The following is a 113,303-nucleotide window of genomic DNA, read 5'->3' on the forward strand; positions in this document are numbered from 1 at the left end:
TGCACACGACGGGAACCCGCTTGAAGGGGGCGTCCGCAGCGGCCTTGCGGCGCTGCGCGGCGGCACGCGACTGCACGCTTTGCACCTCGCGCAGCACGCCCTCGACGCCGAGGGCACGGCCGGAGCGGACCTTCTTGTCGAAAGCCCGCGCATAGCCGGCATCCACCCCCGATATGGGGGCATACAGCCAATCGGTGAGCTCAGGGGCAGGCCACCACTCGGTATCGTTCACCGTGCCCTCCTGAGCGGCGCGCATGCGGCGCACGAGGTCGGAAAGCGCCAGAAACTGCCTGCCCACAAGGGTGTCCTCGAAGCGCACATACCGTGTCGCACGACAGCGGACGCCGCGGGCGGAAAGATACGGGGCAAGCCCGTCGAACAGCTCGGCGGGACGGGGTGTCGCCACCACCGCGCGGACGGGCCCGCCGCCCTCGGAGCAGACATCCCCCATCAGGCGAACGAGCTCATCGGCATAGGCGCGCAACCGGGCATGCGGCCCACCCACCTCCAAAAACGACGGAGCGCAGGCGGCGAAGGCGGGTGCCGCCTCCTCCAGAACTTCGCTTGTGCAGGCGCACCCTTCGTCGGCGAACACCTTCGCAAGCGCATCCGCCTGAGCGCCCTGGTGGGCGCGGAGCAGCACGGCGACGTCGCCCGCCTTGGCCACGAAGGCAAGAAGCTGCACGAGATAGCGCGGCAGGGTCGTCACATCGCGCACGATCACGCAGCGCGCGCAGGCGACCGGCCCACGTTCCAGCTCGGCGGCCACCAGCTCGGCAGCGGCGCTCGCCTCGACGAGGCCGCGGTCCTCGAGAGCACGTCCGTAAGCGGCAAGAAGCGCTGCCACGACGGACCACGAATCCCCCTCGGGATAGGGCGCCCCATCCGCCACGGCATAGGGAAGCAGGTCGCGCGCCATGCGCGACAGCATGCGCACCGTGCCGGGGTTGTCGCGCAGCGGCGCGAGCTCATCGGCAGACCTGTCCGCCACGACCGACGCCATGATGAGCTGCCGCTCGAGCGCGCTGCATATCGCCCGGCCATCCCCGAGCAGCTGCGCGAGCCCCTCGATCCACGCGGCGGGCGTGGCCACGTCGACCCCCACCGGCATCCCGGCATCAGCCAGATGCGCACGGCAGCGATCGCGCTCGGCGAGGTTCGGCACAAGCAGCGTGCAGCGCCCGAAGCGGGCAATGCCCTCCGCGATAAGCCGGACCTCCCCCGCCGTGAGGCTCGCACCCGATTGCGTGTTCACGATTCGAAGCGCCATGTTCGCACTCGCCCTCCCTCGTCCGGACGCTTTACATCCTACACGCCCGCGCGGACATAGAAACACCGGGGCACCGCGCAAAGGACAACCGCGGGCGCCCGAAGCCCTGACAGCAGAAAGGGGCGGACCCGTCGCCGTGGGGCCGTGCCCGCGCACGACCCCACGGCGGACATGGCCCGCCCCGGTCGCATGATAGACGCGCCTACGCGCGCCCGTTCTCCTGATCTTCGAGCTTGATGAGCACATGGCGATAGCCGCCGTGCTCGCCGTTCAGCGCCTTAGACACGCGGCTCACCGTAGTGGACGATGCTCCCGTGCGCGCCTGGACCTCAACATAGGGCTCGCCCTCGTCCAGATAGCGCGCGACCTGCAGGCGCTGCGCGAAATCACAGATCTCGCGCGGGGTGCACAGGTCGGTCAAAAAGGCGCGAACGTCATCCGCGTTCTCCAGCAGCAAGAAGGAGCGCACGAGCTGGTCGACGTCTCCGCGCTCGAACATCCTCTCGATATTCACCAGGCACCACCAAATCCGCTCTATAGCTCAACCTTTGATACCGAATTAACCGGCGCACTGCCACGTATTATTCAACACGCCGGCAATGTGCGCGACGGGAGCAGTGTATCACACCATCTCGCTAAAGTGCCGCGGCTCCCCTCAGCGGCACGGCATCTTCGCGAGTGGGACACGTCCCGCGCAATCGCCTACCAGCGCGGCAGGGTCGGCACGAGCGACAGGCGGTCTTCGAGCCCCGAGGTCCAGCTGACGTTGTCGTCGCGATCTATGATAATCGCCTCCACGCCGTCGATGCCCTCGATAAAGGAGGTGCCGCGCTCGGCGCCCAGCATGAGCGCCGTCGTGGAATAGCCGTCGCAATCGATCGAACGCGGTGCCACGATGGTCGCCGAGACGGCATCCGTTTTGGCCGGCATGCCCGTCGATGGGTCTAAGATGTGATGGTAGGTCACGCCCCCACGCGTGAAGCAGCGCTCATGCAGGCCGCTCGTAACCACCGATCCGTCCGCGAGCGCAACGATGGCACGGCTGTGCTCCGGATCGCGCGGATTCACCACGCCGATGCTCCATGGGGTGCCGGCGTGCGGCCTGCCGTGCGCCGGGTCCGCCGGCCTGCCGCCGCGCACGAGCACGTTGCCACCCAGGTTGATGACGAACCGCTCGATGCCGCGTTCCCCAAAAAGCCGCGCGAGGTCATCGGCGATATAGCCCTTGGCCACACCGCCGAGGTCGAGGATGGCCTCGGGGTCCGCGATGGCGAGCGTCGGCTCGCCCGAGGCGTCGCACCCCAGGCAGACGTTCCGGTACCCGACGTGCGGCAGCGCGCGTGCAAGCGCGAGGGCGCTCGGCACCGTGCCCGTATGAAAATCCCACAGCGACGTCACCGTGCCCATGGTGATGTCAAACAGCCCGCCGCTGCGCTCGCAGTAGCCAAACGCAAGCTCGACGAGCTCCGCGGTCCGGGGGTCCACCGGCACGGGGTCGGGCGAGGCCGCATGCGCACGCGCGATGTCGGAATCGGGCCGGGTGCGCGAGAAGGCGTACTCGAACTCCAGGCAGCGGACACGGCAGGCATCGAGCGCCGCGTCGAGCGCGCCCGCGCATGCCAGATCCGTTATGTCCTGCCCGTCCGCAGGGTAAGCATGCATATGGACGTCGGTGTTGAAGATGAAAAACGAGATGACGCGCGAGCCGTCGACCCCCGCATGCGGAGTCGCGGTGTGCGGATCGCCATACCGGTAGTTCTGCTGCAACGGATCGCCTTTCTGTGGAAGAATCTCAACACAGCATCATACCGCCGCCGGACGCTCGCCCGCGCCGCGCGGCGGGCCGACAGGACCCTCCCCCGCACGAAAGGCGGTCAACCCATGCAATTCATCCTCAAATGGCTGCTCACGTCCATCGCCATCTCCATCGCGGCGTTCCTCGTGCCCGGCATCGAGCCGTACGGGCCCGCCGACCCGTGGGTCTGCTTCGCGTTCGCCGGGCTGTTCCTCGGCCTCGTGAACGCGCTCCTCAAGCCGTTTCTCACCATCATCTCGCTGCCGGTCACGCTGCTCACGCTGGGCGTCTTCCAGCTGGTGATCAACAGCTTCATGCTCACGCTTGCAAGCTGGCTGTCGGTGAACCTGCTGGGCGTGGGCATCGCCATCTCGGGCTTCGGGCCGGCGTTTTTCGGCGCAATCGTGGTGAGCATCATGTGCACGATCCTGAACGGCGTGACGGCAGACGCCCAGTAACGCAAAGCGCCGCGCGTCGCTTCTGCGGCGCGCGGCTGCATTCCAGCCCCGCTGACAGGGCGTGCGCATCTGATCGTTGCGGCTATTCCGCTGACCGCTCGATGTCTTTCAGACCATGGGGCGCGCTGGCGAGGTCCGCCACGCTCACGCCATCGAGGTAGGTCGAGATCATCTCGTCAAGCTTCATCCACATGCGGATGGTCGAGCAACCGTCGACGTGTTCGCAACCGACGCGGTCGCCGTCGAGACACGATACCGGCGATAGGCTTCCCTCGGTGAGGCGCAGGATCTCGCCGACGGAGTATTCCTCCGCCGGGCGCGTGAGACGGTAGCCGCCGCCCTTGCCGCGCATGCCGGACAGCATGTTGTTCCTCACGAGAGTGGACAGAATGTTCTCGAGATACTTCTCGGAAACATGCTGGCGCTCAGCGATCTCCTTCAGCGGAATGCGACCATCCGCCTGATGCTCAGCAAGATCGACCATGACGCGAAGCGCATAGCGCCCCTTTGTAGAAACCAGCATGGCCATCTCCCCCTTCCAGACGTCCGCGGATTCAGAATACCAAAAGAATCTCGCAGGATGCGGCTCATATCCCTTGGAAATACCGAGGGGTGGATAAATCATACATTTCATAGCGGGATGTGATATATCCGGCACCCTTTGGAGCCGGCTGCGATGTTAATTCACGTGCACGCGACGATCGGGCGCGCGCACGCTCCCTACAATGGGTAGCAAAAGCATCAAGACGCATACCGCCAAGGAGGTACCCATGGGCACCGTGTACACATCCGTCGACCAGCTTATCGGCCGCACGCCGCTGCTGGAGCTCACCGGCATCGAACGCAAGCTCGGCCTCACGGCGCGCGTCGTCGCCAAGCTGGAGCTGTTCAACCCCGCCGGCTCGGTTAAGGACCGCGTCGCCCGCCAGATGCTCGACGACGCGGAGGCCGCGGGTACCATCCGTCCGCACGCGGGCTGCACCATTATCGAGCCCACGAGCGGCAACACCGGCGTGGGCCTCGCCGCGCTTGCGGCGGCCCGCGGCTATCGGCTGATCATCACCATGCCGGATTCCATGAGTCCCGAGCGCCGCAAGCTCATGGAGGGCTACGGAGCCGAGGTCGTGCTCACGCCGGGCGCCGAGGGCATGGCGGGCGCCATCGCGCGTGCGGAGCAGATTGCCGAGGAGATCCCCGGCAGCATCATCGCGGGGCAGTTCACCAACCCCTCGAACCCCGCCGCGCACGTGGCGACGACCGGCCCGGAGATCTGGGAGGATACCGACGGCAAGGTGGACATCTTCGTCGCAGGCGCCGGCACGGGCGGCACTGTGACGGGCGTCGGTCGGTTCCTCAAGGACAAGAAGCCCGAGGTGCGCGTCGTGGCCGTCGAGCCCGCCAGCTCGCCCGTGCTCTCCGAGGGACGCGCCGGCGCCCACGGCATCCAGGGCATCGGCGCGGGATTCGTACCTGAAGTGCTCGACACCACCGTGTACGACGAGGTCCTGCCCATCGCCGACGAGGACGCGCTCGCATGCGCCCGCATGATAGCGCGCACCGAGGGGGTACTCGTGGGCATCTCGTCGGGCGCTGCCGCCTGGGCTGCCATCGAGCTGGCACGCAAGGCGGAAAACGCAGGCAAGACCATCGTCGTGCTGCTTCCCGATACCGGCGAGCGCTATCTGTCGACGGCGCTGTTCGCATAAGGGCGGTCGGGCCGACACCACGCGTTTTTCGCGGCACCTCGGGCGGCGGCTTCGGGCGGTGCGCCTCGCGCTACAATAGCGAGCTGCACCGCGTTTCGAGCAAGCGAGCAGGAAAGGAGCCTCATGCCGAGCAAAGGCCGCGTACTTGTTGCCATGAGCGGCGGCGTCGACTCAAGCGTCACCGCGTTTCTGCTCAAGCAGCAGGGCTATGAGTGCGTCGGCGCCACGATGCTTCTGCACGACGGCGGCGCATGCGCCGACGGCCCCGGCGCATGCGGCTCGTCCCGCGATGCCGACGACGCCGCGAGCGTTGCCCGGAGCCTGGGATTCCCCCACCGCGTGATCGACCTGCGCGAGGTGTTTGCGCGTGAGGTTATCGACAAATTCGTGCGCACCTACGAGGACGGCCGAACCCCCAACCCGTGCATCGACTGCAACCGCTACCTCAAGTTCGGCTCGCTGCTCGCCTATGCGCTCGAACAGGACTGCGATTACGTGGCGACGGGCCACTACGCGCGCATCGGCAGGAAAGTCGTAGCGGATGGCTCGCCGGACGCCTGGACCCTCGGAAAGGGTGTCGACTCCGCCAAGGACCAAAGCTATGTGCTCTACTCGCTCACCCAAAAGCGACTGGCGCACGTGCTGCTGCCCCTAGGCGGCCTGACCAAGGACCGTGACGTTCGCCGCATCGCCGCCGAGCAGGGCTTCTCGAGCGCGAACAAGCCCGACAGCCAGGGCATATGCTTCGTGCCGAACAACGACTTCGCCACCTACATCGAGCGCCGCGAGGGGCGGGCGCTGCCTGCGGGGGACATCCTCAACACGGGGGGAGAGGTCATCGGGCGCCATACGGGAGCGCTTCGCTACACCATCGGCCAGCGCAAGGGACTGGGCGTCGCCGCGGCGCACCCGCTCTACGTCTGCAGCATCGACGTGCGCGAGAACACCGTGACGCTCGGCGACGTGGACGACCTCATGGCATCTGCCCTTGTGGCCGATGATTGGATCTGGAGCGCACCCGCAGCCGAGATGGAGGGCGCCGTGCGCGCCGCCGGCCCGGATGGCCTGCCCGTGGCCGCCAAGATCCGCTACCACCAGCCCGACCAGATGGCCCGCGCGCGCTTCGTGGATCCCTCCCGCGGTTCCGTCGGAGGCGTGCGCCTGGATTTCGAGGAGCCCCAGCGCGGCATCGCCCCCGGCCAGGCGGTTGTCATCTATAGCGGCGACATCGTGCTTGGCGGAGGCACCGTCCGCCGGTAATCGAGCCCATACGAAGCCCGTGCGCCATCCCGACACGACCCGCTGGATGCTTTCGCGGGTTTTGTACCAGGGCGCGTCTGCGGATGGTCCGCTGACCCCGCTCTTCCCCTGCTGACATGGCCGGATTGTCCGGTTGGGGCGGCGGACAGGATGTCGTTTCATCTGCACAGCGCGGTTTTTGCGCTTTAGGCCGACCCGTATTCGACGCGTCCTCCGCCCAATGCTCGCGATCGACCTTGTCGTCCGGTACAAAAGTGGCACATTCATCCAAGCGACCGCAGCAAGGTGCCGCCGACATCCCAATCCGACCGCATATGCGCACCCGGATGAGACTTCGACAAAGAAAACGGCCGGCCTCCCCACTCGGGAAGACCGGCCGTGCAGATGTATGACAGTGGGAACCGTCCTACCTGCCACAAACTACTTCATGATCTTGCGGAACAGCTCCACGACGGTGGCGTGGTCGGCCTCGCGCGGGTTGCCCGGGTAGCAGGCGTCGGCGAGCGCGTCGTCGGCGATCTGGTCGAGCTCGTCCTCGGTGATGGCCTCGCAGACGGTCGGGATGTCGACATCGGCGGACAGCTGGCGCACCGCGGCGATGGCGGCATCGGCCGCCTCGTCGGTCGACATGCCGGTGGTGTCAACACCCATGGCGACGGCGACATCGGCCAGGCGCTCAGCCACGACGGGCTTGTTGAACTCCATGGCGATGGGCAGCAGCATGGCGCAGGCGACGCCGTGCGGAGTGTCGTAGTGCGCGGACAGGGTGTGCGCCATGGCGTGGTCGATGCCCAGACCGACGTTGGAGAAGCCCATGCCGGCGATGTACTGGGCGAGCGCCATGCCCTCGCGGCCTGCGCCGGGCTGACCGCTCTTGGCCTCAGCGACGGCGTCGCGCAGGCTCTTGGCGATGAGCTCGATGGCCTTCAGGTGGAACATGTCGGTGAGCTCCCAGGCGCCCTTCGTGGTGTAGCCCTCGATGGCGTGGGTGAGCGCGTCCATACCGGTGGAGGCGGTGAGGCCGGCGGGCATGGTGGCCATCATCTCGGGATCGACGACGGCGACCTCGGGGGCGTCGTTGGTGTCGACGCACACGAACTTGCGGACCTTCTCGACGTCGGTGATGACGTAGTTGATGGTGACCTCAGCCGCGGTGCCGGCGGTGGTGGGCACGGCGATGGTGAACACGGCGTGGTTCTTGGTGGGGGCGACACCCTCGAGCGAGCGCACGTCGGCGAACTCGGGGTTGTTGATGATGATGCCGATGGCCTTGGCGGTGTCCATGGCGGAGCCGCCGCCGATGGTCACGATGCAGTCGGCCTCAGCGGCCTTGAAGGCCTCGACGCCGTCCTGGACGTTCTTGATGGTGGGGTTGGGCTTGATCTCGGAGTACAGGCTCCAGGTGATGCCGGCCTCGTCGAGCAGGTCAGTGACCTTGGCGGCAACGCCGAACTTCACGAGGTCGGGATCGGTGCAGACGAAGACCTTCTTGAAGCCGCGACGCTCGATCTCGCCCGGAATCTCCTTGATGGCGCCGGAGCCGTGGTAGGAGATGGTGTTCAGAACGATACGATTAGCCATAACATTCTCCTTCTTTCGAGAGGGATGGTCGGCCATCCCTTGCCTTAACGCTCATTTTATGCCTAGCTGCTTGAGAAAATCGCCCTGTCGAGTTGCGATATATCGCCCAATTTCCCTTTTCCGCCGGTGGAAATGGCAAAACGTTTTAGCACCGATTTGCCAACGGTAGGATTCCCCCGGCGAGCGGCGTCCGCCTTCCGGGCCGGGCCCCGCGGGCGGACAATGCCGCTACGAGCAGTAGCGCCAATCCGGATCGGTGATAGCACGCGCCAGGCCGAGGCCCATCGGCAGGAACAACACGATCATGACGGCGCGGATGATCCACTCCATGGCGTCGAGCGTCTGGAACACGCCCATGTAGTACACGGCGCGATACATATACAGGCCAGGCACCATGATCACGATGGACGGCACCGTGATGGAGATGCGCGGGAAGCTCGTCTTGGTCCCCGCCGCCGACGCGAGCAGGCCGGCGGTGACGGCGCCCACGAACGCCGCCGCCTCGGGCGGCATGGCGACGAAGTCCACGAGCGAGAGCCTCAGGGTGTTCGCGATCGCGCCGACCACACCCGCCGTCGCGCACATGCGCATAGGCGAGTTGAACATCATCGAGAACCCGAACACGCCCACGAAGCTCGCCACGAAGCGCAAGATGAGCTCGATGCCCACGCCCAAGCCCTGGTCGGCGAACTCATCGGGATGCAGCTCCACCATCATAGCCACGAGCCAGGCCACGAGCGTCGCCACCACGATCACGGCGACCGCATAGGCCAGACGCTCCAGGCCCGATCGGAAGTCGAGCTTGGCGATGTCGAGCCCGCTCGTGATGAGCGGGAATCCAGGAATGACGAACAGCATGGCGCCGATATAGCCCGCCTCGTGATCGAGCGCGGCCGGCATCGCCAGCGACAGCAGCGACAGGCACCCGAGGTACGTGAGGCACGCGACGGCGACGGCGATGCCGATGGACACGAAGTGCGTCAGGTGCCGGTCGAGCAGATGACGGCGCACGAAGTTGCCGAGACCGGCACCGACGAACGCACAGCCCATCTCGATGGGGCCGCCGCCCAGCAGGAACACGAACGCGGCGCATGCCGCAGCGGACGCCAAGCCGACCTGCCAGGGCGCGTAGTTGCCCGCCGTGTGCTCGATATCATCCATGCGCTCATGGAACTCGCTAACCGTCCAGGTCTTTCCCGCGCGCTGCGCCTCGCACACGAACCGTTCCATAAGCCAGATGCGCTCCGTGTTGACGCCGGTCGTGGGCAGCGAGATGACCTCCGAGAAGCTCCGATGCCCCTCGATGCAGGTGCACTCGATCGTGGTCAGGCTCACTGCGACCGAGATCGTGACCCCCAGCACCTCGGCGATCTTGTTCATGCAGTCGCGAACGCGCCAGCTCCCCGTGCCGCCCGCGAGCTTGAGCAGGCCGGCGCGGCAGATGATCGAGCTCTTGTCGTCGAGGTCGGCGTCGATGGCGAGCATGTCGTCGCAGTCGGTCACCTCATGCCAGGGCACCGCCATGTGGTTTCGATGGCGGATGCGCGCGCGGTGCACATGCGGCAGGGGCGCGTGCGCGATGGCTTCGCGAATTCCCGCGGCGGTCCGTTTCTGCTCGTGGTCCATGGGGCGCCTTTCGATGGGATGCACGGTTTACCCATGGTACCGTGCGGGCGCGCCCGCTTGAAAACAAAGGGGTGTCCAAACCGGACAAGCGGTGCGTTTTGGCGCGCGCAAGGGAGATGCCGGCAGGTCCCCTTCACGCCGGGCGCCCGCGTCCGCCAGGGGCTACGGGCGACCGGCGACCGCCCCTGCGCGGGCGGGCTTGCGCTCGCGATCGATGAACATGATGGCGAACGCCGCGACCAGAAGCCCCGGGCACACGCCGATGGCCATGTGCCCCAGGCGGCCGACGCACCAGTTGCCGAGCACCGCGCCCGCGGCAAAGCAGGCGATCAGACCGAAGTAGAGCAGGCCGTTTTCCAAAAAGCCGCGGTCGCGGTTGAGCAGGTAGTCGTCCATGTTCTGCATGGCGGAACGCAGGTTGCCGATGCACATGGTCGTGGCGATGCCGTGCCCGTGGATCTTCCGGAACGACTCGACCTGCATGCCGCACGCGAACGACGTCACGCAGTTCGCCGCGACATCGGGCACGATGAAGGCGACGGCGAGCAGGGCGGCCGCCTCGAGCAGCACGATGACCTGCCTCCAGTGCAGCGCGCTCGAAAAGCGGCAATGGACGAGATCGGCGATCACGATGCCCGCGGCGAACGCGAGCACCGGCAGCGCGTAGTGGACCATGCCGGCCCAATCGCCCTCGGAAAGATGCACGCCGCACAGCAGGATGTTTCCCGTTTGCGCGTTGGCGAACACCCCGCCACGCGCCATGTAGGAATAGGCGTCCATGAATCCCCCGGCAAGGGCCATGATGACGCCGAGCTCGATGGAATCGGATATCTGACGTGCACGCTCCATGGCGCCCTCTCCCCTTCATGTCGAGCGGAGCGCACCGCGCCCGCCCCGTCGTCTTGCGCCGCGATCCCACAGCGACGCGCCCGCTGAGCCGCACGACGAATCGAGCGGCCAGCAGAAAAGCGTAGCGTAATCGTGCGCACCCCGCGCAAAAACGAGATACGGTAATCGAATTGGTACAATTCGACACGATCAGAATCGCGCGATGCCCGCCACCGCGCAGGTAATGGATTGGAGTCCCCATGGCCGACCGCTCGCAGTTCCTTCCCGTCTCCCGCGCCGACATGGACGCGCGCGGCTGGGATGCCTGCGATTTCGTCTACGTCTGCGGCGACGCGTACGTGGATCACCCCTCGTTCGGCATGGCCATCATCACGCGGGTGCTCGAGGCGCACGGATACCGCGTCGGCATCATCTGCCAGCCGGATTGGCGCGACCCCTCAAGCATCGCCGCGCTCGGCGAGCCGCGCCTGGGCTTTTTGGTCTCCGCGGGCAACATGGACTCCATGGTCAACCACTACTCCGTCACCAAGCATCGTCGCCGAACCGACGCCTACACGCCCGGCGGCGTCGCGGGCGCGCGGCCCAACCACGCCGCCGCCGTCTACGGCAACCTCATCCGCCGCACATTCAAGCACGTCCCCATCATCTTGGGCGGCATCGAGGCGAGCCTGCGCCGCCTCGCCCACTACGATTACTGGTCCGACTCCCTCAAGCGGAGCATCCTGCTCGATTCCGGCGCGGACCTCGTCATCTACGGCATGGGCGAGCACGCCGTCGTCGAGGTCGCCGATGCGTTGGCGGCAGGGCTTCCCGTGGAGCAGATCACCTACGTGCCCGGAACCGTCTACCGCGTGAGCGGAGGCGCCGACGCGCTCGCCGAGGTCTACGACTACGAGATGCTGCCCTCGTGGGACGAGCTCTCAGCCGACCGTCTGGCCTACGCGCGCAGCTTCGCCCTGCAGTACCGGAACATGGATCCCATCACGGGCAGCAGACTGGTCGAGCCCTATCCGCACGGCGTGTACGTGGTGCAGAATCCGCCGGCCGCCCCTCTCACCACCGAGGAGCTGGACGCCGTCTACGAGCTCCCCTATGCGCGCGCCTGGCACCCCGACTACGACGCGGCCGGCGGCGTGCCCGCGTTTTCCGAGATCAAGTTCTCCATCACGTCCAACCGCGGCTGCTTCGGCGAGTGCTCGTTTTGCGCGCTCGCCTTCCACCAGGGGCGCATGCTGCAGGTCCGCAGCCGCGAGAGCATCATCCGCGAGGCGAAGGCCCTCACGCGCGACCCCGACTTCAAGGGATACATAAACGACGTGGGCGGCCCCACAGCGAACTTCTTCCGCCCCGCTTGCGACAAGCAGCACGAGCACGGCGTATGCACGAACCGCCGCTGCCTGTGGCCGACCGTCTGCAAGAACATGGTCGTCGACGAGGACGGCTACGCCGACCTGCTGCGCGACCTGCGCCGCCTGCCCGACGTGAAGAAGGTCTTCGTGCGCAGCGGCATCCGCTTCGATTACGCCATGGCCGACCGCTCCGATATGTTTCTGGAGGAGCTCGTGCGCCATCACGTGAGCGGACAGCTCCGCCTGGCGCCCGAGCACGTGAGCGACGCCGTGCTCTCCGTCATGGGCAAGCCGAGCCGCGCCGTGTACGACGCGTTCTGCAAGCGCTTCCGCGAGCTTTCCGCGCGCTGCGGGCTCGAACAGTATGTGGTGCCGTACCTGATCAGCAGCCATCCCGGCTCGACCATGAAGGAAGCGGTCGAGCTCGCCGAGGCCGTGCGCGACATGGGCTACATGCCCGAGCAGGTACAGGACTTCTACCCCACCCCGTCCACGATGTCCACCTGCATGTACTACACGGGCGTCGACCCGCGCACCATGGAACCCATCTACGTTGCGCGCGATGCGCACGAGAAGGCGATGCAGCGCGCGCTCATCCAGTATCGCAAGCCCGAGAACTACAAGCTCGTGCGCGAGGCGCTCGTGCGCGCAGGCCGCGAGGACCTGATCGGCTACGGTAAGAACTGCCTGATCAGGCCCGTGCCCCCGAAGCCCGGCGAGCAGCAGGCCGGGTCCAAACGCGGCAAGGGCGGTGGCAAGGCGCCGCGCGGCAAGGGCGCCCAGGGCGGGTCGCGCGGCCAGGCTTCAGGCAAGGGCGGCGGCGGACGCGGAGGAAAGGGCGGTCCCATGGGCGCCGCCCCGCACGGGCGCAACCGCGCAGCCCAGGGCCGCGAGGGAGCCCGTGGCGGACGCAGGCGCTAGGCAGGAGACCTGCACCGTGGCAGCGCAAGAAGCGCTGCCACGACACGGATGGGCCCCGCTTGGCCGCAGCTGATCACCAGCTGCGGCCAAGCGGGGCCCGTTTATGCAGGAAGTACGGGGCTTTTTCCGCACTGGAAAGCCCCTCGGTACCAAAAACGCGACTTTTGAGATACCCCACCAGTTTGATAGGCTGAGTATGCCCTATTCGAAGCCACCTAAATGCATACGAGAACATGCGTTTTCGCAGGTCGCGAATGCCTCAATGTATAAAACGCAGCGACGGCAATTTGACTGCCCTGCATACCCTCTCAAAAGTCGCGGATTTGACACCAGCCCTTCTCAGCCGATGCCAAACCTATCTGCGGACCGGCATCTCGGCCTGAGTGGACGGCGCGCTCGTGCGCACGAAGATCGCCGCGCCCGCCACGGTGACGAGCACCGCGAGAAGAACCGCCGGCATCACGCCGGCAAACTCGAAGACTCCCGAGATCTCGCCTACGAAATACGATGAGAAGTTCACCACAAGATGTAGACCCATCGACCATGCCAAGCTGCCCGTGCGCCACACGAGCCAGCCGAGCACGAGGCCGAGCAGAAACGCGTAGGTTCCCTGCACGATGTTCAGGTGAAGGATGCCGAACAGCAAGGCCTGAATCGTGTTGGCAATCCAGAAGCGAGAAGGGGGCACCGCGGGAAGCCGCCGGGCGGGCATGCCGGTCCTTTGGCACCACCTGCGGTCGCGCCAACGCGCCGACCATGCAGGGCACACCGCACGCAAGGCGAACTCCAAGATGACGCCACGGCAGGCGAGCTCTTCGGTCAGCGGTGCGCCGATGGCAACGACCAGAAGCGACAGCACGGTGAGCTCGTTCATGACGGGATCGCTCATGAGCTCGGTGTATTCGGCCTCGAGGTCGGGCACGAGCGGCAGCACGAAGGTCAACGCATAGCCCACGAGCAGCTGGAACCCGATACCCATGAGCACGATCGCCGCCACGCGCAAGACGGTCGAACCAGCCGCCTTGCGCGACGACGAACGCCGCATGGTGATGAGCGACCCGTGCCTCAGGTGGCGCCACCAGGGCAAAAAGACAGCCAGGCATCCGATTTCCGCCACAAGCATAAGGGGGCCGAGAAACTCGGTCTCGAGGTCGGAGGCAGAAAAGCTCTGGAACGCGAAGAGCGAGACGACCATGAGCGCGATGGCCCCCGCAGCCGTGAAGACGACCTGGCTTGCGAGCACCGAGCAGAAGCCACCGAACGCAGCGAGCAACCATGTCAGCGCGTTGCGCAGCGGCGAGACGGGCTTGTCCGATGGGCGCGGGGGAAGCTGTCCCTCTCCCATCGCGATAGACGCCGTGGCAGCGGGCCCGTGGGTGTCGTCGGAATGCGGTGCGGCATGCCGCCCGCTGGATGCCTCGAGATCCTGATAACGAAGAAGCGCTGGGTTCGTGGCGGATGCCGGGACATAGCCGGCCATCACCGTCTCGCGTTCAGGTGAGGGCGCATGCTCCGCCGGGCGCGGGGCAAAATGCGCCGGGCGATAGGACTGCCGCTCGAAATCGCTCCCGCTGCCTGACGGGCGGGCGGAAGGCGGGGCCATATGACGCCCGATGGGGGCGCCGTTTGTCTGCTGGTCGCTCATGAGATCACCTCCCGAACAGTATCCCCGAAGCGCCAGCATCCCATACGGCTAACCGCCCGATGCGCAGCAACAACCCACCCAAGAAAAAGAGGGCCGCCGAAGCGACCCCCTCTCATGAAGCTATCGACGCCCGCCGCGATCGCCCGGGCGACGGCCGGTGCGGCCGCGCCCCTGCTGACCGTAGCTTCCACGGTTATCGCGCCCGCCGGCACGGCCGCCGCGCGAGCCGGACGGACGGCGCCCCTCGCGCGAGCCGGGCTCGTCGTAGTTGCGCCAGTCGTTGCGCTCGCCCTGGGAGGCGCGACCGGTGCGCGAGCCGCGTGCCGGGCGTCCCGAGCGGGTGCGCTCCCCTCGCGCCTCATCGCGACCGTGCGCGGCATCGCGACGGGAGCGCTCGGGCGCATCGCCGGCAAAGCGCTCGGCGCGGCGAGCGGCGCGGTTCTGAGCGCGATCCGCGTGGCCACCGCGCTCGACGGCACGCTCGGTGCGCGTCGTCTCGACCGCCTCGTCCGCATGCACGCGAACCCTGCCCGGACGCTTGCGCGACGACGGGCGCGACGAGCTCTCCTCGCGCTCGACGCGGGCGGTATCGCGGGCGGCGCGGCGCTCGATGTCGCGCTGGCGCGGCGAGCGCTGACGGCCCTCGCGGGAGGCGCGTTCGCGCTTCTCCGCCGCTTTCTTCGCACGCTGCTTACGGCGCTTCTTCTCCTTCTTGCCCGCAGGATGCGATGCCGGCACGCGGTCGGGGTCGACATGCGGTGCGGCCTCGCCCGTCTCGATGCCCGAGGCATCGTACATATCGGCGGTCTTGCCCATGAGGGCCTCGATGTCGTAGAACTCCGCCACGTCCTCCTTCGTGACGAACGTGAGCGACCAGCCCTCCTCGCCGGCACGGCCCGTGCGGCCGATGCGGTGGATGTAGTCGGTCGGCTCCTCGGGCACGTCGAAGTTCACGACGTAGCGCACGTCGGTGATGTCGATGCCGCGCGCGAGCACGTCGGTCGCCACGAGCACCTGCACCTTGCCCTCGCGGAAATCGCGCAGAGCGCGCTCGCGCTGGGCCTGGCTGCGATCGCCGTGGATGGCGGCGCAGGTGATGCCCGCGCGGCCGAGCCTGCGCGCGCAGGTGTCGGCGCGGCGCTTGGTGCGAACGAAGACGATGGCGCGCTCGGCACCCTCCTTCTTGAGCACGGCGGTCAGGGCGCCGTTCTTGGCGTCGAGCGACACGGGCAGCACGTACTGGTCGACCGTATCGGCCGTCGAGGTCACCGGGGCGATCTCGACGCGCGCGGGATCGCGCACCAGATCGGTGATGGAGCTCACGCGGCTCTCGTCGAGCGTCGCCGAGAACAGCAGGGTCTGGCGCTCGTCGCGGCACTCCCCCACGATGCGGCGCACCTGGGGCAGAAATCCCATGTCGAGCATGCGGTCGGCCTCATCGAGCACGAGCACCGACACCTCGTCGAGGTTCGCGGACCCCTGCTCGATCAGGTCCACGAGGCGGCCGGGCGTGGCCACGAGGATATCGCAGCCGCGGGCGAGCGCCTGCTTCTGGGGCACGTAGCCCACGCCGCCCACCACGGTCACGGCAACGTGGCGCGTGCGCGCGGCGACGGCGCGGCAGACCTCCTCGATCTGCTGGGCGAGCTCGCGGGTCGGCGTGATCACGAGCATCGAGGGGCCGCGACCGCGGGCGGCGTTGGCGCGACGACGGCCGCGCTGGCCCTTCTTGGCGGGCGGCACCACGTGCGGGAGGCGATCCATGATCGGCAGTAGGAATGCCGCGGTCTTGCCGGTACCCGTCTGGGCAGCGGCAAGCAGGTCGCGACCGGCAAGCACCTCGGGGATGGCCGCCGCCTGCACGGGCGTCGGCGTCTCGTAGCCCATGTCGGCCACCGCGGCAAGCACGGTCTCGGACAGCCCGAGGTCGGCGAAGCGCACCGTCTTTGCGGCGGACATGGACTCACGCGTCTCGTCGACAGCCTGGATATCGGCCGCCGGGCGAAGATCATGTTCAGTTGTAGGCATAGAGCGTTGCTCCGTTTCTGCACGGCATGTCGGCAGCGCGCAGCGTGCCGGCATCAGCCGAGCTGGTACATCATATCTATCATGGCGGTTCGCGCACGGAGCGCCGTGATACGGCCGCTCGCACGGATGCGCGATGGAGCAGGATCCGCCGCAGGAAAGTATACGGATGGGGTGGCCACGCGCTGTGGGCAAGCGATGGAGTCACCCGAAGACCACGAATCGTCCGCATCCTGCCAGAAAGTGCAGGCGCCTACTTCAGCTTCGTGCCGCACTCCATGCAGAACAGGTCGTCGTCATCGACGGGCTTGCCGCAGCTCGGGCAGACAGGCTGCGCCGAAGACGCATCCGCGACATCCGAGGAGCCCGGCTCGCCAGGACCGGGTGCCGGCGCCTCGGCAGATGCGCCGGCGGCAATACCCGCCTTCGCAGCAGCCTGGGCCTCGGCGATGTTGCAGCCGCAGGCGATGCAGAAGACCGCATCCGGAACGAGGGGCTCGCCGCACCGCGGGCACGCGGTCGGGACGGCCGGCGTCGCCGCCTCCTGCTCGGCGCGGCGGCGCGCAGCAACCTCGGCACGCACCTCGGACGCCGGGCGTCCGCATCCGCCGCAGAAGCGGTTCTCGGGCTCGACGGCCGTCCCGCAAAACGGACAGGTGCACGGGCCATCCTCGTCTTGCTCCACCGCGGCAAGGCGGGGCGCCTCGGCGGCAGCGCGCTCGGCCGCCCGACGCGCCTCCAGCTCGGCGACGATGCCGCGCGCCTCCTCCACGCACCGATCGATCTCGGCATCGCTCGCCGCGATGCCGTCGTAGAGCGCCTCGCGCCCTGCACGGAAATGCGCGTCGGCCGCCGTCGCCTCATACAGGGAGGCGCCCAGGAGCTGCTCCCAGCTCATGCGCTGGCTGCCTGCATCCTCCACCCGCTTCATCAGCCGGTCGAATGCGGAGCGCTCCTCCGGAGGTGCGCTTCCCGCCAGCTCCTGCAGGGTATCGAGTGCGTCGGTTGCCTTCACGGTGCCTCCCATCGGTCGTCATGCAAACAGCATACCCCTCAATCCCGCATGCGCGAGCATCATCCCCACACGAAAGCCCATTCATACTGGACACCCCCCGGGGGTGTAGGTGTATGATGTGTTCAAGCAAAGGCACCCCCAGGGGGTATTCCCTCTGGGCCATCCATAGAAAGGAGCCCCATGGCTCACGAGAAATTCGATGTGGGAGGCATGACCTGCGCAGCATGCCAAGCGCATGTGGACAAGGCGGTCTGCAGCCTCGCCGGCGTGAACGACGTCTCGGTGAACTTGCTTTCCGGATCGATGACCGTCGACTACGACGAGTCGCAGCTCACCCCCGAAGACATCTGCGCCGCGGTCGACCACGCCGGCTACTCAGCCTCCCCCGTGGCAGCTGCCGGCGCAGGCGGCGCCGTCGCGGCGGGACCGGGCGCTGCCCATCACGAGAGTCCCACCAAGAAGCTCGAAGCGGCTGCCGCCGCCATGAAGACGCGCCTGATCGTCTCCATCATCTTCTTGATCCCCCTCTTCTATATCGGCATGGGGCATATGCTGAGCTGGCCGCTGCCCACCGTCTTCACCGACCACATCCACTCGATGACGCTTGCGCTCACCATGTTCATGCTGCTCCTGCCCATCCTGTACATGAACCGCGCGTACTTCATCAACGGCTTCAAATCGCTTGCCCACCGCGCCCCGACCATGGACGCGCTCATCGCCATCGGCGCCACGGCGAGCGTGGCGTGGTCGGTCTACGCCATGTTCCTCATGGCCGACCAGCTGGCGTACGGCGACGTGCACGGCGCCGCCGCGACCGCCATGGACAACCTGTACCTCGAGAGCGCGGGCACCATCCTCACGCTCGTGACCGTGGGCAAGTACCTGGAGACGCGCTCCAAATCCAAGACGGGTTCGGCCATCGAGGCGCTCATCGACCTCACCCCCAAGACCGCCTGCGTGGTGGAATCCGATGGCAGCGAGCGCACGGTCGACGTCGACGCCATCCAGGTGGGTCAGACCGTGCGTGTGCGCCCCGGGGAATCGGTGCCGGTCGACGGCATCGTGCTCGAGGGCACATCGGCGATCGACGAGGCGGCGCTCACGGGCGAGTCCATCCCCGTCGAGAAGAACCCCGGCGACACCGTGCACGCCGCGACGGTCAACCGCACCGGCTCCTTCACCTTCCGCGCGACGCGCGTGGGTGCCGACACGAGCCTCGCCAAGATCATCCAGCTCGTGGAGGACGCCAACGCGACGAAGGCGCCCATCGCGCGCCTGGCCGATAAGGTCGCCGGCGTGTTCGTCCCCGCGGTGCTCGTCATCGCGCTCGTGACGTTCATCATCTGGATGGCGCTCACCGGCAACATCAACGAGGCGCTGACCGCCGGCGTGGCGGTCGTGGTCATCAGCTGCCCGTGCGCCCTCGGCCTGGCGACACCTGTGGCCATCATGGTGGGAACCGGCAAGGGCGCCGAGATGGGCGTGCTGTTCAAGAGCGCCGAGGCGCTGGAGACCCTGCACGATGTGGACACCGTCGTGCTCGACAAGACCGGAACCGTGACGCAGGGCCGCCCCGCCGTCACCGATATCCTTCCCGCCGTACGGGCCGACGGGTCGACCATGAGCGAAAAGCAGCTGCTGAAACTCGCTTGCGCCCTCGAGAAGCAAAGCGAGCACCCACTTGCCGAGGCGATCATGGCCGAGGCGGATGCGCGCGGCATCGTGGCGCGCCCCGTGGCCGACTTCGCCGCCGTGCCGGGCCGCGGCGTGACCGCGCGCGAGGGTCAAAACGCCATCGCAGCCGGCAACGCCCAGCTCATGGCCGAACTCGGCATCGAGGTGGACCGCTCGCAGCTCGAGGCCTTCGCCCGCGCAGGCAAGACGCCGCTGTTCTTTGCACGAAACGGCGAGCTCGCCGGCACGATCGCCGTGGCCGACGAGGTCAAGCCCACAAGCCGTGCCGCCATCGAGGCCCTCGGGCGCCTGGGCGTGCGCGCGGTCATGCTCACCGGCGACAACCACCTGACCGCGCGCGCCATCGCGCAGGCCGTGGGCCTTGCCGACGACGCCGTGATCGCCGACGTGATGCCCGCCGACAAGGAGCGCCACGTGCGCGAGCTGCAGGAGCAGGGACATACGGTCGCCATGGTGGGCGACGGCATCAACGACTCCCCCGCCCTGGCGCGCGCCGACGTCGGCCTCGCCATCGGCGCCGGCGCCGACGTTGCCAAGGAGGGCGCCAGCGTCGTGCTCATGCACAGCGACCTGCTCGATGTGGCGCGCGCCATCGAGCTCTCGCGCGCGGTCATCCGCAATATCAAGCAGGACCTGTTCTGGGCGCTGTTCTACAACAGCCTGGGCATCCCGCTCGCCGCCGGCGTCCTCTACCCGATTCTGGGTTGGCAGCTCTCGCCCATGTTCGGCGCCGCCGCCATGAGCCTGTCGAGCGTATGCGTGGTGACCAATGCCCTGCGTCTTCGCACCTTCCGCTCCAAAATCGTGGGAGAATGAAGGGCAAGATCGGGCATCTGAGCGACAAAGTCAACCAGGCCCCGTCAGATGCCCCAGATTGGGGCGAAAGAGGAGGGAGCACGCCTCGTGCGCGGCAACCGACCGAATGAGCCCCAAGGTGGGGCATCTGACGGGGCCGTTCAGAAAGGAGTAGAGCTATGAAGTTTACGATCAAGACTGAGGGTCTGCACTGCGGCCACTGCGACGCCGCTGTGGAGAGCGCGCTGCTCAACGTGGAGCACGTGACCGACGCAGACGCCGACCACGAGACCAACGTCGTCGTCGCCGAGTGCGATGAGGTCGTGGCACCCGAGGACCTCATCGCCGCCGTCGAGGGCGCCGGCGAGGGCTTCAAGGTCGTCGACATCCAGGTGGCATAACCGCCATGATGGCCGACCACGCGCGCATCACGCGCCTGCTCAAGACCGCGCGGGGGCAGATCGACGGAATCCTTCGCATGGTGGAGGACGACCGCTACTGCATCGACATCTCCACCCAGCTCATGGCAACCGAATCGCTGCTCGCGCGCATCAACGCCGACGTGCTCAAGGCTCACGTGGAGGGCTGCGTGCGCACGGCCATGGAATCCGGCGACGAGAGCGAGAAGGCGGAAAAGCTCGCTGAGATCGAGACCGTGATCGAGAAGCTCGCGAAGTAATCGCCGACGCCAGCGATCTGCAACCGCTCGTTGACCCAAGCGCCCGGAATCGTCCCTGCGACGCCGGGCGCTGGTTTTTGCACGGAACTTATGCCCAAGACGGGCAGTTTTCGGCATGCCGCGCAAAAACAGGTAAAATCGTGCCTGTTCGTATCTTTACTAGGAAACGAGGCTAAGGAATCATGCAGGATTTCATGAATGGCCGTCGCGGCGCCGATGAACTCACGACCGCGCTCGGCGCCCTGAGCATGGTGTTCGCGCTGATCGGCTCGATCTTCTCGCTCCCCGTGCTGGGTTGGATCGCGCTGATCATCGTCGTGCTCGCGCTGGTGCGCGCCTTCTCCACCAACATCGCCGCCCGCGAGCGCGAGAACAACATGTTCCTCGACGCCGTCGGCAAGCTTCCCTTCGCCAAGGGCGCTGCCTCCCAGGGCGCCAGCCGCCAGCAGAGCGCCCAGAGCGCTCCGAGCGACTTCGATCGCAAGAAGCGTACCGCTCAGAAGATGTGGGACAACCGCAAGACCACGATGTACTTCAAGTGCAAGAACTGCGGCCAGATGCTCTCCGTCCCCCGCGGCAAGGGTCGCATCCGCGTCACCTGCCCGCGCTGCGGCACCAAGGTCGAGAAGAAGTCCTAAGGTGCCGATCGCCCGTATATCGCCTTTGCAAGACCGCCCCGATTGCCGGGGCGGTCTTTTCTATATCGCGGCCCAAGCAGCGGCACGTGAGCGCGTCCGCCTTTCCCACAAAGAATGAGATTCCCGACAGGCAGCACCCGATTTCGGCCTCTACCTGTCGGGAATCTCATACTTTGCGGGGAAAGCGGAAACGCGCGCACGCGTCGTTATCGCGGCCTACGCGATGGGCATGGCCTCCCAGGAGCCATCGGCGCGCGGCACCTCGACCGTACGGTAGCCGATGCGCGCCGCATGGTCGTAAGCGGCGGCGATGCCGTCGCAGATGTCGCCCGGCACGTGGCCGTCGGAACCCACGGAAATCGGCACACCTGCCTGGAAGAAGCGCTCGAGCAGGCCTTCTGCGGGATAGTAATCGCCCACGCCCTTGCGCCAGCCGGCGGTCGAAAGCTCCACGCGCTTGCCTGTGTCGCGGGCGCAGGCGACCATCTCGTCCCACAGCGGCGCCAGGTCGATTGTAGGCGCGAACCCGTCGTTCGCAAAGCGCATGGCTAGGTCGGGATGGGCCATGATGTCGAACAGCGGGCACGAGCAGGCGGCGCACCACGTCTCGCAGTAGCGGCGCCACACCTCGTCTGCACCGAGCTCCTCCCAGATGTGCCGGTCGCTCGTGTCGTCGATCCACGCGCCGCCGTCCTGCGGCCCCAGCCAGTGCACCGAGCCCAGGCGCACCTGGGCGCCAGCGCTCCAGCGGACGATGTTGTCCTCGCAGCCCTCGTACCAGTCGCATTCGAAGCCGTAGAGGTACTCGAGATCAGGATGTGCGTCGCGCGCGGCCTCCCACGCAGCCCGGTGCGCCGCAAGCTCATCTGTCGTCACCTGGACCTCGCCTTCGGGATCCATGATGCGCGGCAGCGTGAGGTGGTCGGTCGACACGATCACACGGGCGCCGGCGGCACGTGCGGCCTCGGCGTTTTGCTCGAAGGTGCCCACTCCGTCGGAGAAATGCGTATGGGTATGGGTGTCCACGATGGAACGCGGCGGAAGTGCGATGGGCATGGCATCCCCTTTCACGGCAGCATTCAGGGTGACCGCCTCCATTCGCGCCAAGCGGCGCAAGACGGCCTCCCTTATTGTCCCAAAACGGCAGAGGGCCATGTGCGGGAGCGGCAACAGTTTACGCAGCGCCATCCGTGGGAGAATCGACCCAGTGCTCGGGATAACGCTCCCAATATCCCCGGTAGGTAGAGGCGTCCTTGGCGATGTCGATCTGATACATGCGGAAGACCACGTCGTAGTCCTTGGGCATCCAGTGCTCGCGGTACGAATAGCGGCAATCCATCCCGCTAGCGCGCATGACATGACCGCTCGCAGGATTCAGCTCGTCGTGGGTGGCGGTCAGAAACGGAAGGCCCTCCGCGCGCGCCCGTGCGACCATGGCACGAGCCGCCTCGGAAGCGTAACCGTGCCCCCATGCATCATGCACGTAGGCGTAACCGAAGTCGTGTGCCTCATCGCCGTCGATCTGGATGTAGCCGATCAGGCGCGCAGGAGCGCCCGCCGCGTCCTTGAGGCACACCGCGAACTTCAGGTCGAGCGGGCACCCATCTGCGCCCCGCTCCCCCGCGTCCGCCCTCGCGTAACTGCTCAAAAACGTACGGTCGATAAACGAGCGCGCCTCCTTTTCGTCTGCAGGCGCGAAAAGCGGCAGGAACTTGGAGACCCGCTCATCGGAAAGCATCTCGAGCAGCGCGGGCGCGTCGTCAACGCTCATGCGCCGCAGTATCAGGCGCGGCGTCTCAATCAGATTGGCATCGTCCACGACGCGTCCCCTCTTCGTGAAAGTTTGGGGCCTGTCCCCAAACTTGCATTAGCGGCGATCGGCGATATCCAGGGCGCGGATGAAGATGTTCATGATGTCCAGGAACAGGTTGGACGCCATGAAGACCGCGTTGGGCAGCGTGGGCTCCACGACGGAAGCCTGGTACATGTCGTAGCCGATAAACCCGCAGAACACGACGATGATGGCGATGTCAAGCCAACTTTGGTCAACCCCCATGAGCGCCATGACGATCTGCGCGAGGCACAGCGCGACAAGCGCCACGACCAGCGCGCCGATGATTCGCTGGAACACCTTGGGAAACGTCAGGCCAAGGATGCCGAACACGACCGTGATAGCCGCCGTGGCGATGAAGGCAGTATTGATGGTCGGCAGGTCGTACTGGGCGATCGCGGCCGCGCAGAACAGGCCGAACGTCGTGACGAAGATGGCGTAGCCGATAAGCGAGTGCACCACGGACTGGCGCTTGACCGCACCGGACATGAGAATGACGCCCACGATCGGGCCGCCGATCAGCAGGATGAGACCGAGCAGGCCGTTCGCGTCGAACCAAGCCATGAACCCGGCATTCGTGACGATGCCGACACCCAAGCCTATGACGCAGAAGCCCAGAAAGATGAGGCCCGCCATGACAAGGTTGAACAGGCGCGCGCTGATGCGGGGTGCGTTCGACTCCATTTGAGTCGGGATAATCCAACGCTGGAGAGTGTTCATGATGCCCTCCTCTCTTACGATGTCTGCATTCTAGCAAAGCAACTTGAGGTCCCCGCCCCCGGGGCGCCTCCACGGCACGAACTGTCGCTCGCGGAGCGCGAAATGCCCGCTGCGGAAGCGCGACGCATACGGACTGGAAAACAAGAGCGCCCCGACCGCTATGGCCGGGGCGCCCTGAATGCTCTTGCGCGTTCGCTACTCCTCGACGAGCTCAAACTGATCCGGGCCGACGCCGCAGACGGGGCAGACGTAATCCTCGGGCAGCTCGGGGGTGTCAACCTCGACCTCGTAGCCGCAAACGACGCACACGAACTTATACTTCTTCTCGTCAGCCATGGTGACTTCCTTTCGTTGGCGATGAACGTACCGCTAGTATATCCAGCTCGCCGAAATTCTAACCGGCAATTCCGTCTACGGCATATCTTCGCAATTAGGACACATTCTCGATAATAATTCAGACGAGCATCCGCTCCTGCGCTACCCCTGATAGCTCGACGCCTTGGGCGGTGTCTTGCCCTTGAGGGTGGAGTGGTAATAGCTATACGTAAGCGGCTCTTCGTCGGACAGCTTCTGAGCGTCGACCACATCGCCGATGAACAGCAGGTGCGTGCCGACATCGACGGTCTCGACGACCTTGCAGGCAAAGAGGGCGCATGCGTGCTCGGGCGAATAGGGGCTTCCGACCGCGGAGGTCTCGCACCCGTACTTCTCAAACTTGTCGTAGTTCGCGCTCGTGCGGAAGCCGAAGTTACCGATGAACGGCATGTCGGCTGTCATGTCGATCGCCGTCACCGTGAAAGCGCCGGCGCGGCTGATGGCACCCGTCGTCACGTTGTCCTTATGCACGGCGACCATCAGGCGCGGCGGCTCGGCGGTCACCTGGGTTGCAGTGTTGATGACGCAGCCCGCCTTCTGCCCATCCGCCTCGGCCGACACGACGTACAGGCCGTAGCTCATCTTGAAAAACGCGGTCATGTCCATGGGTTGCTCCCCTCTCGGTACGCGAGCCGATTACGGCCCTGCCCCATACATACCCCCAAAGAAGCCGACGCAATCGTCCTCCGAACGCACTCGAGACGATTTGTCGGAAGGGCACCGGACAAATGAGATCTTTCTACGCACGAAACAAGTGCGCGATGAACTGCACTCCCCCGACAATGCAGTTGCGTGGATGAAAAGATTGGTTATGTACCGCCATGGAATCATGAGCTATAGGACTCAATAGCATTTTTCATATTGAAGACAATATGAAAAAGTTTTTAGGCTCAAGACCTTCCGCACAAGCCCTCCGTATCCGATCGAAAGCAGGCAGTTAGGTACCTCACAGGTACAAAAATACCGATTTCATCCCTGACCGTCGCCGCAAGTGTCGGCATCGCCTCCGGCACGCCCGATTAAATACCAAAGATCCCGCACGCACCATTTCACCTAGCTCGGCAAAACATCATCCCCCGAGCGCTCACAAGAAGGCACCCCGCGAACGGGGCGCCTCGACATCAAGCGAATTCAATTAGCTGCTACCGGCTGCGAGCCTTGAGGGCGCGATCGATCTCGCGCTGCATGTCGCGCTTGGCCATGTCCTCGCGCTTATCGTAGAGCTTCTTGCCGCAACCGAGGCCGAGCGTGAGCTTCACGCGGCCGTTATCGTCGAAGTACAGCTCAAGCGGCACGAGCGCATAGCCGCGGTTGCGCAGCTTCGCGTCGAGATAATCGATCTGCTTGCGATGAAGCAGCAACTTGCGCCTGCGATCGGGATCGCGGTTGAAGATGGTGCCGTGGCTGTACGGATGGATATGCACGCCCACAAGCCAGCACTCTCCCCCGCGGATGAGGGCGAAGGTGTCGGTGATCTGGCAGGCGCGCTCGCGCAGGCTGCGCACCTCGGTGCCCGCGAGCACGACACCGCACTCGAACGTCTCCTCGATGAAGTACTCGTGGTGGGCCGAGCGGTTCTTGGCGATGGTCTTGCGCTCCTTACGGCTCCGCATGGCCAGCCTCCTTTTGCTCGTCCGCATCGCCGGCCGCGGCGGCGCGCTCCTCGGCAAGCTCGGCATCGGACTCACGGATGAGCTTCACGAGCGTACGGCATGCCTCGTCGCCGATCAGGCCGCGTGCGCGAACGGTCAACTGCGTCGCCTCGTTGCGATCGCCCGCTGCAGCCGCATCGGATGCGCACATGAGCAGGCAGATGGCGACCTCGGCAGAGGGACTCGTCTCCACGCCCTGGGTCGCGAGCTCGCCCAGGGCCTCCTCGTCGGTTGCCTCCTGGGCCTCGGCGCGCTCGGCCGTCATGCGGCCGACCAGCGCCTGAACGCGACGGTCGGCGGGTGCCAGCTTCTGAGCCAAGCGCATGCAGCCGGTCGCCGCGAGCGCGTTGTGCGACTCCAGGAAGAACTCGCCCAAATTCGCGTAGGCACGGGCCGCTGAGCGCGCATCGGAAGCGCGCTCGACGACCGAATGGCTCAGCGCCGCCCATTCCTGGATATTGCCCAGCGCGCGGTAGAGCTCGGCCAAGTCGAGACGATACGAGCAGTTCATGGGGTTCCAGCGGACTGCCTGCGTCAGAGCGTTGCGGGCGCTGATGTAATCCTCGGTACCGATGTAGACGAACGCCAGCGCGGAGTACAGGCGGTCGAACGGCGCCGGGACCTGCACGAGCTCGCGCGGATCGCGCTCGACGCGGCGATACGCCAGGCGCTCGAAGGCGTCGGCAAAGCTGAAGTACTGGACGGCGTCGGTCGCCTGACACTCAGCATCGATGTACTCCTCCACCTGCTCGACCAGACGCTCGATCATCGGCGCCGCGGTCGACAGGTCGCCGGCAGCAAGATAGCTCTCGGCGTAGGCGATATCGCTTTCGGTAACGGTCAGCTCCACAAGGGCTCCTCACAATCGTTTATCTGCCGTATCAGTGTAGCGCACGGCTCGCATGGATCAGCTTGAAATCGAGATGGCCCCGCACGGGGTCGGTGCCGAGCACCTCCACGATCACGCGGGTGCCGAGCGTGATGGTCCGCCCGCTCGCGCTCCCCTGCAGCACGAAGAGGTCCTCGTCGAGATCCCACCACTCATCGCCGCCGAGCGCCGACAGCCTCACCAGACCCTCCGCCCCCGTCTCGTCGAGGCGCACGAAGGCGCCCATGGTATCGATCCACGACACCGAGCCGGAGAAGCGCTCGCCCACGCGCTCCTGATAGTACTGAGCGACCTTGACCTTCTGGGAGGCGTGCGCGGCAGCGTCGGCGATGCGCTCGCGCGTGCTCGCGTGGCGGCAGAGCTGCGGCAGCACGCGCACGAGCGACGAATCGCCCGAGCCGGTCAGATACGGGGTGCGCTCGCGCGCCGCCGCGCGCCCCAAGCGCTCCTGCGCCAGCGCGCGCTTGAGCTCACGGTGGACAAGCAGGTCGGGATAGCGACGGATAGGGCTCGTGAAGTGGCAGTACGCGTCGGCACCCAGGGCATAATGCCCCAGGTTGTGCGGTCGATACACCGCGCGCTGCATGGCGCGCAGCAGCAGCGCGTTTACCAAGGGAGCAAAGCCGCTCGTCCGGCTCGCCTCCACGGCAGCCTCGATGGCCGCAGGGTCGCCCGCCTTGATGCCCGCTGCTTGCCCACGGTCGATGGCACCGATCTCGCACAGCACCTTCGCCGCACCGGCAAGATCGTCGGGAGAAGGCGGCTCGTGCACGCGGAAGGCGGCGTCGAGACCGCGATCGGCGAGCCACGACGCCACACACTCGTTGGCAAGCAGCATGGCCTCCTCGATGAGCGAGGTCGCACGGGTCCGCGCGCGGCACACGATGCGCTCTGGCATGCCGGCATCGTCCAGCAGCGCGTGGACCTCCACCGTGTCGAAGTCGATGGCGCCGCGCGCATGGCGGATACCGACCCGAAGCTGCGCCAGCGCATCGGCCTCGCGCAGAAAGGCCTTGAGATCGACTTCTGCGCCGCGCGCAGCGGCGCAAGCATCGAGCGCACGTTTTTCCGCGGCAGCACGGGCACCGTCCGCTGGCTCACCGGCAGCGCCTCCGTCGGCACCATCGTCGTCCAGCAGGACATCGACCGCCTCGTAATCGAGCCGGATGCGGGAGCGGATGACGCTCGGGAACAGCGAGAAGGATCGCACCCGACCGCGGCGATCGAGCTCCATATCGACCGTCATGGCAAGGCGGTCCTCATCGGGGCGAAGCGAGCACAGGTCGCACGAAAGCGCCTCGGGAAGCATCGGCAGCACGCGGTCGGCAAGGTACACCGAGGTTGAGCGCCTGCGCGCCTCGAGGTCGAGCGACGAGTCCCAGGCAACGTAATGCGACACGTCGGCGATGTGCACGCCGAGCTTCCACGTGTCCTTGGGCGTGCGCTCAAGCGAGATGGCGTCGTCGAAATCGCGGGCATCGACCGGATCGATGGTCAGAAGGAAACGGTCGCGCAGGTCGCGCCGCAGCGGATCGGCAAGCGCCGCGTCGACATCGAGCGCAGCCTCGCGCGCCTCGTTCACGGCACCCTCGGGATAGCCGTCCTCCAGGTCGTAGCGCGCCATGATGCAGCGGATGCCAAGGTCGGGGGCATCAGGTCCACCAAGACGGCGCTCGATGGTAGCCACCCCCGATTCGTAGCGCGAAGGGTAGCTCACGATGCGCGCCGATACGACGTCACCTACGCCCACACCCTCGCGCGCGGCGGAGGTGTCGCGCGGCAGCACGAAGAAATCCTGCTTCACGCGGCTGTCGAGCGGCCGGATGACACCCAGCGGACCCGTCTGATCGTAGGTTCCCACAATCGTGGAGGTCGAGCGCGTCAGCGTGCTCTCGACCACGGCGCGCTGGCCTCCGCCCGGACCGCGATGCAGGCTCACGGTTACGGTATCGCCGTTCATGGCCTCGCGGATACCGCGCTGCGTCAGGCGGAACATGCCCTCAGCCGTCTCCACGAAGGCACCAGCATCGGTCACGCGAACGGTGCCCGTCACCCGCGCGCTGTGCCGCGAGCGCGTCGGCCCCTTGCGCGGCGCCCTTCCCCTGTGCTTGCGTCCCATGGGACCTCCCTTCTTCTCTCCTGTATACCCAGCGCGTCGCGCGAAAGCCACCGGATCTGTAGGCGGCGTTGTACATGCGCCCTTCATGCAATCGGGCCGCCACGAAGGCGACCCGATCATGCAAGCAAGCTGTCGTTTTTGTCGGAGCGGCTACACCTTGAGGTAGCGTCCCATGGCGATGGCCGAACCGAACAGACCGATGACGATACCCACGATCACGAGCGCAGCGTATGTCATGAGGTACATCTGGATGGGGATGTTGAACGAGATGAAGTTCACCGCATGCTGCAGCGCAGGCATGCCGAGGTTGCGGATGAGCTCCAGCGCGCCGATGGTGAGCAGCGAACCCAGGATGGCCTGGATGACGCCCTCGGTGATGAACGGCCCGCGGATGAAGCTGTTCGACGCGCCCACGAGGCGCATGATACCGATCTCGCGGCGGCGCGCGGTGATGGAAAGGCGAATCGTGTTGTTGATGAAGATGAACGCGATGAAGGTGAGCAGCGCCACGAGCACGACGGCGGCGATGCGGATATACGCGGTCACCTGGAACAGGCGGCCGACCTCCTCGCGGCCGTACAGGACGCTCGCGTTCACATCGGCCTCGACGTCGTCGACATCGGGGTCCTCGTCATCGACGATCTGACGGAAGAGCGAGTCCTCCTTGATGCGCTCGGCGGTGGACTCGACCTGAGAGGGGTCGTCCATCTCGATCACGAACGAGCGGGGCAGCGGGTTCTCGCCGTCCAGCGCCGCAAGCGTCGCCTCGGCGTTGTTGGAGATGTTGCCGCGATAGTCCTCGAGCGCGTCCTCCTTGGTCTTGAACGTCACGCTGGCGACGTTCTCCCAGCCCTCGATCTCGTCGCGGAAGGCCTGGATGTCCTCGTCGGTCGCCTCGTCGGAAATGAAGGCGTTGATGGTCACCTGCTGCTCGACCGTGCCGATCACCGAGTTGACCAGAGCGGAACCCAAGATGAACAGACCGATGATGAACAGCGACAGGAAGATGGTGATGACCGCGCCAATCGAGGTGCCGAGGTTGCGGACGAAATGGCTGCCCGCCTCGCGCAGTGAATACCCAAAGTTGCTAGGCACCATAGTTACCGTAGCCTCCCCTCTCCTGGTCGCGAACGATGTGGCCTGCCTCGAGCGCGATGACGCGACGGTGCATGGAGTCGACCATCTCACGGTCGTGCGTGGCCACGATGACGGTGGTGCCCGTGCGGTTGATGCGCTCGAGCAGCTTCATGATGCCCAGCGAGATGGCCGGGTCGAGATTGCCGGTGGGCTCGTCGCAGATGAGCAGCGGCGGGCGGTTGACCATGGCGCGCGCCACGGCGACGCGCTGCTGCTCGCCGCCGGAGAGCTGATCGGGCATGGAGTCCATCTGGTCGGCCAGGCCGACGAGGCGCAGCACCTCGGGAACCTGGCTGCGGATGACGGCCTTGGGCTTGCCGATGCACTCGAGCGCGAACGCGACGTTCTCGAACGCGGTCTTGTTGGGCAGCAGGCGGAAGTCCTGGAACACCGCACCGATCTGGCGGCGCAGGAACGGGACCTTGCGGTTCTTGATGCGCATGAGGTCCTGGCCCGCAACGAGAATGCGGCCCGAGGTGGGCTTGACGTCGCGGATCATCGTGGAGAGCAGCGTGGTCTTACCCGAACCGGAATGGCCGACGAGGAAGACGAACTCACCCGGATAGATCTCGAGGTTGACGTCGTCGAGCGCGGGCTTGTTGGGCTGCGCAGGATAGATCTTGGTCACGTGCTCCATGAGAATGACCGGCTCGACGCCGGCGTCGCGCGCCATCTTCTTGCGCGATTCCTGCACCGGGGCGAACACCGAGGTGAAGTCGGGGCTCGCGAGCGCCGCGTCGACGTCGGCGATCTGGCGCTGCTCGGAAGCGTCGGTGGAGGGAACGGCGGGACCTGCCTGCGTCATGAACACCTCGGGTGCAGCCGGATCGGCCGGCGAGGGCACGTTGATGGCGGGCGCGGCAGGCGCGGGGTCATCGGCCTGGGACGACACCGCGGCGGCGAGCGGCGAGCTCGGGACCTCTACCTGGGGCATATCCTCCACAGAGGGGACATATGCGAACGGATCGGGTGCACCCGCCTGCGGGGCGGTCGCCTCGGTAGCCTGCGCGCCAAGATCGCCCGGAACGACTTCGGGCATCGGCGTTGAGCTGCTGGCATCCATCTGGTCCAGCGCGGGCGCCTGCTGCGCCGCCTGCTCGTCACCGGGCTTACGGAAGTGGTTACCCACTAGAAGCTCCTTCGTGTCGTGCGATTGAACTACATATACGTCCACGTATTTTAACAGCCGTAGCCGATATGCACAGAAGAAGCACGGAACGGGCAGGAACGGGCCGCCGCGCGCGGTTCCCAAGACGCGAGCGGCGTACCCTGCTATCGCAGAGCGCCTGATGCGAGTAGGCAAAATACGAACGGCCGCGCCGGCACGTCCTCACAGGACATGCCGACACGACCGGTTGAAGGGGCAGTTGCCCCTATAAGGTTATTATGCAATGGGCCCACCCGACGCGCGCCCTTCCGCAGGGAAGCGTGACGCCCGGGTGCGATGGTGCAGCAAGCGCTGCGGGGCTTCGCTATTCCTCGGGCAGCTTGCCGAACGCGGCGACGTACTCGTCGTCGTCCATCCAGTCGATGATATCGCCGGGCTTGCAGTGAAGCGCCTCGCACATGGCGGTCAGCGTGGAAAAGCGGATCCCCTTCAGCCGCCCCGTCTTGATACGGGAAACGTTGACCGGCGAAATGCCGATCTTCTCCGCCAGCTCGAGCGAAGTCATCTTGCGGTCCGCCATCACGCGGTCGAGTCGCATCACAATGGGCATAGATACCCCCTACAGAATGCCGTCCGAATCTTGCTGTAGGATTCTACCGTACTCGAACGTTCCTGCAAGCGCAAAAAACGTCACAGAAAGCATAAGAGACGCTAAATCCAGCTCGGGCGCAGCGGCAACGGCCAAAACAGCCGCACTTGCATCAACTGGAGGAACATACGCGGGGATGAGCAATCCCGTGACGGCGCCGAGGGCATCGATGCCGCCCAGCACCATAAGCCGGGCGGTCTGCGCCCGGGAGAAGAACTCCGCGCGACGGCCGACCGACAGCACGAACGCGATGAACACGATAAGCGCGATCGCGTCGAGCACGATGTTGAGCCCGCTTACCAGCAGATAGCGCTCCTCCATAAAGGTGAGACCCCTGACGAACGCGCTGGTCACAAGCCGCAGCAGCTCCCAGGCGTTCATCGCGACCCCCACCACCAGCAGGGCGCACATGCCGTAAAGCACCCAAACCAAAATCCCGTTCCGACCTTTTACGGGCATCAACCGTTCCATTTGCTTTTCCTGCGGCTCCACGCCGCACAGGGCTTTGCAATCCATAAATTAGCCTTTCCTATGACCAGAGGAGACGCTGCACGCTCTTTCGCGCGAACCGGCTCCCTCGCCGTTTTGACCCGTGTGCACCATCCCCTCTTCGCATCTGCTGGAATCACGGCGCCCTGAGGGTCGGCTGAGCCGCCTTCCCGCGGTTGCGGCAGGCGGATGCGAAGCGCTCGCAGCGCGATAGCAGGCTGCTGGGCAACGATATCGAATGGGATCCGTTCGGCGCCGAAACACCGACACCCCACGTGCGCGCGAGCCGGCTTGACCCTATCGCCATACTCCCCTCCTTTCTTCATCCCCCTATCATTCTTTAGATGCGTGTGTAATGTTGATAGCACAGAGCATTATATGGTTAAGCATATTTGACCACGTGCCGTGAACGGTACGTATTAATCCCTCAATGACTATCTCATTGGTAGCATTTTGCCCATCGAGCAGCACGGGGCAGCGAGCGCCCGGCACCCCACGGCACGCTCCAGATGCCCGGCGGCCAAAACGTTTCCTCCTGCGGGCACGAAAAAGCCCCGCACCGCGAACAGCGGTGCGGGCGGAACATGACAAGCGCGAAAGCTCCCTACGAATGCATCAGCGTGCCGGCAATCTCCATCGTCTCGTTCGTGGGCTCGCCGAACAGCAAGGGACGTCGCGTGTAGTCGCATGTCAGCGAGATGACGAGCGTGCCGTCAAGGCCCACGACACCCTGCAGGTACGCCGTCCCCTCGCCTCCTGAGCTCGAGCCCTCGCCCGCGAAGGTATACACGGCGCCGTCGACCTGCACGTAGCCGCCCGTGGTATCGCCGGGCTCGGCAGGGGAAATCGAGCACGAGATGACGCCGCTCACGGCGCTGCTGCCCAGGCCGGGGGCAACCGCGCGATACTCCACGGCAAAGGTGTTGGTCGCGGGGTCGAAATTGGAGATCGTGAAGGAGGCGACGCTCGCCGCATCGACGTCGGTGGGGGCGTAATCGCCCTGAAGCGCCGTGCCGTCGTAGGTCACGGTCGAGGTGCGCTCGCCCTCGGAGCGCAGCCACGCATTGCCGTCGAAGGCGTAGGTCACTGGCGTGGACACCGTGTCGGCACCGAACCAGAAGGAGTACTCGGTCGACGCCGTGAAGGTGCAGGTCTGCGCCGCGGCATCGAACGTCGGCGCAAAGCCCTCGGGAAACGCGGGGTCGAACGTGACGCCTGCGATCGCCTTCGTCGAAGCCGTCGCCTGCAGAACCGTTCCCGCCCAACCGGAGGCGTCCTCCTGCGCATGGGCGAGGTCGGGGAAGCGGTCCTTGTCGTCGGCACGCGCGATGAGCAGCGTCGCGGTCACGTCGCTTTCGAAGCTCTCGTTGACAACGGTCGCGGTGGCATCGACCGTGAAGGCGCCGTCATCGCCCTTCGTGAGCCCGGTCACCGCGACATCGGAGAGCTCATAGGGCGTCTCCTGCACGTAGTCGTTGACGGCGAAGCCGTCCATGATATCCGGGTCGGCGGCGAGAATCTCGGTGACCACGGCCTCATCGGGCTCGGCCATGAGCTCGGGCAGCACGAGCACGACGAACGCCGCGACGGCTGCCGCCACGACGGCCACAGAGGCGATTACAGCGAGCGCCCGGCGCACCCAACGGCGGCGCGGCTTTCCCGCAACCTCGCCCGAAGGCGTCGCGGCGGCATCGGGTGCCTCGACCGAAGGCGCATCCATCGGGCGCAGACCCGCGGGCAGCTCCTGCGTCCCCCCGGAGCGCGTGTTCAGGTTGAGCATTGCCGTCGCCGAGAGCGGGATATGCGCCAGCGTCTCGAGCGCCTGATCGTGCTCATGGAGATCGAGCATGGCTTGACCGGCGACCTCGCAGGCGTCAGCAAACGCTGTGGTCGCCGTGGGCGCCAGCTCGCGCGTCTCCTGCTCGTCTCGATGTGTCGTATCGCTCATAGGAATGCTCCTGTGTCATGATCCAAGGGCAACAGCCCGGTTTGGAACCTTCCGGCGCGTGCCTGGCATACATCGAGCGCCGCGCCCCGCACGCTGCGGACCACGGCGCTCGACAAAGCGTATGGTTGGAGTGTACCACCCCGCGACGATGGTCATGCACGGGGCGAACCTAGGACATGCGGTGCGGAGCGTACCGCACGAAAACCTCCTACGCCATGAACTCCTTGACGGCGGTCGCGACGCCCTCGGCGTCCAGGCCGTACTTGTGGAGCAGGTCGACGGCGGGGCCGGACTCGCCGAACACGTCGTTCACGCCGACCTTCTTGACGGGGACGGGATGCCTCTCGGCGAGCGCCGCGCAGACGGCGTCGCCCAGGCCGCCGATCACCGAGTGTTCCTCGCAGGTGACGACGCGGCCCGTCTTCTTGGCGCTCTCGACGATGATGTCCTCGTCGAGCGGCTTGACGGTATGGATGTTGATGACCTCGGCGTCGATGCCAGCCTCGGCCAGGGTCTCGGCGGCCTCGAGCGCGGCCTGGACCATGAGGCCGCAGGCGACGATGGTCACGTCTTTGCCCTCGCGCAGCTTGATGCCGCGGCCGATCTCGAACTCGTAGCCGTCATGGTCGTTGATGACCGGCACGGCGAGGCGGCCGAAGCGCATGTAGACGGGGCCGTCGAGCTCGTAGGCGGCGCGCACGGCGGCGCGGGCCTCGACGTCGTCGGAGGGCACGATCACGGTCATGCCCGGGATGGCGCGCATGAGGGCGATATCCTCGCAGCACTGGTGCGTGGCGCCGTCCTCGCCCACCGAGATGCCGGCGTGCGTGGCGCCGATCTTGACGTTGAGGTGCGGGTAGCCGATGGAGTTGCGCACCTGCTCGAACGCGCGGCCGGCGGCGAACATCGCGAAGGTGCTCGCGAACGCGACGCGCCCCGTCGTGGCGATGCCGGCGGCGAGGCCCATCAGGTTGGACTCCGCGATGCCGGCGTCGTAGAAGCGCTCGGGGTAGGCGGCCTTGAACTTGCCGGTCTGCGTGGCGGCGGCGAGGTCGGCGTCCAGGACGACGAAGTCGTCGTGCTCGGCGCCGAGCTCCACGAGTGCCTCGCCGTAGCTCGCGCGCGTGGCGATCTTCTTCACGTCTGCCATCTCCTACGCCTCCTTCGCGAGCTCGGCCATGGCCTGCTCGAACTGCTCGTCGTTGGGTGCCTTTCCGTGCCACCCGACGTTGTTCTCCATGAAGGACACGCCCTTGCCCTTGACGGTCTCGCACACGATGCACGTGGGCGCGCCCTTCGTCCCGCGGGCCTCGGCGAACGCGGCGCGGAGCTGGGCCATGTCGTTTCCGTCCGCGACCTCGATGACATGGAACTTGAAGGCGCGGAACTTGTCGGCGATGGGCATCGCGGAGTTGACCTCCTCGATGGTGCCGTCGATCTGCAGGCCGTTGTGGTCCACGATGAGGACGAGATTGTCCAGGCCGTGGTTGCCGGCGAACATGGCCGCCTCCCAGACCTGGCCCTCCTCGATCTCGCCGTCGCCGAGCAGGCAGTAGGTGCGGTACGTGTCGCCCCAGTGCTTGGCGGCGAGCGCCATGCCCACGGCGGCGGAGATGCCCTGGCCCAGCGAGCCGGTGGACATGTCCACGCCCGGCGTGTCGTTCATGTTGGGGTGGCCCTGCAGGTGGGACCCGATGTGGCGCAGGGTCTCGAGGTCCTCCTTGGGGAAGTAGCCGCGCACGGCGAGCGCCGCGTACAGCGCCGGGGCGCAGTGGCCCTTGGAGAGCACGAAGCGGTCGCGGTCTGCCTTCCTCGGGTCGGCCGGGTCGATGTCCATCTCCTCGAAGTACAGGTAGGTGATGATGTCGGCTGCGCCGAGGGAGCCGCCGGGATGGCCCGACTTGGCCGCGTGGACGGCGGTCACGATCCCGCGGCGGACCTCGTTGGCAACCTTCTTGAGCTCGTCGTCGCTCATGGTGCCTCCTTTCGTGGGTACGCGCGAAAAGATGCCCCTTCCCGCGCGCGCATGGTCCCATTGGTACATCTTCCACAGTACCATACGCGACCTGCGAAACACCCTTTATCTCGCAGCGGGAGGACGAACGGTCGCCAACGCGATGTTCTCGATGTGTGTCCGTATGGGACGCTTAGAGGAGAGCTGGATCGCCTACTCCCCCAGCTCCTTGAAGCCTTCACCGAACGCCTCGGTGATGTCGGAAATAAAGACGATAGCCTCGGGGTCGTGCTCGGCCACGATCGTCTTCAGAAGCGAGACCTCGCGGCGGTCGAGGATGATCATGAGCATGGGGCGGTTCTTGCCGCTCCACACGCCGCGGGCGGCGATCTCGGTCACGCCGCGGCCCATCTCGTACATGACGTCGTCCGCGATGTCGCCGTGGTACTCCGAGATGACATACGCGGCGCGGCGACGGTCGGAGCCGTCGACCACGCGGTCGATCACATACCCCATGAGCACCATCGAAAGCGCCGCGTACAGGGCATTCTCGACGGAGAAGACCGGGGCGCTCGCCGCGCAGACGGCGACGTCGATGGCCATGACGGTCGAGCCCACAGGCAGCGACGTCTTGCGCGAGATGATCTGGGCGATGGTATCCGAGCCGCCCGTGTTGACGCCGCAGCGGAACACCAAGCCGTATCCGACGCCCGACACGATGCCGCCCCACAGCGCGGCGAGCATGAGGTCGCCATCGCCAAGCGGCACCACGAAGGGCGCGAACAGGTCGGTGAAGAAGCCGAAGAGGACGAAGCCGGTGATGGTCTGGATGGCATAGCGCGCGCCGCCCGTGCGCACCACAAACAGCAGCAGCACGGCGTTCATGATGATGGTCTGCAGACCGACGGGGAACTCAAAGCCCGCACGGCGCGTGAGCTCAGCGATGATCGTGGCCAAGCCCGTCACGCCGCCGGCGGCCAGGCCGTTGGGGACCATGAACATGTCGACCCCGAGCGCGGCAACGGCACACCCCAGCGCCACGAGAGGCAGGTCGCGCACGAACTTCGAGCGGATCACCCGATCCAGATCGATCACGTTACCGGCACGCTTCGGCATGGTTCCCCTCCCCTTAAAACACGCCCTTCCGGTCGCCCCGCAGGGCTGCACCGAAAGGGCGCGTCGGTTTTCTTGTTAGCGGCTATTCCTCGCCATCCGTCTCGTCGGGCGTGTAGTCGGCGTTGCCCGTGGCCCAGCGATGGTACCCCACGATGAACGGGTCCAGGTCGCCCTCCTCGAGCACGCTGTCGACGTTGCCCGTCTCCACCCCGCAACGCAGGTCCTTCACCATCTGGTACGGATACAGGACATAGCTGCGAATCTGGTTCCCGAAGCCGATATCGTGCTTGGGACCGCGGATCTGGTCGAGCTCGTCGGCGCGCTTCTGCAGCTCCAGCTCGTACAGGCGCGCCTTCAGGATCTGCATGCACGCCGCCTTGTTCTGAATCTGGCTGCGCTCGTTTTGGCAGGTGACGACGATGCCCGTGGGCAGATGGGTCACGCGGACGGCGGAGTCGGTGGTGTTGACACCCTGGCCGCCCGGACCGCTCGCATGGTACACGTCGACGCGGATGTCGTCGGGGGCGATCTCGATATCGATATCGTCGGGCAGGACGGGAATCACCTCGACGCCCGCGAAGGTCGTCTGGCGACGCTTCTTGGCGTCCGTGGGGCTGATGCGCACCAGACGGTGCACGCCGGCCTCGGCGCGCAGCATGCCGAAGGCGTCCTTGCCCTCGACCGTGAACGTCGCGCGGTCGATACCGATGACCTCGGCTGCCGGGCAGTCGTTGATCGTCACCTTCCAGCCGCGGCGCGCGCAGTACTTCATGTACATCTTGAACAGCATGAAGGTCCAGTCCTGGGCCTCCAGACCGCCCTGGCCGGGCTTGATGGTCACGATGGCGCCGCCGTGGTCGTACTTGCCGGTGAACCAGCTCGAGAGCTCCATGTCGTCGATCTCGCGCGTGAGCTGCGCGACGGTGGCGGCGGCTTCGGAGACGAGCTCCTCGTCGCCATCCATCTCGGCGGCGAGCTCGAGGGCGGCGCAGGCATCGGCCAGCCCCTCGTGGGCCCGCTCGACGGCCTTGATGTCGTCGCGATCGCGCGCGAGCTCGGCCATCAGGGCACGCGCCGCATCGGCATCGTCCCAAAAGCCAGGTGCCGCGCTCTGGCGCTCAAGGTCCTCGACGCGCCCGCGCTTCTCCTCGAGATGGAGGTAGGACTCCACCTCGGCGAGCCTGGTCGCGAGCGCATCGAGGTCCGCGGCGGTGAGCGGTGCGGACTCGGCCATTAGCGGTCCTTGCCGTGGCAGTGCTTGAACTTCTTGCCGCTGCCGCAGGGGCAGGGATCGTTGCGGCCCACGTTGGCGTAGGGGTCGCCGCTCTCGGACTTGCGATAGGTGCGCACGACCGCGCCGGGGTTGCCGGCGGTGCCCTGCGGCGCGCGGCCGGCGGCGTTCGCGGCGTTGGCGGCAGCCTGGCTGCGCAGGGTCGAGGCGCCATCCGGATCGGAGGGACCGGAGTAGGTGGCGTTGTTCAGCGCCGAGGTCGGCTCGGGCTTGGGCGCCTGACGGACCTCGATGCGCAGGACAGTGCGCAGGTAGTCCTCGTACATCGTGTTGACGAGCGTGTGGAAGGCGGCGAAGGCCTCGGACTTGTACTCGACGAGCGGGTCGCGCTGGCCGAAGCCGCGCAGGCCGATGCCCTGCTTGAGGTAATCCATCTCCTGCAGATAGTTCATCCAGCGCGTATCGATCACGCGGAGCATGACCTGGGTGTTGAGGTCGCGCATGAGCTCCTCGCCCAGGCGCTCGGACTTCTTGCCGTAGCACTCCTCCACGTAGGCGAGCACGTCGCGCTTGAGGTCGTCGTAGCTCTCGTCAGCCATGTCGGGCGCATCCTGGTTGCCGGTGAGCTCGACGAGCCACTTGTGCAGGCCCTCGAGGTCGCGCTCGCCGTCGCGCGAATCGACGGTGCAGAACTCCTGCACGCAGCGCGACACGGTGTCGTCGATGACCTCGTCGATGTGCGCGGCCAGATCCTTGCCGTCGAGCACCTTGTTGCGCTCGGCGTAGATGACCTGGCGCTGCTTGTTCATGACGTCGTCGTACTCGAGGACGTTCTTACGCATGGAGAAGTTGATGCTCTCGACCTTGCGCTGCGCGCCCTCAACGGCCTTGGAGATGATCTTGTTCTGGATGGGCATGTCGTCGGGCATGTCGTAGCGCTGCATCATGGCGCTGACCTTCTCCATGCGGTCGCCGCCGAACAGGCGCATGAGGTCGTCCTCGAGCGAGAGGTAGAACTGGGTCTCGCCGGGATCGCCCTGACGGCCGGAACGGCCGCGCAGCTGGTTGTCGATACGACGCGACTCATGGCGCTCGGTGCCGATGACGGTCAGGCCGCCGGTTGCCACGACCTCCTCGTGCTCCTTGGAGCAGATCTCCTTGGCGCGCACGAGCTCGCTGTCGTACGCCGCCTTGAACTCCTCGGGGGCCTCCTCGGGATTGATGCCGGTGGCGATGACCTCCTCGCGGGCGAGCTCCTCGGGGTTGCCGCCCAGCAGGATGTCCGTACCACGGCCGGCCATGTTCGTGGCGATCGTGACGGCGCCCAGGCGGCCAGCCTGCGCGACGATATGCGCCTCACGCTCGTGGTACTTGGCGTTCAGGACCTCGTGCTTGATGCCGCGCTTGTTGAGCAGGCGCGACAGGCGCTCGGAGCTCTCGATGGACACCGTGCCCACGAGCACCGGCTGGCCGTTCGCGTGGCGCTCCGCCACATCGTCGGCCACCGCGTTGAACTTGGCGTCGATCGTGCGGTAGACGAGGTCGTCGTTGTCCTTTCGGATGACGGGCTTGTTGGGCGGGATCACCTGGACGGCCAGGTTGTAGATCTCGCGGAACTCGGCGTCCTCGGTAAGGGCGGTACCGGTCATACCCGAGAGCTTCTCGTACAGGCGGAAGTAGTTCTGCAGGGTGATGGTCGCCAGCGTCTGGTTCTCCTCGCGAACGAGCACGCCCTCTTTGGCCTCGATGGCCTGGTGCAGGCCCTCGGAGTAGCGACGTCCCTCCATGATGCGGCCCGTGAACTCGTCGACGATCTTGACCTCGCCGTTCGTGACCACGTACTGCTTATCGCGATGGAACATGTACTGGGCCTTGAGCGCCTGCTGCAGGTGGTTCACGAGCTGGCCGGACAGGTCGGCGTAGATGTCGTCGATGCCCAGGCGGTCCTCGATCTTCTTCAGGCCCTGCTCGGTAGCGGCGATGGTGTGCTTGGCTTCATCCATGATGAAGTCGCCGGTGGGCTCGGGGCGCTCGCCGCCGGTCATCACGTCGAACTCGGGCTCCTCGCCGCGGGTGAGGCCACGGACGGCGCGTGCGAAGTTCTTGTAGATGCTCGCCGACTTGGTGCCCGCGCCGGAGATGATGAGCGGCGTGCGCGCCTCGTCGATCAGGATGGAGTCGACCTCGTCGACGATGGCGTAGACGTGGCCGCGCTGCACGCGCTGCTTCGGGCGCACGACCATGTTGTCGCGCAGGTAGTCGAAGCCGAACTCGGAGTTCGTGCCGTAGGTGATGTCGGCCTCGTACGCCGGGCGCTTCTGATCGAGCGGCATGCCGTTCTGGAGCAGGCCGACGGTCATACCCAGGAAGTTGTAGACGCGGCCCATCTGCTCGGAGTCGCGCTTGGCCAGGTAGTCGTTCACGGTAACGATGTGCACGCCGCGGCCGGGGATGGCGTTGAGGTAGCCGGCGAGCGTCGACACCAGCGTCTTGCCTTCACCGGTCTTCATCTCGGCGATCTGGCCCTCGTGCAGCGCCATGCCGCCGATGAGCTGGACGTCGAAGTGGCGCATGCCGAGCGTGCGCTTGGCAGCCTCGCGGACGACGGCAAAGGCCTCGTTCAGCATGGAGTCAAGGCTCTCGCCGTTCTCGTAGCGCTCGCGGAACAGTGCGGTCTGATGGGAGAGCTCCTCGTCACTCATCTTCTCGTACGTCGGCTCGAGGTCGTTGATCTTGACGACCATCTTCTCGTAGCGCTTGAGGTCCTTATCCGCTCCGAAGGAGAGCAGTTTAGAAACGAATCCCATATGGTTTCCTTCTCGTATCTCGTGCGCGGACACGCGCATGCACAGTCGCTGACCACTTTAACCATTTGCGCCTGCCGCAATGCGCAGGTTGCATGCAGTCACAGGGAAACCACGGTAGACACCCCGTCAGAACGCGTGCGCATCGGCATAGAGCGCCTGCTTTCAGCAGGTAGACCCTGCTTTTGTCATCTGAGCCGACGTCAAGGCACCTATCGGCGGGCACGGGCGCGAACGCCCGCGGAAAACTGCGGCTCAGCGCGCGATTTCAGGTCCGAACCGAGGCTGTCGGTAAAGTTAGTTCAGATATGCGTTACCTATCATCTCGGTGGGATGCGAATTCTACCGGGATCATGAGAGCGGAGGACCGTTTTTCAGGCTATCTGACCTTAGCAGACGTCTGTAAAGCGGACATTTCATCCCTAACGGCCAAAACGTTATTCCCACCATTTTGATGCGCTTACGCATATCTGAACTAACTTTATATAACTGACCCCCATCAGAGAAGATCCGCCCCATGCGGGCGGGCGCGACACCCAAAACTCGTGGGCTATGCAGCTTCGCACTACAATATAGAGGCGAAATCGCCAAGGCCATGGGGAGGACACCATGAGACATATGAGACTCGCCAAACGAGAGATCACCGACAAGGCTCGGATATGCGAGATCGTCGAGACCTGTCAGGTACTGCGAATAGGCGTCGTTGATGACGAGGGGATGTTCATCGTGCCGGTGAACTACGGTTACACCTGGGATGAGGACGCAGCGCTCCCCCGCTTCTATATCCACTCGGCGCGAGAGGGGCGAAAGGCCGACGCGTTCCGCTCGCAGGGCGACGCCGGCATGCCCGTGGCGCTCGAGCTCGATCAGGATCGCGGGACCATCGCCGGCAGCTACTCGTGCGCATACTCGCGCAGCTACGCGAGCATCATGGCTGCCGGACGCGTGCGCGAAGTCGCCGACGAGGACGAACGCCAACATGCTCTCAAGCTCATCATGGCACACGCGGCCCCGGAGGCGCCGACATCGTTCACGCCCGAAGGGGTCGCCCGCGTCGCCATCTTCCGCATCGACGTCGACCACCTGACCGCCAAAGAGCGCCAGATGAAAGTTTAGGGACAGGTCCCAAACTTTCATGGCGGGCGGCGCCGCGTCAGGATGAAAGTTTGGGACCTGTCCCCGAAATTGCAAAGGGCCGCCCTAGGGCGGCCCTTCAGCTCAGTTGCGATGCGAGCGAGATGCTACTCGGCAGCAGCCTCGGTGGCCTCGGCCTCAGCAGCGGGAGCCTCGACGGCCTCATCGGCAGGAGCCTCAGCGGCCTTCTTGGCAGCCTCGGCAGCGGCCTTCTTCTCGAACTCAGCGGCACGCTTGGCCTTGGCAGCAGCCTTAGCCTCACGCTCGGCGGCACGCTTAGCGGCCTCCTCCTCGGCCTTCTTGGCGCGCTCGGCCTTCTTGGCGGCCTCGCGCTCGAGAGCGGCCTGAGCGGCGCCGCCGAACTTGTCGGCGAAGCGCTGGACGCGTCCACCGGTGTCGACGAACTTCTGCTGGCCGGTGTAGAACGGGTGGCACTCGTTGCACAGCTCGACCTGGATCTCAGGCTTGGTCGAGCGGGTCTTGAAGGTGTTGCCGCAGCTGCAGCGCACCGTGCACTCGACGTACTCGGGATGGATACCAGACTTCATGGCAGGGCTCCTCTTCTTCGTTGTCCTGGTTACCAATCAGGACATAAGGGGTGTCTTGGTTTCCGACCAAGACAAAACAGCCTGCCTAGAATAGCACAGGGCGCGCGCTCCCACAAAAGGTTCACGCGAACATGTGACAGGTAGGACGGGGCCCAGCGTCATGCTTTTGCAAAAGCATGACGCTGGGCCCCGTCCTACCTGTCACGCTCGACGAAGGAGGGCGATGGCGTTGAGAAGGAGAACGACCGCACCAAGCCCGACGGAGCACATGACGTAGGCGCCCGCCGTGTCGAGAATCATCGAGATGTCGCCCGCCTCGGCAGCATCCCTGAAGAACGGGATGACAAGCACAGCCGGCGCCATCGCCAAGGCGAAGCTCGCAAGGACGCAGGGCACCGCCGCCCTCTGGTAGAACGCGCCCGCCAGGGCAACGACCACGGCCAGCGTCCCAAACCCGATCTGCAGCGATACGAGATCCATAGCGCCTCCCTTCCGCCTGGCTTTACGCATTTGTACCCATCGTGCGCGACAAGTTTGCACCCGGCCCCATCTTGTCGCGCGAATCGGTACAATGTGTCCGACTGCACACGCATCCAAGAGAAAGGTCCCCTCATGGCCGAGACCGCATCCAACCGTATCGTCATCACCGTGCTGGGCAAGAACCGCCCCGGCATCGTCGCCGGCGTCACCCGCGTGCTCGGCGAGGCCAACGTCGACATCCGCGACATCACGCAGTCCATCCTGGACGACATCTTCACCATGACGATGCTCGCCGACATCTCCGCCTCCAAGCTCGACTTCCACGAGCTGCAGGAGGCCCTGTCCGAGGCGGGCGACCTGTCCGGCGTCACGGTGACCGTCCAGCGCGAGGACGTCTTCAACTTCATGTACCGCCTGTAGCGGGCACGATCGCTCACGAATAGAGACGCCGTGGGACGCGGCGCCCGGCAGATGGATCGGGCGCCGCGTCCCTCGCATATCGGCGACTGTCGGAAAGGACTCATATGATCGTCTTCTCCGATCTGGACGGGACGCTCCTCACGACCGCCAAGGAGGTGTCGGCCGCGACGTGGCGCGCGCTCGACGCGCTCGCGGAGAGCGGCTTCGATTTCGTCCCCTGCACCGGCCGGCCGCTCGCCGGGGTCTACCCCGACCTTCTGCGCCATCCCGCGGTCCGCTTCGTCGTGAGCGCGAACGGCGCCACCGTGTCCGAGCTCGATCCGGATGACCCCGCAGCGAGCAGCGCCCGAACGATCCACAGCGCCCTGCTCGACCGCACGTGCGCCCTCGCGGTGCTCGAGATCGCCCGTGATTACGACGTGACGTTCGACGTGTTCGCCGACGGGTGCAACTACCTGCGCCGCGACCTCTACGAGCGCCTGCCCGAGTTCATGGGCGAACCCGACATCCTGAAATCGATGGTCGACACGCGCATCCCGGTCGACGAGGACGCGGACGCCACCATCCGCCGCGTGCGCGACCTCGAGCGCGTCTCCATGTATTGGAAGGATCCGCGCGACCGCGATGCCATACTCGAGAGGCTCGCGGACGTCCCCAGCATCGACATCACGCGTTCCTACCCCACGAACATCGAGGTCATGGCCCATGGTGCGTCCAAGGGCTCGGCGCTTGCATGGCTGTGCGCGCACATCGGCGCCAGCACGGACGATGCGGTCGCCTTCGGGGACAACCTGAACGACCTCGAGATGATCCGCTGCGCGGGCATCGGCGCGGCGGTGGCCAACGCCGACGCGGACGTTCGCGCGGAGGCGGACGTCGTCTGCGGCACGAACGACCAGGACGGCGTGGCGCGCACGATCATGAACCTGCTTGCGCGCAGGGCGCGAGCATAAGCGAAAGGACTCACGTATGGACCGCCTGCCGGCAATCGTCTTCTCCGATATGGACGGAACCTTCCTCACCACCGACAAGCGCATCGGCGATGCTGCCTGGCGCGCGCTCGATGCGCTCGCCGAGCGGGGTATCCCCTTCGTGCCCTGCACCGGCAGGCCGTTCACGGGACTGCCCGCGGAACTGCTCGCGCACCCCGCGGTGCGCCATGCCATCAGCGCGAACGGGGCATCGGTGTTCGAGCTCGACGAGACGGACAAGCGCTCCTGCGCGGCACGGACGATCCATACCGTGCCGCTGGGGGCAAAGCGCGCGCTCGCCGTGTGGGACCTCGTGCGCGGGCGCGACGCGACCTTCGACATCTTCGCCGGCGGGCGCACCTACCTCATGCGCTCCCTCTTCGACCGGCTGGAGGACATCATCCCCGACGCCGAGACCATCGCGCTGATCCGGCGGGTCCGCACGCCGGTCGACGAGACGCCGGAGCAGACGATCGGGCGCGTCGGCGACATCGAGCGCGTGGGCATCTACTGGCACGACCCGGCAGACCGCGACGCGATCCTCGCGGGCCTGGACAGCATACCGGGCATCGTGCACACCCGCTCCCACCCGACGAACATCGAGGTCATGGCCGCTGGCGCCACCAAGGGCACCGCGCTTCGCTGGCTGTGCGCGCACCTCGGCATCGACGTGCGCGACGCCCTCGCGTTCGGCGACAGCCTGAACGACATCCCCATGCTCGAGGCCGCGGGCGCAGGCGTCGCCGTCGCCAACGCGGAACCCGCAACCCAGGCGGCCGCGGACCTCGTTATCGCAAGCAACGACGAAGGCGGCCCCGCCCACGAGATCCTCACACGGCTCGGTGTCGACGACGCCTGATCGCATCCGCCAGGATCAGCGCTCGTCCAGGCTCTCCAGCACGCGCCGCAACTCCTGCTGCACGGCGTGGTCGCGGTTGAAGCCGATGACACGGTCGGCGACCGCGCGCAGGGCGGGACGACCGTTCGCCATGGCGCAGCCCTGGCCCACCAGGCGGATGATCTCGTAGTCGTTCATGGAATCGCCGAACGCCATGACCTCGTCGGCGTCGATGCCGTAGTGGTCCATAAGCTGCTGGATGCCGGACGCCTTCGACACGCCGCGCTGCATGGCGTCGATCCATGCGCTGCCCGAGGGCGCGAACACGAACTCGTCGCCCAGCTCGCGCTCGAGCACATAGGCATAATCCATCACGGCGCCGTCGTCGCAGAACACGCTGGCCTTGATGATGCTCACGTCGGCTGAGGGCAGCTCCCAGATGCGCTCGGCGTTTGGCAGGTCCTTGTCGATCTCGCGCACGAACTTGCTCTCATCGTCCAGCAGATACGACTTCGAGCGGTCGAACAGCGCCAGATGCAGATTCTCGAACATGCCGACCGTACGCGCCAACCGCTTGATGGCAAGGTGCGAGTACACCTCGCGATCGACGAGCCTGCCGTCTGCATAGACCTGGGCGCCGTTCGAGGCGACGAAGTCCATGCGGTCCTTGATGGGCGCGAAGAACTCGCACAGCCGGTCGTAGCGGCGCCCCGAGGACGCGGCGAAGCGCACGCCCCGCTCGCGCAGGGCAAGAATGAGATCGTAGGTCTCGGGCGGCACCTGGCTGTGCTCGTCGAGCAGGGTACCGTCCATATCCGATGCGATGAGTTTGATCATGGGGTCAGCTCCTCCTTATAAAAACTGTTTCTCCGGGAGCCTACCCGACCGAGGCTCGCGCCATACGGGCGGCGCGCAACCCTAACCGAATCCTGATGAAAGTTCGGGACCTGTCCCCAAACTTTCATGAAAAGGGCCCCGCAGCTGCGCGAGGCCCAAAACAGGGTGAAAGCGTATGTCCCTCTGCGGCGCTACACCAGGCGCGCGTACTTGCGCTTGCCGACCTGCAGCACGACGCCCGGATGAAGCAGGGCGGGCTCGATGTTGTAGCTCTTGGGGGCCACGGGCTGCTGGTCGATCTTCACGCCGCCGCCGTCGATCAGGCGACGCGCCTCGCCCGCGGAGGCGGCAAGACCGGCATCCTTGAGCAGGCCGGCCAGGTAGACCATGCCCTCCTCGTTCACCGGCACCTCGACGTGGACCTCGGCGATGTCCTCGGGCAGCTGGGACTCCTTGAACACGCGGTCGAACGCCTCCTCGGCGGCCTCGGCGGCCTCGGCGCTGTGGTAGGCCGTGATGATGTTCTTGGCCAGCGCGCGCTTGAGCGCGTAGGGGTCGGCCGAGCCGTCGGCGAGCGCACGGTCAATCTCGTCGACCTCGTCGACGGAAAGCGTCGAGGCCAGACGGTAGTACTTGCCGATCATCTCGTCGGGGATGGACATCGTCTTGCCGAACATATCGGCAGGCTCATCGGTAAGGCCGATGTAGTTGCCGTAGGACTTGGACATCTTGCGCACGCCGTCGGTGCCCTCGAGCAGCGGCATGGTGAGCGCGACCTGCGGCTCCATACCCATCTTCTCCATGAGCTCGCGGCCGGCGAGCAGGTTGAAGAGCTGGTCGGTGCCGCCCATCTCGACGTCGGCCTCGATCTTCACGGAGTCGAAGGCCTGCATCACGGGGTACAGGAACTCGTGCAGGGCGATGGGCGTCTGCGACTGGTAGCGCTTGGTGAAGTCGTCGCGCTCGAGGATGCGCGCCACGGTGAACTTGGAGCAGAGCTCGAGCATGCCCTTGAGGTCGAGCGACAGAATCCAGTCGCCGTTGTGGACGATCGTCGTCTTCTCGGGGTCGAGGATCTTCATGGCCTGCGCCACGTAGGTGGCGGCGTTGGCCTCGACCTGCTCCTGCGAGAGCTGCGGGCGGGTCGAGTTCTTGCCGGACGGGTCGCCGATCATGGCGGTTCCGTTTCCGATGATGAGGGTCACCTTATGGCCGAGGTCCTGGAACTGGCGCATCTTGCGCAGCGGGACGGCGTGGCCCAGGTGCAGGTCGGGGCTCGTGGGGTCGACGCCCAGCTTGATGTTCAGCGGCACGCCGCGCTCGAGCTTCTTCTTGAGGTCCGCCTCAGGCACGATCTGCGCGGCACCGGAGGTGATGATGCGCATCTGCTCATCGACTGGAAGCATGTCTGCATCCTCCTTGACATCGTTAGCACCCTCGCCCGCATCCGGGCGGTGCTGGATAGCACATAACTGCATTAGTGTAGCCGAGTTGCGCGGGCGCGCCGGCGAGAACGCCAAGCGCCCACAGGGTCACCGCGCGCTGTCGGGGACTCGAGCGAGGCGCTTCGCGCCGGAGCGTCCTGAAACACGGAGCGTGCGGACGCGGCGACCAAGCGATGAGCAGGCGATGGCCTATTAATACTGACCCCTGGCGAGACCGCTGTTTCTCTCTCTAATCGCGCCATTAGAGGTGAGTTAGAGAGAGGAATGGCGGTCTCGCCAGGGGTCGGTTATTACCGAAGCGTCGAGAGCGTCTGCTCGACGATGTCGATCGCCGCCTGCTCCCCCACAAGGTCGGCGTCGATCAACAGGGTGCCGAAGCCCGCTGCGGCCACATCGCAGAGCGCGCCCAGGCGATCGAGCGGAGCGGCATCGTAGATGCGCGTGCGGCCAAGGCTATCCACGTGGACCGGCAGGCGCGCACCCTCCTCCACCAGATACCGCTCGGAGCGGCGGCGCGCGCAGCGGTCGTGATCGCCGTCGCAGGGCCCCTCTGCCGTGAGCAGGCAATGCTCGCACACCATGAGCTGCGGTACGCCGTAGACCAAAAGGCCGCAGGCCCGTCGAGCAGCAGCACGGGCGATAGCGCAGGCGCGCTCGATCGGCAGCTCGTCGGGCAGCCAAACGCGCTGCGCCCCGAGAGATACAAGCCAGTCCACCGTCTCGCTGTTGGTAGCGGAGACCGGCGCCGCCACCTCGAACGCGGCGCCCTCCGCGCGGGCGAGCTCGATGGCCCCCAGGTTGCGGCACACGACGCGCGACGCGCGCCGGCACAGGTCACGAACGCGCGCCTCGTCGGCAGCGCGGCTGGGTTCGTCGAGGATGACCGCCACGCCGCCGAGCATGTCGTCCCACGCGGGATCCTCCAGCACGCGCGAGGCTCGTACGTAGACGCCGGGCTGGCGGCCATCACCGAGCAGGCGCTGCGCCAGCTGCGGCGAGTTCGCCACGACTGCCACCGCGGGAGCGTGCGATGCGGCGTCCGGTGCACCACCCGCCGAGCAGCGCGGCTTCTCCCCCGCCACCCAGTCGCCGCGATCCGCGAACTCAGCCACGGCCCCTGCCGGCGCCAGCTCGAAGGCCTCCGCACGCATCGCTGCCACCGCCACCTCGGCCTCGGAGCGCACCCCGGCGCTCGCCGTGAGGTACACGGGGCTGCCCGGCGCCACGCGCCGCTTGCAGCGCACACGGATCCGATCGCCCGCCGCGCCGTCGACCTCGCAGGGCACGAGCGGCCAGCGCGCCGGCACATCCGGCGCGGCGTCCTCGGGCAGGATCGTGCGAATCTCGAGCGTATCGCCCGCCGCCACCGCGCCCTCGAGCGCCACGACGACCTCGCGGCAGCCGCGCTCGACCACCTCGCCCACGCGGATGCCCTGGTTGATGGCCCGCTCGAAGCTCATGAGCTCGGCGCCTGAGGTTCCGCGCAGGTAGGCATCGGTGAATCCGCGATTGAAGGAGCGGCCGAGCTGCGCGGTAAGCGCGGCCGGATCGATCTCCGCGCCGGTCGCGAGCGCATCGAGTGCCACCCGGTAGGTGCGCACCACGTTGTACACATAGTCGGGGTTCTTCATGCGGCCCTCGATCTTCAGGGCCGACACCCCCGCGTGGCAGAGCTCTTCGAGGTGCCCGATCGACAGGTAATCGCGCGGGCACAGCAGGCGATCGCCCGAAACCCCCGCGACCGAGCGGCCCGAGCCATCCACCAGCCCATAGGAAAGACGGCAGGGCTGCGTGCAATCGCCCCGGTTGGCGGAACGGCCCCGGCGCAGCGCCGAGAACGCGCAGGCGCCGGAATAGCAGATGCAGATGGCGCCATGGCAGAACACCTCGATGCCCGTACCCGTCCGGCAGAGCTCGGCGATCTCGCCGCACGAGAGCTCGCGGGCGCACGTCACGCGCTCGACGCTGAGCTCGCGGGCAGCCAGGCGAACGCCCGCAGCGGACATGACGCCCGCCTGGGTGGAGAGATGCAGCTCGAGGCCGGGCAGCTCGCGCCGGACGAGGCGAGCGAACCCCGCATCCGCGACGATGAGCGCGTCGGCACCCGCCTCATGGGCGCGGTACGCCAGCGCGAGGGCGCAGTCGAGCTCGCCCTCGCGCAGGTAGACGTTCTCGGCCACGTACACGCGCACCCCGTGGGCGTGCGCAAGGCGGCAGGCGCGCGCGAAGTCCTCGAGCGCGATATCGCGGGCCGCCGCGCGCGCGTTGAAGGCACCGAGACCCGTGTACACGGCGTCGGCGCCCGCTGCCACCGCGGCATAGAGCGCCTCGATCGATCCGGCGGGCGCCAGCAGCTCGGGCACGCGCAGGCCGCACGCGTTGTTCTCCATCGTCCTCCCCCATTGCTCCGACAGCCGGCGAGCAGCGCCGGCGGCACCCTTGCGAAGCGCCGCCATCAGGGTCCGCTTCCGCCCATCAACGCGCGCTTCAAGTCGACGCCCGCGGCGCCGGCGCCTCGCGCCGAGCTGCCCTGCTCACCATATGCAGTCGGTCTGGAATTTGCTTTTCTCCCAGCATACACGAGCGATGCCGTCGCGCCTTACGGTAATGTGTTCTTACGTATGCGCACACACCCTGTGCGCACGGCCCGCGGCGACGGCACACGTCGCTCAACGTCCAACGATTGGAGATGCAGCTATGGGTCCACGCGAGCGCCAGACACGCCATCGCTCCAAGACGCATACCCTTCCCGTCATCATCGGCTCGTTCTTCGGGTTCTTCCTGATCCTGTGCGTTGCCTTCGGCATCGGCATGGTCGGCAACGTCACCCGTTGGCTGTCCGACCTGCCCGACTACACGAATGCCGACAACTACCTGGCATCCGAGCCCACGAGCATCCAGGACGCCTACGGCAACGAGATCGCGAGCCTCTACATCCAGAATCGCGAGACCGTCTCCTACGACCAGATCTCGCCTTACGTGCTGACCGCCATGGTCGATGTCGAGGACGAGCGCTTCTATGAGCATCCGGGCGTCGACATCATCGGCATCATGCGCGCCGTGGTGAGCCAGCTGACCGGCGGCTCGCAGGGCGCCTCCACCATCACGCAGCAGCTCGTGCGCAACACGATCCTGTCGGAGGAGCAGTTCGACGACACCATCGAGCGCAAGGTCCGCGAGGCGTGGATCGCCCTCCAGATGGAGAAGATCTTCTCCAAGGAGGAGATCCTCACCATGTACCTCAACACCGTCTACTACGGCCACGGCGCCTACGGCATCCAGGCTGCCGCGCAGACCTATTTCTCCAAGAGCGCCTCCGACCTGACGCTCGGCGAGGCCACGCTGCTCGTGGGCCTGCCCAACGCGCCGGACTACCTCGACCCCACCAAGAACCCCGAGGGCGCGAGCGACCGCCGCAACGTCGTGCTCTCCGCCATGCTGCGCCTGGGCCACATCACCCAGGAGGAGTACGACGCCACCGCGAACGAGCCCATCACCCTCAACGTGAGCGAGCAGCCTGTCAACGGCACGCTTGCCTACCCCTACTTCGTCGACTACGTGAAGGGCCTGCTCTCCGAGGAGTTCTCCACCGACGTCCTGTTCGCCGGCGGCCTCACCATCAAGACGACGATCGACCCCACCATCCAGGCGGCGGCCGAGCAGGCTGCGTACGAGCGCATGGACTCCCTGAGCGTCGACGACCTCGACGTCGGCATGACCGTGCTCGACCCCAACACCGGCTATATCCTGGCCATGGTGGGCGGCCGCGATTACTACGCGGACGACTCGCACATCAACCACGCCACCTCGCGCCGCTCCACCGGCTCGTCGTTCAAGGCCATCACCCTTGCCGCGGCGATCAACGAGGGCATGGACCCCAACACCCGCATCAACTGCTCCTCGCCCATGGCCATCGAGCCCTACTACACCAAGGACGAGCCGCTGCGCAACTACGGCAACCACGACTACGGCGTGTGCACGCTCGCCCGCGCCACGGCGCTTTCGGCCAACACGGGCTTCGTCCAGGTGGCGCTCGCCATCGGCAACGACAAGATCATCAACATGGCCCAGGCCCTCGGCATCGACACCGAGGCCGCGGGCATGGATCCCTATGCCGCCTCGCTGACCCTGACGGGCGGCGCCTACGGCTGCTCCACCCTCGAGATGGCGGAGGCGTTCTCCACCTTCGCCGCCGGCGGTGAGCACCGCAACACCGTCGCCATCACCCAGATCACCAACCGCGAGGGCGAGGTGCTCTACCAGCACTCCGACGCTCCCGAGCGCGTCATGACCACCGGCGTTGCCGAGGTCATCAACGAGTGCCTCGAGGGCGTCATGACGGGCTCCGGCACCGGCGTGTACGGCTATCCCTACCAGATCAACCAGCCCGTGGCCGGCAAGACCGGTACCGCCGGTACCGCCAACGACACCACCGACCTGTGGTTCGTCGGCTACACCCCGCAGCTCTCCGTTGCCGTGTGGGTCGGCCACTCCAACTCCAACAGCGCCATCCCCTACCTGGGCACGGCCGACACTGTCCTGCCGATCTTCGAGAACTTCATGAACTCGACGCTCGCGGGCGTGGCGCGCGAGGAGTTCCCCACCGGCGATACGCCCGAGTACAAGGATGCCGACGAGTGGGATTTCGAGGGCGGCAACTACGGCAGTGGCAGCAGCTGGGATGACGACGACAGCTACAACACCGATGAGCCCGCCGAGGAAGGCCATATCGATACCGAGCCCGCCGGCAGCGACCAGAACCAGCCCACCGAGCCGACCGACCCGAACGCCGGCGGCACCCCGAGCGATAACACCGGTGGCAATACCGGCGGGAACACCGGTGGCAACACGGGTGGAAACACGGGCGGCAACACGGGTGGCGGCGGAACCGACCCGACGCCCACGCCGGATCCTGAGCCCACGCCCGAGCCGGAACCGACCCCTGAGCCGGAGCCGACGCCCGAGCCGGAACCGACCCCTGAGCCGGAGCCGACACCCGAGCCCACGCCCGATCCCGCACCGGCAGCCTAGATGTATCGCCAAGCAAAAAGCCCCTCTCAAGAGGGGCTTTTTCGTGAAAGTTAGGGCATGCAATTTTGGGGACAGGTCCCAAACTTTCATTTGTGCAAGGGCAAGCCTAGAGGAAGGATGCCTGATGAAAGTTTGGGACCTGTCCCCAAAATTGCATGCCTGTCCCCTAACTTTCACGTTATCGGGATGCACGCGACCGGATGAAGTACCACACGAGCAGGGCAATGAGTGCGATCGGCAGGAGGATCAGCAGCGCGAGCACGAGGATATGGATGGCGGCGATCATCTACTTACGCACGCTCCTCAGCTTGGCGATCATGTTCTCCAGACGCTCACCATCGGCTTCGGTGCGGGCGATCACCAGGATGGTATCGTTACCCGCGAGCGAGCCGAGCACATCGGGAAGCTCCGCTGCGTCGATGGCAGCGGCGATGCCGGACGCCGTGCCGGGCTGAGCCTTCACGAGCACGAGGTTGTCCGCGCGGGAGACCTCGATGACGAGCTCGGAGACCATACGCTGAAGATGAAGGTCCTCGGCGAGCACATAGACGCCCTCGGGAAGCTTGCGAAGCCCCATGTCGGCGATATCTCGGGAGACCGTCGCCTGCGTACAATCGAATCCACTAGCCTTGAGCTCGTCGACGAGCATACGCTGGGTCCGCACGTCCTTCTCTCGAACTATCTCGCGAATCGCATCCTGGCGACCGTTGCGCTTTTTTGCCATGGGACCTATCCCTCCCTCGGGTTAAACCTGTGTCCAAACACGTCGGCTTCAAACTGTACATGCATGGCGGGCCATCGGCCGACGAGCCGCCATGATTTAACAGTTATGACTCAATACGCCGGATTTGGCCTATTTTATCAAAGCTTGTTGCATAGTTCAGCCGTTAATACCGACATTCGCGCATATGCGAACAGGTCAGCAGACAAACCCGCAGACATACGGGATGCGCAGTAAACGACCTACAGCATGAATCCGAGCGGAAGGTGCGACATCCTCACGAACTCGCGCAGGCGCGACCCCATGCAGCACCACGCGGCATTTCGCTGCGACATGGGACGGTACATGATGCCGAACTCCCCCGACATCGCCTCGACCGCAGCGAGCGAATCGCGCACGTCCTCGTCGTCGATCATGCTCTGCACGCAGCTCAGGCGCTCGGATGCGGAAATGCCGCTCGAGCCGACGCTCGCGTTGTCGATGCAATCGATCAGATTGCGCACATGCCTGCGGTGCACAGCGGTCACCGCTTCGGGGTCCGCATCGGCGCCCCCGGAGCGCAGCAGGTCCATCATAAGGCGGTGCTCATGCGCGCAGCGTACCGCATACGCAGGATTGAACGGGATGGATGCGCCCGGCGTCACGACCACATCGTGATAGCCCGGACCGCCGGAGACGCCGATGCGCTCGGCATCGCCCACGCAGGCAGCCATGAACGGAAAGCCCTCGTCTTCCCCCACAGCAAGCAGGTCGCGGTGCGCCGCGGCGATGCCGCGCGCGATGAGCACGCCATAGGCATCGCTCAGCAGGCCCCGCTCATAGAGTTTGGCGGCAGCGCGATAAAACCCGTCGTCGCGGCCCCACACCCCGGCATCGACCCGCCGTTCGGTCGTGGAGGCGACACGGCCCTTGCTGTCGATCGCATCCTCCAGACGGCCGAGAAACGCCATGTCGAGCGCGTCATCTCGGGCGCACGCCGCCAGCGGCTCGAGCGCATCGGGGGCAAGCCAGCAATCCTGGCGCATGAAGAGCACGAACGAGCCGCGGGCACGGTCCAGTGCCGCCGCCATGCCGCCCGCGATATCTCCGTCATCGCGCTCGACGAGCTCGACGCGGATATCGCGGTCGTGGAAGCCCTGCAGCAGCGCCGGCGTGCGGTCGCGCGACGCGCAGTCGGCGATGATGAGTTCAAGATCGGTATAGGACTGGTTGAGGATGCTTTCCACCGAGCGCGCAAGATGCCCCGCGCCGTCACGCACAGCCATGACGACGGATACACAAGGACACTTTGAAACGCGATGCGCCACGTCGGCCTCCCGGTGATACTGCCAATACTGCCATGGTAGCATCACGTTTTCGCACGCTCAGCTGCGCTTTGCGCGCTCACGCCATGCACAGACGAATCACACCCGGCCAACACAGGTTCATCATCATCGAGCGCAGCGCCCGTCCGAACGTCTCCGAATCCAGCCAGCCCGTCGTCCTAGGGGCAGCGCGTCAGCACGCCCTCGTCGTAGGCGACATCCATGAAGCACAGGCCGCGCGCCGGCGCCGTCGGGCCGGCAGCCGCGCGGTCGCAGGCGGCAAGGACCTCATCGACCCATGCGGGCTCGCGGCGATGGCATCCGACCTCCACGAGCGTGCCGACGATCGCCCTCACCATGGAATGCAGAAACGCGTTGCCGCGGATGGTGAACGCCAGGCACTCCTCCCCCAGGTTGCGCTCACGGGCGAAGGAGACCTCCTGGACGTTGCGATGCGTGGGCTTGCCCACGGCCGACGACGTCTTGCAGAAGCTCTTGAAATCGCGCTCGCCGAGCAGGCGCTGCGCGGCGTCCTCCATGGCCGCCACGTCGAGCGGCCAGCGATGCCACCACGTCACGTTGCGCGTGAGCAGCGGGGGCGCATCGCCCGTGGCGATGCGATAGGTATAGGTGCGCGACCGGGCGTCGAAGCGAGCGGAGAACCCCGGGGCGGCATGGTAGACCTCGGAAACGGCGATCTCGCGCGGCAGCAGCGCAGCGAGCGCCCTCATCCACCGCGAACGGGTCACCTCGAGCTCATCGGCGGTTGCCGACAGGCTGATGTACTGCCCCACCGCATGGACGCCGGCGTCGGTGCGCCCCGCGCAGGTGAGGTCGATCTCGCGGCGCAGGAAGGTCTCGAGCGCGCGTCGAATATCGCCGGCCACGGTGTGCTGGCCCGGCTGTTCGGCGAAACCCGAGTACCCCGTGCCGTCGTAGCCCAAACGGAACACGAGCGTGCCGTCCAGCAGCTCGCAATCGGCCTCGGCGCCCTGCAGGGCATCGGACGCGCCCGTCAGGTCCGTATCGGGAGTATCGAGGACCGCTCGATCCATATCAGCCATGTCGCCTCCGGCAGAATCCTTGATGGTTACCGAACATGTCGCGCCGACGCGCGCTCACAGCAGGTGCGCCGCCAGCGGCAACAGCAAACAGAATGCAAGTCCCAGCACGAGCACCGCCCGGCTACGCGCGGAAAGCGGCGCCCTCGGGGCCGTCACGTCGGCGCTATCAGCATAGCATCGCTGGGCCATGGACTCCCCCAGGCGGTCAGCACGCCGAAAGAGCCGCACCACGAGCGGTGTCAGCACCGACGCCCACGACCTGATGCGTGCAACGAGCCCACCCGCCTCGAAGTCGACGCCGCGCGAGCGCTGCGCCAGCTGGATGCGCGAGAACTCCTCCGACACGATGGGAATGAACCGCAGCGCAAGCGAGAGCATGAGGCCGATATCGGCAACGGGCACGCCGATGCGCCCCAAGGGCCGCAGCAGGCGCACGCAGGCATCTGCAAGCTGGGGCGGCGTCGTGGACGAGGACACGCACAGCGCGAAACCGAGCAGGATGGCGATGCGGAGCACCGCGGTGGCGCCGCGCAGCGCGCCGGCTGTATCGATGCCGACCGGCCCCGCCAAGGCGATGTCCCCGTGCCCATCGAGCGCGAGGGCGTTGGCGATAAGCGTGAACGCGAGGATGAAGGCGACAGGGGCAAGGACGCGAAGATGGGACGAGAGCCGCATCCCCGACACGCGCATGGCGAACGCGAGCACCACGATCCACAGCGCGAGGACCCACGACCCGGCTGTCGCGAAGATGCCGACCGTCGCCGCGAGCAGCAAGATCAGCTTGACGCGTGCGTCGATACGCGCCGCAGGCGTATCGGCCGACACGAACGAGCCCAAGGGGGAAAACGGCTTCATGAGGCGCTCCCATCCGCGAGGGCATCAGCGAGCATAGCGTCGAGCTCGAACGAAAGCGGCGCTCGCAGGCCCGCGCGCGCGAACGCATCGGCCCTGCCCGCAAGTTCAGCGGCCATGCCCTCCCAGACAACGGCCCCCGACGCCATGAGGAGCACGCGATCGACCTCGCCGAGCCACTCCTCGAGGTCGTGGCTGATCACCACCATGGCGCAACCCTTGTTCGCGCAGGCCCGCACCGTCTCGTGAAGCGCGCGCCTGCCCGCGGCATCGAGGCCCGCGGTCGGCTCATCGAGCAGGTAGACCCCCGCATCGAGCGCAAGCACCGAGGCGATCGCCACGCGGCGCGCCTGTCCGCCGGAAAGGTCGAAGGGATAGCGATCGAGCAGGTCGTCCTCAAGGCCCACGAGGCGCGCGGCCGCCTCTGCCCGACAGGCGGCCTCCTGAGCCGTCGCGCCGAGGTTGAGCGGCGCGAAGGCGAGCTCATCGCGCACGCTCTCGCAGAACAGCTGGTCTTCGGGACGCTGAAACGCGATGCCCACCGATCCGGTGCGTACGGGCGCCCCGTTGACGCGGACGCTCCCAGCGTCGGCATCGAACAGGCCTGAAGCCACGCAGGCAAGCGTCGACTTGCCCGAACCCGAGGGACCGGCCACAAGTGCGACCTCGCCGGGCTGGACGGCAAGATCGATATCGCGGAGGACGGGCTCGCACCCATCGTAAGAAAAGGTGACCCCATCGAGCAGCAGGGCATCGGAAGCCACGTCGTCGACAGCGGCAGCGAATGCGCGACCCCTGCCTGTCGCGGCCTCAGGCGCCCTCAGAGCGGCTTTGATGGACCGCAGGGCATCGGGAGCAACCTGGCGGTGCCGATGGGCTTCAGCGGCCCATGAGACGGCGCCCTGCGGCTCGCAGCCCATCTGCTCGGGCAGCCCTGCGTCGATGCAGGCTCGCACCGCCCGAACAGAGGGATCGTCCACGACCGTATCGCTCCAAAGGTCAAAGCGATCCGACAGCAGGCGCCGCGGCGAGCCATCGAAGATAACGGAGCCCGCCTCGAGCACCACGACGCGATCGGACGCAAGGATCTCCAGCGGGTCGTGGGTCACCTGGACCACGCCCAGCCCAACCTCATGGGCAAGCCGCGTCACGAGCGCGCGCATCGCAGGACGCGCAGAGGCGTCGAGCATGGAGGTCGCCTCGTCGAGCACCATATAGCTGGGTTCCATAGCAAGGACTCCGGCCACCGCGAGCAGCTGCTGCTGGCCGCCGGAAAGCGCACCGGTGTCGCGCCCCTCGAAGCCTTCGAGGCCGACGCGCGCCAGCGCGCGCTCGACCCGAGCCGCAACGTCGTTCGGCTCCAAACCGAGATTGCGCGGGCCGAACGCCACCTCATCGGCAACCGAGGTGGACACGAGCTGGTCGGCCGGATGCTGCCTGACGAAGCCCACACGGCGGCGGACCTCGCGACGGGCCGCCGCTGAGGAGGCCGGATCGAAGCCGTCGACGGAAACGCTCCCATCACCGGGCAAGCGCAGGGCGCAGAGCAACGATGCGAGCGTCGACTTGCCCGACCCGTTCGCACCCACAAGGGACAAGACCTCGGCGGGCAAAACCGTGAGGGAGATATCGGACAGCGCCGCGCGCTCATCGGCGTGATAGCGCACGGAGACGCATCTTACCTCGATCATGTCCCACCTCCCTGTCCACAGGTGTACGCTTCAACAACCCGGCCTTTCGTCGAAGGCCAAGGGCATCATAACGAAAAAGGGACGCGCCTAACGACGCATCCCTTCTCATTCAGCAAATACCGATATGCCGTGCGGCAGTTACTCGGCGGCAGCCTCAGTGGCCTCAGCCTCGGCCTCGACGGCCTCGGTCTCGACAGGCTCGGCAGCGGGCTCCTCGACCTTCTTGGGGGCCTTCTTGGGAGCGGCAGCCTTCTTCGGGGCCTTCTTCACCACAGGCTCGCAGACGAGCTCGATGATGACCATCTCGGCGTTGTCGCCCTTGCGGGTGCCGAGCTTCATGATGCGGGTGTAACCGCCGTTGCGGTCGGCCCACATGCCCTGAGCGGCCTTGTCGAAGATCTCCTTCACCAGGTCCTTGTCACCGAGCTTGGCGATGGCCAGACGGCGGGAGTGAAGGTCGCCCTTCTTAGCCCACGTGACGATCGGCTCAGCGTAGGAGCGGAGCGCCTTGGCGCGGGTGATGGTGGTCTTGATGCGGTCGTTGGTGAAGAGCGCCTGGGCGAGGCTCTTCTTCATGGCCTTGGTGTGGCTCGCGTCGGTGCCGAGCTTCAGGCCCTTCTTTCGATTGTGACGCATAGCTATGGTCTCCTCTGGTTACACGGGTAGCGCGATTTACGCCTTCAGGCTCAGGCCCATGGACTCAAGCTTATCCTTGACTTCCTCAATGGACTTCACGCCGAAGTTGCGGATGTTGAGCAGGTCGTTCTCGGAGAACTCGACGAGCTGACGCACGGAGTGGATGCTCGCGCGCTTCAGGCAGTTGTAAGAGCGCACCGAGAGGTCGAGGTCCTCGATCTGCTTGTCGAGCTCAGCGTTGTCGCTGGTGGTCTCGGGGGCAAAGATGGAGACCTCTTCCTCAACCTCGGGCGTCTCAGCGAGGTTCATGAAGGCAGCCATGTGCTGGTTGATGATGTTGGCAGCCTGGACGACGGCGTCGCGCGGGGCAACCGCGCCGTTGGTCTCGATCTCAAGGACCAGACGGTCGTAGTCGGTGTGCTGGCCAACGCGACAGGCCTCGACGAGCTTGGCGCAACGGCGGACAGGCGAGTACAGCGAGTCGACGTGGATGACGCCGATGGGGTCGTTGTCGCGCTTGTTCCCCTCGTAGGAGACATAGCCGCGGCCATAGCCGATGCGCATGCTCATGGTCAGGTGACCACCCTCGTTGAGCGTGGCGATGTGCTTATCGGGATTGACGAGCTCGAACTCCGAAGGGATGAAGAAGTCCGCGCCGGTAACCTCGCAGGGACCGTCGACCGAGATGGTCGCGGTGCCCTCGTCGGTGGTGCCGAGCGAACGGAACACCAGGCCCTTGACGTTCAGGACGATATCCGTGACATCCTCGACCATGTTGGGGATGGTCATGAACTCGTGCTGGGCGCCATCGATCTGGATGGCCTCCACCGCAGCGCCCTCGAGGGAGGACAGCAGCACGCGGCGCAGCGAGTTGCCGAGCGTATCGCCGTAGCCACGCTCGAGCGGCTCGACGGACACGCGGGCGGACGTCTCGTTGATCTCCTCAACCTGAACCTGAGGCCTAATGAATTCTGACATGTAATACCTCCAGCCTCAGCAGCCCAAATGGACTACTTAGAGTAGAGCTCGACGATGAGCTGCTCGTTGATGTCGCCGCTGATCTGCTCACGGCTCGGCATGGCGAGCACGTTGCCGGACAGCTTCTCGATATCAACCTCGAGCCAGCCAGGAACCTCAAAACGCTCGGACTGGATGAGGGCCTCCTTGATAGGAAGGAGATCACGATACTTCTCGCCCACGGCGATGACGTCGCCGGGCTTGACGAGGTAGGAGGGGATGTCGACACGACGGCCGTTCACGGTGAAGTGGCCGTGACGCACGGTCTGACGGGCCTCCTTGCGGGTGCGGGCGAAGCCCAGACGGAAGACCACGTTGTCGAGACGGGTCTCGAGAATCTTCATCAGGTTCTCGCCGGTGATGCCGGGCATCTTGCGGGCGCGGACGAAGTAGCTGTGGAACTGCTTCTCGAGCACGCCGTAGATGAACTTAACCTTCTGCTTCTCGCGAAGCTGAATACCATACTCGGATTCCTTGCGACGACGCTTGGGCTGACGCTTGGATTCCTTACCGCTGTAGCCCAGCTCAGCGGGATCGATCCCGAGCTGACGGCAGCGCTTGAGAACCGGAGTCCTATCGATTGCCATAGTTTATCGATCCTTTCAGGAGTTACACGCGGCGACGCTTCTTGGGGCGGCAGCCGTTGTGCGGAATGGGGGTCTTGTCCTGGATGCTCGAGACCTCGAGGCCGGCGGCCTGGAGGGAGCGGATGGCGGTCTCGCGACCGGAGCCGGGGCCCTTCACGAAGACGGCGACCTTGTGCATGCCGTGCTCCATGGCGATCTTGGCGCAAGCCTCGGCAGCCATCTGGGCGGCAAACGGCGTGGACTTACGTGAACCCTTGAAACCAACGGTGCCAGCGGACTTCCAGGCGATAACGTTGCCCTGGCCGTCGGTGATGGACACGATGGTGTTGTTGAACGTGGAACGGATGTGGGCCTGACCCACGGAGATGTTCTTACGGTCGGAACGCTTGATGCGAGCAGCCTGACCGCGCTTGTTCTTAGCAGTAGCCATTAGTCAGTCTCCCTTATTTCTTCTTCTTGGCACCGATCTGACGCTTCGGACCCTTGCGGGTGCGAGCGTTGGTGTGGGTGCGCTGGCCACGGACAGGGAGGCCCTTGCGGTGACGGAGGCCACGGTTGCAGCCGATGTCCATCAGGCGCTTGACGTTCTGGTTGCGCTCACGGCGGAGGTCACCCTCGACCATGATGTGGTTCTGATCGATGTACTTACGGATCGCGTCGACTTCCTCGTCGGTGAGGTCGCGGACGCGGGTGTCAACGTTGATGTTGCAATCGTTGCAAATCTTCGTGGCGGTGGTGCGGCCGATGCCGTAGATGTAGGTCAGACCGATCTCAACGCGCTTCTCGCGCGGAAGGTCGACACCATTAATACGGGCCAACTTTGGTCTCCTCTCTTAGCCCTGGCGCTGCTTGTGACGGGGGTTCTCGCAGATAACAAGAACCTTGCCGTGACGCCGGATGATCTTGCACTTATCGCACATCTTCTTGACCGAAGGACGTACCTTCATCGTTCTTCCTTTCGGTAGTGCTCAAACTACAAATGGAATGTATCTACTCGCCCAGCCGCAGGCGTGAATAACTGATGGCTGGCCTCGCCTCATGCAAACGCGATCGTAAGGCTGAGCGGACCTTGCGATCGACGATGTGCACTATGCGAACTGTCGCTACTTGTAGCGATAGGTGATGCGACCACGAGTCAGATCGTAGGGGGAAAGCTCCACCACGACCTTGTCACCCGGGAGAATACGGATATAGTTCATGCGGATCTTGCCCGAGATGGAGCACAGAACCGAATGACCGTTCTCGAGCTCGACGCGGAACATGGCGTTCGGGAGCGGCTCAGTGACCGTACCCTCGAGTTCGATAGCATCTTCCTTCTTCAAAGCAATCATCTTTCTCTAGAAAACGACAGCAACTGAGAATGATAACAAAAAGCTTAACAACAGGGTCAGATTCGTAATGGCTCCACAATTGGTGGGGTGACTGGGCGGACCGGCGCATATATATCCCCCGTGCTCAAACAGTCCTCGGCCTGCGGCCTGCGGAACTACGCGCGGGGGATATATATGCGTCGGTTCGCCACAGCTCACCCTTTGTTGGGCTTTGCGAATGCGAGGCTGCCTTGCTTCGCCATTCTCAGCTGCGGCAGCCGTTTTACTCTCGGGCGGGGGACCCAGTCGATACGTTAACCTCTCCCCTGCCTGCACCTTCTTGACAACTGTTGGGTAAGGAGGAGTGCATGCTTTAGCATGTGCCAGCGTCAGGGAGCGGCGCTGTTAAGCGCCCGACCTGACGCTGCAGCTCGCTTTGCGTTGACGCGCGGGCGCATACCTTTGCAGCAGGACCCCCGGTATATCCTTACGGCGCAGTTCCGCAGGCCGTAGGCCGAGGACTGTTTGAGCACGGAAGGATATACGGGGGGTCCCAGTAGACCTATGGGAATAGACAGCTAGAGCTGACCGCCCTGCATGGAGCACCAGGGTCCCATCTCATCGACGGTCAGAATCACGGGGCCGTCTTCAGTGATGGCGATGGTGTTCTCGTAGTGGGCGGCGGCCAGATGGTCGTTTGTCGTGACGACCCAGCCGTCGGCACCCGTGGTCACGTGGTTCGTGCCGAGCGTGATCATCGGCTCGATGGCGATGACCATGCCGGCCTGGAGACGCACGCCGCGGCCCTTCTTGCCGTAGTTCGGCACGTTCGGGTCCTCGTGCATCACGCGGCCGACGCCGTGGCCGACGTAATCGCGCAGCACGCCGTAGCCATGGCCCTCGGCGAGGGTCTGGATGGCATGGCCGATGTCGCCCAGGTGGTTGCCGGGCACAGCCTGCTCGATACCGACCTTGAGGCAGTCGCGCGTTACCTCGCACAGCGCCTGCACGTCGGCGGAAGGCGTGCCGCAATAGAAGGTCCAGGCGTTATCGCCCACCCAGCCGTCGACGATCGCGCCGGTGTCGACCGACACGATATCGCCGTCGCGCAGGATGACATCCGGGTTCGGGATGCCGTGGACGACCTGGTCGTTCACGCTCGCGCAGATGGTTCCCGGGAAGCCGGCGTACCCCTTGAACGCGGGGATGCCGCCGTGCATGCGGATGATCTGCTCGGCGAGCTGGTCGAGCTCGAAGGTCGACACGCCGGGGCGCACCATGGCCCCAACGCGGCGGAGCGCCATCTTAGACAGCGCTCCAGCCTTCTTCATCTGCTCGATTTCTTCTGCAGACTTGATCTTGATCATAGGGCGAGGACTTCCTTCGCACGGGCGTAGACATCCTCGATCGCGCCGGTGCCGTCGACGATCTTGAGCTTGCCCTGGCCGCGGTAGTACTCCACGAGCGGGGCGGTGTTCTTCTCGTACACGTCGAGACGGTTGGCGATGGTCTCCGGCTTGTCGTCATCGCGCTGGTACATCTCGCCTGCGCACTTGGGGCAGGTCTCATCGGCAGCGGTGCCGGTGTAGCCGCACTCCTTGCAGGCGCGACGGGAGGACAGGCGATCGATGATGACGTCGGCGGCGACGTCGACGAGCAGCGCGCACTCAAGCGGCTGGCCGAGCGTGGAGAGCTCGGAATCGAGGGTCACGGCCTGAAGGGTGTTGCGCGGGAAGCCGTCGAGGATGAAGCCCTTCTGAGCGTCATCGGCGGCAAGGCGCTCCTTGACGAGGTCGATCACGAGCTGGTCGGGAACGAGCTCGCCGGCATCCATGTACTTCTTGGCCTGGATGCCGAGCTGCGTGCCGCCCTTCACCGCGGCGCGCAGAAGGTCGCCGGTGGAGATGTGGGCCACGCCGAACTCGGCGACGAGCTGCTGGGCGAGGGTGCCCTTGCCGGCACCGGGAGCTCCCAAAAGCACGATTTTCATGGGTTGCCTCCTTGTTCCCTTACTTGAAGAATCCGTCGTAGTCGTACATCTTCAGCTGGCTCTCCACCTTGGAGATGGTATCGAGCACAACGCCGACCATGATGAGGATGGAGGTGCCGCCGAAAGCCTGGATCAGCTGGTTGCCCGTGAACGAGAAGACGATCGACGGGACGATGGCGATGATGGCCAGGAAGATGGCGGACGGGAGCGTGATCTTGTTGAGCGCGTTCTTGATGTAGTTCGCGGTCGCACGGCCCGGACGGACGCCCGGGATGAAGCCGCCCTGGCGCTTGAGGTTCTCGGCCGTGTCGTCGGGATTGAACACCATGGAGGTGTAGAAGTACGCGAAGAACACGATGAGGACCACGTTCAGGACCCAGTTGAGCCAACCGGACGAAAGCGCGCCGGCCACGGCCTGAATCCAGTCGATGCCAGGGAAGAACACGGCGATCTGCGCCGGGAAGTACAGCAGGGCGCTCGCGAAGATGATGGGGATGACGCCGGCCGTATTGACCTTGATGGGCAGGTAGGTGGCCTGACCGCCCATGATGCGACGACCCACAACGCGCTTGGCGTACTGCACGGGGATGCGGCGCTGGCCGCGCTCGACGAACACGATCAGCGGGATGACCGCGATGATGATCACGGCGATGACCACCGTGAGGATCATGCCGGCCGTGCCGCCGTCGGAAACGGACTGGAAGATGGCCTGAGGCAGACCCGCCATGATGTTGGCGAAGATGATCAGGCTCATGCCGTTGCCGATACCGCGCTGGGTGATGAGCTCACCGATCCACATGATGAGCATGGCGCCCGCGACGAGCGTGCCCACGACCATGATGTCGAAGATGATCTCGGGAGCACCGGCGCCCGTGAAGGAGATGCCGAAGCTCTTGAACAGGAAGAGGTAGCCGATGGCGTTGAGAATAGCCAGGGCGAGCGTGAGGTAGCGCGAGTACTGGGTGATCTTGGTCTGACCGACCTCACCCTCACGCGCGAGCTCATGCAGGGAAGGCACCACGGCCTGCAGCATCTGCAGGATGATGGAGCTGGTGATGTAGGGCATGATGCCCAGCGAGAACACCGAAACGTAGGAAAGCGCGCCACCCGAGAACAGGTTCAGAAGTGCCATGGCGCCACCAGCGACCGAATCACCGGCCGACTGGAAAAGGCCCAGCATCCCCTGGAAGGGAATGCCGGGCACGGGAACGTGCGCACCTACACGGTACAGCACGAGCATGGCGATAGTGAAACAGATCTTGCCGCGCAGCTCCTTGATTCGGAATGCGTTTTTAAGACCAGTTAGCACGGGAACTCGACCTTTCCGCCTGCGGCCTCGATCTTGGCCTTGGCGGAAGCCGAGACCTTGTCGACCTTAACCGTGAGCTTCTTCGTGATATCGCCGTCGCCGAGCACCTTGACGGGCTCGAACTCCTTCTTGATGATGCCAGCGGCAACGAGGGAAGCGCCGTCGACGACAGCGCCGTCCTCGAACTTCTCCTCGAGACGGGAGACGTTCACAGCGGTGAACTCAACGCGACGAGGATTCTTGAAGCCCGGGAGCTTGGGCAGGCGCATCGCGAGCGGGGTCTGGCCGCCCTCGAAGCCTGCGCCCTTGGTGCCGCCGGAGCGGGAGCCCTGGCCGTTCTGGCCGCGGCCCGAGTAGGTGCCGGTGCCAGAGGAGTTGCCGCGGCCCACGCGCTTGCGCTTATGCGTGGAACCCGCGCTGGGGGTAAGATCATGAAGCTGCATTGCTACTCCTCTACAATCTCGACAAGGTGCTTGACCTTGAAGATCATGCCGCGAACGCTCTCGTTGTCGGTGATCTCGCGAACCTCGCGGATGCGATGCAGACCGAGGGCGCGGACGGTCCTCTTCTGGTCCTCCTTGCAGCCGTTGATGCTGCGGACCTGCTTAATCTTGATGGTGGCCATGCCTACTTCTCCTTCCCGACAAACAGCTGGGAAACGGTGAGGCCGCGACGGGAAGCGACATCCTCGGGGCTGGAGAGCTCCTTCAGGCCCTCGGCAGCGGCCTTGATGATGTTGAGGCCGTTGTCGGTACCCAGGGACTTGGACAGGACGTTCTTGATGCCGGCGAGCTCGAAGAGGGGGCGCACGGCGCCACCGGCGATGACGCCGGTACCCTCGACAGCGGGCTTGATGATGATGCGGCCGGCACCGAAGTGACCGATGACCTCGTGCGGGATGGTGCCCTCCTCGGTCACGGGAACATGGAACATGTTCTTCTTGGCGTCGAGCGAAGCCTTGGAGATGGCCAGGGGCACCTCAGCGGACTTGCCCATGCCCAGGCCGACGTTGCCCTTGCCGTCGCCGACGACCACGAGGGCCACGAGCGACATGCGGCGACCGCCCTTGACGGTCTTGGACACACGGTTGATGAAAACGACGCGCTCCTCGAACTCGGAGGCCTCGCGCTGCTGCTTTTGATTACGAGCCATAGCTACTTACCTCCTAGAACTGCAGGCCGGCGGCGCGGGCGCCATCGGCGAGGGCCTTAACACGGCCGTGATAGATGCGGCCGCCACGGTCGAAGGTGACCGCCGTGATGCCGGCCTCGAGGGCGCGCTCGCCCACGAGCTTACCGACCTTCTCGGCAGCCTCCTTGTTCGAGGTGGTCATGCCCTCGAACTCCTTCTCGAGCGTCGAGGCGGAAACCAGGGTGTGGCCCTTGGTGTCGTCGACGATCTGAGCGTAGATGTTGGCGTTGGTGCGGGTGACGCGGAGACGCGGACGCTCGGGCGTACCGAAGATCTTGCCGCGGACGCGACGCTGACGGCGCTTGAGGCCCGCCAGCTTCGCCTTATGCTTATCCATGGAAAACTCCTTCGAAGTCATGTGCCAGCACCTGACGGGGTACTGGTCTTGGACGAAGCGCTGAGCGCCTACTACTTGGCGGCCTTACCGAGCTTGCGACGGATGTGCTCGCCCACGTAGTGGATGCCCTTGCCCTTGTAGGGCTCAGGCGGACGCTTGGAGCGAATCTCGGCGGCAACCTGGCCGACCTGCTGCTTGCTGATGCCCTTCACGTGGATGTGCGTGTTGTCGGGCACCTCGAAGGTGATGCCCTCGGGGGCATCGTAGGTCACCGGGTGCGAATAGCCGAGCGAGAGGTCCAGGGTGTTGCCCTTGAGGGCGACACGGTAACCGACGCCGGCGAGCTCGAGGGACTTGGTGAAGCCCTCGGAAACGCCCACGACCATGTTGTGGATGAGGGCGCGGGTGAGGCCGTGCATAGCGCGGGTCTCACGCTCGTCGTCAGCGCGGGAGACGGTCAGAACGCCGTCCTCGACGTTGATGCTGAGCTTCTCATAGAAATCGTTCTCAAGGGTGCCCTTGGGGCCCTTGACGGCGACATGGGTGCCGTTGACTGCCACTTCGACTCCGGCGGGAATCTGGACAGGCTTATTACCGATACGAGACACGGGTGTATCCTTTCCTTCTACTCGCCGTAACCGTTACCAAACGAACGCGATGATCTCGCCGCCGACGCCCGTGGTGCGGGCATCGCGGTCGGTCATGACGCCGCGGCTGGTGGAGACGATGGCGGTACCAAGGCCACCGCGGACGCGGGGCAGGTCGGCGACGCCGGCGTACTTGCGCAGACCAGGCTTGGAGATGCGCTTGATGCCGTTGATGACCTTCTGCTTCTTGGGACCGTACTTGAGGGTGATGTGGAGGGTCTTCTGGGGCTCGGTGTCCTCGACGGTGTAACCGGCGATGTAGCCCTCCTCGTAGATGACGCGCGCGATCTCCACGAGCTTCTTGCTGCTCGGCATGGAGACCTCGGCCTTGTTCGCAGAATTCGCGTTGCGAATGCGCGTAAGCATATCTGCGATCGGGTCAGTGACGTTCATGCAGATTCTCCTTCGTTCTTGATGAACCTGTGCCAGCGGTTCTCATCCACCCATAGCGGACAAGCCGGCTGACACGATCTTCCGTGCAGAGCGGATCGAATCCGCCTGCGCTGGCAGTGACTTACCAGCTGGCCTTCTTGATGCCGGGAAGTTCGCCCTTGAGCGCGAGCTCGCGGAAGCAGACACGGCACAGGCCGAACTTGCGGTACACAGAGTGCGGACGGCCGCAACGCTGGCAACGCGTGTACTCACGCGTCGAGAACTTCTGCTTGCGCTGCTGCTTGACGATCATCGATGTCTTAGCCACTTATTTCCTCCTCACATACATGTATCAAAGCGCCGGACGGGCGGCCCGCCGGTTGCGCGCCGCCCGGAGCCGGGGCAGATGAACCTATTTCTTGAACGGGAACCCGAAGGCGTCGAGAAGGGCCTTGGCCTCCTCGTCGGTCTTCGCGGTCGTCACGATGGTGATGTCCATACCGCGGGTGCGATCGACGGAGTCGAAGTCGACCTCGGGGAAGATGAGCTGCTCGGTGACGCCCATGGAGAAGTTACCACGGCCGTCGAAGCTCTTGGGGGAGATGCCGCGGAAGTCGCGGATACGGGGGATGGCCACGGAGGTCAGGCGATCGAAGAACTCCCACATGCGGTCGCCGCGCAGGGTGACCTTGGCGCCGATCGGCATGCCGGCGCGCAGGTGGAAGGAAGCGATGGACTTGCGGGCACGGGTCACCATGGGCTGCTGGCCGGTGATGACGCGAAGGTCGCGCACGGCGCCCTCGATGGCCTTGGAATCGGTCGCGGCCTCGCCGACGCCCATGTTCACGACGATCTTCTCGAATTTCGGGATCATCATGACATTCTTGTACTGGAACTTGTCCTGCATGAGCTGCTTGACCTCGTCGTTGTACTTGGCCTTCAGACGCGGGACGTACTTCTCCTCTGCCATGTTCACTCCTTTGGGGTTTTAAGCACGGGGCGGTGCTCGGCGCTTGGCGGCCGGTATGCGCGGCCTTGCGCTTCGCTGTCCTCGTGCCTCCTGTCGCGTGCAGGCCGCCTATGGCGTAGCGGCATGACGATAAACCGACAGGAGCCGGGCAATACGAGTCGGTATGATACGCCGTCGCGGCCGCGAATGCCATGAAAACCTTATCCGTGGCGGAAATCCACATTTCGCGACAGCACGTGAAAAAACCCCTGGGGTATTTTCACGTCAGTTCATGCGGAGCAGATGGAAGGCGACCTCGCCCTCGTCGTTCAGGTAGGCTTCGATAGTCGCCGAGGCGCTGTAGATGGGCGTGTGGTCGCAGCCGAGCTCGTCGAGCATGTCCTCGAGCGGCCAGCCGTACACGCGCAGCAGCACGTTCACCGGCTGCGTGCCCTCGGCGGGCATGTAGACGTCGAAGGTCACCTCGTAGCGGTTGTCGCCCGTATCGGCAAGCGAGGTCACGTAGGGCACGCCCATGCTCTGCCAGTACTCGATCGGGGTCGCGTAGTAGAACCAGTCGCCCTCGACCGTGCCCTTGTTGCCGCTCGAGAGCTCGTAGTGCAGCTGGTCGGCCGTCACGGTCAGGTCGAAGTGCTTGACGAAGTACTCGATCAGGTAGTTCACGTCGACGCGGTAGGCGTAGCCCTGCTGCGCCATGGGGTCGTCGGCGGTGATGACCTCCACGTTCTGGTTGGCGTTGCCGTTCATGTGGTACTCGAAGTACAGCAGCATGTTCGTGATCGTGTCCGCATCGGGCGTGCCAGTGCGCTCGTAGGTGCTTTGGGCCGTGAGCCCCTGCCCCACCTCGGTGAAGTTGCTGATGAAGGTGCCGATGGCCTCGCGGTCGTCCGCGTTCTCGAGCGTGAGCTTGATGGCGCTCTCGGCCGGCGCCTCCTCCTCGGGCTCCTCGGGCTCCTCTTCTGCCGCGGGAGCCTCCGCCACGGGCTCGTCCGCAGCAGGCTCCGGGCGCGACAGCAGGCCAAAGCCCGAGGTCAGGGCAGCCGTGATGCCAAGTCCGACGACCGCCGCGAGCACGACGGTCACCACGATGGGGGCCGTGGCCCCGCGGCGCTTGCCGGGGGCCTCCCCCGCCGCTGCGGGCTGCGGGCAGGTGTCCTCGGGGCGGGACGTGGGCGCGACACGGGGCATGATGCGCGTCGCGGTCTGAGGTGAGGTCTCAGGCTGCTGAGCGGGCGCTGCCCGGTTCGCCGCGGGCCGCGGGAGGTCGGCCTCGTAGGGCGCGTGGACCTCGTTGTTCGCATCGGGCCCCACGGGCAGGGCCGTGCCGCATTTCGTGCAATAGCGCGTGCCCTCGGGCATTCGCGCGCCGCAATTCACGCAATACATGGAACCCCCATCGTCGATGCCTCCGGGTGCCGGGCGCCAGGCGAGCCGTTTTTCGATAGCTTACCTCAGTTCATCCGGTACAGGCGAAACGCGAGCTCTCCCTCGTCGAGATACGCCTCGATCGTCGCCGTGCCGCTGTAGATGGGCGACGACCCCGCGCCGACCGCCTCGAGCATCTCGCTCAGGGGCCAGCCGTACACGCGCAGCAGGATGTCGGCGGGCGCGAGGTTTCCCGCCGGGCGGTACACGTCGAAGGAGACGTCGTACAGGTTACCGCCCAGATCGGTGAGCGACGTGACGTTCGCCACGCCCTGGCTCGCGAACCACGCGTCGGATCCATACGCGTAGTAGAACCAGCTGCCCGACACGGCGCCGCGGCCGCCCGCGCCGCGCTCGTAGGGCAGGTCCCCGATATCGATACCCACGCCGAAGTACTTATAGACGAGCTCGCACATATAGCTCGCCTCGCAGCGGAACTGATAGCCCGCCGCCGCCATCGGGTCGCTCGACCCGACCTCCTCCAGATACGGGTTGGCGTTGCCGTTCATATGGCGCTCCACGAACACGAGCATCTCGACGATCGTGTCGTGGTCGAGCGGATCTTCGCGCGAGTAAGAGCTCTGCGCCGACAGGCCCTCGTTCACCTCGGAGAAGTTCGTGATGAAGCAGTTGACGACCTCGCGGTCACCCTGGTTGCCCAGATCGACCGCGATGGCGCTGGGCTCGCGCGGCGCGTCCTGGGTGCCCTCGGCATCCGGCGCCGCCGCGGGTGCCTCGGTGGTCGTTTCGTCCTGTTCATCGGCAATCGGTGCGGGATCGTCGGCATCGTCGGAGCCCTCGCCGCGGTCGTCGTCTTCCGCCTCGGCCGCCACCGGGGCGGTGTCGGCACCCTTCTGGCCGAGCAGGCCGAAACCCGAGGTCGCGACCGCCGCGATGCCGATGCAGACGATCGCGGCAACCGCGATGCCCGCGACGACAAGCGGCATCCTCGACGGACGGGATGGCGCGGGCGAATCGGCAGCAGGCGCCTTCGCCGGAGCAGAAGGCGCCGCCGGCGCAGCGGGATCCGTGGCACCGACCATCGGCGCTCCGCATGCCGTGCAGAAATTGGTCCCCTCGGGCATCTGCGCCCCGCATCTCGTGCAGTACATGCCATCTCCCGTCGCGCCGAAACGTCTCGTTGAAGCCATTGTACTGCCCCATGAAAGTTTGGGGACAGGCACCAAACTTTCACGGGCAACGAAAAACGCCCCCGCAAGCAAAGGCTCTCGGGGGCGGTGCAGCGTCAGATCGGCTCTGGTCGGCTCGATATGTGCCTTGCGCGCTAATCGCGCGAGAGGCCCTGCACGACGAGGCCGGCGATGGTGAACACGACCGTGGCGACGAGCACGGCGGTGCCGAACTCGGCCGTGAAGTCGCCGCCGATATAGGCGGACAGGGCGTCGAAGGTCGCCGTCACGTCGCCGGGGACGGCGTGCTCGACGAGCTGGCCGAATGCGAGCACGGCGGCCATGAGGTTGGAGCCGATGAACGTCGCGCCCGCGTAGGCGGTGCCCAGGCGGACGAACAGGTCGCACCAGCGCAGCGCGGCTAGGCCGCAGAGCAGCGCGACGACCGCCATGACGACGCCCAGGTAGTCGCCGGCCTGCTGCGGCATCAGCATGCCGATCAGAAAGCCGAGCGCGGCACCCGCCAGGGCACCGGCGATGAAGACGCCGGCCTTGTAGACGTACTTGGAGAGCAGCGCCGCCACGATGCCGAGCACGACGGCGATGACGATCGACACCGCAGATCCGTCGTTCGTCGAAAGGCCGATGTTCAGCACGCCCAGAAACACCAGGGCGCCGAGCGCGATGTAGAACAGGCGCTTGCCGGCAAAGCACGCCAGGGCGCCGATGCCGATGTTGATGAGCAGGTACAAGATCACGAATTCCATAGCGGAACCTTTCGTATGCGCATGACATGAACCCGGCAATGATAGCCCCTATGGAACCTTTTGAAACCCACTCGTCATGAAGACGCCCCGCATGCGCAAGCAATGCACATGCGGGGCGCGGTCAGGCAGCCGCCCTAATGGGGGCGCGGCAGCAGGACCGTGCGCCGATGCGAAATCAGCTCGGCGACGATGCTCACCGCGATCTCCTCGGGAGTCTCGGCGTGGATGGGCACGCCGATCGGCATGTGGATGTGCTCGATGTCCTCGGGCGCGAAGCCCTCCTCGGCGAGCTTGCCGCGCACGAAGGCGGTTTTCTTCCTGCTGCCCAAGCAGCCCAGGTACGAGGGATGCGCCGCAAGCGCCTGCGACACGACGGCGTAATCGCTGCCGTGGCCGGAGGTGGCGGACACCACGAGGTCGCGCGGGCCGATCGCGCAGGTCGCCGCCAGATCGTCGTAATCCACAAGACGACGGTCAGCCGCCGCGGGCAGAAGATCCGCCTCGAGCATCTCGGGGCGGTCGTCGCACGCGATGACCGCGAAACCCGCCGCGGCGAGCGCGCCTGCGCACGCGCGGCCCACGTGGCCGCAGCCGAAGATATAGGTGAAGCCCTCCGGGCAGATGGGCTCGAGGTAGCGCCCCCCGCTCACCCCTGCGCGCAGGTCCATCTGGTTCAGCGGGTGCTCGACCGCCCAGGCGAGCGGGCCTGCCGCCGTGCGCGCCGACTCGGCACCGTGGGCGGCCGCACCGGCGACGTCGTCCCCCAGCAGGGCCAGATCGATCGCCAGAACGCCCTCGCCGCGGTCTTTGAGCACGTCTCGCTCCTGCTCGAGCGCGGCGCGCACGGAATCATCCACCAGCGCGTAGCACAGGTCGACCGCGCCGCCGCAGATCATGCCGGTGTCGCTCTTCTTGCCACCCAGGGTGTAGCGGACCGTGCGGCTCTTTCCCGCCGCGAGCAGCTCGGACGCCTCGGCAAGGGCAAGGTCCTCGACGCGGCCGCCACCCACCGTCCCGCAAAACGAGCCGTCGGCGAACACGGCCATCCAGGCGCCCGCGGAACGCGGCGCCGAGCCGTGCGAGCCGGTGACCACGACCAGCTCGGCCTGCTCGCCCGCGTCGAGCGCCGCGAGCATCCGTTCGACGATCTCAATCTTGTTCATCGCAAACCTTCAATCTCTATCGCGCAGCCGCCCGCAACGGACGGCCGTGCCATTCTAGTGCGCGAAGTGAAGCAGCGCCTCGAGCACGCCGCCGCCCACCGCGGACGCCTTGTCGGACACGGTCAGGCAAAACGACGCGTCGCCGCGCGGGTCGATGTCGCCGGCCTTCATGCCCGCATGCGCGGGTACGCCCGGGGCGAGCAGGCCGCGCAGCACGCCGTCGATCGTGGCCAGCATGGACTCGCCCGCCACGCGGCCGACGACCTCGCCGGCGCGCACGGTATCGCCGATGGCGCGCACGCACTCGAAGGGCCCGTCGGCAGGCGCGCGCAGCACGCGCTCGGCACCCACGCCGCCGATGATCCCGGGGATGCCGGTGTTCGCGATCGGGGATCCCTCGTACAGCACGCGCCCCAGGTAGTGGCCGCGCTTCGTCTCGACGGCGGCGTGGCAGTCCTCCCCTGCCGTGAACCCGGGGCCGACGCCGATCACGCACGGCGCCATGTCGATACGCGTGCCGAGGTTGCGCTTGGCCAGAATCGCATCGACGACCGCATCGGGCGCGAAGGCGTCCACGAGCGCGGCCTCGGGATCGACCATGACGGCAACGTCGCCGGATGCCATCACGGCGCGCGCCTGATCGACCGTGTCCGCGCGCCGCGCCCAGACGTCCTCCACCTGGGTCGCGTCACAGCGAATGGCCTCGGAGAACGCGACGGTGCGACGGATACACGTGGGCGCGTCGATATCCGCCATGACCACGTCCATCCCCGCGCGATGGAGGCGAAGGGCGATACCCGTCGCGATGTCCCCCGCGCCGCGCATATATATCAGCATGTCAGCATCATCCTCTCAGCGCCGCGCGCCCGCTGCGCACGGCATCATGTACCTTCTCCCCCAAAACGGCGGGCGCGAACCCGCCCCTCACATGAACGGTGAGGCCGGTGCGCGCCGCCCGTCCGGATAGTACTATCAAGATGGCGTGCATCCATCTGCCGATGCGCGCGTCCGAATCGTAAACCGGATCCCGGCGTGCGCTCCGCGGCCGGCCGATGCGAAAGGAACGCCATGTACGAGCCCGTCGACCTCATCGATATCATCCGGCAGACGCCCGGCATCACCGCGGTGATCGGAGGCGGCGGAAAGTCCACCTTCCTCGCGCGCGTGGGCCGCAGCCTTGCCGGGCGGGGGCTGCGCACGGTCCTCGCGACCTCGACGCATATGTTCCCCGCAAGCGGCGTGCCCTTCCTGGCAGAGGCGAAGCCCGGGATTCTGCTCACCCAGACGGGCGTGCTCGAGGAATCGACCGGCAAGCTCACCGCGCCGCGCGAACCCTGGGAGGAGCTCGCGGAGCGCGCCGACCACGTCCTCGTGGAGGCGGACGGCTCGCGCGGCAAACCCTTCAAGGCGCACGACGAGCGCGAGCCGCAGATTCCCGCCGCATGCGCCCGCGTGGTGTATATCGTCGGGGCACGCGGCTTCGGCCTGCCCATCTACGACGTCGTCCACCGGCCGCAGCTGTTCTGCCAGCTCACCGGCGCTGCGCAATCGGACCTCGCCACGCCCGAGCTCATCGCCGCGGGCATCGTCTCGGAGGGGCTCGTCGGGCTGCCGGGCGACCTCGTCGTGGTGAACCAGACGGAGACCGACGAGGCGCGCGAGCAGGCCGAGGCCCTCGCCCGCGCGCTCGCACCGGCCATCGGCTGCCCGATCATCGCCGGCAGCCTCCGCGAGGACGCGCTCTACCGGCTGACGTAGGTGCCGGGGCGCTCCCCCGTCGGCGCGCCGTCGCGCGCGGCGAGCACGCCGTTCACATACACCAGATGCGCGCGACCGTGCGCCTCCATGCCCTCGTAGGGCGTGTAGTCCACAGCCTGCTGCTGCGTTGCGGCCGAGATCGTCCAGCGCGCGGCGGGATCCCACACGCACACGTCCGCGTCGGCGCCCACGGCCAGTCTGCCCTTGCGCGGCCACATGCCGAAGACGCGCGCCGGCCCCTCGCTCATGAGGCGCATGAGCTCCACCGGCCCGAGCTGGCCCTCGAAGGTCGTCGCCATCACGGCGGGACGATGCTCGATACCCGGCCCGCCGTTGGGGATCTTGGTGAAGTCGTCGCGGCCGCGGTCCTTTTGCCCGTGCAGGTTGAACGAGCAGTGGTCGGTGGCGATGGAATCGACCTCGCCTGCCACCACGGCCCCGCGCAGGGCCGTGCGGTCGGCGGGCTTGCGCAGCGGCGGGCTCATGACGTACTTGGCGCCCGCGAAACCGTCATCGCCCGTCTCGAGGTAGCGCGTGTCGTCGAGCGTGAGGTACTGGGGGCAGGTCTCGACGAAGATGCCCTGCTGGCCGCGGGCGCGCGCCGCGCGGATGGCCTCGAGCCCGAGCGCGGTCGAGAGGTGCACGACGTTCACCTTGGCGCCGGCGATACTCGCCAGGTACAGCAGGCGCGAGACCGCATCGGCCTCCGCCTCGGCGGGACGCGACAGCGGGTGGCCTTCCGGACCGGTGATGCCGGCGGCGAGCACCTCGCGCTGCAGCTCGTTGACCACATCGCCGTTCTCGCAATGCACGCAGAGGACCGCGTCGAGGTCGCGCACGCACTCGAGGCACTGCAGCGTCTCGGCATCGGTCAGCTTCAGGTGGTCGTAGGCAAGATAGGTCTTGAACGAGCTCACGCCCGCCTCGCGCATCCGGCGCATCTGGGCGGGGCCGTCGGGCCCCCACTCGGCGATCGCCATGTGAAAGCCGTAGTTCGCGGTGCAGGTGCCGTCGGCACGGCGATGCCATTCGGAGAGTGCCTCGTCCATGGTCACGCCGCGGTCGGCCGTGGCGTAGTCCACGATCGTGGTGGTGCCGCCGCAGGCAGCCGCGCGGGTACCCGTCTCGAAGCTGTCGGCCGTCCAATCCATACCCGTCCAGCACTGCAGGTGGGTGTGCGCGTCGATGAATCCGGGGAAGACCCAGCAGCCCGTCGCATCCTCCACCGTATCGCCCGCCGCGGGCTCGATATGCGCCTCGATGGCAGCGATCTTGCCCCCGTCGAGGGCGATGTCGCCGCGCCGCAGGCCCTCGGGCGTCACAAGCGCGCCGCCTTTGATGATGATCATACGAATGCGCCTCCTTGCGTATCGCTTTCGCAAAACCTCTGATGTCGATGCTCGGCAGCGCCGCGGGCGCGGCGGTACCGAACGCCGGCATCAGCTGTTTCGCATGGCGCAGACGGCACTCACTCCCCTACCAGATAGCGCGCCGCGCGGTCGAGGTCCTCGGGCGTGTCGATATCCCAGAGCTCGGCGGCATCGCGCGCCTCCACGAGCGAAACCGGCACGTTGCCCCGGCGCAGGACCTCGCCGCCGCCCTCGGAGCCGGTGAGCGCCATGAGGGCGGAAAAGCAGGATCTCGGGAACAGCACCGGGCTTCCCGGGGTCCCTTGCCACGACAGACGGTAGGCCCGTGTCGGGTCCGCCGCGAAGGCGTCGGCAAGCGCCCGGAAGCTCGCATCGCTCACCAGGGGCTGGTCACCCGGCAGGAACAGGCAGCCATCCCATCGGTCGATGCCGTAGGCGAGCGCTCCGCGCAGGGCGATGCTGCGCGGCGGGTAGGCGGCCCCGTGGTAGACGGGGGCTGCCGAAAGCGACGCTAGACCGACCGCGGCGCCGACCCACTGGCTGCGCACGCTGAGCACGACCTCGTAGATATCGCTCGGCACCGAGGCGACCGTGTGGACGATCAGGGGCATGCCCGCAAGGTCGGCGAGCAGCTTATCTCCATCGCCGCCCGCAGCGGTGAACCGCTTGCCCTGGCCGCAGGCCATGACCACGCATCCGAGCTCCATCGCCGCTCCTCTCGCCTGTTGGTCGTCTCCCCTTTGCACTCATCACCACCATAGCAAAGGGGATGCCCCGCCTGCACGGGGCATCCCTGTGGAAGGAGAGCGTGTCTCTATGCGCGGGCGATCGTGGTGCCCGTCTTGCCCGCCAGGCCGTCTGCGGCCTTCTCGAGCAGGGTGATGAGCGAGGTGCGGCCCTCCTTGCTCTCGACGAACGCCGCGGCAGCCTGGACCTTGGGCAGCATCGAGCCGGTGCCGAACTCACCGGCCTCGCCCAGCTCCGCCGCGCGCTCGGGCGTGAGGGTGTCGAGCCACTCCTCGTGGTCGGTGCCGAAGCCCACAGCGACCTTCTCCACCGCGGTGAGGATCACGAGCGAGTCGGCATCGAGCTGCTCGGCGAGCTTCTCGGCGGCGAAGTCCTTGTCGATGACGGCCGCCGCGCCCTTGAGGTGATGGCCATCGGTGGGCATCACGGGGATACCGCCACCCCCGCAGCAGACGACGACGTGGTTGGCCGCCACGAGCGCCTCGATGGTGGAGAGCTCCACGATCGACACGGGCTTGGGACTCGCCACGACGCGACGGTAGCCCTTCTTCTCGTCGTGCATGAACTCGTAGCCGCGGTCGCGCGTGAGCTCGGTGGCCTCGGCCTCGCTCATGAAGGGGCCGATGGGCTTGGTGGGATTCTCGAACGCCGGGTCGTTCGGGTCGACCTGGATCTGGGTCAGCACCGTGGCGACGCCCTTGTCCATGCCGCGGTCGAGCATCTCCTCGCGCAGAGCGTTCTGCAGGTCGTAGCCGATGTAGCCCTGGCTCATGGCGCCGCAGACCGAAAGCGGGCACGGGATGTACTTCTCGGGGTCGGAGCGGGTGAGCTCGGCCATGGCGTTGGCGATCATGCCCACCTGCGGGCCGTTGCCGTGGACGATGATGACCTCGTTGCCGTCCTGGATGAGGTCGACGATGGCGCGGGCCGTGATCTTCACGGCAGCCATCTGCTCGGGAAGGTTGGAGCCGAGGGCGTTGCCGCCGAGGGCGACGACGATGCGACGGGACATGAGCGATACCGCCTTTCAGTGAATCGAGATAGAACGGCGGCAGCGCCCGGGGCCATCCGACGCCATCCGGGCGCTGCCGTCACATGAAGAGAGGACATATATGACAGTTAGGACGGGGCCCACTGCCATGTTTTCAGACTTGGCGACGCCGGGACCCGATCCTGCGGTCAAAACCATGACACGGGAGCACGTCCTACCTGTCACCATCTGAGCGAGGGCAAAAGCATGACACTGGAACACGTCCTAACTGTCATGAAAACCCTCATAGGTCGAGCACTCAGCCAACGAGCAACTGACGGCCCGAGAAAACCCAAGCGAAAAACCCTCATAGGTCGAGTACTCAGTCAGCGAGCGGCTGGCTGGCGAGGCAGATCGCCTTGAAAGAGGAGGGCATAGGCCTTCTGGCCATGCCCGACGATTGAAAGGCGAGGTGCCCGCCAGACAGCCGCGCAGCGTCGACCAGTTCCGCGGTTCGGTAGAACCGCGGAACCCGCTAAAGCTGATTCCAGCGCGGAGTCGCGGCGGCCTCGAGGGCGCGCAGGGTCTCCACCGGGTTCTTGCACTTCTGCAGGAAGATCATGGCAGCGATGGCGTAGGGCTTGTAGCTGGCCTCCTTGTACATGCCCACGCGGTGCATGTCGAAGACGTCAGCCATGACCTCGCCGTGCTCGCAGGAGACGCCGGAGATGTCGGCGGGCAGCGGGTGCATGAAGATGGTGTCGTCGCCGTGAGCGGTCTTGGCCATGAGCTCGCGCGTGGAGCACCAATCCATGTGGGTGGCGTTCTGGGCCAGCAGCTCCTTCTCGAGCGCGGCGATACCGGCGTCGTCGCCCTCGGCGTAAAGCTTCGTGCGCTTCTCCATGGCGGCGTACGGCGCCCAGCTCTTGGGGATGACGATGTCGGCGCCCTCGAAGGCCTCGGCCATGGTGCCGACCTGCTTGAAGGTGGCGCCGGACTCGGCGGCGTAGCCCTTGGCCTTCTCGACCAGGTCGGGCATGAGGTCGTAGCCCTCGGGATGAGCGAGGGTCACGTCGACGCCGAAGCGGGGCAGCAGGGTGATGAGCGACTGCGGGCAGGACAGCGGCTTGCCGTAGGAGGGCGAGTAGGCCCAGGTCACGGCAACCTTCTTGCCGCGCAGGTTCTCAAGGCCGCCGAACTCCTCGATGAGGTAGAGCATGTCAGCAGAGGACTGCGTGGGGTGATCGGAGTCGGACTGCAGCGAGATGAGCGTCGGGCGATGATCGAGCACGCCGTCCTTGAAGGCCTCGTCGACGGACTCGGCGACCTCGGCCATGTAGGCGTCGCCGGCGCCGATGTACATGTCGTCGCGGATGCCGATGACGTCGGCCATGAAGGAGATCATCGTGGCGGTCTCGCGGACGGTCTCGCCGTGGGCGATCTGGGACTTCTTCTCGTCGAGGTCCTGGAGCTCAAGGCCGAGCAGGTTCGTGGCCTTGGAGAACGAGAAGCGGGTGCGGGTGGAGTTGTCGCGGAACAGCGAGACGGCGAGGCCGGAGTCGAACACGCGGGAGGAGATATTGCGCTCGCGCAGGTCGCGCAGGGCGGCGGCGACGGCGTAGAGGGCCTTCAGCTCGTCGGTGCTCTTGTCCCAGGTGTGCAGGAAGTCGCTGTTGTACATGCCGGCGTAATCGAGACCGGACAGATCCTCGAGCAGCTCATTGAAGGTCTTGGCCATGATGGTTCCTCTCTTGTTATACGCCGCCCCGGCGGGGAGGCTGGTATACGGGTTGCAGCCTGCGCGCAGCGGCGCTCAGGCCAAAAGGCAGGCCCCGACCAAGCGGGAGTCCGCGCGGTAAAGCATGGGAGAAAACCCGCGCGGACCTCGCTCGCTTGACGGGAACGGGAAAATCGAGACGGACTACTGGATGTCGTTATCCGTGGTGCCGGCGCGGAACACGGTGACGTCGCCGGTCTTCTTGGACGGATCGTAGAGGTTGAGCGCGGCGGTGTAGAGCGCGGCGCAGGTCACGAGGTCCTGCTTGTAGGTGACCTCGTTGGGGGCGTGAGCCTGGCTCTCGGCGCCCGGGCCGAAGCCAACGCAGGGGATGCCGTAGCGACCCTGGATGGACACGCAGTTGGTGGAGAAGGTCCACTTGTCGGTCAGCGGACGGCCGGCGCGCTTGTCCATGGACTGCTCGACGCCGATGCGCTCATCGCCGTACAGGGCGTGGTGCGCGTCGACGAGCGCCTGCACGTGGGCGGCGTTCTCGGCGTTGATCCAGGTCGGGAAGTAGGCCTCGGTCTCGTAGACGGTGCCCTTCCAGCTCGGACGGTCGTACATGTACATGGAGACCTCGACGTCCTCGCCGTACTTCTTGACGGCGGGCAGATCGCGGATCTCCTGCAGGCAGGAGTCCCAGGTCTCGCCGGCGGTCATGCGGCGGTCGATGGAGATCGCGCAGGAGTCGGCGACGGCGCAGCGGGAGGGGCTGGTGTAGAAGATCTGGGAGACGGTGCAGGTGCCGCGGCCCAGGAAGCGGGCGTCCATGTAGTGCTCGGGGTTGTACTTGGGGTCGAGCATCTTCACGAGACCCTTGATGTCGGTGGACTCGTCGCAGCCGTTATTGTTGAGCGAGCGGACGTCGGCGATGATGTCGGCCATCTTGTAGATGGCGTTGTCGCCGCGGTCGGGCGCGGAGCCGTGGCAGGAGATGCCGTGGACGTCGACGCGGATCTCCATGCGACCGCGGTGACCACGGTAGATGCCGCCGTCGGTGGGCTCGGTGGAGATCACGAACTCGATCTTCTCGCGGGCGTCCTCGGGGCCGTCGAAGTACTTGTTGACGATGTACTGCCAGCACATGCCGTCGCAGTCCTCCTCCTGGACGGAGCCGACGACCATGATCTTGTAGCCCTCGGGGATGAGACCCATGTCCTTCATCATCTTGGCAGCGTAGGTGGCCGACGCCATGCCGCCCTCCTGGTCGGAGCCGCCGCGGCCGTAGATGACCTCGTCGTCCTCGTAGCCCTCATAGGGATCGTGGGTCCAGTTGTCGCGGTTGCCGACGCCAACGGTATCGATGTGGGAGTCGATGGCGATAATCTTGTCGCCCTCGCCCATCCAGCCGATGACGTTGCCGAGGCCGTCGACCTCAACCTTGTCGAAGCCCAGCTTCTCCATCTCGGCCTTGATGCAGGCGACGACCTCGCCCTCCTCGCAGGACTCGGACGGATGGCTGATCATGGCGCGCAGAAAGGCGGTCATGTCGGGACCGTAGGCAGCGGCAGCCTGCTTGATAGCGTCGAAATCGAGTTCGGTGGTCATGTGGCTCAAATCCTCTCTTTGGATGGTGGTAAACAGAAGGTGTGTCGCTTGCGGTATCTGCTACTCCGCGGGATAGGCACCGTCCCAGACGACCTTGCGGTAGTTGACCGGATCGGTGTCGCCCTCGGTGGAGAACAGCAGGACGGAGCTCTGGTCGGTCAGGCCGATGGCCTCGCGGAGGTCGGCGTACTCATCGGACTCCATGAGGGTCGTGATGAGGCCCGTGCCCACCGCGCCGGACTCGCCGGAGATCACGCGGGGGTCGTTCGCCAGCGGGGCGCCCAGGACGCGCATGCCCTTGGCGGCAACCCAGTTGGGGCAGGCCACGAACACGCTCACGTGGTTGCGCAGGATGTCCCAACCCAAGATGTTGGGCTCGCCGCATGCGAGGCCGGCCATGATCGTGGGCATGTCGCCGTCCACGATGCGGGGCTCGCCATCACCAGCCACAGCACCCTTGTACAGGCACGCGGCCTCGTCGGCCTCCATGACCACGAAGGTGGGCGGGTTGTCGGGGAACAGGTTCGCGAAGTAGCCCACCACGGCGCCCGCAAGGCTGCCCACGCCTGCCTGCACGAAGACGTGCGTGGGGCGCTCGACGCCGGCGGCGGCGTACTGCTCTGCCGCCTCGGAGGCCATGGTGCCGTAGCCCTCCATGATCCAACTGGGGATATCCTCGTAGCCCTCCCAGGCGGTGTCCTGAACGATGACGCCGTTCTCGCAGGCCTCGGCCTCGGCGGCGGCCATACGGACGCACTCGTCGTAGTTGACCTCCTCGATGGTCACCTCAGCGCCCTCGGCGGCGATGTTGTCGAAGCGGCTCTTCACGGAACCCTTGGGCATGTGGACGACGGCCTTCTGGCCGAGCTTGTTCGCGGCCCACGCCACGCCGCGGCCGTGGTTGCCGTCGGTGGCGGTGAAGAACGTGGCCTGGCCGAAGTCGCGGGCGAGCTCATCGCTCGTGAGGTAGTCGTAGGTCATGTCGGACACGGGCTTGCCGGTCTTCTCGGCGATATAGCTCGCCATAGCGAAGGAGCCGCCGAGCACCTTGAACGCGTTCAGGCCGAAGCGGTAGCTCTCGTCCTTGACGGCGAGGTTCGCGAGGCCCAGGTCGCTCGCGAGCGCGTCGAGCTTGGCGAGCGGCGTCACGCTGTACTGCGGGAAGCTCTCGTGGAACGCGCGGGCGGCGGCGACGTGGTCGAGCGACATGATGCCCAGATGAGCGTCATCGCTCTTGGGCATATTGTTCGCAACCCATTTGATCTGATCGGCCATGCTTTTGTTCTCTCCTTTTGCCTCGCTTTGCCGGTGCTTCGGATACGCGCTCGCCCGTCTGGCTGTTCTGTCCGTATGGGCTGAACTTTTATCTGAACACCAAACAAAAAGTTTTGCTGCCCTAGTTTTACCACATGGCTCAGAGCAAAGTCCATACAGATTGTCAGGTTTCATAAACGGTCGGAATTGGCCGGTAAACGGTATATTCTGCGGCTATTTGTGTCGGTACTGGTCTTGTGTCAGGATATACCTAACAAAAAGTTTGGAAGGAGGCTTCTATGTCACCTGCGCAGATTGAGTTCTATCGCCGCCTCGCCAAGGGCCTGGCGCTTCAATTCGGCCCCAATTGCGAGATCGTCGTCCACGATCTGGAGGCTGAAGATCTCGACCATTCCATCGTCGCGATCGAAAACGGCCACGTATCGGGCCGCCATCTGGGCGATGGCCCCAGCCACGTCGTCCTCGAGGCCCTGCACGACGACGAGCGGGGAAAGATCGAGGACCGTCCCCCCTACCTCACCAAAACGGCCGACGGCAAGCTGCTGAAGTCCAGCACCATCTTCATCCGCGATGACGCGGGCTGGCCCTGCGGCATCCTGGCCATCAACTTCGACATCACGATCATGACGGCGTTTTCCAGCACGCTGTCGCTGCTTATCGGCACCGGCGAGCAAAACGAGCCCGAACCCATCGCCAAGAACATCGGCGATCTGCTCGACGACCTGTTCAGCGAGTGCGAGCAGGTCGTCGGCAAGCCCGCGGCCCTCATGACCAAGGAGGAGCGCGTGCGCGCCATCGGCTACCTGGACCGCCGCGGAGCGTTTCTCATCAGCAAGTCGAGCCAGAAGGCCTGCGAGTTCTTCGGTATATCCAAGTACAGCTTCTACAGCTATCTGGACGAGGCGAAGGCGCTCGCCGACAGCCAGCGGGACGGCTAATCCGAACCCATCAACTCAAACGGGAGGCGCGGCGGCTCACGCAGAGCCGCCGCGCCTCCCGTTTATTCCGATATCGCTTGCGGTGCGGACGCCTTTCGTGGGGCCCCGGCCCTACCGCCGACCTTACAGCATTTCGTCGAGGAACTTGTCGATGACCTCGCCCCAGGCGATGCCGCCGGTCACGCCCGCGAGAGCATTGTCGTCGATCTCGCCCGCCGCGCCGCCGCTCGCCTGCTGGACGAGCTCGACGATCTTGCCCGCAACCCCGGAGTCGAGCTCGATACCGAGGGAGCCCGCCGCATCGACGAGCGCCGCCGCATCCATCGAAGCGATGCCCTCGAGCACTTCCGGATGCTCCTTCAGAGCGGCCAGTGCCTGCTTGATATCAACCTGAGCTGCCATGATGTCCTCCTTACCGCGCTGACGGGCATTGCCCGAGACGCGCAACCGGCGGGCTCCTCCCCGCCGTCACCGTTCACTTTGGAGTATAAGGGCAAGCCGGGCGCGGCGGAACATTCAGCCTCCAATCAGCCCGATGTGGCACCAATTGATTCCGGCTCCGCCGCCCTGTGCGCGCACGCCCCCTATAATTGGTCGAGATGCGCCACCCGACGGCGCCCGCGAACGCATAGGAGACGACAGTGCAGACGGACTATTCAGATACCCATCGGCTCGGATTTCTCAGGATCATCCAGGTCCTTTTGGCCTTCAACATCATGATCACGCTGGCGGTCACGGTCTTTTGGATCAAAGACAGCCACGCGATGGAGTACTCCGATATCCTCGACTACGTGAACCTCGTGTTCAACGGCATCTTCTTCTGGCTCATCTGGCGCCGCGCGAGCATCACCCGCGCCGTCATCATCGGCTGCTGCGCGTTCAACATCGTGTCGGGCAGCATCTACAACATGGTGACCGGCACCTTCAACCCGATCGACCAGGTGATCCTCTCGATCGTCGACATCGTCCTTATCGCCTATTTCGCCACGTCGAAGCGCGTAAGGGCCCAGCTCGTCGAGCCGTTCACCCTCGAGTCGACCCGCGCCGACGGCCAGCGCGAGGCCGAGTTCTACCGTCCGCGCACCTGGGGCTTCTGGCGCAACCTCATCATGTACTTCTGCGTGTTCAGCGTGGTCGGCCACTGGCTCGAGGCGGGCTACTGCACCTTTATCCGCTTTGGCATCCTGCCCGGTATCTACGACCCCAACTCGCAGATCTGGAGCGACTGGCTCTATCCCTTCCCCGTCTACGGCTTCGGCGCCGTCGCCTGCGTGCTTTTGCTCTACCCGCTCAAGACGCTGCTGCAGAAGCACCTGCGCGGAACGGTGGCGCCGCTCCTTATCAGCTTCGTCGCCAACGGCCTCGTGTGCACGGGCATCGAGCTCGTCATGGGCCTCATGCTCAACCAGCCCCTGCCCGACGGCAGCCTCCCGCTGTGGGACTACCGCGACATGTTCTGCAATTTCATGGGTCAAGTCTGCCTGCAAAACGGCGTGGCGTTCGGTCTCGTGGCCACGCTCATGACCTGGGTGATCTACCCCGGCTTGGAGACCCTTTTCTCGCGGCTCTCATCGGATGCCATGAACACGCTGTTCGTCGCCGTCGCGGTCGGCTTCGCGGTGCTGGTCTTCCTGTACTTCATCAACGTCGTGGCGCCCGGCATCTCCAGCGGCGGCAGCACCGACATCTTCATGGGCCTCCTTGACTGACAAGGCTGTCCGCGCAAGCAACTCGATGCCCGGAAAGGAGATCCCGTTGGACCTGCGATCGACCGTCATCGAACGGCATATCGCGCGCCTGAAGACCTGGGAGTTCTGGCGCAACCACGCGCTGTACTTCTGCGTCTACAGCGTGGTGTGCCACTGGCTCGAGATCCCCTACAGCCTGTTCATGGAGGAGAACTTCGGCATCGTGGGCGAGTTCTCCGTCATCTGGGAATACCCGTTCTACCCGTATCTCGCCTACGGCTTCGCCGTGCTGATTGTCGGCGTGTTCCTCATTCCCCTGCGGGATTGGATCTGGGCCCAAAGCGTCTCGCGCGGGCATGCCGCCGCGACGTTTTACGTGCTTGCGCTCATCGCCTGCATCGTGATGGAGGCGGGCTGCGGGATGATCATCAACGCACCCGACGCGAACGGCGTCTACCCGCTCTGGGACAACTCCGACCTGCCGCTCAACATCCTGGGGCAGGCGTGGCTGCCGAACGACATCCTCTTCGCCCTGCTTGCCAGCGTATACGTCTGGGTGCTGTACCCCGCCTCCGAGCAGTCGCTCGCCCGCATGCCGCGCCGTGCCGCCGACATCCTGACCGTCGTGGTCGTCATCGCCTTCGTCGCATTGTGCATCTGGCAGTTCTCGACCGTCCCGATGTAGGCGGCCCGCGTGCCCGGCGGCACATCGGACGCGCGCCGACCCCCTCGCAGACCCACGGAATACGTATTGTTCGACCGTTTCAGCGCAGCAAAGCGCAGGGCGAAAAGGTATGAAGCCCGTTTTCAGCGAATCTCATTGGCTCGCTCCGGTAGACGGCACTGTGCCGGTTTACGCCAATGCGTTGACCTGCTGTTTTACGGTAACGACACATGCGAAAAGACGCGTCTGCCCAGCCTGTCGGAAAAGATTCGCTGAAAACGGCCTTCATAACTTGTCGGCCCGAGCGAAATCGGTCACCCGCGCCAGCTAAAGGACCGAAATCGCCCCGCCAGGCAGCAGGGCGGCGGCCCCTACCGCTCGAAGGGCCACTCTCCCGCCGCAAGCGCCTCGATCGCAACCGCCACGGCGTCATCCGCGCAGGCGCCGATATGCCAGCGCGCCGCGGCAGCCGCCTCGGGCGTCGCGTTGCCGACGGCGACCGCATGTTCCACGACGTTGAACATCGTGAGGTCGTTGCCGGCATCGCCAAACACCACGACCTCGTCGAGTCCGATGCCCAGATGCGCGCAGAGCGTCTCGATCGCGCTGCCCTTGTTGCGCCCGGCGGGCATGATGTTTGCGTACCCCAGCATGGGAATATCAAAGTCCAGCCCATCGACCTCGGCGTTCAGCCGCGCCACGAAGGCCTCCGTTGCCGCCATGTCGCCGTCGATGAACGCGTTCGCCTTGAGGATGGGTGCCTCGGGCAGCTCATCGGTGGGAACGCACGCACGGGCGTAGGCGGGCACGATACGATCCAGCACCGCGCGGTCGCCCGCCACCAGATAGGGCTGCGCCCCGTCGAACCACAGCAGGCCAGCCTCCGGAATCGAGCGCACCATCTCGGCCGTCCGCGCCAGGCAATCGACCGGCAGCCGGTACTCGCCGATCTTCTCGTCCGCACAGTAGACCTCGAGACCGTTCGTGGCCACAGCCGTCGCAAAGCAGGCCGCATCGCCCCGGAAAAACGGAGCCAGCTGCACGCGGCCACGGCCGCTCGCCGGCCCGATGGCGATGCCCGCATCGAGCGCCGCATGGAACGCAGCAACCGTGCGCACCGACACCTCATGCGTGCCCGCCGGCATGATCGTGTTGTCGATATCGGTCATGATGAGCTTGATGCGAGAAGCGCCCATGCGTCCGCCCTTCCTCTTCGCCGTCTGCCGTGCGCAAATGCCAACGGGTCCATTGTAGCCGCGCTCCGCGCAGGGCACCGCACGTCGTACGGCCCCGTAACGAAACCGAAAGCGCTGCCTATATGTCCCCTCGCTGTTGACCTGCAGCATGCGCCGCGCACATAGGCTATGGCTATCAAACAAAAGCGTGCTGCAGATTGCAGCAGGACGGGAGCGGCACATGAACACCAAGATGAGAGACGCCGTATACGGCCTTGCCGTCGGAGATGCGCTGGGGGTTCCCTATGAGTTCCATGCGCGCGATACCTTTCGAGCCGCGGAACCGATCGGCGGCGGCTTCCACGGCCAGCTGGCGGGAACGTTTTCGGACGACACCTCGATGACCCTTGCGACCTGCGAGAGCCTTCGCGCCAAACAGGGGGCAATCGATGCGGATGACATGCGGTCAAGGTTTCTCGCGTGGCTCGAGCGCGGGGTCTACGCCATCGACGGCACGATCTTCGATGTCGGCATCACCACGCGGCGCGCCCTGGAAGCGGGGCACGGCCTCGACGGCGAGCATGACTGCGGCAACGGATCGCTCATGCGCATGCTCCCTCTGGCCTTTACCGAGGCGAACGATAGCGAGATCGCGCAGGTATCTGCCATCACGCATGCGCACCCCGTGGCCTGTCGGGCCTGCGCGACCTACGTCCATGTGGCGCGCGACCTCGCCGCCGGCGCGACGGTTCCCGAAGCGATCGCACGCATCGCCGACACGGAAGCGCCCTTCGGCCGCCTGCCCGAGATCGCGAGCCTCGAGTGCGAGCAGATCAGGTCCAGCGGATACGCGGTCGACACCCTGGAGGCCGCGCTCTGGTGCCTTGCCACCACGGAAAGCTACCGCGCGTGCGTGCTCGCCGCGGTCAATCTGGGCGACGACACCGATACCGTCGCCGCTGTAGCCGGCGGACTTGCCGGCATCGTCTACGGAATGGAGGCCATCCCGCATGTCTGGATCGACAAGCTGCGCGGGCGCGACCTCATCGAGCGGGCGCTCGGCTGCTAGTGCGGGCACCCCGCGAGTCGCATGCGAAAACCCCGCGTTCGGAGCTGAACTCCGAACGCGGGGTTACAAAACGATGTCTGCAGGATTCACCTGGGGGCTATGCCGTCGCCGGCGCCTCGCCCTGGGCCTTGCCGAGCGCCTTCTTGAAGCCCTTGGACATGCCGGAGAGCTTCTCGTACACATCGACCTGCGGGGTGCTGCCGCGGCCGGCCTCGATGTAGCGGCGCATGACGGAGACGAGCAGGTAAGGCTTGATGAAGGCGCCGTGGACGCCGCTCCAGAGCACGAGCGCGATGATGCCGCACAGCACGATCAGCGAGGTGCCGGCGGGCACAGCGGTGCCGTCCTCGAGCGTGGCGGCGGCGTCGATCTCGGACAGGACGCTGGTCAGAGGCTCGATGCCGCCGAGAAGCAGATAGGCCACGCCGAAGAACGCGCCTCCGATGATGGCGAGCGAGATGAGCGTGACGAGGATGACCTTGCCGGCGTTCTTCATGAGGGTCTTCCAGTTCTGGAAGTAGATGACAGCACCGTCGCAGGTGCTCTTGAACGCGGACTGGCCCTCGTGCAGGAAGACCCAGCCCAGGCTGCAGTAGTTGAGGTGCTCCAGCACCACGCCGACAACGGCCGAAACGATACCCGCGATGATGGAGGCCGGACCGGTGGTGTTCTCGCCGTCGGCCGCGCGCGCCAGCGCGTTCATGCCGGAGGAGATCTCGTTGGTGATGGCTTTGGTGATGTTCCAGATGCCGTAGAACGCAGCCGCGCGAGCGAAGTTGCGCTTCACGGCGCGTTTGCCCTCGGCGTAGACATCGTCGGGCAGGCTGCCCTCGGCCACACCCTTCGTGATCATGGCAACTTGGCCGGCGATGAGCAGGTAGCCACCGAAGTGCACGATCACAGCGAAGGCGATCAGCACGACGAGGAAGGCGAGGCCCGCGGCCGCGGCCTGGATGCCCTCGTCAAGCCCCGCCATGCCGACGGCGACGAACGCCGCGAGCGGCACCGCAACGAGCGCGACGACGCCCACGATGTTGCGGACGAGCCTCATGATGGAGAACCGCAGCGTGCGGCGGTAAATCTCGGAATTGGTCATATCCGGTCCTTTCCCTTGTCAACCGCCATGCGAGCTGTCAGGCCTCCAGGCCCGGCGCCGCATGATGTGACACGATGTAAGCACCCACCATACCATGGGCCGCTTCTTGACAGCCCTATGAGACCACATAATCAACCGCTGCCTGAAGGCATGGCGCAAACGGGAGCTTTCTGGCGCGACATCGTCGCCATCGGCCGCAACGCAAGCTGCCAGCCTCGGCAGACGCATGAGACAATGCCCGTAACGTGCTAGGAGGTCCCCATGATCTACACGCCGCTCACGAACCGCGCCCTGCGCATCGCCTACGAGGCGCACGCGGGCCAGCTGGACAAATGCGGAGTCCCCTACGTGTTCCATCCGTATCACCTGGCCGAGCAGATGCCCGACGAGGCGACGACCTGCGCGGCCCTGCTCCATGATGTCGTGGAGGACACCGGCATCACGCTCGACGAGCTCGCCCGCAGCTTTCCTACCGATGTGGTCGACGTCGTGCGCCTGCTCACGCACGAGGAGGACGTCCCCTACCTCGACTACGTGCGCGCCATCGCGACGCATCCCATCGCACGCACCGTCAAGCGCGCCGATCTGCTGCACAACCTCGATGACACGCGCTTCGCCGGCCAGGCCGATGTGCCAAAGCGGGATATCGCCCGCAGGCGCGAGAAGTACACCGCTGCGCTCGCCATTCTCGAGGAAGAATGACGAGCGCAGCCAGGCGTCTTGATTTGGAGTGCCCGCGCGTCTATTTATCCCTAAACGTCAGCATGCCGCTGTAGTCCGTATCGCGCGGGCGACGGGTATCGGGGTCGCGGAAGAAGTCCTTCGCGAGGCGAGAGATCACGGGCGAGAGCGCGATCAAGGCGATCAGGTTGGGGATGGCCATGAGACCGTTGAAGCAGTCGGCGAACTCCCACACGACGTCGAGGTTCGCCACGCAGCCCGCGAACACCATGGCGACGTAGGCGACCTGGTAGATGCGCACCGCCACGCGCTGGGCGCGGCTCTTGCGGAAGAGGTACTCGACGCACTTCTCGCCATAGTAGTACCAGGCGATGAGCGTGGCGAACGCGAAGAGCATGAGGCCGACCGTCACGATGTACTCGCCGCCGGGGATGCTCTGCCCAAAGGCCTCGGAGCTCATGGCGCCCTCGGACATCATGGGATCGGCGTGCCACAGCCCCGAGGTGAGGATCACGAGACCGGTGACCGTGCACATGACGATGCTGTCGAAGAACACCTCGAACGTACCCCACAGGCCCTGGCGGGCGGGATGGTCGGTGTCGGCCGAGGCGTGCGCGATGGGCGCAGAGCCCATGCCGGCCTCGTGGGTGAACACGCCGCGCGACATGCCGACGCGGCACGCGTACATGACCGTGGCGCCGAGGAAGCCGCCCGTGGCAGCCGTACCCGTGAAGGCATCGCCGATGATTTGGGCGATCGCCGCGGGGATCTCGGCGGCGTTGACGACGAGCACCGCGGCGGCGCCGACGAGGTAGAAGATGGCGGCAAAGGGCACGAGCTTCTCGGTGATCTGCGCTATGCGGGTGATGCCGCCGATGAGCACGAGGCCCGCAAGCAGCGCCACGATGGCGCCGATGACCGGCAGCGGAACGCCGAAGGTCGCGTTCACGCTGGTGGCCAGGGAGTTCGCCTGCACGCTCGCGCCGATGCCGAACGACGCGAGGAAGCCGAAGATGGCGAACAGCACCGCAAGCCAGGTGGTACCGAGGCCGCGGGAGATGTAGTACATGGGACCGCCCACGATCTCGCCGCGCTCGTTGCGCGTGCGGTAGGCAACCGACAGCGTGACCTCGCAGAACTTGATGACCATGCCCGCCAGCGCGGAGAGCCACAGCCAGAAGATCGCTCCCGGGCCGCCCGTTGCCACCGCGAGCGCCACGCCCACGATGTTGCCGGTGCCGAGCGTCGCGGCAAGCGCGGTGCACACCGCCTGGAAGGGTGAGATGGTGCCCTCGCCCGCCTCGGACTTGTCCTGGCGCTGGAAGAGCGTCTTGGTGGTGTAGCGCATCACGATGTTGAAGCGCGTGAACACGACGCCCTTGGTGATGATGAGCAGGAACACGCCGGTTCCGAGCATCAGCACGACCATGGGGACACCCCACAGCACGTTGGTGTTCAATGCGGCCAGTATGGACATGAAGCTGTCGAACATGGTGTTCCCCTCGATCGGTGCAGGCAGCATGGGCACGTATGGGGGCATACTTTACACCCCCTGTGTTTCCAACTCATGACGGGCTGCTTGTGCAATCGAATCGCATGGGGCGGACTTAATCCGCACGAACGCCCCTCACCGCTCCGGCTCCGCCGTCAACCTGATGCGGCTGCGATCTGCGAGCACCTCGAAGCCTGGGCCGAGCCACACCGACGACTCCCCCGGCCCCAGCACGAGCGGCATGCGGTTATGCACCGGTGACACCACGGCGTTGGGCTCGGTCGTCACGATGGAGAGGCGCCCGTCCGCGCACACCCCCGCAAGCAGGAACGCCCGGGTACCCGGCAGACGAAAGCGGTACTGTCGTCGCACCGGCCTGCCTGTGCGTTCGCTTTTGACGCGCTCGGTGGCATGCCCCTCGTAAAAGGCGCGTATCGGCACAAGGCAGCGCCCACGCGCGATGGCATCGACCCACATGCCGCGGCCATCGCGCAGCTGGGCCACGGCAGTCTCGATACGCGTGTTGAACACGGGGCGTCCGGTGCCCGACGGGGCGTCGAAACCCCAGATGAACGTTGCCGTCATGAGCCGCCCGTCTTCGCCTCGCACGTACGCGGGCACAAGCGAGCCCGGGTACGCGTCGCGTGCGGGATCGAACCCCGCGTCCGCGTCCACCTGCGCAAGTCCCGTCCGCTCGCGGGACTCGAGGACTTCTTGCGCCTCATCGTAGGAAAGCGGGCACATCCTCTGGCACATGCTGGACCTCCTTTGCAGTCGAAACGCGGACGGTGCGGGCGGCGGGTGGCGCCCTACGCCACCGGCACGATATCCCGATACAGCAGCCGATGGCGACAGTCCAGCTCCGCATCGGCATGGTAATGGCCGAAGTACCAGCGTCGATAAACCAGGCGATCCTCCAGCATGTCGAACCACTCGTTCAGCGCATCCGGTTTGGCGCGCCCGTCGGGATACGGCGTGCGCTCGAGCGCGGCGCCCAGCATCCGCGTGGAGCAGCAATGCGAGATCACGTAGTCGACCTGCCAGCCTGTCGCCTCGAGACTCTCCTCTGCGCAAGCGACCTCCGCCGCGCCCGGCATCTCCTCGCAAAACCAATCCCAACCCGGCGTGCGGTACTGCTTGTCGTGACTCGCGGCGCCGCCCATCGCAAAGATGCGCGCGCCGTCGATATCGTAGACCTGCCCGCGCATGAGATGCACGATGTTGGGGTAGTCCGGGTACGCTTGCACGCGCCCGCCCCAGCGTTCCGAGACGGGAAGGTCAGCCAGGTATGGGAAGCACTCGTGATTGCCGTCGACGAAGAGCGTGGTCCACGGCCGGTCGTTCAGCCAGGTGAGCCAGTACTTCTCCTCGTTGGAACCGTCCCACGGCATGCCGAAGTCGCCGCAGATGATGAGCTTGTCGCAACGGGTGAGCTCGCGGCCCTGCGGCCAGCGGCGATACGACAGCTTCTTGATGTCGATGCTCCCGTGGATGTCTCCGGTGACCCAGATCGCCATGCGCCCCTCCCTTCGTGCTGGCCGGTCTCTGCGTCGATCTACGCCTCGTGCTCGATGATGGCGGCGTAATCCCGCAGGGGTGAGAACACGCGATGAATCGTGACCGGGCGGTCGACGTCGTAGCTATACAGCATGACGTAGCGCTTCACAAAGCACACCCTGAGGCCGCGGACCGCCAACGAGGGCTGCCGCGACACCGCGTAGGGCAACGGGGCGGAGGCAATACGATCGACCGCCTCCTCGAGCGCGTCCAAATGCTCGCGTGCGGCGATAGGACTCGCCAAGACCGTCGCGATATAGGCGATGATGCCGTCCACATCGCGCTCCGCATGCTGCGTCCAGACAACCTCACAGTCCATAGCGGTCCCTGATCTTGGCAAGCCCCTCGCGCGCATCGCTCAAGCGCCCGGCGCGGATGTCGCGATCCGACTCTTGAAGCAACCGCTCGAGATGCTCCCGGGGGCTCTCGCGACGGTACTCCCGAAACAGCTCGGCATCGATGACGACGAACTTCTCGTAACCGTTCTTGGTAACGATTACCGGCTCGCCCGCCATGGCGACCTTCTCGGAGAAGGCCACCGTATCTTTTAGATCGCTGATTGGTACACAAGTGGCCATGATTTACCTCCAAATTCAGAGTTAATTATAGCCACTTACCACAACTCGTAACGGCTGACGCATCCGCGGTAGGCAAATGGGATATTCAGCACCTATCGAAAGCATCATCTGAAACGGCCATCTCCGGCGATTAAAGCCCAGCTGCGTATCGGATAAAAGCCTACAGACGGATTCCAGGAGCCATCTATGGTGTTTTATCGCCCCGGCTCTACCAAAGCGCTACCATCTAGCTGCAACGCGCTGCGGGAAGGCATAAGTCCAGTTGCCCTCCCGCAGCGCCCTTGTGCGTTCATGAGGGCTGGACGCACAGGAGGACCGTATGCCCGCAACCCGATTCCAACAAGTCAGCTTCTCGATCTTCATGGCGTTCGCCATGGTTTACGGAATGGAGCTCTACAATCAGGCGCTCATGGCAGGAGGACTCTCAACAAGGCTCTTCCTCACGCCGTTTATGGATATCGTGCCGCTCATGCTCGCCGTTATCGTGCTCGAGACGCTTATTGGCGGACGTCTGGCAAGCCGGCTGCTCGAACGTCTGCTCGACCCCAAAAGAACCCCCGCCCTGCTCTACACGATTCTCCGGGGTGCATTCACCTGCTGGAGCATGTGCCCCATGATGAGCATGGTGGCGACGCTCGCCTTCAAGCAGCCTCCGGTGGACGAGCTCATCGCCACATGGCTCCAGACCGTCGTGCTCAACTTCCCCATGGCGCTTCTGTGGCAGCTGTTCATAGCCGGACCGGCGGTACGAGCGGCGGTGCGCGGAGTCGGCGTGATGGAGAAACGACTCAAAAGGCCCTCTGCAGACCGCGCTCGCTAGGCACTCTGCAAGAAGCCGGGACGACGAGGTCCCGCTCGGCGGATTCTACCCCACAGCACCATCCGCCCCGCGCGCAAGCGCTTTCACCAGAACTCGCGCCCCGCTGTCTATAGATAGTCATACTATTTTGACTATCTATTCAAACCAGAAGGGAGCATACCTATGGGACGTCTTGAAGGTAAGGTCGCCATCGTCACCGGATCGACTAGCGGCATCGGCATCGGCATCGCGCGGCTATTCGTGCGCGAGGGCGCCACGGTCGTGGTCTGCGGCCGCCGCAAGGAGCGCGGCGAGCAGGTCGTGGCCGAGATCACGGCCGACGGCGGCACCGCGAGCTACCACTATCTCGACCTCACGGACCTCGATACCGTCAAGGCCCTCATCGACGACACCGCAACCGAATACGGCAAGCTCGACATCCTGGTCAACAACGCCGCCAACGTCGGTCTCGCCGACGGCTCCGTCGAGGAGCTCACCCTCGAGATGTGGGACGCCATCTTCGCGAGCGACCTTCGCGGCACGTTCTACGCCATCAAGTGCGCGCTGCCGCATATGAAGGCCGCTGGCGGCGGCTCAATCGTCAATATCGGCTCCATGGCGTCATGCGGCGGCGACCTGGGCGCCACCGCGTACACCTGCGCCAAGGCCGGCGTCGACATGCTCACCTCGAGCGTCGCCCTGCAGTACGGTAAGGACAACATCCGCTGCAACTGCGTACGCCCCGGCCTTATCGTGACCCCTCAGAACGAGGACATCGTGCCTCAGATGCTGCGCGACATCTTTATCTCCAACATCGAGGTCAACCGCTACGGCAACCCCGAGGATATCGGGCATGCCTGCGTGTACCTCGCCTCCGACGAGGCGGAGTTCGTGACCGGTCAGGTCTTCAACGTCGACGGCGGCATGAACCCCCACGCGCCGACCGTCGCGCAGTTTCGCGCCGCGGGGTCGCGCACATGGTAGTAGCATAGGCTGCATCACTACCGACATGTGAGAGGCATCATGGAACATCGCGCCGACATCGACTACGCCCGGCTGGCCTATCGCCTCCAGGTCCTCTTTGAGGACAAGGTCATCGCCGGCTATCGCGACTCATTTCGCGGCGAGCTCGGCCGCACGCAGGCCGTGGTGCTCGAGCGCCTCTACGAGCACGGTCCGATGCGGACCCAAGACCTTGCCGACGCGCTCCATGTCCCCAAGCAGCATGTCTCCAAGATCGTCGCGGCCTTCCAAAAGGCGGGGCTTGTGGCCAGCGCCCCCGACCCCTCCGACAGACGGGCCAAGACCATTCGCATCACCGATGCAGGGCGCTCCCTCATCGACCGCCATATCCACGAGAGCGGCCGGCGCTACCTTGCGCTCATCGACAGCTTGTCGGCCGACGAGCGCAAGGAGCTGGCCACCTCGATGGAGCGGCTGATCGCCCTGTTCGAGAGAATCTGACCCGCAAGAGGCCGCACACAGCGAACTAGACGCGCCCGCGCTTTCGCATGTCCTCGTCGAGGCCCGCGCGCCATCCGTCCGACATCGGCGCGTTAGGGGCGGCACTGCGCACGCTCGCCACCGCCGCGCTCACCGCGCTGTAGAGCACTTCGGTGCCCCGAGCGTCCTGCACGTAGTTGGCAGCGCAGCAGGGATCGATACCCAGGTGGCCCGCCTCGGCGGCGGCATCGATGTTCGCGCCGATGAACAGGAACTCCCAGCCCTGCTCGCGATGGCGCTCGATCATGCCCTTCACCTTGGGATAGGTATAGCGGCGGCTGGCGTTCTCCATGCCGTCGGTCGTGATCACGAACAGGACCTTGTCCGCCTTGTAGGGATCCGGCAGCACGCTCTGCACCGTCTCCTGGTGATGGATGGCCCCGCCCACCGCGTCGAGCAGCGCGGTGCAACCGTAGCAGCAGTACTGCTGGCGCGTGAGGCGCGGCACCTCGCGGATATCCACGCGATTGTGCAGCACGCGGCTGGCATCGTTGAAGATGACGGTCGAGACCACCGCCTCGCCCGGCTCCTTGCGGTTCTTGTCGATCATGGCGTTGAAGCCGCCGATGGTGTCGTCGGTAAACCCGTTCATGGACCCGCTCGCATCGAGGATGAAGACGATCTCGGTACGCGCGGCCTGCTGGTTCTTGCTCATGGTTGCCTCCTTTGTCGGCATCTCCTCTTGACACCACAAAGGCTACCGGGCGGAGGTGCACAGCAGGTAAACCGCCAGGGGACATCGGCGGCGTGCCGTGTACATGCCGCACGCTGACCTCCAGTTGGTATGGCGGACAGGGCGACCAGCCCGCGTCCAGCGGGCCGACTCAACGACGCGCCCCGCGTGCGCCGCCTACGAGGACCCCAGCAGCGGCTGGTCGTAGGCGAACAGGGCCTCGTTGATCCGGAAGATGTTGTACTCGCCGTTTGCCACGAAGTACTCCACGATGACGTCGAAGGTGCTGCTGCGCGACAGCGTGAGCCCTGCGCGGGCGAGCAACCCCTGCAGCTCATCGTAGTCGAGTCCGAGCGCAAGCCCCAACGCGACGGCAGTGGGCTTGGTGGGGCGATACCCCGGATTCGAGCGAATCTTGGAGAACAGCTGACGGCTGATGTTCGCCCGCTTGTAGACCTCGGCATCCGTCATGCCGCGCGCATCGATAAGGGCGAGCAGCGCCGTGGAGAACGGTGCGTCCAGATGCTCGATCGCCTCGATCAGATCGCCGTCGAACATCGACCCGGGCTCGGGCGACGGCGCCGCGGCCTCGGCGCAAAACGCCTGGTTGGCCGGCAGGGGCACACCGAGCAGCGGCGACAGCACCTCTCCCTCGGTATCCGGCGCCGGAGTCCCGCAATCGACGCAGAAGCGCGCATCCGCGGTGTTCAGCATGCCGCAGACCGGGCAGTGCCACGAAGGAGCCGCCGCGCCCGGGGCGCATGCTCCCGCGCGCTGCATACGACGGCGCGCGAAGGGGCTCCGCTCGACATAGGTGTCGTCGATGTACGAACGCAGGCCGTCCAAGCCCTCCGCGCCGAGGGCGATCGTCGAGCGATCGAACACCACGAGCGTCACGTCGACATCCTCCGCGCGCTCCAGAAAGGCCTCCGTCTCCTCACGCGCGACGCGCAGCGCCTCGGCCACCGGGTAACCGTAGATGCCCGAGGAGATGAGCGGATAGGCGACCGAGTGCGCACCGAGGCGCTCGACCTCGGCAAACACGCTGCGGTAGCATGAGCGCAGCAGCTGCTCCTCATCGTGCCCGCCGCCCTGCCAAATCGGCCCCACCGCATGCACGACCCAGCGACACGGCAGCTTGAAGCCCGGCGTCGTCGCTGCGCTCCCCGTGGGGCAAAAGCCGATCTCGTCGCAGGCGCGCTGCATATCCGCATGCCCGGCGCCGGCAAACAGCGCGCCGCACACGCCCGACCCCGCGGCAAGATGCGAGTTGGCCGCGTTCACGAGCACATCGGCGTGGACGCGGGCGATATCGTTGCGCACGATGGAAAACGGCATGACGGGCTCCCTTCAGGCGGCGGCTCTGCCCATCATACCGCGGCGGCGCATCTCCCCCACCGCGCCGACGACCGCCGCGGTAAACCGGCTGCCGAGCGAAGCGACGCGCACGCGAGGCTCGAAAGCAAACAGGGCCCTAGCGCACCTGGGCGCCGAAGGGCAGAAACGCCAGCTTGGCCATCTTGAAGCTCTGCAGCCCGAAGGGAATCCCGATAATGGTGACGCAGGTGACCAGGCCGGCAATCAGATACACGATGCTCATCGGGATGCCCGCGAAGACCACCCAGACGATGTTGGCGATAAGCGACGGTGCACCTCCGCCGTAGACGATCGTCTTGCCGAAGGGCGTGAGCGAAAGCGACGCCATCTTGAAGCACTGCCGCCCCAGCGGAATGCCGATGATCGTGATGCAGAACAGGGTGCCCAGCAGCACCCAGCCGATAGCAGTCCAGATACCTCCGAGCACGATCCAGATAATGTTACCGATAAGTCTCATTTCAGCATTCCTCTGGGTAGCACAACGATAAAGGTAATCCTATCTTCGGCTCATGCATCGCTCTTGGAGACTCCCATGGGACTTGTTTTATTTCTTCGGACGACCGACACGCTGTCCGCACCGTACAACGAAATCCGCATGCCGCCGGTCCGCATCGCCCCTGGATCAAGCTGCGCGCGCAGCCGCCCCCTCGACGCCCAGTCGTCATCCGGCCGCGGAACCGCACTCCCCCGACATTCCACCAAAGCCCTTCCGCTCTACAACGCGAAAACGGACAAGACGGCTCTCAAACGGCAACAAAAAGGCCATATGGAACGGCATGAACGCATATTTCATTCAATCTTTTCCGCTTTCCAACGGAACAAGCACCGTTGGAACTTCACATTTTGCATACATATCATCGAAAAGGGGGAGGTGATTCCATGCGCACGGAACTGGAAGCAATGACTGCGTATATCGAGGCGCATCCGGGCATCATGCCCGTCGCTCTCGCCGAGCATCTGGGCGTGAGCGTGCGCACCGTCCGCACGTACGTCAAACAGGCGAACGACGCCATGCACGGAATCGGTCGCATCCAGCTCAGCCGCAAAAACGGATTTCGCCTGCAGGTCTCCGACCAAGCCGCCTACGAGGCGTGGCATTCCAAGGAGAAGTCGGAAACCCCGCCCCAAGCCCCCAAAGACCGCGTGACGTACTTGCTGAACGACCTGCTCATGCGCTCGGACTGGGTCAAGTTGAACGACCTCAGCAACGCGCTGTTCGTGTCGCGCGCCACCATCACCAACGACCTCAAGCGCGCGCAGAAGATCCTCGACGACTACGATCTCTCCATCGAGTCGCGCCCCCACTACGGCATCCGCATCGTGGGGCCCGAGCTGTCGCGTCGCGTGTGCTTGGCCAACGTGATCGTCAACCGCTACAACAACGCGATGGGCGACGTGGAAAGCGAGACCACGCGCACGCTCAGCTGGCTGTCTTCCGATCTTGGCAGCGAGGACGCCACCAGCGACCCCACGCTTCGCGTCATATCGAGCTGCGTGGAGCGCGTGCTTCAGGCCGAGAAGTTCCAGATCAACACCGCGTCCTACCGCAACCTCATCGTGCACATCGCCGTGGCGCTCGTGCGCATCGAGGAGAACTGCTACGTGCCCATGGCGCCCGAGCAGATCGACCAGCTGAAGGGACGCCGCGAGTTCAAGGTGGCACAAGCCATCGCCGCCGAGATCGAAAGCGCGCTGGGGAGCTCCTGCACGCTACCCGAAGAGGAAGTGGCCTACATCGCCATCCACCTCGCCGGCAAGCGCATGATGCTCGACAACTCCCCCAAGGAGGAGGGACTCGTCGTTACCGACAGCGTGTGGCACATCGTGGAAGAGATGGTCGAGTGCGTGTGGAAGGCGTTCCGCTTCGACTTCCGCAACGACCTCGAGCTCCACATGAACCTGGCACGGCACATCGTGCCGCTGGCTGTGCGCCTGCGCTACCACATGCAGCTGAAGAATCCGCTGCTGAACGACATCAAGCAGCGCTATGCACTCGCCTACTCCATGGCGATGGACGCCTCCACCGTGCTCGCGCGCACCTACCAGGCGGAGCTCTCGGAAGACGAGACCGCCTACATCGCGCTAGCATTCGCGCTCGCCCTGGAGCGGCAGAAGTCCGAGATTCCCAAGAAGAACATCCTGGTGGTCTGCGCCTCGGGTGCGGGCTCGGCGCGCCTTCTGGAGTACCGCTGCCGCCGCGAGTTCGCCGACTATGTGGACCAGATCTACACCTGCGACATCATGGCGCTCGATGGCTTCGACTTCTCGAAGGTGGACTACGTCTTCACCACCGTGCCCATCGCCCGGAAGCTGCCGGTCCCCGTGCGCGAGGTCTCCTACTTCCTGGGCGACGAGGAGGTCCTGAACGTCCGCGAGATCCTGGACTCCCAAGGCAAAAGCGACGTCATCCCGCCGTTTTTCGACCGCAACCTGTTCTTCCCGCACCTCTCCTTCACTTCGAAGCAGAAGGCGCTCGACTACCTGCTCGACCAGGCGTGCGAACACCGCAGCGTGTCGTCGAACTTCCGCGAGCTGGTATGGAAGCGCGAGGCGATGGTTGCCACCTCGTTCGGCAACCGCGTCGCAATCCCGCACCCCATCGAGGTGGCGAGCGACGAGACCTTCATCTGCATGGGCCTGCTCGACAACCCCGTAGCGTGGGACACCGACGGCGCCCCCGTTCAGGCGATCTTCCTGCTGGGTTTCGCCGAGCAACCGCACGCCGGCGAGCTTTCGCTCCACGAGTTCATGAACGCCTTCGCCGGCGTCCTCATGGATACCGAGGCCATTGAGCTGCTGCTCAAGCGTCAAAGCTGGGACACGCTCATCGAGCTCATCGGCAACGCGCTCAAGGGCGCGGACGCCAAACCGAACTGAAGGCCCACGACCCCATGGCATATCTAATAAGGCGGGCAACAGCACCGTCTTTCTAGATAGGAGAACGAACCGCAACGACCGCACAAGGAGGTGACGAAGATGGCAGAGGAAAGCATGGAGATGATTTCGTTCGGAATCGTCGCTGCAGCCGGTCAGGCGCGCAGCCTCGCGATGGAGTCGATCAAGGCCGCCCGTGAGGGCAAGTTCGACGAGGCCCGCCAGATGCTCGAGGAGTCCCGCACCGCGGGTCTCGCCGCGCATGACGAGCAGACCAAGCTGCTTTCCCGCGAGGCCGGCGGAGACCACGTTCCCGTGGACATCCTGCTGGTCCATTCGCAGGACCACCTGATGACCGCCATGCTGTGCCAGGACCTGGCCGAGGAGATCATCAACCTGTACGAGCTCAAGCAGGACAAATAGTCCTGAAAGGGGCCCGGGGTCGAACAGACCGCACCCCGGGCCCCTCGAGCGACCGTCGCGGGACCCGAAGGTCCCGCTCTACCGAAGGGAGTACGCACATGAAGGTACTGCTCGTTTGCGCAGCCGGTATGTCGACCAGCATGCTCATGAAGAAGATGGAGGCCTACGCCAAGGACAACGGCATCGACCTCGAGATCGCCGCCCGCAGCTTCTCCGAGCTCAAGAACCCCGCCGATGACGGCTATGACTGCATCCTCATCGGTCCGCAGATCTCCTATCAGAAGGACAAGGTCGTCGCCAAGGCCCAGGGCCTGCCCGTCGACGTCATCCCCATGAAGGACTACGGACGCCAGAACTGCCCGGCGATCTTCGAGCAGATCGACAAGATCCTGGCGTAGGCCAGCAACAGATAAGAGAGCTCAAGCGTGAAAAAGGGAAAACGGAAAGAGCGCATTCGCGCGGAGCGTCGGCGGCTTCATGACAGGGCCGGGCGCGGACCCACCGAGGAAGAGATTTCGTTTCGCCAGATGCAGCAGGTGAACACCGCGAAGTGGAACCGCTACATGCTGATCCGATATCTGGATTCAGGGGTCTTCTTCGTGGGTCTGTACTGGGGCGTCATGCTGTTCGCGACGACAGACAGCCTCGTCGCGCTCGCTGCGCCCGCCTCGGAGATCGCACTCGGCGCCATCGTGCTGCTCGAGGTCAACCGCGTGCTCACGCACGATATCGAATATCTCAGGGCTTCGCACGTCGCGCTCGTCATCGGCTGCTTCCTGTCGGTGCTCGAGATCGCGATCACCGCCGTCTTCGGCAAGGAGGCGCTCTTCCCGTTTTTCTCCACCCCGGTCGTCGGCATCGGCCTGTGCGCGATACTGCTCGCGCTCAAGGCCCTCATCGCCTGGCGTATCGTGCTCGTGCGCGATCGCCGCGACAAGAAGCGCTACGACCTCTACCTCATGGCGCTTGAGCATGCAGGACAACAGAAGGGAGAGTAGTCCTGTGTTTGACTTTCTCGAGAAATACATCATGGGTCCGATGACGAAGCTGTCACAGTTCCGCATGATTCGCTCCATCACCCAAGCCGGTATGACATCTATCTCCTTCACGATCGTGGGCTCCATGTTCCTGATCCTGAACGTCCTTCCCCAGGCGTTCCCTGACCTCCAGGGCATCTGGGCCGTCTCGTTCGATCAGATCACCGAGCTCTACATGCTGGCGAATCACGCCACCATCGGGTGCATCGCCGTGTACTTCCTGATCGGCACCGCGTTCGAGTACTCGCGCATCCTTTCCGAGGAGGACGGCATTGACATCAAGCCGCTGAACGGCGTGCTCATAGCCATCATGGCCATGTTCATGCTCGCCCCGCAGGTCGGCTTCGTCGACGGCGTCATCAGCCGCATCACGAGCATCGTCGAGGGCGAGACCGGCTGGTCCTCCGTCGTCTACAACGGCTGGGAGCTTGGCGGCGACGGTCCGGCGAACTTCGGCGCGACCGGCATCTTCTGCGCCTTCATCATCGCCTGGTTCGCCGTGCGCATCTACGCGACCTGTGTCGATAAGAAGATCGTCATCAAGCTTCCCGAGGTCGTGCCCGACGGCGTCGCCCGCTCGTTCACCGCTCTCGTCCCCGGCTTCCTGGTCGCCATCGTCTGCATGCTCATCCAGACGGTCTTCATGATGTTCGGCACCAACTTCTACGACTTCATCGCCATCCCGTTCGGCTTCGTGGTCAACATCGTCGGCACCTATCCCGGCATCCTGCTGATCTACTTCCTGATCCACGCCCTGTGGCTCGTCGGCATCCACGGCGCCACCATCGTCACCTCCTCGCTGACCGCCATCGCGATCGCCAACCTCGTCGTCAACGCCGACGGCGGTGCCGCGGTGTGGGCCGGCGAGTACAACAACGCATTCGTCATCATCGGCGGCTCCGGCTGCACACTCGGCCTGTCGATCCTCATGGTCACGATGGCGAAGTCCGAGCAGCTCAAGGCCATCGGCAAGGCCGAGATCGTGCCCGCGTTCTTCAACATCAACGAGCCGCTCCTCTTCGGCCTGCCCATCGTGTACAACCCCGCACTCGCCGTGCCGTTCGTCCTCGCGCCCATGGCCGCGGCGACCATCTCCTACTTCGCCATCACGCTGGGCATCATCCCCTCGGTCCTCGTGCAGGTGCCCTGGCCGACCCCTGTCGGTATCGGCGCCATGATCTCCACGGGCGGCAGCCTGGTCGCGGCCGCCGTGGCCGTCCTCGACGTCGTCGTGGCGACGCTCATCTACTTCCCGTTCTTCAAGCGCTACGATAAGCAGCTCTGCGAGGAGGAGGCCGCTGCCAAGGCGGCGGAGTAAACCCGACTCCATCCCCTTTTCGCACCATATCGACCATCGCGGCCCGAGGCCGCCCGGACAACGCGCGCCGGGCGGCCTCGTCGCCCATTGCTCTCACGACGTACCGAGAACCTTCGCTGAAAGGAGACATGACATGGCGTTTCGCACTGACTTCCTCTGGGGAGGCGCCGTTGCGGCGCACCAACTCGAAGGCGGTTGGGACCAGGGCGGCAAGGGCGTCAACATCATGGACGTGACGACCGCCGGCAACGTGAGCACACGCCGTCGCTATACCGGCGAGGTGCTCGAGGGCGAGAACTACCCCAACCACGAGGCGATCGATTTCTACCATCGCTACAAGGGCGATATCGCGCTGCTCGCCGAGATGGGGTTCAAGTGCTTCCGCACCTCCATCAGCTGGGCGCGCATCTTCCCCGTGGGCGACGAGGAGGTGCCGAACGAGGAGGGCCTGAAGTTCTATGACGACCTGTTCGACGAGTGCCTGAAGTACGGGATCGAGCCGGTCATCACGCTCAGCCATTTCGAGATCCCACTCGGTCTGGTCAAGAAGTACGGCGGCTGGCGCAACCGCAAGCTCATCGATTTCTTCGTGCGCTTCGCCACCACGTGCTTCATGCGCTACAAGGACAAGGTCAAGTACTGGATGACCTTCAACGAGATCAACAACCAGGCCGATTACATGGATGATTTCGCCCTTCTCGTCGACTCCGGCATCGTCGCCGAGAAGGGCGAGAACCGCGAGCTCGCCATGTTCCAGGCCGCCCACTACGAACTCGTGGCATCGGCGAAGGCCGTCATGATCGGCCATGCGATCAACCCCGATTTCGAGATCGGCTGCATGATCGCCATGTGCCCGGTCTACCCCTTCTCCTGCAAGCCCGAGGACATCCTCATGGCGACGAAGGCGATGCAGCTGCGCTACTACTACGCCGACGTCCATGCGCTGGGCGCCTACCCGCCGAACGTCTTGGCGCTGTGGGAGCGCCGCGGCTACGACATCGACATCACGCCGGAGGACATCGAGCTGCTCGCGGCGGGGACGGTCGACTACATCGGCTTTTCCTACTACATGAGCCACACCATCGAGTGGAAAGAGGACAACCCGCACTTCGACTACCACGAGGGTGCGGACTTCGTGCGCAACCCGCACGTCAAGGCGAGCGACTGGGGATGGCAGATCGACCCGGTCGGCCTCCGCTACGCCCTCAACTGGTTCACCGACCGCTACGGCCTGCCGCTCTTCATCGTCGAGAACGGCTTCGGCGCCTATGACAAGGTCGAGGCGGATGGCTCCATCCACGACCCGTACCGCATCGACTACCTGCGCGCCCACATCGAGCAGATGAAGCTCGCCGTGGAAGAGGACGGCGTGGACCTCATGGGCTACACGCCGTGGGGCTGCATCGACCTCGTATCCGCCGGCACGGGCGAGATGGAGAAGCGCTACGGCTTCATCTACGTGGACAAGAACAACAAGGGCGAGGGCACGCTCGAGCGCTCCCGCAAGGACTCGTTCGCGTGGTACAAGCAGGTTATCGCCACGAACGGCGAGGACCTGGGCTAGGATTCGCGACTCTGGCTATCGCGGATTCCGACGACTGCACAGTGAGGGCCGGGCTCGACACGGTTGAGTCCGGCCCTTTTTTCTATCTGCGTACGGTGAACGAGGTGTCGTGCTGCAGGGAAACCTCCCGCCACGAGCCGACCTCGAAGCGCGAGGGGAACCAAGCGTCGAACTGCTCGTAATGAGCGTCCATACGCGCGATGAGCTGGGCCACGGCAATGCGCGTACCCTCCAGCTCCGCCTCCACGGTGGCTCCGTCGGGCAGGTTCTTCACCCAGCCCGCCACGCCTGCCTCCTCGGCAAAGGACTGCATGTTCCAGCGGAACCCCACCCCTTGGACCGGCCCGCAGAACAGCACATGCACCCGGATGATGTCCTCGGTGCTGCCTGCGCTCAAGATCTCGTCCACACACGTTTGCGGCGTCATGTTCCCCACTCCCCTCGCATGTCACAACTATCGTACCCCGCCAACGGTCCCTGGGAAGACGCGGCCCGTCCGCTCAGCAAGTGTCGCGTGGATGAAACTTGCATTCCACACGACAGAGCCTTCTTTTGGCCTCTCTACCGTGTGAAATGCAAGTTTTGCCCATCCGCCGGCGTGGCAGGTTGGGACAGCCACCGAACCGTTGTACCGCCCTCCCGGTCAAACGGTATGCTATACTTAGTTTTGCACCCGTATAGCAGGAGGAAGCAATGGCTGCAGCGCAGATGAACATCCGCATGGATGCCGCCCTCAAGGCATCCGGCAATGCGGTGATTGCCGAACTTGGGTACACCCCATCCCAGATCGTACGCGCCCTCTGGGAGTTCGTTACCGTACAGGGTACACTTCCCCCCGCGCTCGCACATCTGCTGCGTGCTGAGCATGCCGCTGACTCCGCGCATACCGGCACACCCGACCGCGCGTCCGAAGGCGCTGCTCTCGTCTCCTCGTTCTACCAGCAGGTCGGCATTGAAGAACCCGCACGCGGCGCTATCGATTACGATGAGCTTCGTGAACTCTCTGCCGCAGAGCAGCTTGAGAAATGGGGGCTCGCATGATGGCGTCTACCGGCCATACCGTTCGCACCCCCATCAAAATCCTTGTCGACACCAACATATGGCTCGACTACTTCCTTGCACGTGGGACACATCACGATGCCGTCAGCGCGTTCCTGGCGGAGGCCTATAAGCGCGAGGATGTCGCTCTCTACGTCCCGTCGCTTTCCCTCAAAGACCTTGCCTACCAGCTGGCAAGCCTCATGAAACTCGATGCGCGGCGCGCCGGTAAGGACATCACGCCTGAAATCGCCGCAGCGGCCCGCGAGGTATCGTGGGGCTGCGTACGCAATGTGCTGGAAAAGGCCCTGGTGGCGCCCATCGGCCATACCGAGGTACTTGGCGCGTTCACGTACAAGCGCATCCACGATGACCTTGAGGACGACCTCGTTCTCGCGGCAGCAGATACCGTGGGAGCAGATTACCTCATGACGCACGACGCCACACTTAAGCGGCATATGGGCGACCTTTGTCTCACTGCCGAAGAGGGACTTGCGCTACTGGCCGAACGTACGAAATGACAGTTTGGGGACAGGCACCAAACAATTATGCTCCCCACCCCCTTCTCGCTCGACAGCTTTATCCTACCCAGCTGCGCTGACGTGGATGAAACTTGCCTTCCACACGACAAAGCCTCCTTTTGGCCTTTCCGTCGTGTGGAATGCAAGTTTTGTCCACCTGCCAGCATGGCAGTCTGGGGCCCGCCCCTCAAACTGCCGCAAAGCGCCCCGCCCGGCGGGACCGGACGGGGCGCAGATGGTCGCTTACGGGAGCGGTGCTACTTGTTGGAGTAGTAGGTATTCTCCAGCGGCAGCTTGGTGCGGTAGACGCCATCGAGCGCGTAGTAGGCGCCCGCCACGGCCTGGGCCGTGGGGATCGTGGCGATCTCGCCGATGCCCTTGGCGCCGTAGCCCACGGGCAGAAGCTCGTCTTTCTCCACGTAGATCGCGTTGATGAACGGGATGTCCGTGGAGCGGAAGAGCCCCAGCGTGCCGAACTTGGCCTGCGGCACGCCGTCCTTCAGCGGGAAGTCCTCGGTGAGCGCGTAGCCCATGCCCATGAGGACGCCGCCCTCGATCTGGCCCTGGATGGCGATGGGGTTCACGACCTTGCCCGAATCGTGCGCGGCGTGGACCTCGGTCACGCGGCCCTCGTCGTCGAGCACGACCACATGCGTGGCGTAGCCGTAGGCAACGTGGCTCTTGGGGTTGGGCACGTCGGCGCCGAGCTTATCGGTCTTCTCGAGGTACTCATAGGAGAACTCGCGACCCTCGAGCTTGGCGATCGCGGTGGTCGGGTCTGCAGGGTGCACCGCAGAACCCGGGCCCTGATAGGGCGTGCCGTCCGCGTACTCCACGATGAAGCCGTCGCCGTGGGCGACCACGGGCTCGCCAGGCACCTCGTCGCCCGCCTCGACGGCGAGCATGGCATCGCGCAGCAGGAACGCAGCGCCGCGCACGGCCTCACCGGTGATGAGGGTCTGGCGCGAGCCGGAGGTGGTACCGGAGTCCGGCGCGTTCTCGGTGGAGCACTCGCCGTTGACGATGTGCGACAGCGGCAGGCGCGTGGCCTCGGCCACATCCTGCAGAAAGACCGTGTTGCAACCCTGGCCGATGTCGGAGGTCGCCGAGTACACCACGGCGCGGCCGTCCTCCACGCGGATCTTGCAGCGGCCCGCGTCGGGCAGGCCCACGCCCACGCCGGCGTTCTTCATGGCGCAGGCGATGCCGGCATGTCCCGGGTGCGCGTCGAAGACGTCCTTCACGGCGAGCAGGGTCTCCTTGAGCGCCGTCGAGCAGTCGGCGATCTGGCCGTTGGGCAGCACACGACCCGGCTCGATGGCGTTGCGGTAGCGGATCTCCCACGGGCTGATGCCGACCTCCTCGGCCAGCAGGTTGATGAGCATCTCGAGGGCGAACTCGCTCTGGCACACGCCAAAGCCGCGGAAGGCGCCCGCAGGCGGGTTGTTGGTGTACCAGCCGTAGCCGCGGATGTCGGTGTTCTGGTAGCAGTACGGGCCGACCGAGTGCGTGCAGGCGCGCTCGAGCACCGGGCCGCAGAGCGACGCGTAGGCGCCGGTGTCGAAGTTGATCTCGCAGTCGAGGCCGGTGAAGATGCCGTTCTCGTCGCAGCCGAGCGTAAACGTGCCCTCCATGGCGTGGCGCTTCGGGTGGAAGTTGATGGACTCCTGGCGCGTCATGCGGCACTTGACCGGACGGTTCACGGCCATGGCGGCAAGCGCGGCCAGGTGCTGGACGGAGACGTCCTCCTTGCCGCCGAAGCCGCCGCCCACGAGCATGGTCTCCACGACCACGCGCTCCGGGGTGGCGTCCCAGCCGAACATGTGCGCGATCTCCTTGCGGGAGTCGTAGGCGCCCTGGTCGGTGGAGCACACCTTGACGCCATCCTTGTACGGGAAGGCGACGGCGCACTCGGGCTCCAGGAATGCGTGCTCGGTCGCCGGCGTGCTGAAGGAGCGGGTCACCACATGGGCGGAGTTCGCGAGCGCCGTGGCGGCATCGCCGCGCACCACGTGGCGCTGCTGGCAGATGTTGTTCTCGAGCTCGACCCAGTTGCCGAAGGCGAGGAACCTATCGTGCAGCAACGGGGCGCCCTCGGCGCTCGCCTCGGCGATGGAGCGCACGGGCTCGAGCTCCTCGTAGGTGATCTTCACGAGCTTCTTGGCGCGCTCGCAGGTAGCCGCGTCCTCGGCCACCACCAGGGCGATGGCGTCGCCCACGCAGCGGGTGATGTCGCCCTCGGCGATCATGACATCCCAGTCGTAGATAAGGTGGCCGACCGCGTTCACGGGCACGTCGGCAGCCGTCAGGACGGCAAGCACGCCGGGCAGGGCACGCGCCTTTTCGGCGTCGATCTTGACCACGCGGGCGCGCGGGTACTTGGAGCGCACGGCGGAGGCGTAGGCGAGATCGGGGAAATCCGTCTCATCGATGTCGTCGGGATACTTGCCGTAGCCGAGTACCTTGCGGCGCACGTCCACGCGGAAGGCGCGCTCGCCCACGCCATAGCAGTCGCCGCGCTCGAGCTCGGGGTCGATCTGCTCCTCGCCGCGCAGGATGGCGGCGGCAAGCGCGATGCCCTCGATGATCTTCTTGTAGCCGGTGCAGCGGCAGACGTTGCCCTTGATGGCTTCCTTGATCTGGTCCTCGGTGGGGTTCGGCACGTGGTGGATGAGGCCGGCGCCCGCCATCACCATGCCGGGGATGCAGAAACCGCACTGCACGGCGCCCACGGCGCCGAAGGCGTAGACGAAGGCCTCCTGCTCCGCGGTCGGCAGGCCCTCGACGGTCACGATGTCGCGGCCGGCGGCGAGCTCGGTGGTGAGCACGCAGGCCTTGACGGCGTGGTCGTCCACGAGGATGGTGCAGGTGCCGCACGCGCCCTCGGAGCAGCCGTCCTTAGCGGAGTGGATATGCAGGTCGTCGCGCAGGTAGCGCAGAAGGGGCTTCTTCTCGGTCACCGTGCGCTCGACGCCGTTGACCGTAAAGGTATAGCTGACCGGTTGCTTGGCCATGGCGATACCTCCTCTCTACTCGGCGGCGGCGAAGATGCCGAGCCGGTCGTGGATCACGTGCTTGGGGCATTTGGTGGCGCACATGCCGCAGCTGATGCAGCGGGTGTAGTCGATGGCAGCCTGCTTGGCGATAACATGCATGGCGCCGCAGGGGCACACGCGCTCGCACATGCCGCATCCGATGCAGCCCTCATCGGCAACCCAGATCTGGTGGGTCTCTTGAGTCACGGGACCCTCCTCTCTCGTGAGCGCCCACCGCGCGGCACGGCCGGACGGCAGGCGGAAAACGGCGACGCGACGGGCACGGGGCAAGGCGCCGCGCCCGTCGCGATCTCTTACTTACTCGACGAACAGGTAGCTGTAGGAGTCGCGAACCGCAGCGATCGTCTTGCGGACGGCCTCGGGCAGGCCGCACGCGGCGTCATCGACGTTGCAGACGCGGATCTCGCCGCCGAGGCGCACCGAGAAGGTGCCGTCGGCGAGCTTCATGAAGCCGTCGTTCTCGGAGGCAAGCATGTCGTCGCCGCTCCAGAACAGCGTGAGCTTGTCCTTGTAGGGACGGCCGGTCTCGTACGGGCAGAACACGGCGCAGTTGCCGCACTCGTTGCACATGCCGTCCACGTGGACGACCTGCTGCTTGTCGAGGCCGGGAACCTCGATGGCCACGTTCGCGCGGTTGGGGCAGACGTCGCAGCAGACCTCGCACACGGCGGCGCAGCCGAGGCAGCGGGTGTGCGTGCAGTTCGCCTTGTCGCGGCAGAGGTTGCCCTTCTTGGCGATGGAGGCGGCCACGTCGAGCTGCTCGTTGGCGTCGGCGTAGTGGTTGAAGTCGACGTTCGCGATCTGGCGCGCGACCTCGGCGGCGTCGGCGATGGCCTCGACGACGGTCGCCGGACCGCGGCGGCAGTCGCCCGCAGCCCACACGCCGGCAACACCGGTGGCCACGCCGGCCGGACGGCCGCGGCGGTCGACCTCGATGCCCGCGCCCTCGTAGAGGGAGGCGTCGATGCGCTCGCCCACCGCGCAGATCACGGTGGTGGCGGGCACGGTCACGGTCTCGCCCGTGGGCTCGGGCGCGCGGCGGCCGGAGGCATCCGGCTCGCCGAGGCGCATGACGTTGCACGTAAGCTGGCCGCCCTCCAGGGACACCGGGGCGAGCAGCTCCATGAACTCGACGCCGTCTTCGAGCGCGAAGTCCAGCTCCTCCTCGTCGGCCGGCATCTGGGCCTTGGTGCGGCGGTACACGAGGCGAACGTTTTCCACGCCGGCGGCGCGCTTGGCCACGCGGGCGGCGTCCATGGCGGTGTTGCCCGCGCCGATGACCACGACGTCGGTGCCGAGCGCCAGGGTCTCAGGAGCCTTCTTGGCGACCTCGAGGAACTCGAGGACGTCCATCTCGGCGCCCTCGCCGAGGCCGGCGGAACCGGGCAGCCAGGCGCCGGTCGCCACGACGACATCGGTGTAGCCCTCGGCCTTCAGGGCGTCGATGGACTCGACGCGGGCGCCCAGCTTGACCTCGACGCCGAAGGCGCGGCAGAGCTCGACGTCGGCGTCGATGTCGGCGCTTGCGATGCGGAACTCGGGAATCACGTGGCGCACGATGCCGCCGAGCGTGTCCTTGGCCTCGAAGATCGTGACGGGCACGCCGGCGCGCGACAGGAAGAAGGCCACGGCGAGGCCGGCAGGGCCACCGCCCACGACGGCGACGTTCTTATCGGAGACCTTCTCGGAAGCCCCGGCCTGAAGCTTGGGCAGGACGGTGGAGAACGCCTCGTGCGCGGCCTTCAGCTTGCTCGCGCGGATCTGAGCGCCCTCGGGCTCGTAGAAGGCGCGCTCGCAGCTCTTGCCGCAGGGATGCGGGCAGATGGTGCCGGTGATGTGCGGCAGGGCGTTACGCTCGATGATGATGGAGAAGGCGTCCTCGAAGCGGCCCTCCTCCACGGCGGCCAGGTAGGCCGGGATGTCCTGAGAGATGGGGCAGCCGGTGCGGCAGGGCGCGGTGAAGCAGTCCATGAGCGGCGTGCCGCCGGGCACCTTGGCAGACGGGAGCTTGCGCAGCGGGTTGCGGTAGAGCGGATTCACGAGCGAATCGGCCTGGATGGCGGTCACAGCCTCGAGCGAGACGCCCTCGAACGCGCGTCCGTCAAGGTCGCCGAACTCGCCGGCGATCTGGCTCATGCGCTCGTAGCCGCCGGGCTTCAGCACGTCGGTCGCCATGGTGATCGGCCAGATGCCCGCGTCGTAGAGCGAGCGGATGTTGTAGACGGTGGCGCCGCCGGAGTAGGAGATGCGAAGCTTGCCGTCGAACTGCTCGGCGATGCGGCGGGCGACCTCGATGGTGAGCGAGAACAGCGTGCGGCCGGACATGTACATCTCGTCGCTCGGCAGCTCGCCGCGGGTGACGTCGACCGGGAAGGTGTTCGTGAGCTTCACGCCGAAGTCCAGGCCTCGCTCGGCGGTGAGCTTCATCAGGCGCTCGAACATGGGCACGGCGTCGGCCCACTGCAGGTCCTCCACGAAGTGGCGGTCATCGAAGGCGATGTAGTCGAATCCCAGCTCGTCCAGGCGCGCGCGGGCGAAATCATAACCCAGAAGCGTCGGGTTGCACTTGATGTAGGTGTTCAGGTTCTTCTCGGTGATGAGGTAGGTCGCGATGCGCTCGATCTCGGCGGGCGGGCAGCCGTGCAGCGTGGACTCGGTGATGGAGTTGGACACGCGCGCCGGGATGCTGTCGATGAAGGCGGCGTCAACGTTCTGGAAGCGGTCGAGGTTCGCCAGCGCCCACTCACGGCACTCGGCCCAGACCTCGGAGCCGGAGGCGTCCTTCATGCCCTCGATGTAGGCGTCGACCTTCGGGCTCTTGATGCCCTCGAGGTCGTAGCCCACGCTCATGTTGAACACGAAGCCGTCGGGCGAGCCCAGGCTGTACTCCTTCGCGATCAGGTGGCAGGCGAACCAGGCCTTCACGTACTCGGCGTAGGCCTGCGGCACCTCGAGCTCGGTGGACCACTCGCAGTTGTAGCACTCGTCGGCCGCGGTGATGCAGGGCTTGTTCACGCAGGCGGAGAGCTCGGCGCCGTCCATGACCTGGACGGTCTTGAGCTCGAAGAAGCGCGAGCCGGCCACGTAGGCGGCGATGATGTTCTGCGCGAGCTGCGTGTTGGGACCCGCTGCCGGGCCGAAGGGCGTCTCGATCTTCTCGTCGAAGATCGGCAGCGCGCCGTCGGCGTTGGCCTTCACGATCTTGCGGACGCCGAAGA

General features: G+C 65.5%; 112 protein-coding genes (2 of these 112 cut by a window edge). 30 read left to right on the top strand and 82 right to left on the bottom strand.

Annotated elements, in window-relative coordinates; translation table 11 throughout:
* The 3 genes from H6A16_RS02670 to H6A16_RS02680 form a co-directional block, all read right to left on the bottom strand.
* A protein-coding gene (locus H6A16_RS02670; RefSeq protein WP_204615888.1) for a PD-(D/E)XK nuclease family protein crosses the window boundary here: on the bottom strand, positions 1–1,270 show its start. It extends 1,724 nt beyond the left edge of the window; the window shows 1,270 of its 2,994 coding nt (coding positions 1–1,270); it begins with the start codon at positions 1,268–1,270; its stop codon lies beyond the left edge, outside the window.
* A gap of 202 nt (positions 1,271–1,472) precedes the next feature.
* On the bottom strand, positions 1,473–1,784 hold the full coding sequence (locus H6A16_RS02675) for a YerC/YecD family TrpR-related protein (protein WP_204615890.1): 312 nt from the start codon (positions 1,782–1,784) through the stop codon (positions 1,473–1,475).
* Positions 1,785–1,972: 188 nt separating this feature from the next.
* Positions 1,973–3,037, bottom strand: a complete 1,065-nt coding sequence (locus tag H6A16_RS02680) for an FAD:protein FMN transferase (protein ID WP_204615892.1) — start codon at positions 3,035–3,037, stop codon at positions 1,973–1,975.
* A gap of 114 nt (positions 3,038–3,151) precedes the next feature.
* Here H6A16_RS02680 and H6A16_RS02685 point away from each other — a divergent pair, with 114 nt between their 5' ends.
* Positions 3,152–3,523, top strand: a complete 372-nt coding sequence (locus H6A16_RS02685; RefSeq protein ID WP_204615893.1) for a phage holin family protein — start codon at positions 3,152–3,154, stop codon at positions 3,521–3,523.
* Between the two features lie 82 nt (positions 3,524–3,605).
* On the opposite strand, the gene H6A16_RS02690 is transcribed toward H6A16_RS02685, so the two are convergent.
* The gene (locus tag H6A16_RS02690) at positions 3,606–4,046 is read right to left on the bottom strand and encodes an RrF2 family transcriptional regulator (RefSeq protein WP_204615894.1); all 441 of its coding nucleotides are present in this window, start codon (positions 4,044–4,046) and stop codon (positions 3,606–3,608) included.
* A gap of 247 nt (positions 4,047–4,293) precedes the next feature.
* Between H6A16_RS02690 and cysK the strand changes: the two genes are divergently transcribed.
* Both cysK and mnmA read left to right on the top strand, forming a co-directional pair.
* Entirely contained in the window at positions 4,294–5,229 is a 936-nt protein-coding gene (gene cysK, locus H6A16_RS02695) for a cysteine synthase A (protein ID WP_204615895.1), read from the top strand.
* Positions 5,230–5,352: 123 nt separating this feature from the next.
* Complete coding sequence (gene mnmA / locus H6A16_RS02700) at positions 5,353–6,489, top strand: tRNA 2-thiouridine(34) synthase MnmA (RefSeq protein WP_204615896.1); 1,137 nt, start codon at positions 5,353–5,355, stop codon at positions 6,487–6,489.
* Between the two features lie 420 nt (positions 6,490–6,909).
* On the opposite strand, the gene fucO is transcribed toward mnmA, so the two are convergent.
* The 3 genes from fucO to H6A16_RS02715 all read right to left on the bottom strand — a co-directional run bounded on the left by fucO (position 6,910) and on the right by H6A16_RS02715 (position 10,545).
* A complete protein-coding gene (gene fucO / locus H6A16_RS02705) occupies positions 6,910–8,070 on the bottom strand; it encodes a lactaldehyde reductase (RefSeq protein ID WP_204615897.1) in 1,161 nt (386 codons plus the stop codon).
* Between the two features lie 228 nt (positions 8,071–8,298).
* Positions 8,299–9,696 (bottom strand): threonine/serine ThrE exporter family protein, encoded by a 1,398-nt coding sequence (locus tag H6A16_RS02710; RefSeq protein WP_204615899.1) that lies wholly within the window; start codon positions 9,694–9,696, stop codon positions 8,299–8,301.
* Positions 9,697–9,858: 162 nt separating this feature from the next.
* Positions 9,859–10,545, bottom strand: coding sequence for a YoaK family protein (locus H6A16_RS02715; RefSeq protein WP_204615901.1), 687 nt, complete (start codon positions 10,543–10,545; stop codon positions 9,859–9,861).
* 239 nt (positions 10,546–10,784) lie between these two features.
* On the opposite strand from H6A16_RS02715, the gene H6A16_RS02720 reads away from it, so the two are divergent.
* Positions 10,785–12,815, top strand: a complete 2,031-nt coding sequence (locus H6A16_RS02720) for a YgiQ family radical SAM protein (protein ID WP_204615903.1) — start codon at positions 10,785–10,787, stop codon at positions 12,813–12,815.
* Between the two features lie 355 nt (positions 12,816–13,170).
* Here the strand turns inward: H6A16_RS02720 and H6A16_RS02725 are convergent, their stop codons facing one another.
* The 3 genes from H6A16_RS02725 to H6A16_RS02735 all read right to left on the bottom strand — a co-directional run bounded on the left by H6A16_RS02725 (position 13,171) and on the right by H6A16_RS02735 (position 17,500).
* Positions 13,171–14,460, bottom strand: coding sequence for a CPBP family intramembrane glutamic endopeptidase (locus H6A16_RS02725; protein WP_204615904.1), 1,290 nt, complete (start codon positions 14,458–14,460; stop codon positions 13,171–13,173).
* 120 nt (positions 14,461–14,580) lie between these two features.
* Positions 14,581–16,488 (bottom strand): DEAD/DEAH box helicase, encoded by a 1,908-nt coding sequence (locus H6A16_RS02730; protein WP_204615905.1) that lies wholly within the window; start codon positions 16,486–16,488, stop codon positions 14,581–14,583.
* Positions 16,489–16,738: 250 nt separating this feature from the next.
* Entirely contained in the window at positions 16,739–17,500 is a 762-nt protein-coding gene (locus H6A16_RS02735; RefSeq protein ID WP_204615906.1) for a zinc-ribbon domain-containing protein, read from the bottom strand.
* Positions 17,501–17,680: 180 nt separating this feature from the next.
* Between H6A16_RS02735 and H6A16_RS02740 the strand changes: the two genes are divergently transcribed.
* The 4 genes from H6A16_RS02740 (at position 17,681) to H6A16_RS02755 (ending at position 21,307) form a co-directional block, all read left to right on the top strand.
* Positions 17,681–20,011 carry a heavy metal translocating P-type ATPase gene (locus H6A16_RS02740; protein ID WP_204615907.1) on the top strand — a complete coding sequence of 777 codons (2,331 nt, stop codon included), beginning with the start codon at positions 17,681–17,683 and terminating at the stop codon, positions 20,009–20,011.
* A gap of 158 nt (positions 20,012–20,169) precedes the next feature.
* Positions 20,170–20,391 carry a heavy-metal-associated domain-containing protein gene (locus tag H6A16_RS02745; protein WP_204615908.1) on the top strand — a complete coding sequence of 74 codons (222 nt, stop codon included), beginning with the start codon at positions 20,170–20,172 and terminating at the stop codon, positions 20,389–20,391.
* A 5-nt stretch (positions 20,392–20,396) separates the two neighbouring features.
* Positions 20,397–20,669: a metal-sensing transcriptional repressor gene (locus H6A16_RS02750; RefSeq protein ID WP_204615910.1), complete on the top strand. Its 273-nt coding sequence runs from the start codon at positions 20,397–20,399 to the stop codon at positions 20,667–20,669.
* Between the two features lie 182 nt (positions 20,670–20,851).
* The gene (locus tag H6A16_RS02755; protein WP_204615912.1) at positions 20,852–21,307 is read left to right on the top strand and encodes a zinc ribbon domain-containing protein; all 456 of its coding nucleotides are present in this window, start codon (positions 20,852–20,854) and stop codon (positions 21,305–21,307) included.
* Positions 21,308–21,523: 216 nt separating this feature from the next.
* Here the strand turns inward: H6A16_RS02755 and H6A16_RS02760 are convergent, their stop codons facing one another.
* The 18 genes from H6A16_RS02760 to secA all read right to left on the bottom strand — a co-directional run bounded on the left by H6A16_RS02760 (position 21,524) and on the right by secA (position 41,332).
* On the bottom strand, positions 21,524–22,363 hold the full coding sequence (locus tag H6A16_RS02760) for a PHP domain-containing protein (protein WP_204615914.1): 840 nt from the start codon (positions 22,361–22,363) through the stop codon (positions 21,524–21,526).
* A 118-nt stretch (positions 22,364–22,481) separates the two neighbouring features.
* Entirely contained in the window at positions 22,482–23,126 is a 645-nt protein-coding gene (locus H6A16_RS02765) for a GNAT family N-acetyltransferase (protein WP_204615916.1), read from the bottom strand.
* Between the two features lie 48 nt (positions 23,127–23,174).
* On the bottom strand, positions 23,175–23,858 hold the full coding sequence (locus H6A16_RS02770) for a Bax inhibitor-1 family protein (RefSeq protein WP_204615917.1): 684 nt from the start codon (positions 23,856–23,858) through the stop codon (positions 23,175–23,177).
* 195 nt (positions 23,859–24,053) lie between these two features.
* Positions 24,054–24,194, bottom strand: coding sequence for a rubredoxin-like domain-containing protein (locus H6A16_RS02775; RefSeq protein WP_066834651.1), 141 nt, complete (start codon positions 24,192–24,194; stop codon positions 24,054–24,056).
* Between the two features lie 141 nt (positions 24,195–24,335).
* Positions 24,336–24,839 (bottom strand): flavin reductase family protein, encoded by a 504-nt coding sequence (locus tag H6A16_RS02780; RefSeq protein WP_204615918.1) that lies wholly within the window; start codon positions 24,837–24,839, stop codon positions 24,336–24,338.
* 536 nt (positions 24,840–25,375) lie between these two features.
* Positions 25,376–25,846, bottom strand: coding sequence for an SsrA-binding protein SmpB (gene smpB, locus H6A16_RS02785; protein ID WP_204615919.1), 471 nt, complete (start codon positions 25,844–25,846; stop codon positions 25,376–25,378).
* The gene (locus tag H6A16_RS02790; RefSeq protein ID WP_204615920.1) at positions 25,833–26,735 is read right to left on the bottom strand and encodes a hypothetical protein; all 903 of its coding nucleotides are present in this window, start codon (positions 26,733–26,735) and stop codon (positions 25,833–25,835) included. The genes smpB and H6A16_RS02790 overlap by 14 nt, the downstream gene beginning before the upstream one ends.
* 31 nt (positions 26,736–26,766) lie before the next feature.
* Positions 26,767–28,893: a ribonuclease R family protein gene (locus H6A16_RS02795; protein ID WP_204615921.1), complete on the bottom strand. Its 2,127-nt coding sequence runs from the start codon at positions 28,891–28,893 to the stop codon at positions 26,767–26,769.
* A gap of 150 nt (positions 28,894–29,043) precedes the next feature.
* The gene (ftsX, locus tag H6A16_RS02800; RefSeq protein ID WP_204615922.1) at positions 29,044–29,991 is read right to left on the bottom strand and encodes a permease-like cell division protein FtsX; all 948 of its coding nucleotides are present in this window, start codon (positions 29,989–29,991) and stop codon (positions 29,044–29,046) included.
* The gene (gene ftsE / locus H6A16_RS02805) at positions 29,981–31,159 is read right to left on the bottom strand and encodes a cell division ATP-binding protein FtsE (protein ID WP_204615924.1); all 1,179 of its coding nucleotides are present in this window, start codon (positions 31,157–31,159) and stop codon (positions 29,981–29,983) included. The genes ftsX and ftsE overlap by 11 nt, the downstream gene beginning before the upstream one ends.
* A gap of 343 nt (positions 31,160–31,502) precedes the next feature.
* Positions 31,503–31,748 (bottom strand): helix-turn-helix domain-containing protein, encoded by a 246-nt coding sequence (locus H6A16_RS02810; RefSeq protein ID WP_204615926.1) that lies wholly within the window; start codon positions 31,746–31,748, stop codon positions 31,503–31,505.
* Positions 31,749–31,757: 9 nt separating this feature from the next.
* A complete protein-coding gene (locus tag H6A16_RS02815) occupies positions 31,758–32,303 on the bottom strand; it encodes a hypothetical protein (protein WP_204615928.1) in 546 nt (181 codons plus the stop codon).
* A gap of 577 nt (positions 32,304–32,880) precedes the next feature.
* A complete protein-coding gene (locus tag H6A16_RS02820; protein WP_204615930.1) occupies positions 32,881–34,224 on the bottom strand; it encodes a hypothetical protein in 1,344 nt (447 codons plus the stop codon).
* 208 nt (positions 34,225–34,432) lie between these two features.
* Positions 34,433–35,374 (bottom strand): transketolase family protein, encoded by a 942-nt coding sequence (locus H6A16_RS02825; RefSeq protein ID WP_204615932.1) that lies wholly within the window; start codon positions 35,372–35,374, stop codon positions 34,433–34,435.
* A gap of 3 nt (positions 35,375–35,377) precedes the next feature.
* Positions 35,378–36,199: a transketolase gene (locus H6A16_RS02830; RefSeq protein ID WP_204615934.1), complete on the bottom strand. Its 822-nt coding sequence runs from the start codon at positions 36,197–36,199 to the stop codon at positions 35,378–35,380.
* A gap of 192 nt (positions 36,200–36,391) precedes the next feature.
* The gene (locus H6A16_RS02835; RefSeq protein ID WP_204615935.1) at positions 36,392–37,294 is read right to left on the bottom strand and encodes a YitT family protein; all 903 of its coding nucleotides are present in this window, start codon (positions 37,292–37,294) and stop codon (positions 36,392–36,394) included.
* A gap of 82 nt (positions 37,295–37,376) precedes the next feature.
* Positions 37,377–38,528 carry a peptide chain release factor 2 gene (prfB, locus tag H6A16_RS02840; RefSeq protein ID WP_204615936.1) on the bottom strand — a complete coding sequence of 384 codons (1,152 nt, stop codon included), beginning with the start codon at positions 38,526–38,528 and terminating at the stop codon, positions 37,377–37,379.
* Positions 38,528–41,332, bottom strand: a complete 2,805-nt coding sequence (gene secA / locus H6A16_RS02845) for a preprotein translocase subunit SecA (RefSeq protein WP_204615937.1) — start codon at positions 41,330–41,332, stop codon at positions 38,528–38,530. The genes prfB and secA overlap by 1 nt, the downstream gene beginning before the upstream one ends.
* Positions 41,333–41,938: 606 nt before the next feature.
* On the opposite strand from secA, the gene H6A16_RS02850 reads away from it, so the two are divergent.
* Positions 41,939–42,445, top strand: a complete 507-nt coding sequence (locus H6A16_RS02850) for a pyridoxamine 5'-phosphate oxidase family protein (RefSeq protein WP_204615938.1) — start codon at positions 41,939–41,941, stop codon at positions 42,443–42,445.
* Positions 42,446–42,570: 125 nt separating this feature from the next.
* On the opposite strand, the gene rpmE is transcribed toward H6A16_RS02850, so the two are convergent.
* Positions 42,571–43,011 carry a 50S ribosomal protein L31 gene (rpmE, locus tag H6A16_RS02855; protein WP_204615939.1) on the bottom strand — a complete coding sequence of 147 codons (441 nt, stop codon included), beginning with the start codon at positions 43,009–43,011 and terminating at the stop codon, positions 42,571–42,573.
* A gap of 201 nt (positions 43,012–43,212) precedes the next feature.
* Positions 43,213–43,491 carry a hypothetical protein gene (locus tag H6A16_RS02860; RefSeq protein ID WP_204615941.1) on the bottom strand — a complete coding sequence of 93 codons (279 nt, stop codon included), beginning with the start codon at positions 43,489–43,491 and terminating at the stop codon, positions 43,213–43,215.
* A 132-nt stretch (positions 43,492–43,623) separates the two neighbouring features.
* Between H6A16_RS02860 and H6A16_RS02865 the strand changes: the two genes are divergently transcribed.
* The 3 genes from H6A16_RS02865 to H6A16_RS02875 all read left to right on the top strand — a co-directional run bounded on the left by H6A16_RS02865 (position 43,624) and on the right by H6A16_RS02875 (position 45,741).
* A complete protein-coding gene (locus H6A16_RS02865; RefSeq protein ID WP_204615943.1) occupies positions 43,624–43,911 on the top strand; it encodes an ACT domain-containing protein in 288 nt (95 codons plus the stop codon).
* A gap of 104 nt (positions 43,912–44,015) precedes the next feature.
* A complete protein-coding gene (locus H6A16_RS02870; RefSeq protein WP_204615945.1) occupies positions 44,016–44,864 on the top strand; it encodes an HAD hydrolase family protein in 849 nt (282 codons plus the stop codon).
* 16 nt (positions 44,865–44,880) lie between these two features.
* Positions 44,881–45,741: an HAD-IIB family hydrolase gene (locus H6A16_RS02875; RefSeq protein ID WP_204615947.1), complete on the top strand. Its 861-nt coding sequence runs from the start codon at positions 44,881–44,883 to the stop codon at positions 45,739–45,741.
* Positions 45,742–45,756: 15 nt separating this feature from the next.
* Here the strand turns inward: H6A16_RS02875 and H6A16_RS02880 are convergent, their stop codons facing one another.
* The 3 genes from H6A16_RS02880 to H6A16_RS02890 form a co-directional block, all read right to left on the bottom strand.
* A complete protein-coding gene (locus H6A16_RS02880) occupies positions 45,757–46,557 on the bottom strand; it encodes a Cof-type HAD-IIB family hydrolase (RefSeq protein ID WP_204615949.1) in 801 nt (266 codons plus the stop codon).
* 191 nt (positions 46,558–46,748) lie between these two features.
* The gene (tyrS, locus tag H6A16_RS02885) at positions 46,749–47,963 is read right to left on the bottom strand and encodes a tyrosine--tRNA ligase (protein WP_204615951.1); all 1,215 of its coding nucleotides are present in this window, start codon (positions 47,961–47,963) and stop codon (positions 46,749–46,751) included.
* Between the two features lie 329 nt (positions 47,964–48,292).
* Positions 48,293–50,458 carry a U32 family peptidase gene (locus H6A16_RS02890; protein WP_204615953.1) on the bottom strand — a complete coding sequence of 722 codons (2,166 nt, stop codon included), beginning with the start codon at positions 50,456–50,458 and terminating at the stop codon, positions 48,293–48,295.
* Positions 50,459–50,699: 241 nt separating this feature from the next.
* Here H6A16_RS02890 and H6A16_RS02895 point away from each other — a divergent pair, with 241 nt between their 5' ends.
* Positions 50,700–53,033 carry a transglycosylase domain-containing protein gene (locus H6A16_RS02895; RefSeq protein ID WP_204615956.1) on the top strand — a complete coding sequence of 778 codons (2,334 nt, stop codon included), beginning with the start codon at positions 50,700–50,702 and terminating at the stop codon, positions 53,031–53,033.
* A gap of 286 nt (positions 53,034–53,319) precedes the next feature.
* Here H6A16_RS02895 and H6A16_RS02900 read toward each other — a convergent pair whose 3' ends face one another.
* From H6A16_RS02900 to yqeB, 28 genes are all read right to left on the bottom strand, one after another.
* On the bottom strand, positions 53,320–53,757 hold the full coding sequence (locus tag H6A16_RS02900; RefSeq protein WP_204615958.1) for an arginine repressor: 438 nt from the start codon (positions 53,755–53,757) through the stop codon (positions 53,320–53,322).
* A gap of 239 nt (positions 53,758–53,996) precedes the next feature.
* Positions 53,997–55,061 carry a glycosyltransferase gene (locus H6A16_RS02905; RefSeq protein ID WP_204615959.1) on the bottom strand — a complete coding sequence of 355 codons (1,065 nt, stop codon included), beginning with the start codon at positions 55,059–55,061 and terminating at the stop codon, positions 53,997–53,999.
* Between the two features lie 176 nt (positions 55,062–55,237).
* Positions 55,238–56,122 carry a tRNA pseudouridine(38-40) synthase TruA gene (gene truA, locus H6A16_RS02910; protein WP_239458150.1) on the bottom strand — a complete coding sequence of 295 codons (885 nt, stop codon included), beginning with the start codon at positions 56,120–56,122 and terminating at the stop codon, positions 55,238–55,240.
* A gap of 54 nt (positions 56,123–56,176) precedes the next feature.
* On the bottom strand, positions 56,177–56,977 hold the full coding sequence (locus tag H6A16_RS02915) for an energy-coupling factor transporter transmembrane component T family protein (RefSeq protein WP_204615960.1): 801 nt from the start codon (positions 56,975–56,977) through the stop codon (positions 56,177–56,179).
* A complete protein-coding gene (locus H6A16_RS02920) occupies positions 56,974–58,665 on the bottom strand; it encodes an ABC transporter ATP-binding protein (RefSeq protein WP_204615961.1) in 1,692 nt (563 codons plus the stop codon). The genes H6A16_RS02915 and H6A16_RS02920 overlap by 4 nt, the downstream gene beginning before the upstream one ends.
* Positions 58,666–58,803: 138 nt before the next feature.
* Complete coding sequence (gene rplQ / locus H6A16_RS02925; RefSeq protein ID WP_204615962.1) at positions 58,804–59,301, bottom strand: 50S ribosomal protein L17; 498 nt, start codon at positions 59,299–59,301, stop codon at positions 58,804–58,806.
* A 36-nt stretch (positions 59,302–59,337) separates the two neighbouring features.
* On the bottom strand, positions 59,338–60,279 hold the full coding sequence (locus H6A16_RS02930; protein WP_204615963.1) for a DNA-directed RNA polymerase subunit alpha: 942 nt from the start codon (positions 60,277–60,279) through the stop codon (positions 59,338–59,340).
* Between the two features lie 32 nt (positions 60,280–60,311).
* Complete coding sequence (gene rpsD / locus H6A16_RS02935; RefSeq protein WP_204615964.1) at positions 60,312–60,905, bottom strand: 30S ribosomal protein S4; 594 nt, start codon at positions 60,903–60,905, stop codon at positions 60,312–60,314.
* Between the two features lie 22 nt (positions 60,906–60,927).
* Entirely contained in the window at positions 60,928–61,335 is a 408-nt protein-coding gene (rpsK, locus tag H6A16_RS02940; RefSeq protein ID WP_204615966.1) for a 30S ribosomal protein S11, read from the bottom strand.
* Positions 61,336–61,348: 13 nt separating this feature from the next.
* Positions 61,349–61,723, bottom strand: a complete 375-nt coding sequence (gene rpsM, locus H6A16_RS02945) for a 30S ribosomal protein S13 (protein ID WP_204615968.1) — start codon at positions 61,721–61,723, stop codon at positions 61,349–61,351.
* A 15-nt stretch (positions 61,724–61,738) separates the two neighbouring features.
* Positions 61,739–61,852: a 50S ribosomal protein L36 gene (gene rpmJ, locus H6A16_RS02950; RefSeq protein ID WP_006363204.1), complete on the bottom strand. Its 114-nt coding sequence runs from the start codon at positions 61,850–61,852 to the stop codon at positions 61,739–61,741.
* Positions 61,853–62,008: 156 nt separating this feature from the next.
* Positions 62,009–62,227: a translation initiation factor IF-1 gene (gene infA / locus H6A16_RS02955; protein WP_009141477.1), complete on the bottom strand. Its 219-nt coding sequence runs from the start codon at positions 62,225–62,227 to the stop codon at positions 62,009–62,011.
* 566 nt (positions 62,228–62,793) lie between these two features.
* Positions 62,794–63,582, bottom strand: a complete 789-nt coding sequence (gene map / locus H6A16_RS02960) for a type I methionyl aminopeptidase (protein ID WP_204615971.1) — start codon at positions 63,580–63,582, stop codon at positions 62,794–62,796.
* Positions 63,579–64,205, bottom strand: a complete 627-nt coding sequence (locus H6A16_RS02965) for an adenylate kinase (RefSeq protein WP_204615973.1) — start codon at positions 64,203–64,205, stop codon at positions 63,579–63,581. Before H6A16_RS02965 ends, map begins: the two co-directional genes overlap by 4 nt.
* A gap of 19 nt (positions 64,206–64,224) precedes the next feature.
* The gene (secY, locus tag H6A16_RS02970) at positions 64,225–65,514 is read right to left on the bottom strand and encodes a preprotein translocase subunit SecY (protein WP_204615975.1); all 1,290 of its coding nucleotides are present in this window, start codon (positions 65,512–65,514) and stop codon (positions 64,225–64,227) included.
* Positions 65,508–65,957 (bottom strand): 50S ribosomal protein L15, encoded by a 450-nt coding sequence (gene rplO / locus H6A16_RS02975; protein WP_204615977.1) that lies wholly within the window; start codon positions 65,955–65,957, stop codon positions 65,508–65,510. The genes secY and rplO overlap by 7 nt, the downstream gene beginning before the upstream one ends.
* 2 nt (positions 65,958–65,959) lie before the next feature.
* Positions 65,960–66,139, bottom strand: coding sequence for a 50S ribosomal protein L30 (rpmD, locus tag H6A16_RS02980; RefSeq protein WP_204615979.1), 180 nt, complete (start codon positions 66,137–66,139; stop codon positions 65,960–65,962).
* Between the two features lie 2 nt (positions 66,140–66,141).
* Entirely contained in the window at positions 66,142–66,666 is a 525-nt protein-coding gene (rpsE, locus tag H6A16_RS02985) for a 30S ribosomal protein S5 (RefSeq protein WP_204615982.1), read from the bottom strand.
* Between the two features lie 13 nt (positions 66,667–66,679).
* On the bottom strand, positions 66,680–67,042 hold the full coding sequence (gene rplR / locus H6A16_RS02990; protein WP_204615984.1) for a 50S ribosomal protein L18: 363 nt from the start codon (positions 67,040–67,042) through the stop codon (positions 66,680–66,682).
* A 71-nt stretch (positions 67,043–67,113) separates the two neighbouring features.
* Complete coding sequence (rplF, locus tag H6A16_RS02995; RefSeq protein WP_204615986.1) at positions 67,114–67,650, bottom strand: 50S ribosomal protein L6; 537 nt, start codon at positions 67,648–67,650, stop codon at positions 67,114–67,116.
* 33 nt (positions 67,651–67,683) lie between these two features.
* A complete protein-coding gene (gene rpsH / locus H6A16_RS03000) occupies positions 67,684–68,082 on the bottom strand; it encodes a 30S ribosomal protein S8 (protein WP_204615988.1) in 399 nt (132 codons plus the stop codon).
* Between the two features lie 121 nt (positions 68,083–68,203).
* Complete coding sequence (locus H6A16_RS03005; protein ID WP_087205372.1) at positions 68,204–68,389, bottom strand: type Z 30S ribosomal protein S14; 186 nt, start codon at positions 68,387–68,389, stop codon at positions 68,204–68,206.
* 84 nt (positions 68,390–68,473) lie between these two features.
* Positions 68,474–69,031: a 50S ribosomal protein L5 gene (gene rplE, locus H6A16_RS03010; protein WP_204615990.1), complete on the bottom strand. Its 558-nt coding sequence runs from the start codon at positions 69,029–69,031 to the stop codon at positions 68,474–68,476.
* A 264-nt stretch (positions 69,032–69,295) separates the two neighbouring features.
* Positions 69,296–70,417: a zinc ribbon domain-containing protein gene (locus H6A16_RS03015; RefSeq protein WP_204615992.1), complete on the bottom strand. Its 1,122-nt coding sequence runs from the start codon at positions 70,415–70,417 to the stop codon at positions 69,296–69,298.
* A 65-nt stretch (positions 70,418–70,482) separates the two neighbouring features.
* Positions 70,483–71,568 carry a zinc ribbon domain-containing protein gene (locus tag H6A16_RS03020; RefSeq protein ID WP_204615994.1) on the bottom strand — a complete coding sequence of 362 codons (1,086 nt, stop codon included), beginning with the start codon at positions 71,566–71,568 and terminating at the stop codon, positions 70,483–70,485.
* Between the two features lie 173 nt (positions 71,569–71,741).
* Positions 71,742–72,353, bottom strand: a complete 612-nt coding sequence (locus H6A16_RS03025) for a DUF4203 domain-containing protein (RefSeq protein ID WP_204615996.1) — start codon at positions 72,351–72,353, stop codon at positions 71,742–71,744.
* A 134-nt stretch (positions 72,354–72,487) separates the two neighbouring features.
* Positions 72,488–73,516: an XdhC family protein gene (locus tag H6A16_RS03030; protein WP_204615998.1), complete on the bottom strand. Its 1,029-nt coding sequence runs from the start codon at positions 73,514–73,516 to the stop codon at positions 72,488–72,490.
* A gap of 54 nt (positions 73,517–73,570) precedes the next feature.
* Positions 73,571–74,353 carry a selenium-dependent molybdenum cofactor biosynthesis protein YqeB gene (yqeB, locus tag H6A16_RS03035; protein WP_204616000.1) on the bottom strand — a complete coding sequence of 261 codons (783 nt, stop codon included), beginning with the start codon at positions 74,351–74,353 and terminating at the stop codon, positions 73,571–73,573.
* Positions 74,354–74,584: 231 nt separating this feature from the next.
* Here yqeB and yqeC point away from each other — a divergent pair, with 231 nt between their 5' ends.
* Positions 74,585–75,274 carry a selenium cofactor biosynthesis protein YqeC gene (yqeC, locus tag H6A16_RS03040; protein ID WP_204616002.1) on the top strand — a complete coding sequence of 230 codons (690 nt, stop codon included), beginning with the start codon at positions 74,585–74,587 and terminating at the stop codon, positions 75,272–75,274.
* Here yqeC and hydA read toward each other — a convergent pair.
* The 6 genes from hydA to dpaL form a co-directional block, all read right to left on the bottom strand.
* Positions 75,259–76,623, bottom strand: a complete 1,365-nt coding sequence (gene hydA, locus H6A16_RS03045; RefSeq protein ID WP_204616003.1) for a dihydropyrimidinase — start codon at positions 76,621–76,623, stop codon at positions 75,259–75,261. The genes yqeC and hydA overlap by 16 nt on opposite strands.
* Before the next feature lie 119 nt (positions 76,624–76,742).
* Complete coding sequence (locus H6A16_RS03050; protein WP_204616004.1) at positions 76,743–77,351, bottom strand: nucleotidyltransferase family protein; 609 nt, start codon at positions 77,349–77,351, stop codon at positions 76,743–76,745.
* A gap of 107 nt (positions 77,352–77,458) precedes the next feature.
* Positions 77,459–78,403: a carbamate kinase gene (gene arcC / locus H6A16_RS03055; RefSeq protein ID WP_204616005.1), complete on the bottom strand. Its 945-nt coding sequence runs from the start codon at positions 78,401–78,403 to the stop codon at positions 77,459–77,461.
* A 493-nt stretch (positions 78,404–78,896) separates the two neighbouring features.
* Positions 78,897–80,099 carry a knotted carbamoyltransferase YgeW gene (gene ygeW, locus H6A16_RS03060; protein ID WP_204616006.1) on the bottom strand — a complete coding sequence of 401 codons (1,203 nt, stop codon included), beginning with the start codon at positions 80,097–80,099 and terminating at the stop codon, positions 78,897–78,899.
* A gap of 183 nt (positions 80,100–80,282) precedes the next feature.
* Positions 80,283–81,689, bottom strand: a complete 1,407-nt coding sequence (locus H6A16_RS03065) for a YgeY family selenium metabolism-linked hydrolase (protein ID WP_204616007.1) — start codon at positions 81,687–81,689, stop codon at positions 80,283–80,285.
* A gap of 60 nt (positions 81,690–81,749) precedes the next feature.
* A complete protein-coding gene (gene dpaL / locus H6A16_RS03070) occupies positions 81,750–82,964 on the bottom strand; it encodes a diaminopropionate ammonia-lyase (protein WP_204616009.1) in 1,215 nt (404 codons plus the stop codon).
* A gap of 278 nt (positions 82,965–83,242) precedes the next feature.
* Here dpaL and H6A16_RS03075 point away from each other — a divergent pair, with 278 nt between their 5' ends.
* Positions 83,243–83,902: a helix-turn-helix transcriptional regulator gene (locus tag H6A16_RS03075; RefSeq protein WP_204616011.1), complete on the top strand. Its 660-nt coding sequence runs from the start codon at positions 83,243–83,245 to the stop codon at positions 83,900–83,902.
* 123 nt (positions 83,903–84,025) lie between these two features.
* Here the strand turns inward: H6A16_RS03075 and H6A16_RS03080 are convergent, their stop codons facing one another.
* Positions 84,026–84,304 carry a hypothetical protein gene (locus H6A16_RS03080; protein ID WP_204616014.1) on the bottom strand — a complete coding sequence of 93 codons (279 nt, stop codon included), beginning with the start codon at positions 84,302–84,304 and terminating at the stop codon, positions 84,026–84,028.
* A 239-nt stretch (positions 84,305–84,543) separates the two neighbouring features.
* Between H6A16_RS03080 and H6A16_RS10970 the strand changes: the two genes are divergently transcribed.
* The gene (locus tag H6A16_RS10970; protein ID WP_204616016.1) at positions 84,544–85,611 is read left to right on the top strand and encodes a putative ABC transporter permease; all 1,068 of its coding nucleotides are present in this window, start codon (positions 84,544–84,546) and stop codon (positions 85,609–85,611) included.
* Between the two features lie 46 nt (positions 85,612–85,657).
* Entirely contained in the window at positions 85,658–86,275 is a 618-nt protein-coding gene (locus H6A16_RS03090; protein ID WP_204616019.1) for a putative ABC transporter permease, read from the top strand.
* A 350-nt stretch (positions 86,276–86,625) separates the two neighbouring features.
* Here H6A16_RS03090 and H6A16_RS03095 read toward each other — a convergent pair whose 3' ends face one another.
* Positions 86,626–87,450: an HAD family hydrolase gene (locus tag H6A16_RS03095; RefSeq protein WP_204616021.1), complete on the bottom strand. Its 825-nt coding sequence runs from the start codon at positions 87,448–87,450 to the stop codon at positions 86,626–86,628.
* 220 nt (positions 87,451–87,670) lie between these two features.
* Between H6A16_RS03095 and H6A16_RS03100 the strand changes: the two genes are divergently transcribed.
* The gene (locus H6A16_RS03100) at positions 87,671–88,498 is read left to right on the top strand and encodes an ADP-ribosylglycohydrolase family protein (RefSeq protein ID WP_204616023.1); all 828 of its coding nucleotides are present in this window, start codon (positions 87,671–87,673) and stop codon (positions 88,496–88,498) included.
* A gap of 97 nt (positions 88,499–88,595) precedes the next feature.
* On the opposite strand, the gene H6A16_RS03105 is transcribed toward H6A16_RS03100, so the two are convergent.
* Positions 88,596–89,594: a hypothetical protein gene (locus H6A16_RS03105; RefSeq protein WP_204616025.1), complete on the bottom strand. Its 999-nt coding sequence runs from the start codon at positions 89,592–89,594 to the stop codon at positions 88,596–88,598.
* Between the two features lie 261 nt (positions 89,595–89,855).
* On the opposite strand from H6A16_RS03105, the gene H6A16_RS03110 reads away from it, so the two are divergent.
* Positions 89,856–90,296, top strand: a complete 441-nt coding sequence (locus H6A16_RS03110; protein WP_204616028.1) for an HD domain-containing protein — start codon at positions 89,856–89,858, stop codon at positions 90,294–90,296.
* A 40-nt stretch (positions 90,297–90,336) separates the two neighbouring features.
* Here the strand turns inward: H6A16_RS03110 and H6A16_RS03115 are convergent, their stop codons facing one another.
* From H6A16_RS03115 to H6A16_RS03135, 5 genes are all read right to left on the bottom strand, one after another.
* A complete protein-coding gene (locus tag H6A16_RS03115) occupies positions 90,337–91,815 on the bottom strand; it encodes an alanine/glycine:cation symporter family protein (protein ID WP_204616030.1) in 1,479 nt (492 codons plus the stop codon).
* Between the two features lie 87 nt (positions 91,816–91,902).
* A complete protein-coding gene (locus H6A16_RS03120) occupies positions 91,903–92,523 on the bottom strand; it encodes an SOS response-associated peptidase family protein (protein ID WP_204616032.1) in 621 nt (206 codons plus the stop codon).
* 53 nt (positions 92,524–92,576) lie between these two features.
* Positions 92,577–93,284, bottom strand: a complete 708-nt coding sequence (locus H6A16_RS03125; RefSeq protein WP_204616034.1) for a metallophosphoesterase family protein — start codon at positions 93,282–93,284, stop codon at positions 92,577–92,579.
* A gap of 38 nt (positions 93,285–93,322) precedes the next feature.
* Positions 93,323–93,643, bottom strand: a complete 321-nt coding sequence (locus H6A16_RS03130; protein ID WP_204616037.1) for a type II toxin-antitoxin system RelE/ParE family toxin — start codon at positions 93,641–93,643, stop codon at positions 93,323–93,325.
* A complete protein-coding gene (locus tag H6A16_RS03135) occupies positions 93,633–93,902 on the bottom strand; it encodes a type II toxin-antitoxin system prevent-host-death family antitoxin (protein ID WP_204616039.1) in 270 nt (89 codons plus the stop codon). The genes H6A16_RS03130 and H6A16_RS03135 overlap by 11 nt, the downstream gene beginning before the upstream one ends.
* Positions 93,903–94,221: 319 nt before the next feature.
* On the opposite strand from H6A16_RS03135, the gene H6A16_RS03140 reads away from it, so the two are divergent.
* From H6A16_RS03140 to H6A16_RS03150, 3 genes are all read left to right on the top strand, one after another.
* Complete coding sequence (locus H6A16_RS03140; RefSeq protein ID WP_204616042.1) at positions 94,222–94,722, top strand: DUF2798 domain-containing protein; 501 nt, start codon at positions 94,222–94,224, stop codon at positions 94,720–94,722.
* A 162-nt stretch (positions 94,723–94,884) separates the two neighbouring features.
* Positions 94,885–95,685 carry an SDR family NAD(P)-dependent oxidoreductase gene (locus H6A16_RS03145; RefSeq protein WP_204616044.1) on the top strand — a complete coding sequence of 267 codons (801 nt, stop codon included), beginning with the start codon at positions 94,885–94,887 and terminating at the stop codon, positions 95,683–95,685.
* Between the two features lie 39 nt (positions 95,686–95,724).
* The gene (locus tag H6A16_RS03150) at positions 95,725–96,165 is read left to right on the top strand and encodes a MarR family winged helix-turn-helix transcriptional regulator (RefSeq protein WP_204616046.1); all 441 of its coding nucleotides are present in this window, start codon (positions 95,725–95,727) and stop codon (positions 96,163–96,165) included.
* A 25-nt stretch (positions 96,166–96,190) separates the two neighbouring features.
* Here H6A16_RS03150 and H6A16_RS03155 read toward each other — a convergent pair whose 3' ends face one another.
* From H6A16_RS03155 to H6A16_RS03165, 3 genes are all read right to left on the bottom strand, one after another.
* Positions 96,191–96,859 carry a vWA domain-containing protein gene (locus tag H6A16_RS03155; RefSeq protein WP_204616048.1) on the bottom strand — a complete coding sequence of 223 codons (669 nt, stop codon included), beginning with the start codon at positions 96,857–96,859 and terminating at the stop codon, positions 96,191–96,193.
* A 195-nt stretch (positions 96,860–97,054) separates the two neighbouring features.
* Positions 97,055–98,215 carry a macro domain-containing protein gene (locus tag H6A16_RS03160; RefSeq protein ID WP_204616052.1) on the bottom strand — a complete coding sequence of 387 codons (1,161 nt, stop codon included), beginning with the start codon at positions 98,213–98,215 and terminating at the stop codon, positions 97,055–97,057.
* 136 nt (positions 98,216–98,351) lie between these two features.
* Positions 98,352–98,711 carry a YccF domain-containing protein gene (locus tag H6A16_RS03165; RefSeq protein ID WP_204616055.1) on the bottom strand — a complete coding sequence of 120 codons (360 nt, stop codon included), beginning with the start codon at positions 98,709–98,711 and terminating at the stop codon, positions 98,352–98,354.
* Positions 98,712–99,133: 422 nt separating this feature from the next.
* Here H6A16_RS03165 and H6A16_RS03170 point away from each other — a divergent pair, with 422 nt between their 5' ends.
* The 6 genes from H6A16_RS03170 (at position 99,134) to H6A16_RS03195 (ending at position 105,470) form a co-directional block, all read left to right on the top strand.
* Positions 99,134–101,131, top strand: a complete 1,998-nt coding sequence (locus tag H6A16_RS03170; protein WP_239458151.1) for a BglG family transcription antiterminator — start codon at positions 99,134–99,136, stop codon at positions 101,129–101,131.
* Positions 101,132–101,230: 99 nt separating this feature from the next.
* Entirely contained in the window at positions 101,231–101,551 is a 321-nt protein-coding gene (locus H6A16_RS03175; RefSeq protein ID WP_066833941.1) for a PTS lactose/cellobiose transporter subunit IIA, read from the top strand.
* A gap of 98 nt (positions 101,552–101,649) precedes the next feature.
* Positions 101,650–101,949, top strand: a complete 300-nt coding sequence (locus H6A16_RS03180) for a PTS sugar transporter subunit IIB (RefSeq protein ID WP_066833939.1) — start codon at positions 101,650–101,652, stop codon at positions 101,947–101,949.
* A gap of 129 nt (positions 101,950–102,078) precedes the next feature.
* Positions 102,079–102,549, top strand: a complete 471-nt coding sequence (locus tag H6A16_RS03185; RefSeq protein ID WP_204616057.1) for a hypothetical protein — start codon at positions 102,079–102,081, stop codon at positions 102,547–102,549.
* Between the two features lie 4 nt (positions 102,550–102,553).
* Positions 102,554–103,906, top strand: coding sequence for a PTS cellobiose transporter subunit IIC (celB, locus tag H6A16_RS03190; protein ID WP_342589705.1), 1,353 nt, complete (start codon positions 102,554–102,556; stop codon positions 103,904–103,906).
* A gap of 133 nt (positions 103,907–104,039) precedes the next feature.
* A complete protein-coding gene (locus H6A16_RS03195) occupies positions 104,040–105,470 on the top strand; it encodes a 6-phospho-beta-glucosidase (protein WP_204616062.1) in 1,431 nt (476 codons plus the stop codon).
* Positions 105,471–105,552: 82 nt separating this feature from the next.
* Here H6A16_RS03195 and H6A16_RS03200 read toward each other — a convergent pair whose 3' ends face one another.
* Entirely contained in the window at positions 105,553–105,897 is a 345-nt protein-coding gene (locus H6A16_RS03200) for an acylphosphatase (protein ID WP_087202085.1), read from the bottom strand.
* A 266-nt stretch (positions 105,898–106,163) separates the two neighbouring features.
* Between H6A16_RS03200 and H6A16_RS03205 the strand changes: the two genes are divergently transcribed.
* Both H6A16_RS03205 and H6A16_RS03210 read left to right on the top strand, forming a co-directional pair.
* Positions 106,164–106,511, top strand: a complete 348-nt coding sequence (locus H6A16_RS03205) for a type II toxin-antitoxin system RelB/DinJ family antitoxin (RefSeq protein ID WP_087202087.1) — start codon at positions 106,164–106,166, stop codon at positions 106,509–106,511.
* Positions 106,508–107,029: a type II toxin-antitoxin system VapC family toxin gene (locus H6A16_RS03210; RefSeq protein ID WP_204616065.1), complete on the top strand. Its 522-nt coding sequence runs from the start codon at positions 106,508–106,510 to the stop codon at positions 107,027–107,029. Before H6A16_RS03205 ends, H6A16_RS03210 begins: the two co-directional genes overlap by 4 nt.
* A gap of 257 nt (positions 107,030–107,286) precedes the next feature.
* Here the strand turns inward: H6A16_RS03210 and xdh are convergent, their stop codons facing one another.
* From xdh to ygfK, 3 genes are all read right to left on the bottom strand, one after another.
* Positions 107,287–110,043 (bottom strand): selenium-dependent xanthine dehydrogenase, encoded by a 2,757-nt coding sequence (xdh, locus tag H6A16_RS03215; protein ID WP_204616067.1) that lies wholly within the window; start codon positions 110,041–110,043, stop codon positions 107,287–107,289.
* A 15-nt stretch (positions 110,044–110,058) separates the two neighbouring features.
* Positions 110,059–110,271 (bottom strand): 4Fe-4S binding protein, encoded by a 213-nt coding sequence (locus H6A16_RS10875; RefSeq protein ID WP_204616070.1) that lies wholly within the window; start codon positions 110,269–110,271, stop codon positions 110,059–110,061.
* A gap of 111 nt (positions 110,272–110,382) precedes the next feature.
* On the bottom strand, positions 110,383–113,303 hold the 3' portion of the coding sequence (gene ygfK / locus H6A16_RS03225; RefSeq protein ID WP_204616072.1) for a putative selenate reductase subunit YgfK. 79 nt of this gene lie beyond the right edge of the window; only the last 2,921 of its 3,000 coding nucleotides appear in the window; the start codon falls outside the window, past its right edge — the gene reads right to left on this strand; it ends in the stop codon at positions 110,383–110,385.

Origin of the sequence: Collinsella tanakaei, assembly GCF_016900375.1 — a bacterium.
Taxonomy (GTDB): domain Bacteria; phylum Actinomycetota; class Coriobacteriia; order Coriobacteriales; family Coriobacteriaceae; genus Collinsella.

Bases quoted from the DNA above. Each gene is read 5' to 3' on its own strand.
- H6A16_RS02685 (WP_204615893.1), top strand. From the start codon at position 3,152: ATGCAATTCATCCTCAAATGGCTGCTCACGTCCATCGCCATCTCCATC.
- H6A16_RS02690 (WP_204615894.1), bottom strand. From the start codon at position 4,046: ATGCTGGTTTCTACAAAGGGGCGCTATGCGCTTCGCGTCATGGTCGAT.
- cysK (WP_204615895.1), top strand. From the start codon at position 4,294: ATGGGCACCGTGTACACATCCGTCGACCAGCTTATCGGCCGCACGCCG.
- mnmA (WP_204615896.1), top strand. From the start codon at position 5,353: ATGCCGAGCAAAGGCCGCGTACTTGTTGCCATGAGCGGCGGCGTCGAC.
- fucO (WP_204615897.1), bottom strand. From the start codon at position 8,070: ATGGCTAATCGTATCGTTCTGAACACCATCTCCTACCACGGCTCCGGC.
- H6A16_RS02710 (WP_204615899.1), bottom strand. From the start codon at position 9,696: ATGGACCACGAGCAGAAACGGACCGCCGCGGGAATTCGCGAAGCCATC.
- H6A16_RS02715 (WP_204615901.1), bottom strand. From the start codon at position 10,545: ATGGAGCGTGCACGTCAGATATCCGATTCCATCGAGCTCGGCGTCATC.
- H6A16_RS02720 (WP_204615903.1), top strand. From the start codon at position 10,785: ATGGCCGACCGCTCGCAGTTCCTTCCCGTCTCCCGCGCCGACATGGAC.
- H6A16_RS02725 (WP_204615904.1), bottom strand. From the start codon at position 14,460: ATGAGCGACCAGCAGACAAACGGCGCCCCCATCGGGCGTCATATGGCC.
- H6A16_RS02730 (WP_204615905.1), bottom strand. From the start codon at position 16,488: ATGCCTACAACTGAACATGATCTTCGCCCGGCGGCCGATATCCAGGCT.
- H6A16_RS02740 (WP_204615907.1), top strand. From the start codon at position 17,681: ATGGCTCACGAGAAATTCGATGTGGGAGGCATGACCTGCGCAGCATGC.
- H6A16_RS02745 (WP_204615908.1), top strand. From the start codon at position 20,170: ATGAAGTTTACGATCAAGACTGAGGGTCTGCACTGCGGCCACTGCGAC.
- H6A16_RS02750 (WP_204615910.1), top strand. From the start codon at position 20,397: ATGATGGCCGACCACGCGCGCATCACGCGCCTGCTCAAGACCGCGCGG.
- H6A16_RS02755 (WP_204615912.1), top strand. From the start codon at position 20,852: ATGCAGGATTTCATGAATGGCCGTCGCGGCGCCGATGAACTCACGACC.
- H6A16_RS02760 (WP_204615914.1), bottom strand. From the start codon at position 22,363: ATGCCCATCGCACTTCCGCCGCGTTCCATCGTGGACACCCATACCCAT.
- H6A16_RS02770 (WP_204615917.1), bottom strand. From the start codon at position 23,858: ATGAACACTCTCCAGCGTTGGATTATCCCGACTCAAATGGAGTCGAAC.
- H6A16_RS02775 (WP_066834651.1), bottom strand. From the start codon at position 24,194: ATGGCTGACGAGAAGAAGTATAAGTTCGTGTGCGTCGTTTGCGGCTAC.
- H6A16_RS02780 (WP_204615918.1), bottom strand. From the start codon at position 24,839: ATGGACATGACCGCGTTTTTCAAGATGAGCTACGGCCTGTACGTCGTG.
- smpB (WP_204615919.1), bottom strand. From the start codon at position 25,846: ATGCGGAGCCGTAAGGAGCGCAAGACCATCGCCAAGAACCGCTCGGCC.
- H6A16_RS02795 (WP_204615921.1), bottom strand. From the start codon at position 28,893: ATGGGACGCAAGCACAGGGGAAGGGCGCCGCGCAAGGGGCCGACGCGC.
- ftsX (WP_204615922.1), bottom strand. From the start codon at position 29,991: ATGGTGCCTAGCAACTTTGGGTATTCACTGCGCGAGGCGGGCAGCCAT.
- H6A16_RS02810 (WP_204615926.1), bottom strand. From the start codon at position 31,748: ATGCCCATTGTGATGCGACTCGACCGCGTGATGGCGGACCGCAAGATG.
- H6A16_RS02815 (WP_204615928.1), bottom strand. From the start codon at position 32,303: ATGGATTGCAAAGCCCTGTGCGGCGTGGAGCCGCAGGAAAAGCAAATG.
- H6A16_RS02820 (WP_204615930.1), bottom strand. From the start codon at position 34,224: ATGAGCGATACGACACATCGAGACGAGCAGGAGACGCGCGAGCTGGCG.
- H6A16_RS02825 (WP_204615932.1), bottom strand. From the start codon at position 35,374: ATGGCAGACGTGAAGAAGATCGCCACGCGCGCGAGCTACGGCGAGGCA.
- H6A16_RS02830 (WP_204615934.1), bottom strand. From the start codon at position 36,199: ATGAGCGACGACGAGCTCAAGAAGGTTGCCAACGAGGTCCGCCGCGGG.
- H6A16_RS02835 (WP_204615935.1), bottom strand. From the start codon at position 37,294: ATGCCGAAGCGTGCCGGTAACGTGATCGATCTGGATCGGGTGATCCGC.
- prfB (WP_204615936.1), bottom strand. From the start codon at position 38,528: ATGGCCGAGTCCGCACCGCTCACCGCCGCGGACCTCGATGCGCTCGCG.
- secA (WP_204615937.1), bottom strand. From the start codon at position 41,332: ATGGGATTCGTTTCTAAACTGCTCTCCTTCGGAGCGGATAAGGACCTC.
- H6A16_RS02850 (WP_204615938.1), top strand. From the start codon at position 41,939: ATGAGACATATGAGACTCGCCAAACGAGAGATCACCGACAAGGCTCGG.
- rpmE (WP_204615939.1), bottom strand. From the start codon at position 43,011: ATGAAGTCTGGTATCCATCCCGAGTACGTCGAGTGCACGGTGCGCTGC.
- H6A16_RS02860 (WP_204615941.1), bottom strand. From the start codon at position 43,491: ATGGATCTCGTATCGCTGCAGATCGGGTTTGGGACGCTGGCCGTGGTC.
- H6A16_RS02865 (WP_204615943.1), top strand. From the start codon at position 43,624: ATGGCCGAGACCGCATCCAACCGTATCGTCATCACCGTGCTGGGCAAG.
- H6A16_RS02870 (WP_204615945.1), top strand. From the start codon at position 44,016: ATGATCGTCTTCTCCGATCTGGACGGGACGCTCCTCACGACCGCCAAG.
- H6A16_RS02875 (WP_204615947.1), top strand. From the start codon at position 44,881: ATGGACCGCCTGCCGGCAATCGTCTTCTCCGATATGGACGGAACCTTC.
- H6A16_RS02880 (WP_204615949.1), bottom strand. From the start codon at position 46,557: ATGATCAAACTCATCGCATCGGATATGGACGGTACCCTGCTCGACGAG.
- tyrS (WP_204615951.1), bottom strand. From the start codon at position 47,963: ATGCTTCCAGTCGATGAGCAGATGCGCATCATCACCTCCGGTGCCGCG.
- H6A16_RS02890 (WP_204615953.1), bottom strand. From the start codon at position 50,458: ATGGCGGCGCTTCGCAAGGGTGCCGCCGGCGCTGCTCGCCGGCTGTCG.
- H6A16_RS02895 (WP_204615956.1), top strand. From the start codon at position 50,700: ATGGGTCCACGCGAGCGCCAGACACGCCATCGCTCCAAGACGCATACC.
- H6A16_RS02900 (WP_204615958.1), bottom strand. From the start codon at position 53,757: ATGGCAAAAAAGCGCAACGGTCGCCAGGATGCGATTCGCGAGATAGTT.
- truA (WP_239458150.1), bottom strand. From the start codon at position 56,122: ATGGCTGATATGGATCGAGCGGTCCTCGATACTCCCGATACGGACCTG.
- H6A16_RS02915 (WP_204615960.1), bottom strand. From the start codon at position 56,977: ATGAAGCCGTTTTCCCCCTTGGGCTCGTTCGTGTCGGCCGATACGCCT.
- H6A16_RS02920 (WP_204615961.1), bottom strand. From the start codon at position 58,665: ATGATCGAGGTAAGATGCGTCTCCGTGCGCTATCACGCCGATGAGCGC.
- rplQ (WP_204615962.1), bottom strand. From the start codon at position 59,301: ATGCGTCACAATCGAAAGAAGGGCCTGAAGCTCGGCACCGACGCGAGC.
- H6A16_RS02930 (WP_204615963.1), bottom strand. From the start codon at position 60,279: ATGTCAGAATTCATTAGGCCTCAGGTTCAGGTTGAGGAGATCAACGAG.
- rpsD (WP_204615964.1), bottom strand. From the start codon at position 60,905: ATGGCAATCGATAGGACTCCGGTTCTCAAGCGCTGCCGTCAGCTCGGG.
- rpsK (WP_204615966.1), bottom strand. From the start codon at position 61,335: ATGGCTACTGCTAAGAACAAGCGCGGTCAGGCTGCTCGCATCAAGCGT.
- rpmJ (WP_006363204.1), bottom strand. From the start codon at position 61,852: ATGAAGGTACGTCCTTCGGTCAAGAAGATGTGCGATAAGTGCAAGATC.
- map (WP_204615971.1), bottom strand. From the start codon at position 63,582: ATGATCAAGATCAAGTCTGCAGAAGAAATCGAGCAGATGAAGAAGGCT.
- H6A16_RS02965 (WP_204615973.1), bottom strand. From the start codon at position 64,205: ATGAAAATCGTGCTTTTGGGAGCTCCCGGTGCCGGCAAGGGCACCCTC.
- rplO (WP_204615977.1), bottom strand. From the start codon at position 65,957: ATGCAGCTTCATGATCTTACCCCCAGCGCGGGTTCCACGCATAAGCGC.
- rpmD (WP_204615979.1), bottom strand. From the start codon at position 66,139: ATGGCCACCATCAAGATTAAGCAGGTCCGCAGCATCAACGGCTGCAAG.
- rpsE (WP_204615982.1), bottom strand. From the start codon at position 66,666: ATGGCTCGTAATCAAAAGCAGCAGCGCGAGGCCTCCGAGTTCGAGGAG.
- rplR (WP_204615984.1), bottom strand. From the start codon at position 67,042: ATGGATAAGCATAAGGCGAAGCTGGCGGGCCTCAAGCGCCGTCAGCGT.
- rpsH (WP_204615988.1), bottom strand. From the start codon at position 68,082: ATGAACGTCACTGACCCGATCGCAGATATGCTTACGCGCATTCGCAAC.
- rplE (WP_204615990.1), bottom strand. From the start codon at position 69,031: ATGGCAGAGGAGAAGTACGTCCCGCGTCTGAAGGCCAAGTACAACGAC.
- H6A16_RS03015 (WP_204615992.1), bottom strand. From the start codon at position 70,417: ATGTATTGCGTGAATTGCGGCGCGCGAATGCCCGAGGGCACGCGCTAT.
- H6A16_RS03020 (WP_204615994.1), bottom strand. From the start codon at position 71,568: ATGTACTGCACGAGATGCGGGGCGCAGATGCCCGAGGGGACCAATTTC.
- H6A16_RS03025 (WP_204615996.1), bottom strand. From the start codon at position 72,353: ATGGAATTCGTGATCTTGTACCTGCTCATCAACATCGGCATCGGCGCC.
- H6A16_RS03030 (WP_204615998.1), bottom strand. From the start codon at position 73,516: ATGAACAAGATTGAGATCGTCGAACGGATGCTCGCGGCGCTCGACGCG.
- yqeB (WP_204616000.1), bottom strand. From the start codon at position 74,353: ATGCTGATATATATGCGCGGCGCGGGGGACATCGCGACGGGTATCGCC.
- yqeC (WP_204616002.1), top strand. From the start codon at position 74,585: ATGTACGAGCCCGTCGACCTCATCGATATCATCCGGCAGACGCCCGGC.
- hydA (WP_204616003.1), bottom strand. From the start codon at position 76,623: ATGATCATCATCAAAGGCGGCGCGCTTGTGACGCCCGAGGGCCTGCGG.
- H6A16_RS03050 (WP_204616004.1), bottom strand. From the start codon at position 77,351: ATGGAGCTCGGATGCGTGGTCATGGCCTGCGGCCAGGGCAAGCGGTTC.
- arcC (WP_204616005.1), bottom strand. From the start codon at position 78,403: ATGTCCCGTCGCATCGTCGTCGCCCTCGGCGGCAACGCCCTCGGCTCC.
- ygeW (WP_204616006.1), bottom strand. From the start codon at position 80,099: ATGGCCAAGACCTTCAATGAGCTGCTCGAGGATCTGTCCGGTCTCGAT.
- H6A16_RS03065 (WP_204616007.1), bottom strand. From the start codon at position 81,689: ATGACCACCGAACTCGATTTCGACGCTATCAAGCAGGCTGCCGCTGCC.
- dpaL (WP_204616009.1), bottom strand. From the start codon at position 82,964: ATGGCCGATCAGATCAAATGGGTTGCGAACAATATGCCCAAGAGCGAT.
- H6A16_RS03075 (WP_204616011.1), top strand. From the start codon at position 83,243: ATGTCACCTGCGCAGATTGAGTTCTATCGCCGCCTCGCCAAGGGCCTG.
- H6A16_RS03080 (WP_204616014.1), bottom strand. From the start codon at position 84,304: ATGGCAGCTCAGGTTGATATCAAGCAGGCACTGGCCGCTCTGAAGGAG.
- H6A16_RS03095 (WP_204616021.1), bottom strand. From the start codon at position 87,450: ATGGGCGCTTCTCGCATCAAGCTCATCATGACCGATATCGACAACACG.
- H6A16_RS03100 (WP_204616023.1), top strand. From the start codon at position 87,671: ATGAACACCAAGATGAGAGACGCCGTATACGGCCTTGCCGTCGGAGAT.
- H6A16_RS03105 (WP_204616025.1), bottom strand. From the start codon at position 89,594: ATGACCAATTCCGAGATTTACCGCCGCACGCTGCGGTTCTCCATCATG.
- H6A16_RS03110 (WP_204616028.1), top strand. From the start codon at position 89,856: ATGATCTACACGCCGCTCACGAACCGCGCCCTGCGCATCGCCTACGAG.
- H6A16_RS03115 (WP_204616030.1), bottom strand. From the start codon at position 91,815: ATGCCCCCATACGTGCCCATGCTGCCTGCACCGATCGAGGGGAACACC.
- H6A16_RS03120 (WP_204616032.1), bottom strand. From the start codon at position 92,523: ATGTGCCAGAGGATGTGCCCGCTTTCCTACGATGAGGCGCAAGAAGTC.
- H6A16_RS03125 (WP_204616034.1), bottom strand. From the start codon at position 93,284: ATGGCGATCTGGGTCACCGGAGACATCCACGGGAGCATCGACATCAAG.
- H6A16_RS03130 (WP_204616037.1), bottom strand. From the start codon at position 93,643: ATGGACTGTGAGGTTGTCTGGACGCAGCATGCGGAGCGCGATGTGGAC.
- H6A16_RS03135 (WP_204616039.1), bottom strand. From the start codon at position 93,902: ATGGCCACTTGTGTACCAATCAGCGATCTAAAAGATACGGTGGCCTTC.
- H6A16_RS03140 (WP_204616042.1), top strand. From the start codon at position 94,222: ATGCCCGCAACCCGATTCCAACAAGTCAGCTTCTCGATCTTCATGGCG.
- H6A16_RS03145 (WP_204616044.1), top strand. From the start codon at position 94,885: ATGGGACGTCTTGAAGGTAAGGTCGCCATCGTCACCGGATCGACTAGC.
- H6A16_RS03150 (WP_204616046.1), top strand. From the start codon at position 95,725: ATGGAACATCGCGCCGACATCGACTACGCCCGGCTGGCCTATCGCCTC.
- H6A16_RS03155 (WP_204616048.1), bottom strand. From the start codon at position 96,859: ATGAGCAAGAACCAGCAGGCCGCGCGTACCGAGATCGTCTTCATCCTC.
- H6A16_RS03160 (WP_204616052.1), bottom strand. From the start codon at position 98,215: ATGCCGTTTTCCATCGTGCGCAACGATATCGCCCGCGTCCACGCCGAT.
- H6A16_RS03165 (WP_204616055.1), bottom strand. From the start codon at position 98,711: ATGAGACTTATCGGTAACATTATCTGGATCGTGCTCGGAGGTATCTGG.
- H6A16_RS03170 (WP_239458151.1), top strand. From the start codon at position 99,134: ATGCGCACGGAACTGGAAGCAATGACTGCGTATATCGAGGCGCATCCG.
- H6A16_RS03175 (WP_066833941.1), top strand. From the start codon at position 101,231: ATGGCAGAGGAAAGCATGGAGATGATTTCGTTCGGAATCGTCGCTGCA.
- H6A16_RS03180 (WP_066833939.1), top strand. From the start codon at position 101,650: ATGAAGGTACTGCTCGTTTGCGCAGCCGGTATGTCGACCAGCATGCTC.
- H6A16_RS03185 (WP_204616057.1), top strand. From the start codon at position 102,079: ATGCAGCAGGTGAACACCGCGAAGTGGAACCGCTACATGCTGATCCGA.
- H6A16_RS03195 (WP_204616062.1), top strand. From the start codon at position 104,040: ATGGCGTTTCGCACTGACTTCCTCTGGGGAGGCGCCGTTGCGGCGCAC.
- H6A16_RS03200 (WP_087202085.1), bottom strand. From the start codon at position 105,897: ATGACGCCGCAAACGTGTGTGGACGAGATCTTGAGCGCAGGCAGCACC.
- H6A16_RS03205 (WP_087202087.1), top strand. From the start codon at position 106,164: ATGGCTGCAGCGCAGATGAACATCCGCATGGATGCCGCCCTCAAGGCA.
- H6A16_RS03210 (WP_204616065.1), top strand. From the start codon at position 106,508: ATGATGGCGTCTACCGGCCATACCGTTCGCACCCCCATCAAAATCCTT.
- xdh (WP_204616067.1), bottom strand. From the start codon at position 110,043: ATGGCCAAGCAACCGGTCAGCTATACCTTTACGGTCAACGGCGTCGAG.